The organism is Micromonospora sp. WMMD980, assembly GCF_029626035.1.
In the GTDB taxonomy this organism is placed as follows: Bacteria; Actinomycetota; Actinomycetes; order Mycobacteriales; family Micromonosporaceae; genus Micromonospora.
Map to the genome: position 1 here is coordinate 3652933 of NZ_JARUBE010000003.1, position 113385 is coordinate 3766317.

Genomic DNA, 113385 nt, shown 5'->3' on the forward strand with positions numbered 1-113385 from the left:
CCTCGGCCTGTCTCGACTCACCGTCTACTCCGGGCAGCTCGCCCTCTACCTGCTCACCGACCCGGCCGAGGAGCGGCTGGTGGACGACGGCGTGCTCCCCGCCGACCAACTCCCGCTGGTGATCGAGGACAAGACGTTCGTACCCGACGACGCCCAGCTCGCCGCCCAGGACCCGACCTGGGACCGGGACCGCTGGGGCGCCAAGGGCAGCCTCTGGCACCCGCACGTCTACCAGCCCCGGCAGAACCCCTACCGGCTCAGCGGCGCCAACCCGACCGGCCGCTGGGACTACGGACCGTGGGCCCACGACCCGGACGGCGGCGCGAGCCCCTGGGTCGCCCCGGTGCCGAACCCGCACCACGACCCGGTGAGCGAACCGGACGAACCGCCGCTGGTCCCGGGGGTGCCGCACCCGTCGGCGGTGCCCGAGGCGTACGGGGACACCCCGCTGGTCAACGGCGTGGCGTATCCCTACCTGGAGGTCGCCCCGCGGGCGTACCGGTTCCGGATCCTGAACGCCTGCGCGGACCGGGCGCTCAACCTCCAGCTCTACCGGGCCGCCTCGGACGCGCCGATGTGGACGCCGGACGGCGAACCGGGCGACCCGCACGCCGGCGAGGTGCCGATGGTCGAGGCGGTCCGGGCACCCGGGCGCCCCGCATACTGGCCGGTCGACGGGCGGGACGGCGGCGTGCCCGACCCGGCCGCCGCCGGGCCGGAGCTGGTCCAGATCGGCAACGAGGGCGGCCTGCTGCCGGCCCCGGTGGTGCTGACCAACCGGCCGGTCGACTACCGGTACGACCGGCAGGACCCGACCGTGCTCAACGTGGACGGCCACACGCTGCTGCTCGCCCCCGGTGAGCGCGCCGACGTGCTGGTGGACTTCTCCACCGTGCCGCCGGGCAGCACGCTGATCCTCTACAACGACTGCCCGGCGCCGCTGCCCCGGTTCGACGACCGCTACGACCACCACACGGTCGCGTCCGACCGCACCGCCTCGGGCGGCCTGCCGCCGGCGCACCCCGGCTACGGCCCGAACACCCGAACCCTGCTCCAGATCCGGGTCACCGGCACCCCGGCTCCCCGGTATGATCTCGGGCGCCTCGCCGACCGTCTGCCCGGCGCGTACGCGCGGAGCCAGCCGCCGCCGATCGTGCCGCAGCCGGCGTACGACCCGGCGTTCGGCACCCGCACCGCCGGCCCGACCCTCGTCCCGGCGCGGGCCGCCTCGGTGACGTTCACCCCGGCCGGCGCGTCCGGCCCGGTGACGCTGCCGCTGTCGGTGAAGTCGGTCGGGCAGGTGTTCGAGCCCCGGCACGGCCGGGCGGTGGGCCGGCTCGGCGGCGCCCACCCGGTCGGCGGTCCGCTCTTCCCGGCCGTCCTGCCGCTCGGGCCGACGGAGCCGGCCACCGAGGTGCTGTTCGTGACCGACCCGAGCCTGCCGGTGGGCGCGCCGACGGACGGCACCCAACTCTGGCGGATCGTCGGCGACGCCGACCGCACCCATCCCGTGCACGTCGAGGGCTGCGACGTGCAATTGGTCAACCGGGTCGGCTGGGACGGCACGCTCCGGCCACCGGAGGCGGGCGAGTTGGGGTGGAAGGACACCGTCCGGGTCAACCCCCGGGAGGACGTGGTCGTGGCGCTGCGCCCCGTCCCGCCCAGCCTGCCGTTCACGATCGGCGACAGCGTACGGCTGCTCGACCCGACCCGGCCGGCGGGCGCGCGCCTGGACGCCGGCGGGGTCAGCCCGGTCGACGGCCGACCCACCGTGGTGGTCAACCAGGTGGTCAACCTGGGCTGGGAGTACCGCTGGCAGACCCGCTCGGCGGGGCTGCGCGACCTGGGCATGAGCCGGCCACTGGTGCTGCGGGTGACACCCCGGGCGCCGACCGGGCTGACCGCGACGCCGGTGCCGGGCTCGGCCACCGCGCTGCCCGCCATCGCGCTGGCCTGGACCGGCAACGGCAGCCGCCCGCAGGCCACCAGCCACCGGCTGCAACGCGCCACCGACAGCGCCTTCACCACCGGCCGCACCGAGCTCACCGTGGCCGCCACCGCCACCCGCTACACGGACGCGACGGTCACCCCCGGCGTCACCTATCACTACCGGATCCGGGCCGAGAACGCGGTGAGCTGCTCGGCCTGGTCCAACAGCGCGCCGGCCTCGGTGCACCTGACCGCGCCGGCCCGGCTGACCGCATCCGTGCCGCCGGCCGCGCCGGCCCGGGTGGCGTTGCGCTGGGTCAACCACTCCTTCGCCACCGGCGTGGACGTGCAGCGGGCCACCAACCCGACGTTCACCAGCGGGCCGGGCACCACGGCGATCGCGGTCGGCGAGAACCATCTGGACCAGGCCGTCGCTCCGGACACCACCTACTACTACCGGGTCCGCACGACCTACCTGGGCACGGCGTCACCCTGGTCGACCGTTGCCACGGTGCGCATCCCGCCCCGGCCGGCCGCGCCCACCGCGGTGTCCGCCACCGCGGGCACCCCGTCGGAGGACACGGCCACGGTGACGGTGAGCTGGTCGGCGGAGACGCCCGCCGGACCGGGCGCCGGGTTCGTGGTGCAGCGCGCCGCCGACGCGGCGTTCACCCGGGAGCCGGCCACGTTCCGGGTGACCGGCCGGGGCTTCACCAACACCGGGCTGGCCCGTGGCGTCACCTACCACTACCGGGTCCGCGCGACGAACGTCGTCGGCACCTCCCCCTGGACGCCGCCGATCCCCGTCACCACCCCCGACTGACCCGGCCGCGTGCCTCCCGGGGGCCGGCCGGGAGCGCACCCGCGTCGCGCCGGGACGCGGCGCCGAAGAAGACGTCACTTCGGCGCGGTATACCTCAGAGGCATAATCATGACTCCGAGAGGTACGAGTCTTGACCGCATTGCCTCAGGGAAGGCGTCACAGAACGTAACGGCCGAGCAGAGTCCGCTCGACAAACCAGGACAAGCGCGCAATCGCGCGGAGCCAGGACGAGACCACCGCGCCGCCAGCCAGGAGTCAGGACGGGCCAGGCAGAACGGGATTCGGGCCAGGACGGGACGCGGGCGGTCAGGGGGCGCGGAGCGGGGTACGGAGCTCGGCCAAGGCGGCGGCGACGCCGTGCAGCAGATCGGTGGCCTCGGTGAGGCGGGCGGCGGCCGGGTGCGCGGTGTTCGGGCGGGCGTCCTCGGCCACGTAGCCGGCGGCGGCGACCACCAGCCGCTCGTAGGCGGCCACGCCGTCCTCCAACTGGGCGACGAGCGTCGCGTGCACCTCGGCGAGCGGCCCCTGCGGCGCCAACTTCACCGCGCCCTCCACGCCGGCCACCCGGGTGGCCAGCTCGCGCAGGGAACGGTCCGCCTCGGCCGCCTCCCGGACCGCCGGCTCGGCCAGCCCGGTCAGCCGCCCGGCCAGCCCGCCCAGGGTGAGCGCGGCCCGGTCGAGGCGGGCCCACGGCTCGGCCGCGGCGGTGCCGCGCAGCGCGAGGCGGGACCGGACCCGGCGGACCTCGGCGAGGACGCCGGGGCCGACCGGCAACCGCTCGACGGCGGCGACCAGCCGGGCGCGGGAACGGGCGGCGGCCACCGCCGGGTCGAGCGCCGGCGGGGCCGGCACGGCGGCGAGGGCACGGTGGTCGGCCCAACGCCAGACGGCCACCGCGATCGCGCTGCCCGCGGCGCCGGCCCAGGCCGCGTCCGGCAGACCCAGCCCGGCGTACGGAGTGAGCACCGCGGCGGCACCGCCGAGCCCACCGGCCAGGACGCTCCACCGCCGCGCCGAGCGCCGCAGCTTGCCGAGCCGCCGGAAGTGCCGCGCCCGCTCGTCCACCATGGGTCTCCCCCGTCCGTCAGCCGGTGGTGCTCTCCCCGGTGCCATGCTCGCGGCTCATGCTGGCCCGGATCTCGTCCAGCCGGGCCGAGGCCGCCGGGTCGGACGCCTGCTGCCCCACCGCCGGGCGCTCCTGCCGGCCGCCGAGCTGATCGCCGGCCATGCTCGACCGGATCTGATCAAGTCGGGCCGATCCGGCCGAGTCGAGCGACGCCTTCTGGATCTCCAGCATCCGGCCCTCGACCGAGTTGCCGGCCAGCTCGGCACGACCCATCGCGGTGGCGTAGCGGCTCTCGATCCGGTCGCGCACCTCGTTCAGCGACGGGGTGCTGGCCGGCGCGGTGAGCGACGACATCGACTCCAGCGAGCGGGCCACGCTCTCCTGCATCTTGGCCTGCTCCAGCTGGCTGAGCAGCTTGGTGCGCTCGGCGAGCTTCTGTTGCAGGATCATCGAGTTGTTCTCGACCGCCTTGCGGGCCTGGGCGGCCGCGTTGAGCGCCTGGTCGTGCAGCGTCTTCAGGTCCTCCAGCGCCTGCTCACCGGAGACCAGCTGGGTGGCGAGCATCTGCGCGGACTGCTCGTAGCGCCCCGCCTCGGTCTCGTCGCCCTTCGCCCGGGCCTGGTCGGCCAGCGTGAGCGCCTGCCGCGCGTTGCCCTGGAGCTGTTCCACCTCGGTGATCTGCCGGGACAGCTTCATCTCCAGCTGGCGCTGGTTGCCGATCACCGCAGCCGCCTGCTGGACCAGGGCCTGGTGCTGCCGCTGCGCCTCCTCGACCGCCTGCTGGATCTGCACCTTCGGATCGGCGTGTTCGTCGATCTTTGCGCCGAAGGCCGCCATCAGGTATTTCCAACCCTTGACGAACGGGTTAGCCATCTCCGCCTCGCCTCGTCCCCTCAGTAGCGTCGCGCCTACATCGTCCCAGTCGGACGCCGTTCCGGCACCCGTACGACCCTGATCAACATTACGATGCGAGCGCCAGTGGCGACCATGCGCGATCCGGCGAGGTCAGGCGGCGCAGACCACGTCGCGCTCCGCGGGGCGCACCCGGGCGCTGCGCAGCGTCGCCTTGAGCGGCGAGTCCTGCCGGACCTGGACGGCCACCGCGCCGTCGGAGGTGACCTGACGGACCTCCCGGTTGGTCGCCTTGCGCACGGCGGCCGGCGCCACCGGGGTCGACTCGACCGGCTCGTCGACCACCGGGACCAGCACGCCCGGCATCTGCTCGGCCAGGGCGACCGTGTCGCTCACCTCGCGCAGCAGCTCGGACAGGCGCGCGCCGAGCGCGTCGCAGATGGCGGCCAGCAGCTCGCTGGAGGGCTCCTTCTGACCGCGTTCGATCTCGGAGAGATAACCGAGGCTGACGTTGGCGGCGGACGAGACCTCGCGGAGGGTGCGGTGCTGCCCCTGCCGGCGCGCCCGCAGTGCGTCACCGATCACCCGGCGTAGCAGGACCATCGCACCTCCCCCTGAGACGGGTCACCATGCCCGTGCCGACACCCGCCGCGCCGGGCGCGGCGGGCCGCCCTGGCGCCGGCGTCACCCGCCGGAGCCTTCCCGCAACCGTACCCGTTGACCGCCACGACGACATCCCACCCCGCCCGTCCAATCCGGGCCGGCCGGCCGGGGCCGCGGGCCCGCGGTCGGGCGTGTCGGCACCGGGGCGGGCTCATCGCCGGCCGGCGCCCGCCGGGTCGGCGGCCTCGGCGGCATGGGCCAGCGGGATCCGCTCGGCGAACATCCGCAGCGCCTCGACCACCGCGGCGGTGCGGATGTGGTCGCGCCCGCCGTCGAGGTCGAGCCGGCGCACCTCGGCGCCGGCCGGCCCGGCCACCGCCACGTAGACCAGGCCCACCGGCTTGCCGTCCTGCGGTTCCGGGCCGGCCACCCCGGTGGTGGCCAGTCCCCAGTCCGCGCCGCAGCGCCGCCGCCCGCCCTCGGCGAGCGCGACGGCCACGTCCGGGTCCACCGGCCCACGTGCCGCCAGCAGGTCCTCCGGCACGCCGGCCAGCGTCGCCTTCAACTCCGTGGCGTAGACCACCAGCCCGCCCCGATAGATCGAACTGACCCCGGGGATCTCCACGATCGCGGCGGCGAGCAGCCCACCGGTGAGCGACTCGACAGTGGCCAGCGTCTCGCCGCGGTCGCGCAGGCGGTGCACCACGGAGGCCGCCGGGCTGCCGGCGGGCCGCTGGTGTCGCGCGTCGGTGTCGTCCATGACCGCCCCTTCTTCCCGAGTCGCGCCGGCTTACTCGCCGGCTGCCCGGATCAACGCGCGGGACGGCGCAGCCGCAGCGCCTGGGCCACGTAGTCGAAGCCGGTGGCCACGGTGACCAGCACGGCCGCGCCCATGATCCAGGGGCCGACCGGGGCCAGCGCGGCCGGCATCGGCCAGAGGTACCAGGTGATCGCCAGGATCTGGAGCGCCGTCTTGATCTTGCCGCCGCGGCTGGCCGCGATCACCCCGTGCCGGATCACCCAGAAACGCATCGCGGTGATGCCCAGCTCGCGGACCAGGATCACCACGGTCACCCACCAGGGCAGCCGGTCGTACCAGGAGAGCAGCACCAGCGCGGCGCCGGTCAGCGCCTTGTCGGCGATCGGGTCGGCGACCTTGCCCAGCGAGGTGACCAGCGCGAACCGGCGGGCGATCCAGCCGTCGACCAGGTCCGTCGCGGAGGCCACCACGAAGATCAGGCAGGCCGCCATCCGCCAGCCGGCGTGGCTCATCCCCGACGCCACCACGGTCACCGCGAACACCGGCACCAACACCAGCCGCGCCGCGGTCAGCAGGTTCGCGGCGTTGAGCAGCGGCACGGGGGCGGCCACCGTCGACTCCGCCCCGGTCATGTCCGGCATCGCCCCACGTGGCTTCCCCGCTCCGTCCGGGCCCGCCGTCACCGTGCCGCGCCGGGCGCCGCCGAGATCATCTCATCCGGCACGGCCACCAGGTCGACACCCTCGGTCGCGGTGACCCGAGCCCGAACCAGGTCACCCGGGCGCAGCGCGGTCAGGTCGACCCCGCCGCCGTCCGGCGCCACGAGCGTGGTCGACCCGTCGACCTCGGGCGCCTGGTGGGCGGCCCGGCCCTCGACGACCCCGTCGGCGACGGTGTCCACCAGCACCTCCACGGTCGCGCCGAGCCGCTCCTCGGCCCGCTGCGAGCACAGCTCGTCGGCGAGCGCGCTGAGCCGGTCGTAGCGCCGCTTGACCGTCCCGGCGGAAACCTTGCCGGGCAGGCCGGCGGCCTCGGTGCCGTCCTCGTCGCTGTAGTCGAACATGCCGATCGCGTCGAGCCGCGCCTCGGTCAGGAACCGGACCAGCTCGGCCACGTCCTGCTTCGTCTCGCCCGGGAAGCCGACGATGAAGTTGCTGCGGGCGCCCGCCTCCGGCGCCAGCGCGCGGGCCGAGGCCAGCAGCTCCAGGAACCGGTCGGTGGAGCCGAACCGGCGCATCCGGCGCAGCACCGGCTCGCTGGAGTGCTGGAACGACAGGTCGAAGTAGGCGGCCACGCCGGGCGTGGTGGCGATCACCTCGACCAGGCCGGGCCGGGTCTCGGCGGGCTGGAGATAGCTGGCCCGCACCCGGACGATCCCGTCGATCGAGGCGAGCTGCGGCAGCAGCTTCTCCAGCGCGCGCGGGTCGCCCAGGTCCTTGCCGTAGGAGGTGGAGTTCTCGCTGACCAGCACCAGCTCGCGGACGCCGGTCTTGGCCAGCCACTCGGCCTCGGCGAGCAGCTCGTCCGGGGTACGCGAGACGAACGCGCCGCGGAACGCCGGGATGGCGCAGAACGCACACCGCCGGTCGCAGCCGCTGGCCAGCTTCAGCGACGCCACCGGGCCGGTGTCGAGCCGGTGCCGCAGCACCTGCCGCAGGTGCGCGGGGGTGTGCTCGTCGGTCTGCGGCGCGACCCGGGTCGGGGTGCCGTGGCCGGGCAGCGACACCGCCGCCCCACGTCGCTGCACCGGGGTCAGCGGGAGCAGCTCGCGCCGGTCGCGCGGGGTGTGCGCGTCGATCGCCTCGCCGGCCACCACCGCGTCCAGCCGGGCCGCGATGTCCGGGTAGTCGTCGAAGCTCAGCACCGCCTGCGCCTCGGGGAGGCTGTCGGCCAGCTCACGCCCGTACCGCTCGGCCATGCACCCGGCGGCGACCACCTTGGCGCCGGTGTCGGCGGCGGCCAGCAGCGTCTGGATCGAGTCCTGCTTGGCCTTCTCCACGAAGCCGCAGGTGTTCACCACCACCACGTCGGCGCCCTCGCCGTCGGTGGTCACCTGCCAGCCGTCGGCGTGCAGCCGGGCGGCCAACTCCTCCGAGTCGACCTCGTTGCGGGCGCAGCCCAGGGTCAGCAGGGCGACCCGGCGCCCGTCGGATGCGGAGGAGGAGGAGGTATCAGACACCATCCGAGGGTACAGGTGCAAGGAAGGGCCCCCTGTTAACGCCTGCGGTAGAGAAGGGTTCCCCTCTCACCGTGCGGCGGTGAGGGCCCGGGCGAGGCGGTCGAGGAGGAAGACCTCGGTGCCGGCCAGGCCGGTCGAGCAGAAGACCGAGATCTCGTCCGCGGCGGTCCGGCCGGGGACCGCGCCGGCCAGTACCGCGCCCAGGTCGCGCAGCCGCCCCGCGTACGGCTCGACGGCGGCGAGCATCGGCGGCGCGTAGGCGGCGGCCTGCCTGGGCGAGTCGGTGACCAGCAGGTCGGCGACGTCCAGCAGGTCGGTGCCGAACTCGTGCCGGTCGACCTGCTTGAAGCCGACGGTGTTGACGTGCGTGCCCGGGGCCAGGTCGGCGGCGGCCAGCACCGGCGTGGTGCTGGTGGTGGCGATCACCACGAGATCGCGGTCACGCACCGCAGCGGCGGCCGAGCCGACGGCCCGGGCCGGCACGCCCAGCTCGGCGCGGACCCGGGCGGCGAACGCCTCGCGTCGGGCGGCGGACCGGCTGTGCACCGTCACCTCGCGCAACGGCCGGACCGCGGCGGCGGCCCAGACCTGGGTCCACGCCTGCCGGCCGGAGCCCACCACGCCGAGCGTGGCGGCGTCCGGGCGGGCCAACGCGTCCACCGCCACGCCGCCCAGCCCTCCGGTGCGCCGCGAGCCCAGCTCCTCGCCGATGGCGATGGCGCGCACCGCGCCCGTGGTCGCGTCGTGCAGCACGACGAGTTGCCCGCTCTCCGGGTGCCCGAACGTGTCGTAGGAGCGGAAGCCGTACCACTCGCCGGTGAGGTGGCCGGCGGTGAGCACCATCCGGCCGGCGCCGAGCGGCGCGGACGCCCGGGGCGGGGCGATCAGCCGCCCCTCGTGCGCGGCGAGCAGCGCGTCCCGCATGGCGGCGACGGTGAGCGGGGCGTCCACGGCCGCCGCGACGTCCTCGTCGGAGAAGAGCACGGTCATGCCCCCATCGTGCAACCTGAAGTCCGTGTCAACTCCAGCGATGGTGGGCTTTCTCACCCCGCCCCCGGTTCCGCCCGGCCGGTGCTAGCGTCGGCCACGACGGCCCTCGGGCCGTCCCGGACGAGTGGTGGGCGTACCCGGTCAGGCACGACGCCCCGCGGAACACGACCACCGCCCGGTGCGACAGGCCGGGCCCGCCCGTCAGAGGTGACACTCATGGCCTGGATCGTGCTGGTGCTCTCCGGACTGCTGAGGACCGCGTGGGCGATCGCCCTGGACCGCAGTTCCGGCTTCACCCGCCCCTCCCCTCCGCCGTCTTCGCGGTCACCCTGATCGGCAGCATGGCCGGCCTGGCGTACGCGCTGCGCGACATCCCGGTCGGCACCGGCTACGCGGTCTGGGTGGGGATCGGCGCGGCGGGCACCGCACTGGTCGGCATGTTCGCGCTCGGCGAGCCGGCGAACCTGCCCCGGATCGCCAGTCTGCTGCTGGTGGTCGCCGGCGTGGTCGGCCTGAAACTCTTCCACTGATCGATGCGCGATCCGGTTTGGACGGCCGCACGGTCGGGGTAGGTGATCCGCAGCTCACCGAGAGAGATCACCCCACGGAGGAACCCATGGCCGATGTCCACGCCACCGCCCGTCCGCGCAGCGGCGCCGCGCGGATCTGCACCATCATCGCGTTCGTCTTCGCGGCCATCGCGATCTTCATCCTGCCGCCGCTGTTCGGCCTGGTCGGCCTCGTGCTGGGCATCGTCGGCGCGGTGCTGGGCGACAAGCCGCTCGGCTGGTACGCCGCCGCCGCCAGCGTGGCCGGCGCGGTGCTCGGCATGATCATCAGCTACGCCGTCCTCGCCAACTGAGGCCGCCACGTCACGCGGGCCCGCCGGTGTTCCGGCGGGCCCGCGTCGTGTCCGACGTCAGTCGCCGCCGCGCAGGCCGGCCAGGACCTCTTCCAACTCGTCCGGCTTGACCAGCACGTCACGCGCCTTGGAACCCTCGGACGGGCCGACCACGCCCCGCGTCTCCATCAGGTCCATCAGCCGGCCCGCCTTGGCGAAGCCGACCCGCAGCTTGCGCTGCAGCATCGAGGTCGAGCCGAACTGCGAGGTGACCACCAGCTCGACCGCCTGCACCAGCAGGTCGAGATCGTCGCCGATGTCCTCGTCGATCTTCTTCTTGCTGTCCTGTACCGGGGCGAGCACGTCCGGGCGGAACTCCGGCTCGCGCTGGTCCTTGCAGAACTTGACCACGTCGGTGATCTCGCGCTCGGTCACCCACGCGCCCTGGATCCGCACCGGTTTCGACGCGCCCATCGGCAGGAACAGGCCGTCACCGCGGCCGAGCAGCTTCTCCGCGCCGGGCTGGTCGAGGATGACCCGGGAGTCGGCCAGCGACGAGGTGGCGAACGCCAGCCGGGACGGCACGTTCGCCTTGATCAGGCCGGTGACCACGTCCACCGAGGGACGCTGGGTGGCCAGCACCAGGTGGATACCGGCGGCACGGGCCAACTGGGTGATCCGGACGACCGAGTCCTCCACGTCGCGCGGCGCGACCATCATCAGGTCGGCCAACTCGTCCACGATCACCAGCAGGTAGGGGTAGGGCCGCATCTCCCGCTCACTGCCCGGCGGGGCCTTGATCTCGCCGTTGCGCACCTTGCGGTTGAAGTCGTCGATGTGGCGGACCCCGTTGGCGGCGAGGTCGTCGTAGCGCATGTCCATCTCGCGCACGACCCACTCCAGCGAGTCGGCCGCCTTCTTCGGGTTGGTCACGATCGGTGTGACCAGGTGCGGGATGCCCTCGTAGCCGGTCATCTCGACCCGCTTCGGGTCGATCAGCAGCAGCCGCACCTCGTCCGGCGTGGCCCGGGTCAGGATGGAAACCAGCAGCGAGTTCAGGCAGGACGACTTGCCGGCGCCGGTGGCGCCGGCGATGAGGATGTGCGGCATCTTCGCGAGGTTGGCCACCACGTAGCCGCCCTCGATGTCCTTGCCGAGCGCCACCACCATCGGGTGGTGGTCGCTGGTGGCGGCGCGCGAGCGCAGCACGTCGCCGAGCGACACGTTCTCCGGGTCGGTGTTCGGGATCTCCACGCCGACCGCGCTCTTGCCCGGGATCGGGCTGAGGATCCGCACGTCCGGGGACTTCACCGCGTACGCGATGTTGCGGGAGAGCTGGGTGATCCGCTCGACCTTGACACCCGGCCCCAGCTCGACCTCGTAGCGGGTGACGGTCGGGCCCCGGGTGAAGCCGGTGACCGCGGCGTCCACGTCGAACTGCTCGAAGACGCCGGTCAGCGCCGCGATCACCTCGTCGTTGGCCTTGCTGCGGGTCTTCGGCGCGGCCCCGGCGCCGAGCAGGTTGGCCGGCGGCAGCGTGTAGTCGCCGGCCAGCCCGGTGAGCGCGAGCTGCTCGGCGCGGGTGGGCAGCGGCGAGTGCTCCGGCGGCTCGGCCGGCTTGCGGTTCGCCGGCACCTTGGGCATCTTGCGCGGCAGCACGATGGTGTCCTGGAGGTCGACGCCGGCCAGCTCGTCGTCCGGGTCCAGCTCCGCCGGGTCGAGCGGCGGCGGGAGCCGCTTCGCCGGCCGCCTGCGCGCCGGCTTCGGCGGCGCCTCGACCTCGTCGGACTCGTCGACGGCCTCCGGGGCGCCCGGGTCGGCGCGCAGGCCGAGCCGCTCGGGGATCCGGTTGATCGGGGTCGCGGTGACCACCAGCAGGCCGAACACCAGCAGCAGGATCAGCAGCGGCATCGCCACCCAGGCGGTCACCGCGGACTTCAGCAGCTCGCCCACCCCGGCGCCGACCAGGCCGCCGGCGTAGTCGCGCTGGACCTCGTCGACCGGGTTCTGCCCGATGTGCAGCATCGCGGCGGTGGCCAACAGCATCGAACCCCAACCGACCAGGCCGCGCCCGCGGTGCTCCGGGTCGACCGGGGTACGCATCAGTCGCCACGCGCCGACCATCAACAGCACCGGCAGCACGATGGAGATCGCCCCGACGAAGAGGCGCACGGTGTCGGCCAGGTGCCGGCCCACCGGGCCGGCGCCACCGCCCCAGATGCCGACCGCGGCGAGGATGGCCAGCCCGAACAGCAACAGACCGGCGCCGTCGCGGCGGTGCTCCGGGTCGAGGTCCCGGGTGGACGCGGCCTGCCGGCCGGCGGCCCGGAACGCCCACCCGACCGAGTGCGCCAGCCCCATCCACAGGGCGTTGACCGCGCCGCCGACGAACGCCGCCGGGCTCGGCCCGCGGGCCGGTCGCCGCCGGGCGGGCTTGCGCGCCGCCTTCTTCGCCGGTTGCCGGGCACGGTTGTTCGTGGAGCCACGTGGCGACGCGCCGCGCCGCCGGCTCGCCTGAGAGGTACGGCCCGCCATAGAGTCACGGTAACGGCGGCACCCGGCGGAACGCCGCTTTTCCGGGTCGTGTCCGCGTGTCACAGCACGGATCGGACCGTCGTTTGTGTTATTCGCCTCAGAAGGGATGCCCGATGGCGTCGCCGGAGATCGAGGACGGTCCGGACGGCCCGCTGGCCGGGCCTCCGCAGGCGCTGCGTCCGCTGACCGGTGAGCTGATCGCCGCCGTGCTCACCCACCGGGGGTACGCGGTGGTCGAGGAGCCCGACGGCGCCCTGGTCGGCCGCTGGGAGCGGAGCCTCGTCTGGTTCCACCGTCGCGGCGCGGCCGGCGAACAGTTCCAGGTACGCACCGTCACCGCACCCCGGTTCGGCATCGAACGCGTGCCCGAGCTGCACGCGTTCTGCAACACCTGGAACCACGACCGGCTCTGGCCCAAGGCGTACGTGCACGTCGCCGACGACGGGACGGCCCAGGTCTGCGGCGAGGTCACCACCGACCTGGAGCGCGGGGTGACTCCGCACCAGCTCGACCGGCTGGTCGACTGCGGCGTCACCACCGGCTGCCAGCTCGCCGACGCCGTCGCCGAGCTGACCGGCGGGCCGGCCCGGTGACCACCGCCCGCGACCGGGGGCTGACCGCCGCGCTCGCCGACGCCCGGGACCGGCCCGACGGTGCCGAACGCTGCGCCGAGCTGGCGCGCATCGCCGCCCGCGCCGACGCCACCGGCGACCCGCGCACCGCCGCCGCGGCGCGCTTCGCGCTGGTCGAGGCGTACCTGCACCTGGGTGAGCGGTGGCGGACCGTGGAGCCGGTCGGCCACCTGCGGGCCACGCTGGCCCGGCACCCCGGGCTGCTCGACGCCGACGACCTGACCCGGCTGCGTCGACACCAGCGGCAGGCGGTCGAGGCGCTCTTCGGCACCCCCCGGGTGGGGCTGGACCAGGCCCGGTCCCTGCTGGACACGCTCACCGACGACCTCGGCCCGGACGCCACGCCGGTCGGCGAGCTGCGCTGCCGCCTCGCCGACCACCTCGGCGACGAGCCGGCGGCCCGACACGCGTACGCGCACTGGAGCGCGGGCGACACGGCGGACCCGGTGGGCGGCTGCCCGGGCTGCGCGCCGGCGCGGCGGGCCGACCTGCTGGCCGGCTGGGGCGAGCCGGCGGCGGCCCTGGCGACGCTCGCCTCGGCCGACCCGGGGGGCTGCACCGACCAGCCGGAACGGTCCCTCGCCGCGGGGCTGCTTCCGTGGCTGCGCACCGGCGCGGTGGTGGAGGCGGCGCGGGCGCACGTGCGCGCCTACCGCCGGCACCGCCGGGAACGCACCGCCTTCCCGCTGCTCGCCACGCACCTGCGGTTCTGCGCGCTGGGCGGCTACCCGCACCGAGGTCTGGAGCTGCTGACCGAGCAGTTGCCCCGGCTGGACCACCCGGCCGACGACCTGTCCGCGATGGAGTTCGCCGCGGCGGGCGCGCTGCTCTGCGGGCTGGCCACCGAGGCCGGTCTCGGCGGGCGGCGGATCCACCGCCCCGGGCATGGTTCCCGGCCGGCCGCCGAGGTGGACGTGGCCACGCTCGGCGCGCAGTTGCAGGCCCTGGCCACCGCACTGGCGGGCAGCTTCGACGCCCGCAACGGCACCGGTCACCAGTCCGGGCGGATCGCCTCCTGGCTGGCCGAACGCCCGCTCGCCGGGCCGGTGTCGCTGGCCGCCGAGAGCGAGTTCGACGACGAACCGGCGGTCGAGGAGGCCGGACCCGACCCGGCCCACCCGGACGAGCCGGCCCCGCTCGACCTGGCGGCGCTCGCCGCCGTGCTCGACGGTCGCGGCGAGGCGTACACCGTGGAGCCCGACGGCACGCTGGCCGGGCGGTGGGGCGAGGCGACGATCCAGTTCCGCCGGCTCGGCCGGCACGGCGACGTGCTGCACTCCCGGGTGGTGGCGGCCCGCCGGCTGCCGGCCGCCCGCCGCGCCGAGGCGTACGCGTTCTGCAACGTCTGGAACCACGACCGGCTGCTGCCCGCCGCCTACGTGCACCAGCCCGACGACGAGACGCTGGTGCTGGCCGCCGGCATCACCACCGACCTGTCCTGCGGCGTCGCGCCGGTCCAGCTCGCCGTGCTGGTGGCCGCCGCGATCCGCACCGGCACGGCCTACGCCGACGCGGTCGCCGCGCTGCCCTGACCGCACGCGGCGCGGCCCCCGACCACCGGGCGGTGGGGGTGCCGGAGGATCTGCGCCGCCGACGCGGCGCGGCCCCCGACCACCGGGCGGTGGGGGTGCCGGAGGATCTGCGCCGCCGACGCGGCGCGGCCCCCGACCACCGGGCGGTGGGGGTCGGGGGCCGCGGTCTCGGTACCGCCGGGCGGCGGTCAGCGGGCGGAGAACGCCAGCGTGTACTCGCCCGAGCCGGCCAGTCCGACGACCCGGTAGCGGTAGGCGCCGGCCGGGGTGTCGGCGGTCAACTTCGCCATGCCGTCGGCGTTGTCGGCGCGGGCCACCGTGCGGAACGTGCCGCCGGTGAAGCGTTGCAGCTCCAACACCACCCGGGCGCCGTCCGGTGCGGTGAGGCAGGCGTCCTGCGCGCCGCCGGCCACCCGGAAGAAGCGGCCGTCCGGCTGCACCTGGGCCCGCCCGGCGACGATCCGGCCGCTCCGGCTGACCTGGCCGGAGCACCCGGTGTCGGCGGCCGGCGGGGCGGGCGGCACGCTGGCCGGCGGGGCGGTTTCGCCACCACCGGCCGGCGGCTCCGCGGGCGCCTGCTGGCCGCCGGCGGTGACCAGCGTCAGGTTGTTGCGCTGGAGGATCTCGTTGACCGGCTGGAAGAACGTGACGCCGCCCCGGGTGCAGTCGCCGGAGCCGCCGGAGGTGACGCCCTGCGCCTGGTCGCCGGAGAGCCACGCGCCACCCGAGTCGCCCGGCTCGGCGCAGACCTCGGTGCGGGTCAGCCTGGGGACCGTGCCGGCCGCCCAGCGTTCGGTCTTCAGCCGGCGTACCGCCTGGTCGCGGGTGAGCGACAGGTCGCGACCGAGCGCGTCCAGGACCTCCGGGGCGACGCCGTCGGCCGTCGGCGCGGCCCGCCGGGGTTCCTCACCGGCGAACGACGGCAGCGTCACCGCCGCCGTCAACCCGGCCGCCGCCACCACGACACCGATGGCTGTCATCCGTCTGCGGTCCATCCGCCACGCTCCTCCCGACCGGCGCGGGGGCACGCCGGTCGGCAGGGAGTACGGAGACGTACGCCGATCGGTTGAACGACGGCACGGGGTTTCGACGCGGCGTGTCGGGGCGTACCCGGAACGCGACGGCGCCGGCCCACCGGGGACGGTGGACCGGCGCGCGGAGCTGTCGGGTCAGACCTCGACGACGGTCGGGACGATCATCGGGCGACGGCGGTACGCGTCGTTGACCCAGCGACCGACCGTCCGGCGGACGATCTGCTGGAGCTGGTGCGGGTCGGTGATGCCGTCCGCGGCGGCCCGGTTGAGCGCGTCGGTGACCAGCGGCACCACGGGGTTGAACGCGTCCGGGTCCTCGGAGAAGCCCTTCGCCGAGACGGTCGGGCCGGCGACCACCTTGCCGGTGACCGAGTCGACCACCACGGTGGCGGCGATGAACCCGCCGTCGCCGAGGATCCGCCGTTCGGTGAGCAGCGACTCGCTGACGTCGCCGACGGCGAGGCCGTCGACGTAGACGTAGCGGCTCCGCACGTGCCCCACCAGGCTCGCCCGGCCCTCCACCAGGTCGACCACGTCGCCGTCCTCGCACAGCACCACCCGGTCCGCCGCGACGCCGGACTCGATGCCGAGCCGGGCGTGCGCGCGCAGGTGCCGCCACTCGCCGTGCACCGGCATCAGGTTGCTCGGTCGCACCACGTTGAGCAGGTAGAGCAGCTCGCCGGCCGGGGCGTGCCCGGAGACGTGCACCTTGGCGACGTCCTTGTGCACCACCACGGCGCCGGCCCGGGCCAGCCGGTTGATCACCCGGTAGACCGAGGTTTCGTTGCCGGGCACCAGCGACGAGGCCAGCACCACGGTGTCACCCGGCGCGATGGTGATGTGCCGGTGGTCGCCGCTGGCCATCCGGCCGAGCGCGCTCATCGGCTCGCCCTGCGAACCGGTGGACATCAGCACGATCTGCTCGGGCGGCAGGTTGGTGGCCTCCTCGATGTTGACCACCAGGCCGGCCGGGATGTTGAGCAGGCCGAGGTCGCGGGCGATGCCCATGTTGCGGACCATGGACCGGCCGATCAACGCCACCTTGCGGCCGTGCTCGATCGCCGAGTCGAAGACCTGCTGCACCCGGTGCACGTGCGAGGCGAACGAGGCGACGATGATCCGCCCCTTGGCCTTCGCGAAGATCGAGTCGAGCACCGGGCCGATCTCCCGCTCCGGCGTGACGAAGCCGGGGATCTCCGCGTTGGTGGAGTCGGACAGCAGCAGGTCGACGCCCTCGGCGCCGAGCCGGGCGAAGCCGGCCAGATCGGTGATCCGGCCGTCCAGCGGGAGCTGGTCCATCTTGAAGTCGCCGGTGTGCAGCACCAGGCCGGCCGGGGTGCGGATGGCCACCGCGAGCGCGTCCGGGATCGAGTGGTTCACCGCGAAGAACTCGCACTCGAACGGGCCGAGCCGCTCCCGGCCGCCCTCCCGCACGGTCAGCGTGTAGGGCTGGATCCGCCGTTCGGCCAGCTTCGCCTCGACCAGCGCGAGGGTGAACTGGGACCCGACGAGCGGGATGTCCGGCTTGTGGGCGAGCAGGTACGGCACCGCGCCGATGTGGTCCTCGTGGCCGTGGGTGAGCACGATCGCCTGCACGTCGGCCAGCCGGTCCAGGATCGGGCCGAAGTCGGGCAGGATCAGATCCACACCCGGCTGCTCGACGTCGGGGAAGAGCACCCCGCAGTCGACGACGAGCAGCTTGCCGTCGTACTCGAAGACGGTCATGTTCCGGCCGATGGCGCCGAGTCCGCCGAGCGGCATGATCCGCAGGCCGCCCTCCGGCAGCGGCGGGGGCAGCTCACCCTCGATGTGCGCCTCGGTCACGCGTCACCTCATTCTGCGACGCCGCCGCGCGGCGTCCGTCGTGTCGTCGGGTCATTCGGGCAGGGGCAGGCCCGCCGCGGCGCAGTCCGCGCGCAGCTGGGCCAGTTCGTCGCCGGTGGCGTCCACCAGCGGCGGTCGCACCGGGCCGGCCGGCAGGCCCTGGGCGGCGAGCCCGGCCTTGACCAGGATCGTGCCCTGGGTGCGGAAGATTCCGGTGTAGAGCGGCAGCAGGCGACGGTGCAGCGCGAGCGCGCCGGCGGTGTCGCCCGCCTCGAACGCCTCGATCATCTGCTTGGTCTGCCCGCCGGTGAAGTGCGTGGACGTGCCGACCACGCCGACCGCGCCGATCGACAGGAACGGCAGGGTCAGCGCGTCCTCGCCGCTGTAGAACGCCAGGTCGCTGCGGGCCAGCACCTCGGAGGTGGCGATCAGGTCGCCCTTGGCGTCCTTCACCGCCACGATCCGCCCGTGCTCGGCGAGCTTCACCAGCGTCTCGGTGGCGATCGCCACACCGGAGCGGTGCGGGATGTCGTAGAGCATGACCGGCAGCCCGGTGGCGTCCGCGACGGTGGTGAAGTGGCGCAGCAGCCCGGCCTGCGGCGGCTTGTTGTAGTAGGGCGTGACCACCAGCAGGCCGTGCGCGCCGGCCTTCTCGGCCTGCGCGGCCAGCTCGACGGTGTGCCGGGTGTCGTTCGTGCCCACCCCGGCCACGATCCGGGCCCGGTCACCGACCGCCTCGACCACGGCGCGGATCAGCGTCTCCTTCTCCGCGTCGGTGGTGGTGGGCGACTCGCCGGTGGTGCCGTTGAGCACCAGCGCGTCGTTGCCCTGCTCGTCGACGAGGTGGCGGGCCAGCCGGGCCGCGCCGTCGGGATCGAGCGCGCCGTCGGGGGTGAACGGCGTCACCATGGCCGTGATCACCCGCCCGAACGGGCGCGACGGGCCACGGCCCGAGGTGGCGGAGTGGTCGTGCGTCATGCTCACAACCTAGCGGACGGCCACCGGTGCCCCGGCGGCGAAGGGCGACGAGTCACTCGGCATGCGGCGACGCCGCCACCTCGGTGCCGTCCGGCAGCGTGGAGATCACGAAGTCGGCGAAGACGTTCGGCGCCACGCCCTGGAGCTGGCGCAGGCACTCCACCGCCAGCTCGCGGATCTCCACGTCGGCGTGCTCGGTGGCGCGCATCTTCACGAAGTGCCGCCAGGCGCGGTAGTTGCCGGTCACCACGATCCGCGTCTCGGTCGCGTTCGGCAGCACGGCCCGGGCCGCCTGCCGGGCCTGCTTGCGGCGCAGCGTCGGGTTGGGCTCGTCGGTGAAGCGGGCCTCCAACCCCGCCAGCAGATCGGTGTACGCCCGCACCGCCGCCTCGGACGCCTCGACGAACCGCTTGTGCAGCTCCGGGTCCTCGGCGATCACCGCCGGCTCGACCATCGCCGCGTCCCGCTCGGGCACGTAACGCTGGGAGAGCTGCGAGTAGGAGAAGTGCCGGTGCCGGATCAGCTCGTGGGTGAACGACCGCGAGACGCCGCTGAAGTAGAAGCTCACCGAACCGTGCTCCAGCACGCTCAGGTGGCCGACGTCGAGGATGTGCGCCAGGTAGCCGGCGTTGGTCGCGGTGGCCGGGTTCGGCTTCTTCCAGCTCTGGTAGCAGGCCCGCCCGGCGAACTCGGCGAGCGCCTGCCCGCCGTCGGCGTCGGTCGACCACGGCACCTCGTCCGGCGCCTGGAACTGCGTCCACGCGATCAGCTTGACCTGGGGCTGCACCATCTCCGGCATGCCGAGGACTGTAGTTGCCGCCCGCCCCCCGAGGAAATCGGGCACGCGGCCGACCAGCACCTGGGGCCGGCCCCCGTGGCCGACGTCTCGCCGAGCCGGAAGGCCCGGGAGTCTCGGCGTGTCGGCTCCCGCAGGACACAAGCCCAGAAAGCGATATACCTATCAGTCATAACTATGACTGATAGGTATATCGCGCAAAGCAGCGGGCGGTGGAGCGGCCGTCACACGGTGTGGTCACCCACGCTCGGTCGCGGAGCAGCGCTGAACCCGAGCAGCGCCGACCCGCAGCGGTCAGACGTAGAGCGAGGGGAACGGCGCCCAGGGCAGGTTGCGGACCACTGAGAAGACCGCCCAGGCGGCCAGGAACACGCCGATCACCTTCGGGCTGAGCTGCAACTCGGGCAGCCGCCAGCCGAACGCCCGGTTGCCGGCCCAGGCGACGAAGAGCCAGGCCAGGAACGGCAGCGCGAAGACGAACAGGAAATGGTGCCGGGCGGCCGCCGGCAGGTCGCCGTGCAGCACGTACCAGAGGGCGCGGGTGCCGCCGCAGCCCGGGCAGTCCAGCCCGGTGGTGAGCTTGAGCAGGCAGGTCGGCCGGGCGTCCGGGTCGCTCTGGGTGGGATCGCTGATCAGCGCGTAGGTCATGCCGAGGCCGACGCAGCCGAGCGCGGCCAACGGCACCGCCCAGCGCGGGGCGCGGGCGTGCAGGCGCAACACCATCCGGGTGAACCGGTCCGGCTCGACCGGCTGGTAGGCCACCCCGGCCGGCCACGCCGCCACCTCGGCATGCGCGTGCGGGTCGGGCGCGGTGGCAGGCCGGTCAACGCTCGTCACGCGCTCACCGTACACCCGCCACGCCCACCAACGCGGCGGCCAGCGGAGCAGCCAGGTCGCCGGCGGCGGGCGGGGCGACCGCGTCCAGGCCGAGCCAGCCGGCCAGCCGGTAGAGCTCGGCGGCGAGCGCCACGGCGGTCTCCCCCCGGTCGACGCCCGGCTCGGCCCAGGCGGCCGGCACCAGCAGCACGCCGGCCTTCCGGTCGGCCTTCAGGTCGACCCGGGCGGTGAAGCGCTCACCCTGCCGGAACGGCAGCACGTAGTAGCCGTGGACCCGCTGGGGCGCCGGCACGTAGATCTCGATCCGGTAGGTGAAGCCGAACAGCCGCTCGGCGCGGGCCCGCTCCCAGACCAGCGGGTCGAACGGGCTGACCAGCGTGTTGCCCCGCACCCAGCGCGGCAGCCGGGCCTCGGCGTGCAGGTAGGCCGGCTGCCGCCAGCCCTGCACCGTGACCGGGGTCAGCTCGCCCGCCTCGACCAGCTCGGCGAGCGCCCGCCGGGCGCCGGCCACCGGCAACCGGAAGTAGTCGCGCAGCTCCGGCTCGGCGGCGACGCCGAGCGCGCGGGCCGCGATCGCGACCAGGGTGCGGTGCGCCTGCGCGTCGGTCGGGGTGGGCGCGTCCAGCACCGCCGCCGGCAGCACCCGCTCGGGCAGGTCGTAGCGGCGGGCGAACGAGCTGGTGCGGTCGGCGGCGGTGACCTCGCCGGACCAGAAGAGGAACTCCAGCGCCCGCTTCACGGTCGACCAGTTCCAGCCCCAGTTGCCGGTCTCCCGGGGCGCGTCGTGCTCGATCTCGGCCGCGGTGAGCGGGCCGCGGGCGGCCACCTCGTCGCGCACCCACGCCACCAGCTCGGGTTGCTCCTGGGCGATCCGGCGCATCCCGCCCCAGGCGTCGTCGCGCGCCTTGGCCATCCGCCAGCGCAGCGCCGGGTGCAGCCCCACCGGGACCAGCGAGGCCTCGTGCGCCCAGTATTCGAACAGCTCGCGGGGGCGGCGGTAGGCGGCGGTGTCGAGCAGGGCGGTCGGGTAGGGCCCGAGCCGGCTGTAGAGCGGCAGGTAGTGGGCGCGCTGGAGCACGTTGACCGAGTCCATCTGGATCAACCCGACCCGGTCGAGCACCCGGCGCAGGTGCCGGCGGGTGGGCACGCCGTTGGGCGCCGGGTCGGCGAAGCCCTGGGCGGCCAGGGCGACCCGGCGGGCCTGGGCGAGCGAGAGCGATTCCGGTGCGGCCATCGTCGGGACCCTAATCCACGCCTACGACGTCGCCGGTGCGGCGGCTGGACCCCTCGCCCGTCGGGGCATACAACGGACAGGTGCTCACCATCCGCCGGGAGGAGCCGGACGACGCCGAGGCGATCGCCCGGGTGCACATCCACGGCTGGCAGGCCGGCTACGCCGGGATCATGCCGGACGAGGTGCTGCGCCGGCTGAACCCGCGCGCCTGGGCGCAGCGCCGCCGCGACCTCGGCACCGCCGACCCGGAACACCCGTTCACCACGCTGGTCGCCGAGGCCGACGGAGTGGTCGCCGGCTTCGCCACGTTCGGGCCCTACCGCAACAACCAGGACCGCAGCGACCTCGACCCGGCGCACGGCGAACTGCTGGCCATCTACCTGGAACCGGCGCACTGGGGTTCCGGCGCCGGCCGGGCGCTGCTGGCGGCCGCCCGGGCCGGCCTGGCGGAGCGGGGATGGACGGACTATCGACTCTGGGTGCTCGCCGACAACGCCCGGGCGCGCCGCTTCTACGAACGGGCCGGGCACTCACCGGACGGCGAGGAGTCCACCTATCCGGTGCCGCTGCACGGTGGGCGCGACCCGGTCGTCCTCCGCGAGCTGCGGTACACCGGTCGGCTCGACGGCTGACCCGGCCGGGCCGACCGCCCGAGCGGGCCCGTCCGGGCGCGCCGGCGTCGCCCGGCGGCGGATCGGCAGGCCGACCAGCAGCGCCAGGCTGATCCAGACGTAGGTGTTGCTGCCCAGGAAGCCGTCCGCACCGGTGAAGTCCTTCTCCCAGGCCCAGACGATCCGGCTGCACAGCAGCGCGTACCCGATCAGCGCGGCGGCCAGCAGCACGCGGCGCCGGCGCCCCCGGGCGGGCGCCGCCATGCCGTTGTCGACGAGCAGGATCAGGCCGGGCAGCAGCCAGACCAGGTGGTGCACCCAGGTCACCGGGCTGACCAGGCACATCACCGCGCCGGTCAGGGCCAGGCCGGTGGCCTCGTCGCCGGCGGCCACCGCCGCCCGGCAGCGCCATCCCCAGAGGACCAGCGTGACCAGTACGAGCACCAGCCAGGCCAGCGTGCTCGGGTGCTCCGGGTCGAGCCGGGCGACCACCCCGCGCAGCGACTGGTTGGAGACGAACGCCAGCTCACCGACCCGGTCGGTGTTCCACAGCGCCTCGGTCCAGAACTCCCTCGACGCGTCTGGGAAGAGGCCGGCGGCCACCAGCGTAGCGACGGCGGCCGAGCCGATCGCCGTCGCGGCGGCCCGCCAGCGGCCGGTGACCAGCAGGTAGACGACGAAGATGCCCGGGGTCAGCTTGATCGCGGTGGCCAGCCCGATGCCCACCCCGGCCCAGCGGTTGCCCCCCGGCAGCAACCGGAGCAGGTCCACCGCCACCAGGAACAGCAGCAGCATGTTGACCTGCCCGAAGTTCACCGTCTCGCGCATCGGCTCGTACGCGGCGGCGAGGCAGAGCGCGACCGCGAGGGTGAACCATCGGGTCCAGCCGCAGCGGCGGGCCACCGGGTCCAGCAGCCACCAGATCACCACCGCGCTGACCACCACCGTCGCCGCGACGCTCACCACGATCGCGGCGTTCCACGGCAGGTACGCCATGGGCAGCATGACCAGCGCCGCGAACGGCGGGTAGGTGAAGCCGTACTGGGTGCCGGCCTTGAGGAAGTCGTAGATCTCCCCGCCGTCGCGCGCCCAGTAGGTCAGCGCGCCGTGGTAGACCCGCAGGTCGAAGAAGCCGTGCCGGACCGCCGCCACGGAGAGGAACCCGGTGACCGCCGCGGCGAGCGCCGCCACGGCGACGACCTGCGCGGTCGTCCGCCCGGCACCCTGCGCCACCGTCACCCTCCTCGCCCTGCGTAGGCTCACGTGCCATGGCTGAAGGCTACGTCCGCCCCGCGCGTCCCGAGGACGTCGCCGAGATCGCCCGCATCCAGCTCGCGACCTGGCGGGTCGCGTACCGCCGGATCCTGCCCCGGCACGTGCTCGACAACCTGGACGAGGCGTACCTCGCCCGGCGGTGGGGCGCGGCGGTGCAGGAGCCGCCCTCGGGCGCGCACCGGGTGCTGGTCGCCGTCGAACAGGCCGCGCAATCCTATCTGGTGGGGTTCGCCGCCTCCGGTCCGGCCGACGCCGAGGCGCTCGCCCCGGGCGAGCCGGTCGACGCGCTCGCCTCGGGGGTGGTGGCGGTGACCGACCTGCTGGTCGAGCCGCGCTGGGGCCGGCGCGGGCACGGCAGCCGGCTGCTCGCCGCCGCTGTCGACCAGTGGCGCGCGGACGGCTTCGCCCGGGCCGTGGCGTGGGCGTTCGACGCGGACGCGGCGACCCGCGCGTTCCTCGGCTCGACCGGCTGGGAGCCGGACGGCGCGACCCGGGCGCTGGACGTGGACGACATGCTGGTCCCCCAGCTCAGGCTGCACGTGAGCGTTCCGGAGGAAAATACGCCCGCGCGGGGATGAGTTCGCGCCCGGCCGCCGGTCTGACACCTGACGGGCGACACCGGCGGTCCCGGCACGGGGCGGGACCGCCGGCCACCGCTCACCCCTTGTCCGCGCCCTCGTTGGCGCCCCGGACGAAGTAACGCTGGAAGATCACGAACAGCACCGCCACCGGGATGGTGGCCAGCAGCGCCGCGCCGAGCTTCAGCGGATACTGGGTGCCCGAGCCGAGTGAGCCGCTGACCAGGTCGGCCAAGCCGCGGGGCAGCGTGAACAGGTCCGGGTCCTGCACCGAGACGAGGCTGTGCGGGAACTCGTTCCAGGAGCCCTGGAACGACAGGATGGTCAGCGTGATCAGGGCCGGCCGGGCCATCGGCAGCACCACCGACCAGAACGTGCGGAACACGGAGGCGCCGTCGATCCGGGCCGCCTCCTCCACGCTCACCGGGATCGACTCGAAGAACTGCTTCATGATGAAGACGCCGGCCGCGTCGGCGAGCAGCGGCACGATCAGGCCGGCGTAGCTGTCGTAGAGGCCGATCTGCTTGAGCACCAGGAACTTCGGGATCAGCAGCACCACGCCGGGCACCGCCATCACCGCGATGACCGCGGCGAACAGCCCGGCCCGGCCCCGGAACCGCAGCCGGGCCAACGCGTAGCCGGCGAGCGAGTCGAAGAACACCCGGCCGAGCGTGACCAGCACGGTGACCAGCAGCGAGTTGCCGAGCCAGAGCGGGAAGTTGGTGCCGGCGAAGATCCGCTCGAAGCCGGCCAGCGAGAGCGGGTCGGGGAACGGCGAGAGCGGGTTGGCCGCCGCGTCCGGCTCGGTCTTGAGCGAGTTCGCGAGCTGGATGACGAACGGGTAGAGGTAGACCAGCCCGAAGAAGATCAGGACGGCGTACCCGAGGAAGCGGTTGACCCAGGCGCGCGGCGCGCGGTCGGCGCGACGCGCGACGGGCGCCGGCCGGTCGGTCAGCACGGCCATGTCAGGACCCCTCCGGTACGCGTCGCCGCCACCACCGGCCACGCCGGGTGCCGTCCCGGTCGGCCATCAGCCGGCGCTGGAACAGGGTGAGCAGGATGATGATCAGGAACAGCACGAACGAGATGGCCGCGCCGGAGCCGTAGTCGAAGTCCCGGAACGCGGTCCGGTACGACAGGTACGCCGGGGTGAGCGTGGTCTTGGCCGGGTCGCCCTGGCTCATCACGTACACCTGGTCGAAGACCTGCCAGGAGCCGATCAGTCCCAGCGTGACCACCAGGAACGTGGTGGGCTTGATCAGCGGCAGGGTGACGTGGCGGAAGCGCTGCCAGCGCGTCGCCCCGTCGAGCGTGCTGGCCTCGTCGAGCGCCACCGGAACGTTCTGCAACGCGGCCAGGTACATCAGCATGAACGTGCCGGAGGTGGTCCAGATGACCAGGGTGATGATCGACGTCATCGCGACGCTCGGCCCGGAGAGCCACTCCCACCAGCTCAGCCCGAACGGGCCGCCGGAGGTGAGCGCGGCCGGCGGGTTGTCCACCCCGAACGCGCCGAGCAGCAGGTGCAGCACGCCCCGGCCGTCGGCGAACCACTCCGGCCCGTCGAGGCCGAGCAGGGCGAGCAGCCGGTTGACCGCGCCGGAGTTGGCGAACAGGAACAGGAACACCACGCTGATCGCCACCGAACTGGTGACCGAGGGGAAGTAGAACGCGCTGCGGAAGAAGCCCTTCCCCCTGAGCAGCCGGTTGTTGACGAGCCGATCAGGATCTGGAGGTTGGCCGGTCCGCTGGACTGCTTGGCGTCGTCGGCCGAGTCGTCGAAGCCGCTTCCGCAGGCGGCGGAGCCGAGCAGGGCGACGGCGGCGACGCCGGCCACCGCGGCCCGGGTGAGAATCCGAGGTGTCATCTGTCTCTCCTGGTGGGGGATGGGGTCACGCCGTGTGCCGGAGCACCAGCGAGGGATGGAGCAGGAGTTGGGGGTCTCGTGGCTGGCCGTCGAGCACGCCGGTGAGCAGCTCGACGCAGCGGGCGGCGGCCTCGCCGAGCGGTTGGCTGACGCTGCTCAGGCCGACCGCGGCGGCCACCGGGGTGTCGTCGAAGCCGACGACGGCGAGGTCGGTCCCGGTGTCGCGGGCGGCCTGCCAGGCGCCGAGGGCCAGCGAGTCGCTGGCGCAGACCACCGCGGTCGGCGGCGCGTCGAGGGCGAGCAGCGCGCGTGACTCGCGCTCCCCTTCGGCGATGCCGTCCTCGGTGGCGCGGTCCGGTGCGGCGCCGTCCAGGCCGACCTCCGCCATCGTGGTACGCCAGCCGGCGCGCCGGTCGTCGCCGACGCCCGAGCCGGCGGGCCAGCCGAGGAAGGCGATCCGGCGGTGCCCGGCGGCGAGCAGGTGCCGGGTGGCCTGGGCGGTGCCGGCGGCGCCGTCGACGTCGACCCAGGGGTGCGCTTCGGGGGTGTCCCAGGGCCGGCCGAACGTCACGAACGGCACCTCCCGCTCGGCCAGCCACGCGGTGCGCGGGTCGCCGTGTTTGGTGCCGGTGAGTACGAACGCGTCCAGGTCGTACGCGCCGAGCAGGTCGTCGTAGGTGGCGATCTCCTGGTCGTCGCCGACGGCGGTGTAGAGCAGGACCCGGTAGCCGGCGGCGTCGGCGGTCTCGGTGAGGCCGTGCAGGAAGCGGTCGAGGACCGAGCCGTTGATGCCGTCGCGGGTGGGTTCGATGCGGACGGCGATGAGCCGGGACCGTCCGGTCCGCATCTGCCGCGCGGCCTGGTTGGCCCGGTAGCCGAGCGCGGCGATCGCCTCGTGCACCCGACGCCTGGTGTCTTCGCGGACGATGTGCGGCGTGTTGAGCACATTGGAGACGGTCTGCCGGCTGACCTGGGCGCGCTGGGCCACCGTTGCGATGGTTACCTTTTCTCCCACGAAATCCCTCTCGGCTACTTTGAACGATCCAATGCCGATGGGGCAGGATTAGATCGTTCAAAGTTTCTGGAATGTTTCGCACTGTGCGCCCGGCCGCGGCCATCTGTCAAGACGTCCGCCGCCACCGATCAGCACCAGGAGTTCCCCCGATGACCGAACGCCACCTCCAGCCGCTGCTGCACGACCTGGTCGGCGTGGTGCACGCCCCCACCCAGCGCGCTCGGCGACGCGGCCGGTCAGCTCCGCCCGCACGGCGTTCAGGGTGTCTTCCACGCCGACGCCCGGGTGCTCTCCCGCGCCGAGCTGCGCCTCAACGAGCGGGAGCCGGAACCGATCGCCGGCGGCGCCACCGGTCCGCACGACGTCCGCTTCGTCAGCCTGGCCCGCTGGCTCGGCGACCCCACCCCCGACCCGACCGTCCGGGTGGAGCGCACCCGGCAGGCCGGCCCGCGTGGGCTCACCGAGGAGATCGTCGTCTCCTCCACCGCCACCGAGCTGGTCCGCACCACCGTCACCGTCGACCTGGCCTGCGACCTCGCCCCGATCGAGCAGGTCAAGATCGGGCAGGCGGTCGTCCCGCTCGCGGCCGGGACCGACGAGCCGGGCCGGGTCCGGTGGGCCGCCGACGGGCTGACCGTCACCGTCACCGGCGAGGGCGCCACCGTGGACGCCGCCGGTGCGCGCGCGGTCAACCCGCGCCTGAGCTGGCCGGTCACCGTCGACCCGGGCACCTCGGTCACGCTGCGGTGGCGGCTCGCCGTCACCGACCCCCGGGCCGTGGTGACCGCCGCCCCGCCCGACGCGAGCTGGGCCGAGCCGCGCGTCGACGCCGACGACCGCCGTCTACTGCGACTGCTCGACCGCTCCCTGGCCGACCTGCGCGGGCTGCGGCTGGCCGAACCCGCCCACCCCGGGGACGTCTTCCTCGGCGCCGGCGTGCCCTGGTTCCTCACCCTGTTCGGCCGGGACAGCCTCTGGGCCGCCCGGATGATGCTGCCGCTCGGCACCGGCCTGGCCGCCGGCACGCTGCGCGTGCTCGCCCGCCGGCAGGGCACCCGCGTCGACCCGGCCACCGGCGAGCAACCCGGCAAGATCCTGCACGAGCTACGACGGCACGAGTTCGCCCCGAACGAGGGGCTCCGGCTGCCGCCGGCCTACTACGGCACCGTCGACGCCACCATGCTCTGGGTCAACCTGCTGCACGACGCCTGGCGCTGGGGCCTGCCCGCCGACGAGATCGAGCCGCTGCTGCCGCACCTGGAGGCGGCGCTGCGCTGGCTCGACGAGCACGCCGACGCCGACGGCGACGGCTTCGTCGAGTACGTCGACTCCACCGGCCACGGCCTGGCCAACCAGGGCTGGAAGGACTCCGGCGACGCGGTGCGCTTCCGCGACGGCCGGCTGGCCGCGCCGCCGATCGTGCTGGCCGAGGTGCAGGGATACGCCTACCAGGCCGCGGTGAACGGTGCGGACCTGCTGGAGGCCTTCGGCCGACCCGGCGCCGACCGCTGGCGCGGATACGCCGACCGGCTCGCCGAGCGGTTCCGGGCCACGTTCTGGGTCGACGGCCGGCACGGCCCGCAGCCCGCGCTGGCCCTGGACCGGGACAAGCGCCCGGTGGACTCGCTGACCAGCAACATCGGCCACCTGCTCGGCACCGGGCTGCTGTCGGGCCCCGAGTCGGCCCAGGTCGCGGCGCTGCTCTCCACCGAGGCGATGGCCGGCGGCTTCGGGCTGCGCACCATGTCCACCGACGACGCCGGCTTCAGCGCGCTGTCGTACCACTGCGGTTCGATCTGGGCGCACGACACCGCGATCGTGCTCGCCGGGCTGGCCCGCGACGGGCACCGGGCGGCGGCGCTCCGCCTCGCCGACGGCCTGCTCGCCGCCGCCGAGGCGTTCGACTACCGCCTGCCCGAGCTGTACGGCGGCGACGACCGGGCCACGCTCGGCCGGCCGGTGCCCTACCCGGCCGCCTGCCGCCCACAGGCCTGGTCCGCGGCGGCCTCCGTGCTGCTGCTCCAGGCCGGTCTGGGCGTCTATCCCGACGTGCCGAACGGTCGGGTCGACCTGCGCCCGCTGGCCGGTCCCGAGCTGGGCGCGCTGAGCGCGTCGAACCTGCGCATCGCCGGCGCCCCGGTCACCGCGGAGGTCGACCACACCGGCCACCCCACCCTGACCGGCTACCCGACCCACATCCCGACCCCCCGCACGCCCCTCTCCCTCGCCCCCACGCGTCGATCATGAAGTTGGCGGCCTTGTGGATCTCCCCCACTCCCGCCAACTTCGTGATCGACGCTGTCGCAGCGCGGGCTCGGCCCCGACCCGACGGCCCAGGGTTGACGCGAACTCCTTGATCACCGTGAGGGTGAGTGGGGCGGGTCAGGACGGGAGGAGTTCAGCCACCAGCTCGTCGTCCTCCATGGCGCCCGTGGGTGGAAGCCGAGAGAGGTGTAGAGGGCTGCCGCCGCGGTGTTGTCGGGGTGGTAGCTCAGGCGAATCGGGTGGCCCGCCTCGGCCAGCCGGCCGGCGAGCGTGCGCACCGTGGCGCGGCCCAGGCCCCGGCCCTGCTCGGCGGCGTCGATCACCATGCCGCCGATCCAGCGCGAACCGTCGTCGTCCACGCCCCACATGACGTGCCCCACCACGGTGTCGTCGGCGTAGACGGCGAGCGAGTTCCAGACGTCCGAGTGCGCGGTCAGCAGCAGGTAACGGGCGGCCAGGGCCGGCACGAAGTCGCGCTGGTCGTCGCGCGGCGCCACGTCGGCCACCGGCCGCCAGTTGTCGTCGTCCACCGGCCGCAGGGTCACCCGGCGGCCGAGGCGGTCACGCTCCCCAGAGTCGATCATGATCGCCAGCCTAGGACCGCCCCCACCCGCCGACCATCCATTTCGCCGAGCCGCGCCCGCAGGCGAGTTAGGAGGGGCCCCCTGTTATGCAGAATGCGTTAACAGGGGGCCCCTCCTTACCCGCGGGCGGCGCGGTCGAGGTACGGGCGGGGGTCGCCGGCGCCCAGGTCGGTGACCCCGGCACTGCGCAGGGCGCCGATCGCCAGCGTCCGACGCACGGCGGCGAAGGTGATCACGTGACCGATGGTGCCGCCCAGCGTGTGGGTGGCCGGCGGCGTACAGGTGGTGTCGACGAAGGTGTCCGCGAGGGTGCCGTCGGCGAGCGTCCGGGCGACGAACGCCCGCCAGTCCCGCCCGGCGACCGCGTGCCGGGCGGCCAGGCCGCGCACCGACCGGTCGCTCTCGTCGGGCCAGTCGCCGCCGCGCAGCGCCGACAGCCAGTGTTCCTCCTGGGTGACCATCGCGTTGATCAGCGAGCGCAACGTCGGCTGCTCGTCGATCGTCTCCACCGACACGGTGACGGGCCGGTCGAGAACCTGCTCGTCGAGGCCGCCGGCGCGGTCGATGATCGCGGTGAGCGTCTCGACGTGGTGGTCGACGAGGTGTTGGAGCACGTTCATCGGGGTCTCCTGACGTGCGGCCGGCAGCCGCAGGCCACCGGGCGGTTGGAAGTGGACGCCGCTCGGGCAGGGCAGCTCCAGCTCGCGGAAGACCAGCGGCGGGCGCCGCCGCACCGCGGTCGGGACGAGTCCGTACGACCGGTGGAAGGCGCGGCTGAACGCCTCGTGCGAGCCGTACCCGGCCTCGACCGCGATGTCGAGGACGGTCCGGTCGCTGGTGACGAGCCGGTACGCCGCCCGTTCCAGGAGCAGTCGCCGGCGCAGCGCGCCCGGCGGTTCGCCGGTGGCCGCGGCGACCAGCCGGTCGAAGTGGAACCGGGACAGGTGGGCCCGGGCGGCGAGACCCGCCGGGCTCGTCGCCGGATCGTCGAGAGCCGCCTGGAGGACGTCGAGGAGGCCGGTGAGTCCGTCGTTCCGGTTCATGCGCTCAGCCTGCCCCCGCCACGGGCGATACCGCCTGATCGCCGTTGCGCACCCGCGGAACGCCGGGGCGCTCAGTCGAGCAGGGCGTCCAGGCCGACGGTGAGACCCGGCCGGCGGGCGACCTCGCGCACCGCCAGCAGCACGCCGGGCATGAACGAGGCCCGGTCGTACGAGTCGTGCCGGATGGTCAGCGTCTCGCCGGTGGTGCCGAACAGCACCTCCTGGTGGGCGACCAGGCCGGTGGCGCGGACCGCGTGCACGCGTACCCCGTCGATGTCGGCGCCGCGGGCGCCGGGCACCTCGTCGCGGGTGGCGTCCGGCGCGGGGCCGAGCCCGGCCTCGGCGCGGGCCGCCGCGATCAGGCGGGCGGTGTGGGTGGCGGTGCCGCTGGGCGCGTCCAGCTTGCGCGGGTGGTGCTGCTCGACGATCTCGACCGACTCGAAGTGCCGCGCCGCGCGGGCCGCGAACTGCATCATCAGCACCGCGCCGATGCCGAAGTTGGGCGCGATCACCACGCCGACCCCGGGCCGGTCGGCCAGCCAGCCGCGCACCTGGTCCAGCCGCTGCCCGGTGAAGCCGGTGGTGCCCACCACGGCGTGGATGCCCCGCTCGACGCACCAGCGCAGGTTGTCCATCACGGCGTCGGGGGTGGTGAAGTCGACGATCACGCCGGCGCCGGCGTCGGCCACCTCGGCGAGGTCGTCGCCCTGGTCCACGGCCGCGACCAACTCCAGGTCGGGGGCGGCGTCGACGGCCTTGCAGACCTCCATGCCCATCCGGCCCCGGGCACCCAGCACGCCGACCCGGGCCGCCTCGGCCGGGCCCTTCCCCCACACGTCAGTCACGGGCACAACCTATCCCAATCGGGACGCGCCCCACCCGCCGGTCCGCCACCGCGCATGATCGACGCCAGCTCGGGGAGGTGGAGGGTCGACCGGGGCGGGACACCGCCACCTCGGCGAGCCCGCGACGAAGGTGGCTCGGTCAGCCCGTGACGGTGAACGCGGACTCGTCGAACGGGCCGACCACGGCCAGCGACATCGGTCGGGAGAGCAGCTCGGCCGCGAGCCCGTTCACATCGGCCAGGGTCACCGCGTCCACCCGGGCCAGCAGTTCGTCCACCGGCATCAGGTTGCCGTAGAGCAGCTCGCCCTTGGCCAACCGGCTCATCCGCGACCCGGTGTCCTCCAGCCCCAGCACGAAGGAGCCCTTGCTCATCCCCTTGCCCCGGGCCAGCTCGGCCTCGGTGACCCCCTCGGCCGCCACCCGGGCCAACTCGGCACGGGTCAGGTCCAGCACCTCGTCGACCTTGCCGGGCGCGCAGCCGGCGTAGACGGCGAACACGCCGCTGTCGGCGTACTGGCTGGCGTAGGAGTAGACCGAGTAGGCGAGCCCGCGCTGCTCCCGGATCTCCTGGAACAACCGGCTGGACATGCCGCCACCGAGCACGTTGTTGAGCACGCCCAACGCGAAGCGCCGGTCGTCGGTGCGGTCGATCGCCGGGCAGCCCAACAGGACGTGCGCCTGCTCGGTCTCCTTCGGCTCGACGAGCGTGGTGGCCGGCTTCGTGCGTACCGCCGGGGTGGTCGCCCGGTGCGGCGCCGGCGCGGCCGTTTCGGTGTCCAGCGGGGTCCCGCGCAGCGCCTGCCGGACCAGCTTGACCACGGCGGCGTGGTCGAGGTTGCCGGCGGCGGCGATGACGATCTGCGGCGCGGTGTACCGGCTGCGGTAGAAGCCCTGGATCTGCCGCCGGGTCATCGGCGTGACCGTCTCCTCGGTGCCGGAGATGAGCCGGCCCAGCGGGTGGTCGCCGTAGATCGCGCGGGCGAAGAGGTCGTGCACCTCGTCGCCGGGCTCGTCGTCGTGCATGGCGATCTCTTCGAGGATGACTCCGCGCTCGGTCTCCACGTCGGCGGCGGCCAGCACCGAGTCGGCGACCGCGTCGCACATCACGTCGATGGCCAGTGGCAGGTCCTCGTCCAGCACCCGCGCGTAGTAGCAGGTGTATTCCTTCGTGGTGAACGCGTTGGTCTCGCCGCCGACCGCCTCGATCTCGGCCGAGATCTCCAGCGCGCTGCGCTTCTTGGTGCCCTTGAAGAGCAGGTGCTCCAGGAAGTGCGCGGCGCCGGCCTGTGGCCCGGTCTCGTCGCGGGAGCCGACCGCCACCCAGATGCCGAACGAGACGCTGCGCATCGCCGGGATCGCCTCGGTGAGCACCCGTAGCCCGCTGGGCAGCACGGTGCGGCGGACGGTGCCGCCGAGCGGGTCGTCGCTGAGGGTGCGGGTGACCGCCCGTGCCGGGGAGGACGAACTCACGACAGACCTGCTCTCCGTGCCACGAAGGGTGGGTGTGACGAACGACGGCTCCAGCCCGCCGCGCGACCTGGAGCCGTGGGCCGGCCCGGGCGACGCGTACGTCGCCCGGGCCGGTCGGTGATCAGCTGTGTCGGGTGCGGCGACGCGGCCGGTCGCCGCCCTCGCCACCCTCCGAGCGGCGCTCGCCGCCACGGTCGCCACCGCGGTCACCGCGCGGGCCGCGGTCGCCGCCGCGGTCCCGGCCGGCCGGACGCTCGCCGCCGGCGGCCTCACCGGCGGCCGGCGCCTCGGCGCCCTCCGGACGGATCTTGTCCAGGTAGATCTTGCCGCGGGCGTCGATGTCCGCGATCTCCACCTCGACCTTGTCGCCGACGTTGAGGAAGTCCTCGACCTTCTCGACCCGCTTGCCGTCGCCCACCTTGGAGATGTGCAGCAGGCCGTCGCGGCCGGGCAGGAGCGAGATGAAGGCGCCGAACGCGGCGGTCTTCACCACGGTGCCGAGGAACCGCTCGCCCACCTTCGGCAGGGTCGGGTTGGCGATGCCGTTGATCCGGTCCACCGCGGCCTGGGCCGACGGGCCGTTGGTCGCGCCGACGTAGATGGTGCCGTCGTCCTCGATGGAGATCTCGGCGCCGGTCTCGTCCTGGATGGCGTTGATGGTCTGCCCCTTCGGGCCGATCACCATGCCGATCTTGTCGACCGGGATCTTGACGGTGGTGACCCGCGGCGCGTAGTCCGACATCTCGGCCGGCGCCTCGATGGCCCGCTGCATCACGTCGAGGATCGTCTGCCGGGCCTCGTGCGCCTGCTGGAGCGCGGCGGCCAGCACGTCCGACGGGATGCCGTCGAGCTTGGTGTCGAGCTGGAGCGCGGTGACGAAGTCACGGGTGCCGGCGACCTTGAAGTCCATGTCGCCGAACGCGTCCTCGGCGCCGAGGATGTCGGTGAGCGTCACGTACTGGGTCTTGCCGTCGACCTCGTCGGAGATGAGGCCCATGGCGATGCCGGCGACCGGCGCCTTCAGCGGCACACCGGCCGAGAGCAGGCCCAGCGTCGAGGCGCAGACCGAGCCCATCGAGGTGGAGCCGTTGGAGCCGAGCGCCTCGGAGACCTGCCGGATGGCGTAGGGGAACTCCTCGCGCGACGGCAGCACCGGGATCAGCGCCCGCTCGGCCAGCGCGCCGTGACCGATCTCGCGACGCTTCGGCGAGCCGACCCGGCCGGTCTCACCGGTCGAGTAGGGCGGGAAGTTGTAGTTGTGCATGTAGCGCTTGCGGTTCTCCGGGGACAGCGTGTCCACCATCTGCTCCATGCGCAGCATGTTCAGCGTGGTGACGCCCAGGATCTGGGTCTCGCCGCGCTCGAACAGCGCCGAGCCGTGCACCCGCGGCAGCACGCCGACCTCGGCGCTCAGCGGACGGATGTCACGCGGGCCGCGGCCGTCGATGCGGACCTGCTCGCGCAGCACCCGGTTGCGGACCTCGGACTTGGTCAGCGAGCGGAACGCGGCGGACAGCTCCTTCTCGCGGCCCTCGAAGCGGCCGCCCAGCTCCTCGGCGACCTTGGCCTTGATCCGGTCCAGGGCCTCCTCGCGGTCGGCCTTGCCGGCGATCTTCAGCGCCTCGGTGACGTCGGCGCGGGCCACGTCGGCCACCGCGTCGTACGCGTCGTCGGAGTAGTCCAGGAAGACCGGGAACTCGCTGACCGGCTTGGCGGCCACCTCGGCCAGCTCGCTCTGCGCCCGGCACAGCTCACGGATGGCCGGCTTGGCGGCCTCCAGGCCGCTGGCCACGATCTCCTCGGTCGGCGCGGTGGCGCCGTCGGAGATCAGGGCCACCGCGTTCGGGGTGGCCTCGGCCTCGACCATCATGATCGCGACCTCGCCGTCGGCGAGGGTGCGACCGGCCACGACCATGTCGAAGGTGGCCCGGGCCAGCTCCTCCAGGGTCGGGAAGGCGACCCACTGGCCGTCCACGTGCGCGACCCGGGTCGCGCCGATCGGGCCGGAGAACGGCAGGCCGGAGAGCTTGGTCGACATCGAGGCGGCGTTGATGGCCACCACGTCGTAGGGGTGCTGCGGGTCGAGCGCCAGCACGGTCTCGACGACCTGGACCTCGTTGCGCAGGCCCTTGACGAACGACGGGCGCAGCGGCCGGTCGATCAGCCGGCAGGTGAGGATGGCGTCCTCGCTGGGCCGGCCCTCGCGGCGGAAGAACGAGCCGGGGATCCGGCCCGCGGCGTACATCCGCTCCTCGACGTCGACGGTCAGCGGGAAGAAGTCGAACGACTCGCGCGGCTGCTTGCCGGCGGTGGTGGCGGAGAGGACGACCGTCTCGCCGAGCTGGGCGACGACGGAGCCGGCGGCCTGCCGGGCCAGCCGGCCGGTGGAGAAGGTGATCTCACGGGTGCCGAAGGACCCGTTGTCGATCACGGCGGTGCGGGATTCGGTGCCGAGGTTGGTCTCGGTCATGTGCTGTGGTGCTCCTTCGCGTCGTCGGCCGACGACACGGGAACTGCTCAGGCGGCCGGTCTTCGATCGAAGCGCCCGGGTGGGCCGGCATCTGCCGGGATTCCCGGGGGCCACTACCGGAGACCGGTGCTGACCGGCTCCCTCTCGGGTCGTCGCGCGGCCGGGGTTGGTTCTGGTGGTACCGGAACGGGGGAGCGGCCGAGCGGCCACTCCCCCGTCAGGTCATCGGCGCAGGCCGAGCCGCTCGATGAGCGACCGGTAGCGGTTGATGTCCTTCTTCTGGACGTAGTTGAGCAGCCGACGGCGCCGGCCGACCAGCAGCAGCAGCCCGCGGCGGCTGTGGTGGTCGTGCTTGTGCACCTTCAGGTGCTCGGTCAGCTCCGCGATCCGCTTGGTCAGGACCGCGACCTGCACCTCCGGCGAACCGGTGTCGCCCTCGGCGGTCGCGTACTCCTGGCGGATCTTGGCCTTGGCTTCCTGGTCGAGCGCCATGTTCTCCCTGTTTCGTGGGTGGTTCGATGAGGTTCGTCGGAGCGGTCGTGTGACCGGTGCGACGGACCGGTTCCTCGCACCCGCGGCGTCGTGCAGGCACGCGAGGCCCCCGTCGGTCAGCCGACGTCTCCGTCAGCCTACCAGCCCCGGCCCGGGCCGGCCGGTCAAGGTCGCCACGCGCGGTCAGGACACCGCGCGTCGGGTGCGTTCCACGTCCTCGGCGATCTGGGCCACCAACGGCTCGATCGCGTCGTACGTCCGTTGCTCCCGCAGGTGCGCCACGAAGTCCAAAGCCAGCCGCTCGCCGTACAGGTCGCCGGTGAAGTCCAGCGCGTACGCCTCCACCCGGCGCTCCCGGCCGGAGAACGTCGGGTTCGTGCCGATGGAGACCGCCGCCGCGAGCGGGTCGCCGCCCCGGCGCACCAGCCGGGCGGCGTACACCCCGTCGGCCGGCACCGCCGCGTACCGGTGGGTCAGCAGGTTGGCGGTGGGGTAACCCAGCTCACGCCCGCGCTGGTCACCGCGGACCACCACGCCCTCGACCCGGTGCGGCCGACCCAGCGCGGCCGCCGCCGCTCGCACGTCGCCCGCGTCGACGCAGGACCGGATGTACGTGGAGGAGAAGACCGTGCCCGCCGCGGCGACCAGCGGCGCGTCCTCCACCCCGAAGCCGAACGTGCGGCCGAGCCGTTCCAGCAACGCCACGTCGCCGGCCGCCCGGTGCCCGAACCGGAAGTTGTCGCCGACCACCACCAGCGCGGCGTGCAGGTGCTCGACCAGGATGTCGTGCACGAACGCCTCGGCCGGCAGCCGGGAGAACTCGGCGGTGAACGGCACCACGCAGAGCACGTCCACGCCGAGCGCCTCGATCAGCTCCGCCTTGCGGGCCGGCTCGGTGAGCACCGCCGGGTGCGAGCCCGGGCGCACCACCTCGGCCGGGTGCGGGTCGAACGTCACCACCACCGACTTGACGCCCAGCTCGCGGGCGCGCGCCACAGCGTGGCCGATGGTCGCCTGGTGCCCCTGGTGCACGCCGTCGAAGACGCCGATGGTGACCACCGAGCGCCCCCAGCCGCCGGGCGCCGCCTCGTACCCCCGCCACCGCTGCATGCCGATCCTCTCCCCTGTCCGCCCGCGCGCCGTCAGGCCGGGGCCAGGACGATCTCCGCGCGGGCCCGCCCGTCCCGCTCGCTGACGATAGCGATCAGCCCGCCCGCCGGGCCGAAGACCGCGTACGGTCCGGCGATCCCGGCCGGGTCGAGCGGCCCGCCGTGCGACAGCGTCCGCGCCTCCTCCTCAGTGGCGACCCGGCGCGGGAAGAACCGCTCGGCGGCGGCGTCCAGCGGCAGGTTCACCACCTCCGGCGCGCGCTGTTCGAGCTGCGCCAGGGTGGCCGCCTCGGCCAGGTCGAAGCCGCCGACCGCGGTGCGCCGCAGCGCGGTGAGATGGCCGCCGACGCCGAGCGCCAGGCCCGCGTCCCGGGCGATGGCCCGGATGTACGTCCCGGACGAGCAGGTCACGTCCACGTCCACGTCCACCACGTCCGGGGTGTCCCGCCGGATCTCCCGCACGTCGAGTCGGGACACGGTGACCCGCCGGGCCGGCAGTTCGACCGCCTCCCCGTCGCGGACCCGCTTGTACGCCCGCTCTCCGTTGATCTTGATGGCGCTGACCGCGCTGGGCACCTGGTCGATCTCGCCGGTCAACGTCGCCAGCACGGCCCGCACCGCGTCGTCGGTGACCGCGCCGGCCGGGGTGCTCGCGATCACGTCGCCCTCGGCGTCGTCGGTGACCGTGGCCTGGCCCAGCCGGATCGTCGCGGCGTAGCTCTTGCCGGCGCCGATCACGTAGGTGAGCAGCCGGGTCGCCCGCCCGACCCCGATCACCAGGACGCCGGTGGCCATCGGGTCCAGCGTGCCGCCGTGCCCCACCCGGCGGGTCCGGGCCAGCCGCCGGATCCGGGCCACCACGTCGTGCGACGTCATGCCGCCGGGCTTGTCGACCACGATCAGACCGTCTGCGCTCACGACCGCCAAGCCTGCCAGACGCCGGTGATCGGCCCTGCGGGGGATACCGCCCCGGTCAGCGGGGTGTCAAGATCATGCGCCCTCGCCCCGCCGCCCAGGGAAGCCTGATGACCGATCGCCGCCCCGCCCCCGAACCGCGTCCCGCCGGCGACCCGCCCGACGAGTCGCTCGGTCCGGTCCCCGGGTGGCTCCGGCAGCCCGCCCCGGGCGTCGAGCCCGGCCGCGCCGACCGCTGGCGGATCGCGCTGGGGCGGCACTCGGGCAAGCTGCTCGGCGGCGGCGTCGCGGTGCTGCTGCTGGCCTGCTTCGGGACGGTCGCCGCAGTCGGCTACCAGGGCTACCAGCGGTGGGGCGCGGCCCCGGCGGCGTACCCGACGATCAGCCCGCCGAGCGGAGAGCAGGCCGTCACCTCGGCGTCGCCGCCACCGGCCGGCGGGCCGTTCGACGGCACCCCGGCCGCCGGCTTCCCGCAGGGCACGGCCGGAATCGCGCTGCCACCGGCGAAGCGGACCGGCCCGTTCACCGCCCGCCAGGTCACCGACGCGCTCGCCAGGACGCGCAAGGCCATGGTGACCGCCCGGCTGGACCGCGCGTTCTTCACCGCGAAGGATCCGGAACGGCTGGTCCGCCGGTTCGCGCCGGACGCCCGCGCCGACGTCCGGGACGACTTCCACTCCGGCGAGGCGGGCAGCTACGCCACCCGGCTGGCCCCCGGCGCCCGACTCACCGCCGACCAGCCCCGGGTCAAGGGCCGGCTCAGCTACCGGGCCACCGGGGACCGCGACGGCATCCAGATCCTGGCGATCACCGTCAACTTCGTCTGGGCGTACGCCTTTCCGACCGCGAGCACGGTGCCGGGCGACGGTGTCGTGGTGGTGCACGACACCGTCGTGTGGAGCGTGCCGCAACCCGGCGACGTGCGTCCCGGCTCCGTCGGGCTCTGGATCGAAAAGTCCGACTCGTACGCCTCCAACATCGACTGCGCGGCCTGGGACAAGGGCCTGCTCGCGCTCGGTGAGCCCTCGTTCGGCGGTCCCGCCGACCCGGACCCGGACGCGGTCTTCGACCCGGACAAGACCCTCGACCTGCCGGACACGTGCTGACCCCACGCCCACCCATCCTCCCGTATCGACAGGAACCCACGATGAGCACCGATCCGCCGACCGGCCCGCACCACGTCCGGGTCGACCTGCCCGGCTGGGGCACGCTCCATCTCCTCCACCGGATCGTCCGCCATGACGCCTGAGCGCCCCGCCGCCGACCACGCCGGGCCGGACGGATACCCCGACTGGCTGCACCGGCTGGAGCGGGAGATCCGGCCCGGCCCCGTCGTACGGCTGCGCATCTGGTGCCGGCGCCGGGCCCGCCGGCTGATGGCCACCGCCGGGGTCCTGCTCCTGCTGGGCGCGGGCGGGTACGGGTACCGGCAGTTCCGCCGCCCGGCCGCCGCGACGCCCCCGGCCGGCGGGGCGGCGTCCCCGGCGGCCCGGACGTCGACCGCGCCGGCGCCGGGCGTCTTCGCCGGGACGCTGGCGGCGGACTGGCCGGCGGGGCCGGCCGGGATCACCTGGCCCGCGGCCCGGCCGACGGACGGCTTCACCGCGGCCGAGGTGTCGGCTGGGTTGGCCCGGGTCCGTGCCGCCCTGCTGACCGCCCGCCTGGACCGCGCGTTCATGACCGGTGACAGCCCGACCCCGCTGCTGCGCCACTTCGCCCCGGCCGCCCGGGACACGGTGCGCAAGGACTGGTCCACCGCGACGATCGGCACCTACGCCACCCGCGTGTCCCCGGACGTCCGGCTCACCCCGGACCAGCCCCGGGCCAAGGGCGCGATCACCTACCGGGGCATCCGGGACGCCGGTGGCGCACGGACGCTGGAGGTCACCAGCAACGTCGTCTGGGTCTACGGCTTCCGGGACCCCGACTCGCGCACCGGTCGTTCGGTCGTCCTGCTGCACGACGAGGTGGTCTGGCGCCTGCCCCGCGCCGGTGACGTGGTGCGCTCGGATCGGGGCCTCTGGCTGCACCGGATGTCGAGCTACGGGTGGGGGGTGGACTGCGACGCGATAATGCACGGGTTGGTCCGCCCCGGCCGGGCGGACCCGGACGCCCCGCCGTTCCCGGAGGATCCGGACAAGCTCTACGACCCGGCCCATCCGATCGAGCTTCCCGTCTCGTGCTGAATCCGGCCACCGAGGCGCGAGCGGTCAGCGGACCGCGCCGACCACCACCCACGCGCCCGAGCGCAGCCGCAGCAGTAGCGCGACCAGCCGCAGCACCACGAACAGCGTCAACCCGGCCCAGATCCCGCCGAGCCCGAGGTCGAGGCCGTAGGCCAGCCAGATCGCCGGCAGGAACCCGCCGAAGGCGGCCACGATGGTGAGGTTGCGCAGGTAGCGCACGTCGCCCGCGCCGATCAGCACCCCGTCGAGGGCGAACACCACGCCGCCGATCGGCTGGAGCGCCACCAGCCAGGGCCAGGCCACCATGGCCTGGTCGCGTACCTGCGGATCGGAGCTGAACAGCGACGGCACCAGGCCGGCGCCGGCGGCGATCAGCACCGCGAACGCCACACCGCACAGGCCGCCGAGCAGGGCGACGCGGCGGGCGAGGAATCGCGCGCCGGCCCCGTCGCCGCCGCCGAGCGCGGCGCCGACCAGCGCCTGCGCGGCGATCGCGAGGGCGTCCAGCACCAGTGCGGTAAAGAACCAGAGTTGGACGGCGATCTGGTGCGCCCCGACCGCCGCGGCGCCGAAGCGGGCCGCGACCGCGGTCGCGGACAGGAAGCTCGCCTGGAACGCGACGCCGCGGACCAGCAGGTCCCGGCCGAGCACCAACTGCTGCCCGATCACCCGCGGCCGGGGTCGCAGCGCGACCCGCTCGCGCACCAGCGCGGCCGCGAACAGGCCACCGGAGAGCGTCTGCGCGACCGCGTTGGCCACGGCGGAACCGACCAGGCCGAGGCCCGCCGGATAGACCAGCAGCGGGCAGAGCAGCGCGGAGAGCAGGTTGGGGGCGAGCACGAACAGCAGCGGCCGGCGAGTGTCCTGGATGCCCCGCAGCCAACCGTTGCCGGCGGCCGCGAGCAGCAGGCCGGGTGCGCCGAGCGCCGCGATCCGCAGCCATCCGGCGGCGGCGTCGGCCACCTCGCCGGGGCCGCCGGCGAGGGTACGCGCCAGCGCGCCCCCGCCGAACGCGATGGCGACCGCCACCAGCAGGCCGGCGGTCAGCGCGAGCCAGGACGCCTGGACGCCCTCGGCCACCGCGGCGGTCCGGTCTCCGGCGCCGAAGCGGCGGGCCGACCGCCCGGTGGTGCCGTACGCCACGACGGTGCCGATCCACGCGGTGAGCGTCATGACCGTGCCGCCGACGGCGAGCGCGGCGAGCGGCACCCGACCCAGGTGACCCACCACCGCGGTGTCGACGAGAACGTAGAGCGGCTCCGCGGCCAGCACCACCAGGGCGGGGAGCGCCAGCGCGGCGATCCGCCGGGGCGACACGGCGGTGGCGGGTGCGACGGTGCTGCTCATCGCCGCCGATCCTGGCACGCGCCGAGTAAGGCCCGCAACCCCTAGGGCTGCTTACCCGACCCCTCCAGGAAGCGTGCCACGTCCCGCCGGCCGCGCAGCCGGCGCACCGGCAGGCCCGGGGCGTAGGCGGCGACGGCTCTCAGCACCCGGGGACGGGAGTGACGCGGGTAGCGCCAGACGTAGCGCAGGAGATCGAGGTCGACCCGCTCCGGGCAGCCCTCGGGAAGGTCGGGGCGAGGCTCGACGCGGCGGGCCCAACGGCGACGCAGCACCCGGGCCAGGCACCGCAGCCGGTGCGGGTCGCAGAGCACCAGCAGGTCGGCGCGGGGCAGCCGGAGGTCGAGGGTGCCGGCATAGTTGCCGTCCATCACCCAGGCCGGGCGGGCGGCCAGCGCGGCCACCTCGGCGCGGAACTCGGCGCCGGTCGGGGCGACCCAGCCGGGCCGCCAGTAGTGACGGTCGAGGTGGACCAGCGGAAGGTCGAGTCGCCGGGCCAACTCCCCGGCGAGGGTGCTCTTGCCGGCGCCGGAGCTGCCGACGACGAGAATGCGGCGCACCGCGTGAGGGTAGCGCCCCCACAGCGGGGCGCGGGTGGCCCTGCGCGGCGTGGACCGGGCTCAGGTCGGCGGGGAGCCGACTCGGGGCCGACGGCCGCCGGTTCCGGCGACCGGCACGGCGGTGACGCCTGCGGCCGGGGCGCTCACCCTGCGGCGACACCCCGTCCGGTCGGCGTCACCGCCGGACGGCCTGGGTCACTGACGGGTGTCCATCGAGGTCTGCAGCGCGCGGCGCATCTGCTCGCGCGCCTCGTCGGTGGTGGTCTCGGTCTGCGGCTTGCGCTTGCTCGGCATGGCGTGTCCTTCCAGGGTGCGGACCACCGAGGCACGGCGGCCCTGCGGGCGTCCGGCGCCCCGGCGTGGACGACGCGACGGCAGTCGCGCCGCGACCGGAGTCGTCGGTCTGCTGCGCGCCCGGCTGCGGTCCGGGATCACCGGAGCGGCTCGCCTGGCAGCGTGAGCCCGGGTCGGTCTGACCCTGGAGGGAGGCGGCGCCGGGTGCGGCACCGCCGCCCGTGACCAGCGCCGCGAAGCGCCGGTCCCGCACCCAAATTAACGTTCACTTTCCAGATGGTGCCCACTGTTCCCGCGATGCGGACAGGACCACCCTCTTCCGGCCGCGTCTCAGCGGGCGAGAAAGTGCCAGCCCAGCCACCACCAGAAGCCGAGCAGACCGATTCGGCCCACGGGGACCGGCCCCACCTCGTAGCGCATGACGAAGGCGCAGACGTCGGCCAGCGAGGGGATCCGGGAGCCCTCCCGGCGTGCGGCCCATTCGACGGCCGCGAACAGCAGCAGCGCGGTGAGGAACCCGCCGATGGCCAGTGCGCGCATCATCGGCGGACCAGCCCCCAGAATGCCGCCAGCCAGGCGAACCAGGCCGCCGAGCGGGCCAGGTGGTCCTCGATCAGCGGGTCGGCCAGCCGGGAGAACGTGGGAAAGTCGTCGCCCACGGACAGCACGAAGGTGGCCCCTTCGAAGACCCCGAAGACGGTGACCGGCAGCAGCCACCACAGCGCGGCCGACGGCAGCCGGCGCGGCGCCGGACGCCGGGGAACCCGATTGCTCAGGCCGACCCAGATCAGCCCGCCGCCGGTGCCGAGGATGTAGAGATTCGCCGCGGTCGAGAACGACGGCAGTTGACCACCGACCAGGGACAGGCAGATCAGCACCGGTACGGAGACGACCGGCCGGTCCCAGACCCGGGGCGCATCGACGGTGAGCTCGGGGGGATGATCCATCACCCGATTGTCCCCAGCGTGACGTAAGGCGGGAAGACCGGCACGCCTCGTGATTGCCGCGAAACACCGAAGGCCGGCATCCCGTGGTTCGGGGTGCCGGCCTTCAGGCGATGCCGCTCACGTGGTCCAGTGCTGGTTGACGAGGTCGGTGGCCGGCTTCTCCCACTGGGCGTAGGCGTCCGGGTAGGCCGACACCTGCACCGTCTGCGCGGGTTGCGCGGAACGGCAGTCAAAAGGCCGTACCCACTGCCACGCCCTGAGAGCCGAAACCCCGGCCTGCCACGTGGGCGGACCGGGGGCTCGTGTGTGCTGTCGGGGGTGGGTCAGGCAACCGGCCCGATGGCCTTGGCCAGGTCCACGAACCCCTGCCAGGTGGCCGGGGCGAACTGGAGGGTGCCGCCCTCGCGGTCCTTCGTGTCGCGGACGAGGACGACGCCGGGCAGGTTGGAAGCAACCTCCACGCAGTTGCCGCCGTTGTCCCCACTCTTGGTGCTCTTGTGCCAGATCGCACCGGTCATGTCCATGCTGCTGCCGCTTTCCTGATGAGGTCGAGAGACTGCGCCCGAGGTAGAGCCTCACCGACTATGCGAGACCACCTGCGCTCCAGGCTAGCAATTTCTGTCGAGTCGTCGGTGATGTGTGCCCTGGCCGGGCCGTCTTGGTGTGCCACGCGCGTACCGTCCGGCAGCTCGGCCACGCGGAACGGCCCGCCCATGCCGAGGTAAATCGGCGTGTCGAGCGGCACGATGTGCACCTGAACGGTCGGCAGCTCGGCGCAGGCGGCGAGGTGTTCGCACTGCTCGCGCATCAGCTTCCCGACTCGGCCGGCTCGGCGGCGTAGGGCGGCCTCATCGATCACAGCAACGACGAGCGGCGGCTGTGGCCGGTGGAGGATCGATTGTCGTTGAACGCGCGCCGTGACCAGCTCGTCAACCTCGTCGGGGTCGGGTGTCGCCAGGGCCAGCGTTGCCCGCGCGTACGCCTCGGTCTGGAGCAGGCCGGGTATCCAGGCGAGTTCAAACGTGCGCAGTGCAACCGCTTCCTGCTCAACGTCGACCCATCTACGGAACCATGCGGGCTCCCTGCGTTTGAGGACGTCGGGCCATAGGTACTCAACGTCCTTGCCGAGGATGGCGGCCAGCGTGGCACGTCGGCGGGGCTGCGGCACACGTCCGGGCGAGATCCAGCGGGCGGCGGTCTTGGGGTCTACCCCGGTCTGGGCTGCGAGACTTTCGGCCGTCTCCCCTGCTTCGGCCATTGCCGCGCGAAGTACCTCGTTCATCCTGCTTCCACGGTGGACGTCCCGAACGTTCCGGAGCATACGTCAACGTCGTGTACTGATCCCATAGCTGAGGGCAACGTGTTGACGGAGAGGCGGACTTGCTCCCAGCCGAGGGGGCGCGGGGCGGGTCTTGCCACCTTGGGGCCGTCCCGTTCCCCCGTGCCCCGGCAGAGAGGGCGGCAACCATGGCGCGGCATAGACCACCGGAGATCCGTACCGACCCGGTGCATCGGCGCGAATGGACGTGGGAGTCATGGGGGCGGCACTGCGTCTGCGGACTCCGGTGGCCATGCCCGGACGCCGGCAGCGTGCCGCCCGTGGCCGAGCCGGCACCTGTCCGGGAGGTGGGGCGGGCCTCGGTCGACCGGGCGGGGCGGACGGTGGGCGAGCCGGACGCGGGCGGCGGGCAGGGCCGGCGGGCGGTGGGCGAGCCAGACCCGGACGCCGGGCGGGCCTGCTCACGGTGGCGGGCGAATGGCGCGGGCGCGGTGGGCGGTGGCCGGACGGATGCACGGTGCCGCCCACCGGGCCGGGCGGGCGAGCGTGATGGTGGGCGAGGAAGACGCGCCCGCCCGCGTGCCGGTGGCGGTGGCGGTGGGCGCGATGCGGTGGCCGATCAGGGTGCAGCGGATGGAGTGCGGCGAGGCGCTGTCGCTCGGTTGGCTCACGGCGCTGTCCGAGTTGGCCGATGCGATCGGGGACCACGCCCCCGCGTGCCGCGTGCGGTTGCCCTGAAACGACAAAACCCCCGATACCCATCTCGGGTTTCGGGGATTTCGTGTGTGCGGAGGTCAGGCGGTGGGGAACTCCGCCCGGATCACGGCTTGCAGGGCGGGGCGGTCGGCCAGGTCGGACACGGCGTAGCCGTCCGGGCGGTGGCCGGCGTCAACGGCGGCGCGCATCGCGGCCACGGCGGCGGCCGAGCTGTCGGTGGCGACCGTGCGGAGGCGGCGGCCTTCGTACCAAGAGACCGAGATCGGGCCGGCGGCGGCGGTCGGGGCGGTGACGGCGGCGGGGTGGGCAGTAGGGTTCACGGCAGATCTCCTGACGGTAGAGCGTCGGGTGGTCAAGTGCCGGGTGGGAAGTTGGCGCTTCCCGTCCGGTGCGGCGCACCCTGCACGCTTGCGGTCGCCGTGACCGGCTTGCTCGCGGCGTGGGCGGGAGTGTCGGCGTGCCCGGCGATCGGACCGGCGAACACACCACCGGTGAAAGCCAGACCAGCAACACCCAGGACGCTCTTACGCAGGATCGTGTTCATGATGGGGGCTCCATTCGGGGGTCAACACACCCGCGGGGGCGGGGGTGTGGGCACCGTCAGGCGCTCAAAAGATTCGGGGGGATTCCGGCTGCTCGCGGGGCGGCGCCGGGAGTGTGTGCAACGACCTGGTCGGCCCACGCGGGGGTGCGCTCGCCTTCCTCGGTCGTTCACCGGGTTACGACGCCCCGCCCCCGCCGACGATTCCACCGCCAGCGTGCCACCCACCACCCCGAACCGGACAACACACCCATCCGGGCGGATGCCATCGGGCTGCACCGCGCCGGAGGAGGCCGTCGTGAACACACCTCTGCCACGGGACGCGACACGCCCGAAAGGCAGCGCCCGGCCGGCGGGGCCTCAGGGGCGGGCGGTCAGCACGGCGGCGGGGAGGGCGGCGCGGATACCGGCGACCACCCCGTCGATCGGGCCGTGACCGGTGAAGCCGGCCGCGAACCGGTGCCCACCTCCGCCGAGCCCCACGGCCACCCGGCTCACGTCCACCGCGCCCTTGCTGCGCAGCGAAACCGCCCACTCGGCCTCTCCGGACTGCTTGACCACGCAGCTCACGTCCGCCTCGGCGGTGCAGCGGACGGAGTCGATGAGTGCCTCCAGCACGTATGCCGGCTGGTCGTGGCGGGACAGGTCGTCGCGGGTCGCGTACGTCCAGACCAGGCCGTGCCCGGCGGCGGCCGCCGGTTCCAACGTGGCCCGGCCGAGCACCTCGCCGAACAGCCGGACGGCGCCGAACGGGCGGGTGTCGAACACCCTTCGGGAGATGTCTCCCGGCCGGATGCCGGTGGCCAGCAGGCGCGCGGCCATCTCGTGCACGGCGGGGGTGGTCGCCTCGAAACGGAACGAGCCGGTGTCGGTGGTCAACGCCACGTAGAGCCCGGTCGCCATCGGCGCGTCGAGCGTGACCCCGAGGCGGTCCAACAGCCCCAGCGCCACCACGGAGGTGGCCGCCGCGCGCGGGTCCACCAGGTTGACGGTGCCGAAGCCGGTGTTCGAGGCGTGGTGGTCGAGCACCAGCGCCGCGCCCGCCGTGGCAAGTCGGTCGGCCAGGTCGCCCAGCCGGGACTCGCTCGCCGCGTCGAAGCAGATCAGCAGGTCCGGCGCCGGGTCGGCGTCGTCCTGCGCCACCAGCAGCTCCACGCCGGGCAGCCAGCGGAACGGCTCGGGGACGCCCGCCGGTCCGGGGAAGCTCGCCTGGAGCCGGCGTACGCCGAGCCGGCGCAGGCCCAGCGCGAAGCCGAGCATGCTGCCGAGCGCGTCCCCGTCCGGGTTCACGTGGCAGACGAGCAGCACCCGCGCGTCGGCAGGCAGCTCGCGCACCGCCGCGACGGCGGCGGCCCAGTCGGCGTCGGTGGGGCCGGCCGCCGCCACGTCGTCAGGCCCGGCGACGGCGGGCACACCGGCCCCGGCGTCCTCGACGGCCTCGGTCACCGACGGTCGCCGCCACGCGGCCCGTCGTCGGTCGACGACGCGTCCTCGGCCGAGTCCTCCTCGTCGGTCTCCTCGTCCACCCGGTAGGGCTGGGCGTCGCCCGCGTACGCGGCCTTGGCGGCCAGCCGCTGCACCTCGGCGTCGGCCGACCGGGCTGCGGTGAGCAGGTCGTCGATGTGCTTGACCTGGTTCTGCACGTCGTCGAGGACGAAGGTGAGCGTCGGCGAGTGCCGCAGCCCGAGGGCCTTGCCGACCGTGCTGCGCAGCATGCCCTTGGCGCTCTCCAGCGCGGCGGCGGTGCTCGCCTGGGCCGCCGCGTCACCGAGCACCGTGTAGAAGACGGTGGCGTCGCGCAGGTCGGCGGTGATCCGAGCGTCGGTGATCGTGATCATGCCGAGCCGGGGGTCCTTGATCTGGCTCCGCACCACCGACGCGACGAGTTCACGGACGCGCTCCGCGTGCCGGCGTACCTTGGCCGGATCCGACATGTCCCCCACCTCCACGATCACTGTTCCGACGATCCCGGCGCGCCTGACGCCGCGATCGGGAAACCGCGGGCCGGGTACGGGCTGCGCCCGGGCCCGACCGCCCAACGTCCGAGAACATTACCCGCGCCCCGACGGGAGTCGCGCGGCACGGCCGGGCTGCCCCGCGACGCGCCGACCGGGTCAGTCGTCCGCGCCGTGCAGGCGGCGGCGCACCGACAGCAGTTCGGTCTCCGGGCGGGCGGCGACCATCCGCTCGCAGGAGTCGAGCACCTCACGGACGTGGGCCGGTTCGGCGGCCACCACGGCCACCCCGATCTCGGCCCGGCCGTGCAGGTCGAGCGCGCCGACCTCGGCGGCCGACACCTCGAACTTGCGCAGCGCGGCGACGATCGGCCGGACGAAGGACCGCTTGGCCTTCAGAGAGCGGGAGTCGCCCGGGAGCAACAGGTCGAACAACGCGGTTCCGGTATACACGGCGAGCAACGGTACGCGGCGCGCGGAACCCGTGGCACCCGATTATGGCGCGACCGCGACCAGCACGTCCCGCTCGACGGCCTGGTCGACCCGGTGGGCGAGATCCCGCCAGCCGGGTCCGTCGACCACCCGCAGGCCGGCGGCGGCCAGCACCGCCTCGGCCGCCGCGCGCGGCGCCCCGTGCGTGTTCCAGGACAGCCCCAGGGCGCCGCCGGGGCGCAGCAGCTCCCGCCACACCGGTACGGCGGCGGCGAGCAGCTCCAACGGGCTGCGGGACAACCCCGCTCCGGTACGGCTGCCGTGTGCCACCCCGTACGGGGCGTCGGTCACGATGACGTCGGCGCAGCGGGGTCGGAGCACCTCACGGGCTCGCGTCGTGTCGGCGTTCAGCACGACGACCCGCTGGGTGGCGCCGGCCCGGTGTGCCTCCTTGGACGGCGAGAGCACCGCCTCGAAACGTCGGGCGACCAGCTTGCGGTCCCGGCGTACCGAGGTGGTCTCCGCGGTGTGCTTGAGCCGCTTGCGCCGCAGCCAGGTGCGCAGGAACGCCGCGTACGCCTCCACGTCCTGGCTGTCCCGTTCGACGCCGATGCCGTCGTGGCCGTACATGAGCGCCTGGTTGAGCGTGGTGCCCCGGCCGCAGAGCGGGTCCAGCACCACGAGCCCGCCGTCGAGCATCCGGGGCGCGGCGGCCGAGGCGAGCAGCGTGACGTTGAGCAGCAGCCGGGTGAACTGCTCGTTGGTCTTCCCGGCGTACTTGGGGATGGTGATCAGGTCCGAGTCGTAGTGGGCCAGCGGGTGCAGCGGCACCGGCCGGAGCAGATCGTCGCCGACCCGCTCGAAGAGCGCGTACGCCGCCGACAGGTTCGCCAGGTGGGCCAGGTCCCGGGTGCCGAGGCCGGGCTGGGGCGCGGTGAACGTCAGGTAGTCCACCCCGCCGATCCGGGTGACCTCGGCGTCGGCCGGCGTCACGCCGAGCACGCCCGAGCCGGCGAACACGGTCAGTTCGGCGCGGGCCAGCCGGACGGCCGCGTCGGCGTAGACACGGTTGGCGGAGGGGGCGAGGAGCAGTGCGTACCCGATCACGCCGGAGATTGTCGCAGCCTGCGGAAACGGCGACGGCCGGGACCCGCGGGCCCCGGCCGTCGACCGTCGTGCACACCGCTCGCTCAGGCGCGCGGCTTCTCCCGCATCTCGAAGGTCTCGATGATGTCGCCGACCTGGACGTTGTTGTAACCGCCCAGCGTCAGACCACACTCGAAGCCCTCGCGAACCTCGGTCGCGTCGTCCTTGAACCGCTTCAGGGAGCTGATCGTGAGGTTGTCCGCCACGACCGCGCCGTCCCGCAGCAGCCGCGCCTTGGCGTTGCGGCGGATGAGGCCGGACCGGACGATACAGCCGGAGATGTTGCCGATCTTGGACGAGCGGAAGACGTCGCGGATCTCCGCGGTGCCCAGCTCGACCTCCTCGTACTCCGGCTTGAGCAGACCCTTGAGCGCGGCGTCGATCTCCTCGATGGCCTGGTAGATGACCGTGTAGTACCGGATCTCCACGCCCTCGCGGTCGGCGATCTCGCGGACCTTGTTGGCGGCCCGCACGTTGAAGCCGATGATCGTGACCGCCTCGTTCGAGGCGCTCGCGAGCATGACGTCGCTCTCGGTGATCGCACCCACGCCCCGGTGGATGATCCGGAGCTGGACCTCCTCGGGGATGTCGAGGTTGAACAGCGCGTCCTCGAGCGCCTCCACGGAACCGGAGCCGTCGCCCTTGAGCACCAGGTTGAGCGAGGTCTTCTCGCCCTCCTTGAGCTGCTCCATGAGCGTCTCGAGGGTGGCCCGGCCACGGGAGTTGGCGAACGACGCCGCCCGCCGCCGTGCCTGCCGCTGCTCGGCGATCTGCCGCACGGTGCGGTCGTCCTCGGCGGCCAGGAACGTGTCACCCGCACCCGGCACCGTGGTGAGACCCAGCACCATGACCGGACGCGCCGGCCCGGCCTCGTCGACCGGCTTGCCGTTCTCGTCCAGCATGGCCCGGACCCGGCCGTGCGCCCCACCGGCGACGATGGAGTCACCCGCCCGGAGCGTGCCCTTCTGCACCAGCACGGTCGCCACCGCACCACGGCCCTTGTCCAGGTGCGCCTCGATGGCCACACCCTGCGCCGGCCCGTCGACCGGAGCGGTCAGCTCCAGCGACGCGTCGGCGGTCAGCAGGACCGCCTCCAGCAGCTCGTCGATGCCGATGCCCGGCTTCGCGGCCACGTTGACGAACATGGTGTCGCCGCCGTACTCCTCGGCGACCAGGCCGTACTCGGTCAGCTGCTGACGGACCTTGTCGGGGTTCGCGTCCGGCTTGTCGACCTTGTTGACCGCGACCACGATCGGCACGTCCGCCGCCTTGGCGTGGTTGAGCGCCTCGATGGTCTGCGGCATCACGCCGTCGTCGGCCGCCACCACCAGGATCACGATGTCCGTCACCTGGGCACCACGGGCACGCATGGCGGTGAACGCCTCGTGACCCGGGGTGTCGATGAAGGTCACCGCGCGGTCCTCGCCCTCGTGCGGGACGTGGACCTGGTAGGCGCCGATGTGCTGGGTGATGCCACCCGCCTCGCCGGCCACGACGTTCGCCTTGCGGATCGCGTCGAGCAGCTTGGTCTTACCGTGGTCGACGTGACCCATGACGGTCACCACCGGCGCACGGCTGACCAGGCGGTCCGCCGCGACCTCGGCGTCGAGGTCGATGTTGAACTGCGCGAGCAGCTCGCGGTCCTCGTCCTCCGGGCTGACGATCTGCACGTCGAAGCCGAGGTGCTCACCGAGCAGCAGCAGGGTCTCGTCGGAGCAGGACTGGGTCGCCGTCACCATCTCGCCCAGGTTGAACATCTCCTGGACCAGCGAACCCGGGTTGGCGTTGATCTTGTCGGCGAAGTCCGACAGCGAGGCGCCACGGGACAGCCGGACGACCTGACCCTGACCGCGGGGAGCACCCGAGGACATGGTCGGGGCCGACAGGTTGTCGAACTCCTGTCTGCGCTGCTTCTTGGACTTGCGACCGCGGGTCGGCCGACCACCCGGACGCCCGAAGGCACCCGCGGCGCCGCCGCCACGGCCACGACCGCCGCCGCCGGGACGTCCACCGCCGCCACCCGGACGGAAACCACCGCCGGGAGCGCCACCGCCACCGCCGGCGCCGCCACCGGGACCACCCCGGTAACCGCCGCCACCGCCACCGGGACCGCCGCGGTAACCGCCGCCACCGCCACCACCGGGACCGCCGCGGTAACCGCCGCCGCCACCACCGGGACGACCCGCGCCGCCACCGGGACCGCCACGACCGCCACCGGGACCGCCGGGGCGACCCGTGGTCGGACGCTGACTCGGCATCGACGCCGGGCTCGGCCGCGGCGGCATGGACGCCGGGCTGGGCCGCGGCGGCATGCCGGCCGGGCTGGGACGGGAACCGCCCCCACCGGCGGCCGGGGGCCGCTGCTGCTGGCCGCCCTGGATGCCGAACGGGTTGTTGCCGGCACCGCGCGCCGGCGGACGACCGCCGGGACGGGCGCCAGGGCCCTGACCCGGGCCACCCGGACGGGCGGCCGGGGAGCCCGGACGCGCCGGCATGGTGTTCGGGCCGGGACGCGGGCCGGGGCGGGGACCGCCCTCGGCCGGAGGCTCCCGGCGCGGGGTCTCGCGCTGCTGTTGGCGGGCGGCCTGGGCGGCCTTGACCGCGGCCTCCTGCTCAGCCTTGAGCGCGGCGGCACGCGCTTCCGCGGCCGCCACTTCGATGTCGTGCGCGCTCGCCGGCTTGGCGACCGGGGTCGCCGCCTGCGGCGGGCCGGGGACCGGGCCCTTGGGCTTCGGTCCAGGGGTCGGCGCGGCCGGACGCCGGGGCGGCATCGGTCGGGCCGAGACCCGGGGGGCGCCCGGGGTCGGGGTGGGCGTCGGGGTCGGTGCCGGGCCGCTGGGCGCGGCTGCCGGCGGGGCGGCGGGCGCCGGCGAACCGGCGGACGCCACGAACGCGTTCCGCAAGCGTCGGGCGACGGGCGCCTCGACGGTGCTGGAGGCGGACTTCACGAACTCGCCCATCTCCTTGAGCTTGGCGAGAACGGTCTTGCTTTCGACCCCGAGCTCCTTGGCAAGCTCGTGTACGCGGGCCTTTCCTGCCACTGCACTCCTCACTCCGAGGTCGTGCGGGCAGCACCCGCAGCAACCTCACTCGTGCACTTGAAGCCTGGTCATTTCTGCGACTTCATCGTGTGCTCATGTCGGTCGTCCTACCTTGCTAGCGACCCTCGACCGGTCGGGTTGACCGGTCGTCGGGGGTTGCGCGTCGACGTGCTCGGCAAGCGTGCCGTGGTCGGGGACCCCGGCGACGCGCAGTGCCCGCCCGAAGGCGCGGCGCCGCACCGCCTGCGCGAAGCAGGCCGGATTGGGGTGCATGTTCGCTCCCCGACCCGGCAGTCTGCGGGCCGGATCGGGCCGGAGACTGGTCTGACCAGCCCCGTCACCGATCGCGACGACCCGCAACAACTCGCTGGCCGGCGCTCGTTTCCGGCAGCCCACACAGGTGCGCTCCGGCAGCGCGCGTCGTGCCACTGAAGAAGTCTACCCCTAGCTGCTCGAGATCGCGCCGCCCGGCTCCGGCACCTGATCAGCTCCGCCCCGCCCACCGGCCGTGGACTGCTCCGCGTCGGAGCGGATGTCGATCCGCCAACCGGTCAGCCGGGCCGCGAGGCGGGCGTTCTGCCCCTCCCGGCCGATCGCGAGCGAGAGCTGGAAATCCGGGACGGTGACCCGGGCGGCACGGCTGGCCAGGTCGACCACCTCGACCCGCAGCGCCTTGGCCGGCGACAGCGCGTTGCCGACGAAGGTGGCCGGGTCGTCGGACCAGTCGATGATGTCGATCTTCTCGCCGTGCAGCTCGCTCATCACCGCGCGCACCCGCTGGCCCATCGGTCCGATGCAGGCGCCCTTGGCGTTGACGCCCGAGGCGGTGGATCGTACGGCGATCTTGGTGCGGTGACCCGCCTCACGCGCGATGGCGCCGATCTCGACCGTGCCGTCGGCGATCTCCGGCACCTCCAGCGCGAAGAGCTTCTTCACCAGCGCGGGGTGCGACCGGGACAGCGTGATCTGCGGGCCGCGCATGCCCTTGGCCACGTGCACGACCACGCAGCGGATCCGCTCGCCGTGCTCGTAGCGCTCGCCGGGGACCTGCTCGGACTGCGGCAGGACGCCTTCCAGCTTGCCCAGGTCGACGCTGACGATGCCCTTCTCGCGCCGCGTCTCGTGGGCCTGCACCACGCCGGTGACCAGATCGCCGTCCCGGCCGACGTACTCGCCGAAGTGCACCTCGTCGGTGGCCTCCCGCAGTCGCTGGAGGATCACCTGCTTGGCGGTCATCGCGGCGATCCGGCCGAAGTCGTGCGGGGTGTCGTCCCACTCCCGGGTCACCGTGCCGTCGTCGGCCAACTCCTGGGCGTAGACCGAGGCGGCGCCGCTCTTGCGGTCGATCTCCACCCGGGCGTGCGGCTCGGCGCCGTCGGTGTGCCGGTAGGCGGTCAGCAGCGCGGTCTCGATCGCCGCGAGGATCGTGTCGAACGGGATCTCCCGCTCGCGCTCCAGGGCGCGCAGCGCCGCGAGGTCGATGTTCACCTCTCCTCGTCCTCCAGATCTTCGTCGTCGTCGATGTCGGTGTCGTCACCGAGATCCTCGTCGGCCAGTTCGTCCAGGCGGTTGAACTCCACCTGGACCCGGCCGGGCCCGAGTTCGGGGTAGGGGTGCGCGGCCGGGCCGGCGTCGGTCTCCAGCGTCACGCGTTCGTCGTCGGCGGCCGTGATCCGGCCGGTGAGCTGCCGGTCCCCGGCGTCGCCACGCACGGTGACCTTGACCAGCCGGCCGACGTTGCGCCGCCAGTGCCGGGGCAGGGTGAGCGGCCGGTCCACGCCGGGCGAGCTGACCTCGAGCTGGTATTCCCCGGCGACGATGTCACCGCCGGCCTCCTCCGCGGCGTCCAGCGCCGCGGAGACCGCCCGGGAGACGTCCGCGACCGCGTCCAGGCTGATCCCGCCGTCGGCGCCGACGATCACCCGGACCACGTGCCGGCGGCCGGCGCGGGAGACGGAGAGGTCCTCCAGGTCGTAGCCGGCGGCGCTGACCACCGGCTCGATCACCTCGCGCAGTCGGGTCCGGCGGGCGGCGAGATCGCCGCGGGGTGCGCCGCGGGGGCCGTCGGACCGGCGGGGCCGCCCGGCGGGCCCCGACGGCCGGGTGGCACGGCCACGCTGCGTCATTCCGCGCACCTCTCTGCTGTTGCCACGGTCCAGGGGGGCCGTGTTGTCCCGGGCCGGCGCCGGCGGGTCGACCCGCCAAGCCGGCACGCCACCGGGGCGTCCGCGCCCGGTGGCTGCGCAGAGCGTAACGCCTGGGCCGGGCGACGGACCCGGCGGCGCACCGACGACCCTGCCCCACGGGGCGGCGACGATGGTGTTGACTTGTCCGGTGGGGACCGGCAGAACACCATCCGACCAGGGCGGAGCGGGGCATTCCCGGCGTCGTCTGCTGCGCGCCGGGGCGCTCGTCGCGCTCGGCGGCACGCTCGCGCCGCTGACTGGTTGTGATCTTCTCGACCGTGACGACGAGCCACCGCCGCCGGACGCGCTGGAGCCGCTGGTGGCCGAGGCGCTCGCGCTGGAGGCGCAGCACCGGGCCGCCGCCGGCGCCGTTCCGGCGCTGGCCGGGCGGCTCACCCCGATCGCCGACGCGCACCGGGCGCACGCCGACGAGGTGCGCCGCGTGATCGGCCGCGCGGCGCCGTCCGGCCCGGCCACGGCCGCGCCGTCCGGCCCGCCGGCCACCGAGCCCGACGCCGTGCTCGCCCAGTTGCGCAAGGCCGAGCAGCAGGGCCGGACGAACGCCGCCAAAGCCTGCGCGGAAGCGCCGGCCGAGCGGGCGGCGCTGCTCGGCTCGATCGCCGCGGCCCGGGCCACCCACGTGGAGGCGCTGGCATGAGCGAACGCACCGGGCGAAGCGAGGGCCGTGCGGCCATGCCCGGCCGGCACAGCGTGAGCCCGACGGTCGACCCCACCCGGGCCCTCGCCGACGCGCTCGCCGCCGAGTACGCGGCGGTCTGGGCGTACGGGGTGATCGGCGTCCACCTGGCCGACGCGGCCCGCTCGGCGGCCCGGTCCGCGGAGTCGGCCCACCGGTCCCGCCGCGACGCCCTGGTCCTCCAGCTCGCCGAGGGCGCCGGGCAGGTCCCGGCGGACCGGGCCGGTTACGCGCTGCCCTATCCGGTGACCGACCGGGCGACCGCGTTGCGGCTGGCCGTCGAGATCGAGGAGCGCACCGCCGGCCACTGGCGGGCCGCGCTGCCGCACACCACCGGGGCGGGCCGGAACACCGCACTCGCCGCGCTCACCGACTGCGCGCTGCGGGCCACCCGCTGGCGGCGCGTGGCCCGGGTGACCCCGGTCACGGTTCCGTTCCCCGGTCGACCGGGCTGAGCGCGGTGCCGGTCACCCACGGGAACCCCGCGGTTGCGGACCGCATACCAGGTATGCATACTCCAGGCCATGTCCATCCGCCACGGCCTGCTCGCCCTGCTCGAACGCGGCCAGATGTACGGCTACCAGCTGCGCGCCGCGTTCGAGGAGTCGACCGGGTCGACCTGGCCGCTCAACATCGGGCAGGTGTACACCACGCTGGCCCGGCTGGAACGGGACGGCCTGGTCCGCCCGCTGCCGGAGAACGAGAGCGGGCAGCGGCCGTACGAGATCACCGACGCCGGGCGGGCGGACCTGGCGCTCTGGTTCGCCACCCCGATCAGCCGCGCCGACCGGCCCCGCGACGAGCTGTCGATCAAGCTGGCGCTGGCGTTGACCACGCCCGGCGTGGACGTCCGGTCGGTGGTGCAGACCCAGCGCGGCGCCACCATGCGCGCGTTGCAGGAGTTCACCCGCCTGAAGTACGCCAGCGACAAGCCGGAGGATCTGCCCTGGCGGCTGGTGCTGGACGCGATGATCTTCCAGGCCGAGGCCGAGGTGCGCTGGCTCGACCACTGCGAGACCAGCCTGGTCCGCCACCGGGCGACCCCGGGCCGGCCCCCCACCGCCCATCCGGAGGCGGTGGAACGGGCCGGTGACGAGGCCCGTCGGTGACACGACACGGAGGTCGGCGGAGATGAGCGGAGTGCTGGAACTTCGCGAGGTGCACCGGACCCACGGCGCCGGCGAGGCCGCCGTGCACGCGCTGCGCGGCGTGAGCCTCAGCGTCGCCGCCGGCGAACTGGTGGCGGTGATGGGCCCCTCCGGCTCCGGCAAGTCGACGTTGCTGGCCCTGGCGGGCGGACTGGACCGGCCGACCGGCGGCGAGGTGCTGGTCGAGGGCGAGGCGCTCTCCGGGCTGCCGGCCCGCGAGCTGGCCCGGCTGCGCCGCCGCCGGGTCGGGTACGTGTTCCAGGATCTGAACCTGCTCGGCAGCCTGACCGCGGTGGAGAACGTGGCGCTGCCGCTGGAGTTGGACGGCACCGGGGTGCGGGCGGCCCGCCGGCTCGCCCTGGCCGCGCTGCGCGAGGTGGAGGTCGCCGGCCTGGCCGACCGCTTCCCCGACCAGATGTCCGGCGGCCAGCAGCAGCGGGTGGCGATCGCCCGGGCGCTGGTCGGCGAACGCCGGCTGGTCCTCGCCGACGAGCCGACCGGCGCGCTCGACTCCCAGGCCGGCGAGGCGGTGCTGCACCTGCTGCGTCGCCGGGTCGACGACGGCGCCGCCGGGGTGCTGGTCACCCACGAGGCCCGGCACGCCGGCTGGGCGGACCGGGTGGTCTTCCTGCGCGACGGCGTGCTCGTCGACTCGACCGCCCCGCTCATCGGCGTCGAGCACCTGCTCAGCGGCAGCGGCCGGTGACCGCGGGCCGGCTCGCCGGTGCGTGGGGCTCGTGGCGTACCGCCCTGCGGATCGCCCGTCGGGAGGCCCGCCGATCCCGCCGGCGCACGCTGCTCGTGCTGGTCATGATCGCGCTGCCGGTGCTCGGGCTCAGCTTCGCGGCGGTCAGCTACGACATGTCCGACCTGACCCGGGCGGAGCGCCAGGAGCGCCGGCTCGGCGCGGCCGACGCGGAGCTGAGCTGGACGAACCTGGGGCCGGTGACGCAGGACGCCTGGGGTGACTCGTCCTGGCCGGTCGAGGGCGGGCCGACGGTCCGGACCCGGCCGGTCACCGCGGACGAGCTGCGGGCGCTGCTGCCCGCCGGCAGCCGGGTCACCCGGATCAGGTGGTGGATGCCGTTCGAGGCCCGGATCGGGCGGCACATCGAGGCGCTGGAGGCGCGCGCCGTCGACCTGACCGACCCGCTCGCCCGGCCGCTGGCCCGGATCCGGGAGGGCCGGGCGCCGGTCCGCCCGGACGAGATCGCGGTCAGCCCGGCCGCGCTGCGCCTGCTGCACACCCGGCTGGGCGAGCCGGTACGCACCACCGACGGCGCCACCCACCGGGTGGTCGGGGTGGTCGAGTTCCCGGACAACCTGGGCCCGACGGTGACGCTGGCCGGGGTGGCCCCGGAGGGGCCGCCGACCGAGGCGAGCTGGCTCGTCGACGTCCCCGGCGGGATGGACGGGGCGCTGGCCGACCGGCTCAACGCGCAGGGCGTCCAGGTGGCCGCCCGGCGCCCGCTGCCGGGCCGGGACGCGTACACCGACGGCGTGCCGATGCCGGGCGCCGAGGAGACCAGCGTGTCCGTGCTGGTCGGCGGGCTGGGTCTGCTGGAGGTGGTGCTGCTGGTCGGTCCGGCCTTCGCGGTCGGCGTCCGCCGTCGGCGGCGGGACCTCGCGCTGGTGGCGGTGGCCGGTGGGGACGCGGTCCACCTGCGCCGGATCGTGCTCGCCGACGGGGTGGTGCTCGGGGCGGGCGGGGCCGCCCTGGGACTGCTGCTGGGCGTCGGCGCCGCGTTCGCCGGCCGCCCGCTGGTCGAGCAGTACCTGATCCAGCAACGCTTCGGCGCGTACCGCGTCTTTCCCACCGCGCTGGCCGCGATCGCCGTGGTCGCGGTCCTGGCCGGGGTGCTGGCGGCGCTCGCGCCGGCCTGGGCCGCGGCCCGGCAGGACGTGGTGGCCGGGCTGGCCGGCCGGCGCGACGCGCCCCGGCCGCGACGCCGCTGGTTGCTGCTCGGGGCGTTGTTCACCGTCGCCGGCACGGCGCTGGCCGCGTTCGCCGCCGGCCGGACGTCACCGACCGGGGTGCTGGCCGGCGTCGTGCTGGGCGAGCTGGGGCTGGTGTTCTGCACGCCGACGCTCGTCGGGGCGCTCGCCCGCGCCGGCCGGCTGCTGCCGCTGACCCCCCGGCTGGCGTTGCGGGACGCCAGCCGCAACCGGTCGTCGGCCGCGCCGGCCATCTCGGCGGTGATGGCGGCGGTGGCCGGCAGCGTGGCGCTCGGCGTCTACGTGGCCAGCGACGACGCCCGGTCGGAGAGCATGTGGCAGCCGGGCCTGCCGCCGGGGCACCTGCTGGTCCAGCTCGTCAACCGTGAGGCCACGCCGCCGCCGACCGCCGGCGCGATCGCCGACCGGATCCGCGCGGTGCTGCCGGGCGCCACCGTGTCGGGGGTCGCCACGCCGGACTGCGCGCGACCGAGCGGGCCCGAGGAGTACTGCTCCGCGCAGGCGGTGCGCCCGCCCGAGGAGCGCTGCCGGTACCAGCCGGTGGAGACCGCGCCCGCCGCCGCCCGCGACGACCGCCGCTGCGTCGAGACGTTCCGCGAACCGAACGACATCTCGCTGCCCGTGCTGGTGGACGACGGCGATGCGCTGGTCGCGCTCACCGACGCCCCGGCCGACGAGGTGAGCGCCGCGCGCCGGATGCTCGCCGCGGGCGGCGTGGTTGTCACCGACCCCCGCAAGCTGGTGGACGGGCAGGTGCGGGTGGAGGTGGAGCGTGGGTCGGGCGAGGTGGGCACGGGACGGCTGCTGCCCGGGTACGTGTTGCGCGGCGGCCTTCCGGTGGACCGGCTGGTGCTCTCCCCCGCCGCCGCGAGCCGGCTAGGCCTGGTCGGCACGCCGACGGGCTATCTGGTGGACACCACCGCCGCGCCGACCGACAGCCAGCGCGAGCGGCTGGCCGACGAACTCTCCGACCTGGTGCGCGTCTCGGTGGACATGTCGACCGCGCGCCCGCCGTCGGACCAGCGCTCGGTGCTGCTCCTGCTCTCCGTCGCGTCCGGGGTCATCACGCTCGGCGCGGCCGCGGTCGCCACCGGCCTGGCCGCCGCCGAGGGCCGCCGGGACCTGTCCACGCTCGCGGCGGTCGGCGCCGATCCCCGGGTACGCCGGATGCTGTCGCTCTGCCAGGCCGGCGTGATCGCGGTGCTCGGCTCGGCGCTCGGCACCCTGGCCGGGCTCGGCTCGGCGGTCGTCATCCTGGCCTCGCTCAACCAGCGGTACGCGGACTCGTGGCCGGTGCAGCCGCCCTACCCGGTGGTCGTGCCCGGGGTCACCATGGCCGTGCTGGTGGTGGTGCCACTGGTGGCGATGGCCGGCGCGGCCACGCTCACCCGGTCCCGCCTGCCGGTGGAACGCCGCCTCGACTGAGCGGCCCGGGAGCGGCACACTGGGCGGGTGTCCGCTCTGGGATCCCTCACCCGCCGCCTCGGTCACCAGCAGTGGTTCGCCACCACCATGCGCCTGCTCGTCCCCGCCGACCGGCTGGTCGGCCGGCTGACGAAGGGGCGGGTCGTCGCGTTCGGGCTGGTGCCCACACTGGTGCTCACCTCCACCGGCCGCCGCTCCGGCAAGCCCCGCAGCAACCCCCTGCTCTACGTCCCCGACGGCGACGCCTACGTGGTGATCGGCTCCAACTGGGGGCAGCAGCACCAACCGTCGTGGACGTTCAACCTGCTGGCCCAGCCGGCCGCCGAGGTGGACGTCCGGGGACGCCGGATCCCGGTTCGCGCCGAGCAGGTCGTCGGCGCCGACCGGGAGCGGCTGTTCGACCGGCTGGTGCGGGAGTGGCCGGCCTACCGCACCTACGTGGAGCGGGCCGGCGGCCGCGAGATCAAGGTCTTCCGCCTCGTCCCGGAGAGTTAAGATCATCGCCGCCGGAGGCACGACGAGCAGTCGCCCTCGTGGTCGGGTCGGAGCACGCAGCGTCGCCCCTCGGACAGGCGGCGCTCACAGAAGGCCCAATGTCGTACGTTCTGCTCGTCCTCGGGCGAGACAGTGGTCCCGCCGGGTTCTACCTGCGGTAGAACCGAACTCCAATGAGCCACGACGCGGGCCAGGCGCTGAGCCGAGACGAGGTCGTTGACAACCATCGGTAGGTGGACCACCCAGCGCTCGGTCATCGCTCTTCTCCTATCGGCGACAGCACGGGTTGGGGGCGGGCCGACGACCCGCCCCCACGCGCCTGCCACCGCAGCGTGATCGCGGTACGGAAGCAGGGCCTACGTCGGCGTCGTTGATCGACCGACATGGGTAGCATTCCGAGTACGCTGCGCAGGGGGCAGCCGTGAGCAGTGGGCCCACATGCCAGCCCACGGCCCGAGGGGCGACGTGAACGACTTCGGAGACATACTCAGACAGCACCGGACAGCCGCAGGCTGGTCACTGCGAAAGCTCGCCGAGTTCGTCAGGTACGACTTCGGCTATCTCGGCCAGATCGAACGTGGTAGTCGCCGGGCGAACGCTGACATCGTGGCCGCATACGACCGCGCCCTGGCGGTCGGCGGCGCACTGACCAAGGCGTTCGAGAACAGGCAGGCCAAGGAGACCAACATGCGTAGAAGAGTGGTTCTCCAGGCAGCGGGCTCACTCGTCGCTCTACCCACGGCTGATCGGCTGTTCGGGTTGGAGGTATTGCGGCACGGCCTCAATGCCGCGATGGGCGTCGACGTCGACGAATGGAGCGACATCGTCTCCGACTATGGCCGCGCCTATTACCAGCAGTCGCAGGACCGCCTCATGACGCAGCTCAGTCGGGATCTGACGGTTTTGCAGCATCAACTGACCGCCGCCGACGATCGGAAACGACCCGTCTTGCTCCGCGCGGCCGGGCAGCTGTCAGTGATCGTCGCGCTCAGTCTCGTCGCATCCGGTCATGCCCTGTTGGCACGGCGATGGTGGATCAGTGCTCAGCGCGCCGCAGACGAGTCGGGTGATCCCGACACCCGCGTGCTCACTCGTGCGTGGGACGTCGTCAATGGTTGTTACGACGGTCGTACCCCGCCTGCCGTCTTGGCACTCTCGGAAACGGCGCTTCCCCTTGCTCAGGCTTCGTCTGCCGCGAGCTGCGGCCTCTTGGCCGGGCGAGCGCAGGCGCTCTCGCTCGCCGGCCGCCACGGCGAGGCCGTCGCCACCGTGCGGCGCCTTGCCGAGCACGTCGAGCGACTTCCTGCCCAGGTCGCTGAAGACGTGGAGTCGCTGTGGGGCTGGCCGGAACACCGCCTCCGACACACCGAGTCCTGGGTATACACACACTCCGGCGACAGGCAGGCCGCCCTTGCCGCGCAGGATCGCGCGCTGGAGCTGTACCCCGCCTCGCAGGCACGCTTACGTACGCAGGTGCAGTTGCATCGGGCGACGGCGCTGATCAGGGACGGCGATGTCCCTGACGGGCTGCGCGTTGCCGTCGACATGGTGGATCGCCTGCCGCAGGAGCAACGGAACGAACTCGTATACGCGGTCGCACGGCAGGCTGCTGCTGCCGTGCCTGACAGGGAACGGCATAGTCCGGCCTACCGGGATCTCGTGGACCGGATCCGATAGCCAACCGCTCGCGCCGGCACGAACGGTCATAGCATCCGCTGCATGGTTGCCTTCGCCACTCGACAAGCCAACCGCCTGGCGTCCATCCTCGGCGCTCTCACTGATCTCTACGCGCTCGTCTACGCGGAGCCGCCCTACCTCGAAGGACCGGCACAGGTGGCCCGATTCCGCGCGGGACTGCCCGACGAGGCCGCACGACCGGGATTCCGTCTCGTCATCGCCAGCGAGGACGACCAATTGGTGGGAGCGGCATACGGGTGGACCATGACCGCCGGCACCTGGTGGTCGCAAGCCGATGGCCATCCGCCGGAAAGTGTCCGAAACAGCGATAAATTTGCAGTTATGGAATGGATCGTGCACCCCCGACACCGAGCCCGAGGCATCGGGGCTGAACTGATGCGACGCCTGCTCACCGGCCGGCCCGAGTCCTGGGCAACCCTGGCATCCGACCCACGCACGCAGGCCCGCGACATCTACCGCCGCAATGGCTGGCGGGAGGCTGGGCGCTCACGGCTTCCGTGGGGTCCACCAATGGACCTGTTGATCCTCGACCTCCAAGCCTCCGACTAGCCGGTGTGTCAGGCGGTCGCGCCGGCGCTGTCAGCTCCGGGAGCGGTGGACGACGTCAGCCAGGTCTCGTCGATCAACGGCAACGGGACCTCCCCGGCCGCGATACGGGCGAGAGCCTCTCTGCCGGGTCGTCCGCGTCCGGGCGCGCACAAACCGACATCGCTCGGGCCGGGGTCGGGACGTTCAAGCTGGCTAGGGTTGCCGGCCGAGCACGCCGGGCCCGGGTGCTCGCCAAAGGCGGAGGTGGACGTGGTCGTCGAGCGGGAGATCGACCGGCTGGACGACAGGCGCTGGCGAGTGGCCGAGCGGGTCGGCGACGCCGTGCTCCGCCGGTTCCCGGCCGACGTGCTCGCGGTCGCGGTGCACGGCCCGCTGGCGCACGGCGACGACGACGGCGGCGGGGACGACGAGGTGGGGCTGCTGGTCGCCACCTACCGGCCCGGAGCCGGGCCGCCACCGGCCACCCGCCGGGTGGACGGGGTGCTCGTCGACCTGACCGTGACCGGGGCGGACGACCACCTGCGGCGGGCCACCACCATCACGGCGGGCTGGCCGCTGGCCGCCGACCGCTACGTCACCACCTGCGCCCTGCACGACCCGACCGGTTGGCTGCGGCGGCTCCGCGACGAGCACCTGGCCCGGCTGGCCCGGGCCCGGCCGACCGAGTTCACCGCCGCCGCCCGGCAGGCGTGGTACCGGGGCAGCGCCGCGCACGCCCGCGCGCTGCGGCTGGCCGAGTGGTACGAGACCGACCAGGCGCTGCTGATGCTCGGCGAGGCCCGGCTGGCGGCGGCCACCGTGCAGGGGTTGTTCAGCCGCACCTACTTCCGCGACCCCGGCGACGCGGTGCGGCGCACCGGGCTGGCCGGGGCGGACATGACCGAGGTGGGCGCGACGCTGGGCCGCCAGGCCGAGGAGCTGGCCGCCCGGGGCCGGCCGGTCGACGGCACCGTGGACGACCTGCTCGACGGCTGAGGCGGGTCAGCCCAGGCCGCCGCCGACGCCGATCAGCGCGCCGATCAGATAGGTCGCGCCGGCGGCGAGCGCGCCGAGCAGCAACTGCCGCAGGCCGCTGGTCCACCAGGACCGGTAGGTGAACCGGGCCACGATCGCACCGGCGAGGAAGAGTCCCACCCCGCCGACGCCCAGCGCCAGCCAGAGGCTGGTGAAGCCGAGCAGGTACGGCAGCAGCGGCACCAGCGCGCCGACCGAGAAGCAGACGAACGACGAGATCGCCGCCGCCCACGGGCTGGGCTGGTCGTCCGGGTCGACGCCCAACTCCTCCCGGACGTGCACGCGCAGCGCCTCCTCCGGGTTGCGCCGGACCGCCTCGGCGACCTGGGTGGCCAGATCTAGGGGCAGGCCGCGGGCGACCCACGCGTCGGCCAGCTCGCGGGCCTCCGCCTCCGGGTGCCGCTCCAGCTCGCGCCGCTCCTTGGCCACCTCGGCGGCCACCTGCTCGTTGGCGGACCGGACGCTCGTGTATTCGCCCAGGCCCATCGAGATGGCGCCGGCCACCAGGCCGGCCGTGCCGGTCAGCACCACGCTGCGCGGGGACACCCCGCCGCCGCCGACACCGGCGATCAGCGCGATGTTGGTGACCAGACCGTCCATCGCGCCGAACACCGCCGGCCGCAGCCAGCCGCCGGACACGTCCGCGTGGTGCGCCTCGCGCAGCGCCGCCGGGGTCTCGGTCACGGCAGCGTCAGGATCTCGTAGCCGTCGTCGGTCACGACGATGGTGTGCTCGAACTGCGCCGTCCACTTCCGGTCCTTGGTGACCACCGTCCAGCCGTCGTCCCACATGTCGTACTGATAGGTGCCGATGGTGATCATCGGCTCGACGGTGAACGTCATGCCGGGCTCCATCACGTCGGTGGGACGCGGGCTGTCGTAGTGCGGCACGTAGAGCCCGCTGTGGAACGCCTCGCCGATGCCGTGGCCGGTGAAGTCGCGGACCACGCCGTAGCCGAACCGCTTGGCGTACGACTCGATGACCCGGCCGACGACGTTGATCTGCCGGCCCGGCGCGACCGCCTTGATGCCGCGCATCATCGCGTTGTGGGTCCGCTCGACCAGCAGCCGGGCCTCCTCGCTCACCTCGCCCACGCAGAAGGTGGCGTCGGTGTCGCCGTGCACCCCGTCGAGGTAGGCGGTCACGTCGACGTTGATGATGTCGCCGTCGTGCAGCACCGTCGAGTCGGGGATACCGTGGCAGATCACCTCGTTGAGGCTGGTGCAGCACGACTTGGGGAAGCCCCGGTAGCCGAGCGTCGACGGGTAGGCGCCGTGGTCGCAGAGGAACTCGTGCACCACCCGGTCGATCTCGTCGGTGGTCACCCCGGGCTTGCAGTGCTCGCCGGCGAGCTGGGTGGCCCGGGCCGCGAGCCGGCCGGCCACTCGCATCTTCTCGATGGTCTCCGGCGTCTGCACGTGCGAGCCGCGCCACTCCTGGGGGCGCTTCTTGCCCACGTACTCCGGACGCGGGATGTGGGCGGGAACCGCTCGCCACGGGGAGAGCGTGCCGGGGGTCAGCGGCGCACGGACGGTCATGTCCTCAGCCTATCGCCGGCCCCCGTCGTGACCCCCGCCGCGGCCCCGCCGAGCAGGTTGTTGCCGCGGCGCAAACGCTGTGCCATTGTTGCTGCGTGGATCAAGGGGGCGCACCGCCCGTCTTCTCCGTGAGTGCGGAGGGTGACGGCGTCCGGTTGCACGTCCAGGTCACCGGTGAGGTCGACATGGCGACCGCCGACACCATGTTCCAGACCGCGCTGGGCGAGCCCGCCAAACAGCTCACGCTCGACCTGCGGGCGGTCACCTTCTTCGACTCGGCCGCCATCCACGCGGTGGTCCGGCTCGCCCAGAAGTTCCCGGCCGCGCTCACCGTGCTGCCGTCCCGTCAGGTCCGCCGGGTGCTGGAGATCTCCGGCCTGGGCGAACAGGACTGGCTGGCCGACTAGTCGGCCAGCCGGCGCCGCAGCGTCAACTCGGTGCCGTCCTCGGTGCGGGTCACGCTCATCTCCCCGAGCGCCTGGATCAGCGCCAGCCCGCGCCCGCGGAAACTCGACCCGCTCGACTCACGCCACCGGCCGCTGTCCCGGATCGTGGCGGTGACCGTGCGGTCGGCGATGGTCACCTCGACCGCGATGGTCGGGGCGACCGGGTCGACCGGGTGCTCGATCGCGTTCGCCGCCGCCTCCGAGATCGCCACCGTGAGGTCGAACAGGTCGGTCTCGCCCACCTGGTGGGCGACGAGGAAGTCCTCCAGCCGCTTGCGCAGCACGCTGAGCCGGGTCGGATCGGCCGGCAGGTTCAGCGCGAACCGGTTCAGCTCCGCGGCCTCCAGCGCCAGCACCGCCACGTCGTCGTGCCGGTCCCGCCCGGCGACCCGCGCCACCACGGCGTCCACCAGGTCGGCCACGTGCTCGCCACGCGCTCCCGCGTCGGCCCGCAACTGGCGCAGGCCGGCGTCGACGCCCGACTCCCGGTCCTCGATCAGGCCGTCGGTGTAGAGCAGCAGTCGGCCGCCGGGGGCGAGTTCGCCCTCGACGGTCCGGTAGGCGATGCCCGGGATCGCCCCGACCGGCGGCCCGAGGGCCCGATCGTGCAGGAATGCCACGTCGTCTCCTCGAATCAGCAGGGGCGAGGGGTGACCCGCGCTGGCGTACCGGAGGCGACCGGTGCGCGGGGAGAAGTCGAGGCAGACCACGGTGGCGAAGGAGCCGCTGTCGGTGGAGTGCACCAGCCGGTTGAGCCGGGTCAGCGCCTCGCCCGGGTCGTAGCCCTCCAGCACGTACGCCCGCAGCGCGTTGCGGAGCTGGCCCATCGCGGCGGCCGCCCGCACACCCTTGCCGACCACGTCGCCGATGACCAGCACCAGTTCGTCGTCGGGCGTGCCGATCACGTCGTACCAGTCGCCGCCCACCTCGACGTCGGCGCTGCCGGGCAGGTAGCGGCTGGCCACCACCGCGCCGGGAAGCTGCGGCAGCGTACGCGGCAGCAGACTGTGCTGGAGCGTGGTGGCGATCCGGTGCTCGGCCTCGTAGAGCTGGGCGTTCTCCAGCCGCACGCCGATCAGCCGGGCCAGCTCGGTCAGCGCCGCCTGCTCGGTGCCGCCGCCCTCGCGCCGCCACACCCGCAGCTCGCCGAGTTGCTCGCCGGTGGTCCCGGTCAGCGGCAGCACCGCGGACGGCTCGGCGGGCAGGTCCCCACCGGCGTCCTCCTCGTGGCGGGCGCCGGTGGCGACGACCGTCACCCGGCCCGCCTCGGCCAGGTTGAGCGCGTGCCACGCGGCCACCCGCACCACCTCGGCGGTGGAGCGGGCGGTGTTGATCGCGACGGCGGCGTCGGCCAGCGCCCGCAGCCGGCGGACGATCTGCCCGCGGAGCTGACCCAGCTCGACGTTGGCCCGGACCCGGGCGACCAGCTCCTGGCTGGAGAAGGGCTTGGTGAGGTAGTCGTCCGCGCCGGCCGACAGACCGGCGACCTCCTCCGCGGCGCCGGCCCGGGCGGAGAGCATCACGATCGGCACTCCCCGGGTGACCGGGTTGCCGCGCAACGCGGTGACCAGCCCGAAGCCGTTCAGCCGAGGCATCATCACGTCGGTCAGCACCAGGTCGAACGGGGAGTCGACGGCCAGCCGCAGCGCCTCCACGCCGTCGCGCACGGCCACCACCTCGTACGCCGGGGAGAGCAGCCGACTGACGTGCTCGCGCAGGTCGGGGTTGTCGTCGGCGAGCAGGACGCGGCCGGAGCCGCCCGGCGTGCCGGACGGCTCGGGCAGCCCGGTGGGGCGGGCCACCTCGTCGGTCCAGAGCGCCGTCTCGGCGACATAGAGCCGGGCCTGCTCCGGCCCGGTCAGCGGGACCGGGGAGAGCGCGGACACCCGGTCGGCGGGCAGGTGGGCGTAGCCGAACGGCACCGTCACGGTGAACGTGGTGCCCCGCTCGACGACGCTGCGCGCGGTCACCGTGCCGCCGTGCATCTCGACCAGTTCGTGGACCAGCGCGAGCCCGATGCCGGTGCCCTCGTGGGTGCGGGAGCGGGCCCCGGCCACCCGGTGGAACCGTTCGAAGACCTGCGGCAGCTCCTCCGACGCGATGCCGACCCCGGTGTCGGTCACCTCCAGCACGGCCGACCCGTCGCCGGCGCGCACCCGGACCCGGATCTCGCCGTCGAAGGTGAACTTCACCGCGTTCGACACCAGGTTGAGGACGATCTTCTCCCACATGTCCCGGTCGACGTAGACGGGTGCGGGCAGCGGCGGGCAGTCGACCACCAGGCGCAGCCCGGCCCGCTCGGTGGCCGAGCGGAACGTGCTGGCCAGCCGGGAGGTGTAGTCGGACAGGTCGGTGGGCTGGAAGCGGGCGGCCAGCCGGCCGGACTCCAGCCGGGAGAAGTCGAGCACGGTGTTGACCAGCTTGAGCAGGCGCAACCCGTTGCGGTGCATGACGGTCAGCCGGTCGAGGTAGCGGTCGGGCAGCTCGCGGTCGGCGAGCATGTCCTCCAGCGGCCCGAGGACCAGCGTGAGCGGGGTGCGGAACTCGTGGCTGACGTTGGCGAAGAAGTTGGTCTTGGCCCGGTCCAGCGCGGCCAGCTCGGCGGCCCGGGCGCGCTCCTGCTCGTACGCCCGCTGCTTGCCCACGGCGCGGGAGACCTGCGCGGCGACCAGGTCGACGAAGTCCCGGTAGTCGTCGCCGAACGGCAGCCGGCGGGCCACCCCGAGCAGCAGCGCGCCGGCCGGCTCGTGGGTGGCGGTGAGCGGCAGCAGCAGCGCCTGGGCGGCGGCGTCCGCCGGCACCGCGCCGGGCAGGTCGGCGGTGGCCACCCAGCGCGGCGCGGTCAGCGGCTCGCCGGCGGGCAGGCCGGGCCAGCCGGCGAGCCGGGCCGGGTCGACGCCGGAGCAGCCGGCCAGCGTCGGGGTGCCGTCGCCGTCGTAGAGCCACATCGCGCTGAACGGCACGTCGGCGCGGTGCGCGTCGAGCACCCGGGCCACGGCCCGGCCCAGCTCCAGCGTGCTCGGCACGTCGCCCAGCTCGTCGCCCAGCTCGGCCAGGGTCCGCAGCCGGCGCTCGCCGAGCACCCGGCCGGTGGTCTCGTTGACGAAGCAGAAGATCCCGCTGACGGTGCCGTCGGCGTCGCGGATCGGGTCGTAGGAGACGTCGAAGTAGACGTCCTCCAGGAAGCCGTGCCGGTTTATCACGAAGGGGTGGTTCTCGCCCCGGTAGGGCACACCGGTGCCGCGCACCCCGTCGAGCAGCGGGCCGAGGACGTCCCAGGTCTCCGCCCAGTGCAGCCGGGCGGACTGCCCGATCACGGCCGGGTGCTTGTCACCGATGGTCGGCCGGTAGGCGTCGTTGTAGAAGGCCAGGTGTTCCTCGCCCCAGAAGACCACCATCTGGGCGCGGGACGCCAGCATGGTGCTCATCGCGTGGCAGAGCGCGGCGGGCCAGCCGTCCGGGGTGCCGATTCGGGTCGTCGACCAGTCGAAGCCGCGCAGTCGCTCGCCCATCTCGCCGCCGGCGGCGAACGCGGCGGTCAGCAACGGTGGGAATGACGACCCGCCGGCCGCCGGGGACGAACGACCGACGTCCCCGCCCCCCTGGGCCGAGCCCATGCAGCCTCCCGCTCCGGCCATGTCCACGACGGCCGGCGCGACCACGCCGACCGTCCCCGCCTACTACCCCGACGGAGGAGCAACGTAACGCACACGACCCGGTGGGCGCTGGTTACCTCCGCCTCATCCTGTCGTAACCGGCGGCCGGGGGGCGAGCCGGGCCGGGTCGCGGGTGGGCCTGCTGTGATGTGCGGGACATCGCGGCCTCACAGCGGGGTCACGTACGCCCCGGTGATGCCGCCGTCGACGACGAACTGCGCGGCGGTCATGAACGAGGCGTCGTCGCTGGCCAGGAAGGCCACCGCGGCGGCGATCTCGGCCGGGTCGCCGAACCGGCCCATCGGCACGTGCACCAGCCGCCGGGCGGCCCGCTCCGGGTCCTTGGCGAACAGCTCCAGCAGCAGCGGGGTGGCGACCGGGCCGGGGCACAGCGCGTTGACCCGGATGCCCTCGCGGGCGAACTGCACACCCAGTTCCCGGGTCATCGCCAGCACCCCGCCCTTGCTCGCCGTGTAGGCGATCTGCGACGTCGCCGCGCCCATCAGCGCCACGAACGACGCGGTGTTGATGATCGAGCCCTTGCCCTGCCGGCGCATGTGCGGGATGACGTGCTTGCAGCACAGGTAGACGCTCGTGGTGTTGACCCGCAGCACCCGCTCCCAGGCGTCCAGCCCGGTGTCCAGGATCGAGTCGTCGTCGGGCGGCGAGATGCCGGCGTTGTGGAAGGAGACGTCCACCCGACCGTGGCGGGCCACCACGCCGTCGAAGAGGTCGCGGACCGCCGCCTCGTCGGCCACGTCGGTGGCGACGAACTCGCCGCCCACCTCGTCGGCCGCCCGGGTGCCGGCGTCGGCGTCGATGTCCACGCAGACCACCCGGGCCCCCTCGGCGGCGAAGCGCCGCACGGTGGCCAGCCCGATGCCGCTGCTCGCGCCGGTCACCACCGCCACCCGGTCGGAAAGTCGTCCCTGCACGATGATCACTCCTCGGTGCCGATGAACACGTTCTTGACGTCGGTGAAGGCGTGCAGCGCGTCCGGACCCAGCTCCCGGCCGAGGCCGGAGCGCTTCATCCCGCCGAACGGGGTCCAGTAGCGCACCGAGGAGTGCGAGTTGACGCTCAGGTTGCCCGCCTCGACCGCCCCGGCCACCCGGACGGCCCGGCCCACGTCGCGGGTCCAGATCGAGCCGGAGAGGCCGTACTCGGTGTCGTTGGCGAGCCGGATAGCGTCGGCCTCGTCGTCGAACGGGAGCACCGAGACGACCGGGCCGAAGATCTCCTCCCGCCAGTGCCAATCGGCCGGTGAGCCGGCGAGCAGCACCGTGGGGGGATACCAGAAGCCGGGGCCGTCGGGGCGGGAGCCGGTGAACGCCACGTCGGCGCCGGCGACGTAACCGGCGACCCGGTCCCGGTGCGCGGCGGAGATCAGCGGGCCCATCTCGGCGCTCTCCAGGGCCGGGTCCGCCACCCGGAACGCCCGCACGGCCGGTTCGAGCAACTCCAGGAAGCGGTCGTGGACCGAACGCTGGACGAGGAGGCGGGAGCGGGCGCAGCAGTCCTGGCCGGCGTTGTCGAAGACCGACGACGGCGCGGTGGCCGCCGCCCTCGCCAGGTCGGCGTCGGCGAAGACGATGTTCGCCGACTTGCCGCCCAGCTCCAGCGTCACCCGTTTCACCTGCGCGGCGCAGCCGGCCATGATCCGGGTGCCGACCTCGGTGGAGCCCGTGAAGCAGACCTTGCGGACCGCCGGATGGGTGACGAACCGTTCGCCCACCACGCCGCCCTGCCCGGGCAGCACGGTGAACACGCCCTCCGGCAGGCCGGCGTCGAGGGCCAGCTCGGCCAGGCGCAGCGCGGTCAGTGGGGTCAGCTCGGCCGGCTTGAGCACCACCGTGTTGCCGGCGGCGAGCGCCGGGGCGAGGCCCCAACCGGCGATCGGCATCGGGAAGTTCCACGGCACGATCACCCCCACCACGCCGAGCGGCTCGTGGAAGGTGACGTCGAGCCCGCCGGGCACCGGGATCTGCCGCCCGGTCAGCCGTTCCGGCGCGCCCGCGTAGTAGTCGAGCACGTCGCGGACGTTGCCGGCTTCCCAGCGCGCGTTGCCGATGGTGTGCCCGGCGTTGCGCACCTCCAGCCGCGCCAGCTCCTCCAGGTGCGCGTCGACCTCGGCGGCGAACCGCCGCAGCAGCCGCGCCCGGTCCCCCGGCGCCACGTTCCGCCACTCCTCGAACGCCACCGCGGCCCGCCCCACCGCCGCGTCCACGTCCGCCACGGACGAGGTCGAAACCTCCCCGATGCCAGCCCCGTCGACTGGCGAGATCACCTCACCCACGCCACCCCCACGTTCCACTCGACGTCTTCGCACAGGTTCTGCCTCGCGCCTTGCCGGTCGGCGTGTCACGGTCGCCGAGCGGGGTTCCTTTCAAGCGATATACCTGAGGGTCATAATTATGACTCTGCGGCATATCGCTCCGGACGGGTCGTTCCTTCGCCGCAGTTACCCACAGCAACCGGCGGCGCGAGCCTGACCGGCCAGCGGTTGTCAGAGGCGCTCGAAGCCACGTACCAGCTCCCAGTCCGTGACCGCGGCGTCGAAGGCGGCCTGCTCGACCTTCGCGTTGTTGGCGTAGTGGGCCACCACCTCGTCGCCGAACGCCTCCCGGGCCACCGCCGAACCCTGCCAGAGGTCGAACGCGTCGCGCAGCGTGCCGGGAACCCGCTCGGCGGCCGGGTCGTCGTACGCGTTGCCGGTGCACTCGTCCGGCAGCTCCAACTCGTGCTCGATGCCGTGCACCGCGCCGGCCACCAGCGCGGCGATCGCCAGGTAGGGATTCACGTCGGCGCCCGGGACGCGGTTCTCCACCCGCATGCCCTGCCCGTGCCCGACCAGCCGCAGCGCGCAGGTGCGGTTGTCGGTGCCCCAACGCAGCGCGGTCGGTGCGAACGAGCCGGGCTGGTAACGCTTGTAGGAGTTGATGTTCGGCGCGAAGAGGAGGCTGAACTCGCGCATCGTGGCGAGCAGCCCGGCCAGCACCCGCTGCCCGGTCACGCTCAGGTGCGCCGGCCCGTCGCCGAGCATGGCCGACGAGCCGGAGGCGTCGCGCAGCGAGAAGTGGATGTGGCAGGAGTTGCCCTCGCGCGCGTTCGGCTTGGCCATGAACGTGATCGACATGCCCTCCTGGGCGGCTATCTCCTTCGCCCCGTTCTTGTAGACGACGTGGTGGTCGGCGCAGGCCACCGCCTCGTCGTAGCGGAAGGCGATCTCGTGCTGGCCGAGGTTGCACTCGCCCTTCGCGCTCTCCGGGGTGAGCCCGGCGCCGGCCATCTCGGTGCGGATGCGGCGCAGCAGCGGCTCCACCCGGGCGGTGCCGAGCAGCGAGTAGTCGACGTTGTACTGGTTGGCCGGGGTCAGCTCGCGGTAGCCGCGCCGCCACGCCTCCTCGTAGGAGTCGCGGTAGAGCACGAACTCCAGCTCGGTGCCCGCGTACGCGGTGAGCCCGTGCGCGGCCAGCCGGTCGAGCTGCCGGCGCAGGATCTGCCGGGGCGAGGCGACCACCGGCCCGGAGCCGTCCAACCACTCCAGGTCGGCGAGCACCATCGCGGAGCCGGGCTGCCACGGCGTACGGCGCAACGTGTCCAGGTCGGGCCGCATGGCGAAGTCGCCGTAGCCGCGTTCCCAGCTCGACATCGCGTACCCGTCGACGGTGTTCATGTCCACGTCCACGGCGAGCAGGTAATTGCAGCCCTCGCTGCCGTTCTCCACCACCTGGTCGAGGAAGAACGGCGCGTGGATCCGCTTGCCCTGAAGGCGGCCCTGCATGTCGGTGAGGGCGAGCACCACCGTGTCGATCTCGCCCTCGGCGACGGCGGCCCGCAACTGCTCCAGGGAGAACGGCGTTCTACTCATCAGGGGGCCTCCATCACCAAGGTCTACTGGCAAACCGGATCACCGTCAATGCCCCGGCGGGACCGGGGGCGAAACTCCAGGAGCGCAGATGCGTCGTCGGATCGTCGCGGCCGTCGCCGCCGTCCTCGTGATCGGGCTGGGTGCCACCGACGCCCGCGCCGACCGGCAGCCCACCGGCGAACCCGCGGCGCCACTCGTCGCCACCGCCCCACAGCCGGACCTGGTCGACCTGCGCCCGGCCGGCTTCGAGCGACACGTCGACAGGCGCGCGGCGGCCGGCTACGACCTGGCGAACCCGCGGGTGGTCGCGACCGGGCTGGCGGCGCCCTGGGGGCTGACCTTCCTGCCCGACGGCAGCGCCCTGGTCGCCCAGCGGGACCTCGGCACGATCCTGCGGATCCGCCCCGGTCGGCCGGCGCGGCAGGTGGCCCGCATCGCCGACGTGGTCGCCGGCGGCGAGGCCGGGCTGCTCGGGCTCGCCGTCTCCCCCGCCTACCGGTGGGACCGGTGGGTCTACGCCGCCTACACCACCGCCACCGACATCCGCCTGGTCCGGTTCCGGCTGGCCGCGACGCCCGTCCCACAGGTGCTCGTCAGCGGCATTCCCCGGGCCACCTTCCACGACGGCGGGCGGATCGCGTTCGGCCCCGACGGCATGCTCTACGCGGGCGTCGGCGACGCCGGGGTGCCCTCCCGCGCCCAGGACCTGACCAGCCGCAACGGCAAGATCCTGCGGATCCGCCCGGACGGCGGGGTGCCGGCGGACAATCCGTTCCCCGGCTCGCCGGTCTACAGCTACGGCCACCGCAACGTGCAGGGGCTCGCCTGGGACCGGCACGGCCGGCTGTTCGCCACCGAGTTCGGGCAGAGCACCTGGGACGAGGTGAACCGGATCCTGCCCGGCGGCAACTACGGCTGGCCCGTCGTGGAGGGCGTCGCCGGCGACAGTCGGTTCCGCGACCCGGTGGTCGTCTGGCCGCCCGCCCAGGCGTCACCGAGCGGCGCGGCGTTCGCCCGGGGCACCCTCTACGTGGCGGCGCTGCGCGGGGCCCGGCTCTGGGCGGTGCCGGTGGACCGCGCCGGCGAGGTCGGCGTACCGGTGGCGGAGCTGGTCGGGACGTACGGCCGCCTGCGTACCGTCGCGGTCGCCCCGGACGGCGCGCTCTGGGTGACCACCAGCAACCGCGACGGGCGCGGCACCCCGGCGGCCGACGACGACCGCGTCCTCCGCTTCCCCCGCGCCCACCCCCAACCCACACCCTGACCCCAGGGCTACGCGGACAGCCGCCGGCGGCGTCAGTCACGCGCCCGCGCCCAGGCCAGGAAACGGCGGTGCAGGTCCGGCACGTGATCCGGGTTCAGCCGGGCGAGATGGTCGGTCGCCTCGGCCATCAGCCCGCCGAGATGGAACAGCAGCCCCAGTCGGTGGAACGCCATGGGTGTCTCAAGGCCGTTTTGACACCCATGGCGTTCCACTCTGTGCCGCGCAGCACGGTGAGTGGAACGCTATGGCTGTCTCACGCGCATCTTGACAGCCATGGCGTTCCACTCACGCGCCCACGTGCCCCCGAGGTGGGGATCAGGAGGGGGGTGGGGTGGGGGTTTCGGCGGCCTGCTCCTCGACGGTGCGGCGGGGGCCGGTGAACCACCTGCGGGCCGAGGCGTACCACCAGATGGCGACGCCGAGCAGCACACCGCCGACCGCCAGCGGGGCGTAGTTCACCGCCGTCCAGCTGAAGTCGGGGTTGCCGGGCACGCCGGCCGGGACGATCGGCAGCACGAAGTAGACCGAGATGATCGCGATCTCGACCACCGCGATCCAGCCGAGCAGCTTGTACCGCCGGCCGAGCGTCCACGGCCCCGGGGTGAACCGGTCGCCCATCCGCAGCCGCAGGAAGATCGGGATGATGAAGGACAGGTAGAGCCCGATCACCGCCACCGACACCACCGCGTAGAACGCGACCGGGATGCCGCCGCGCTGGTAGAGCGCGGGCAGCGTGAGCACCAGCCCGGCCAGCGTGGCGCCGATGATGGCAGCCGGGCACCGCCCGGTCCCGGCTGAACGCGTACGCCATCCGCGACATCGAGGTCACGCAGCTCATCCCGCAGAAGAACTGCCCGATGGTGGAGATGATGATGACCGCCTTGAAGAAGAACGGGGTCAGCGCCGTCTCGAAGATCGCCCCGGAGAAGCCGCCCGCGTCGTTGATCGCGTCCACGTCGGTGGCGGCGAACAGGAACGCGAGCAGCAGGATCCAGCCGCCCACCGCGGAATAGAAGATCGACCGCCACAGCCCCTGCGCGGCGGCCTTGGACGCGCCCCGGGTCTCCTCGGAGACGTGCGCGCAGGCGTCGAAGCCGGTGATCGTGTATTGGGTGAGCAGGAAGCCCAGCGGCAGCACGGAGAACCAGAACGTCAGCCCGCCGGTGTCACCGTCGCCGAAGCCGGAGTTGTTGAACCGCTCGGTGAACACGAACCGGAAGCTCTGGTGGTCGTTCGGGACCAGGACCAGGACCAGCACCACCGCGGCCGCGCCGGCCACGTGCCACCAGACCGAGACGTTCTGGAGTACGTCGATGACGTGGTGCCCGTAGATGTTGATCAGGCCGTGCAGCGCGAGGATCACCACGAACAACCCGAACGTCTGCTGCCCGGTGCCGGCCCAGCCGTCGAAGAGCGCCGACAGCGTCAGGTTGAGGAACGTGGCGCAGCCGTAGTCGACCGAGGCGGTCACCGCGACCAGGCCGATCAGGTTGAGCCAGCCGGTGAACCAGCCGTGCACCGGCCGCCCCATCGTGGCCGCCCACCAGTAGATGCCACCCGCCGTCGGTTACGCCGACACCAGCTCGGCCAGGCAGAACCCGATGATCAGGATGAACATCGAGATCAGCGGCCAGCCCCAGGAGATCGCGACCGGGCCGCCGTTGTTCCATGCCTGGCCGAACGTGGTGAAGCAGCCGGCCAGGATCGAGATGATCGAGAACGAGATGGCGAAGTTGGAGAAGCCGCTCCACTTGCGGCGCAACTCCTGTTTGTAGCCGAGTTCGGCGAGTCGTCGGGCGTCGTCGTCCATCGGCTGCTCGGCGGTCGGCGCGGGCGTCGTGGCCACTGCACACCTCCTCGGGCGAGTGCTCGCAGTCTGCTCTTCGCCGATCGAGGTGGTCAATACCCGGGCCGGGTAAATGCGTTGTCCCGTCGCTCCGCCAGAGGCATGCTTGAAGCCGTGACCAGGCCCGACCCGACGGGCCGGCACCGGGCGCTCGGCAACGCCCGGTCCGCGGCGGCGTGCGGCGTCCACCTCTCTCTCACTGAAGTACGGCGTCTCGCCGTACCCCGGACGCCCGCGCCGCCGCTCTCTACCGGCTGACGGTCACGGTCAGCCCGGGACCGGCCACGTCCACCGGGCCGGCGTAGCCGCGCCGCACGGAGACCAACGCGTCCCGAGGTGCGGACGTTCTCGTTGCCGCACTGGGTACCGAACGCGTCCGTGAGCACCCGGGCCCGCACCAGCGGTTGCAGGTCCGCGCAGTGATCGGGGTGCCCGTGACTGACGTAGACGCCGTCGACGTGCTCCGCCGGCACGTGTGCCAGTAACGGTTGCAGCGTCGCGTAGCCGGGGTCGATCAACAACCGGAAACCATCGTGTTCGACCAGAAAGCCCGAACACGCCTGGCGGGCGGTGGGGAAGGCGCCCAGGCCGCCCAGGACCGTTATCCGCACCGGTCGACCGTACGCGCTCCGTCGGCGTCCCGCCGTACCCGGACACATCGCCGCACTCTCACGGGCCAGCGGTGATCCAGGCCGTCAGGAAGTCGGCCGCCGGCACCGCGAAGAGCAGGCAGAGCACGGCCAGCCGGGCGATGGTCGGCCGACGGACCGCGACGGCGTACCCGACGACCAGCACCGGCGCCCAGAGGTCCTGCACGGTCCACGACTCCCGCCGCATCAGCACGCCCAGGTGACAGCAGGCCAGCCAGACCACTGTCGCGGCCGTCCAGAGGACCAGACCGGCGTGCCGGCACCTCCGTGGTCCCCAGCGCACCGCGGCCGTGGTGTCCCCGGCGGCGGTGTCCGCGTCGGCGTCCAGCACTGTCGTCGGCAGGTAGAGCGCCGCCACCAGGAGCAGACCCAGCGCCGCGATCAACGCCGGATACTCGGTGACCGGCCGGTGCAACGACCAACCGGCCAGCGGCGCCAGCACCCCGACGTCCAGCGCGTTGGCGGCGACGTCCAGGCCTGGGCGGCTCTTGAGGCGTACCGGTGGGGCGCTGTAGGCCCACCCGAGCAGCAGCACGACGGCAGTGCCGAGCGCGAACACCGGCCCGACCGCGGTCATCGCCAGCGCCGCCGCGGCTACCGTCGCCCCGACGTGCCAGCGGGCCAGGTCGGCCCGCGTCAGCACGCCGGTGACCAGCGGCGTGCCGGCCTTGCGCGGATGGCGCCGGTCGCTGGACAGGTCGTGCCGGTCGTTGACGGTGAGCACGGCGGTCCACACCAACGGCCCCAGCACGACCAGCGCGGCGAGTGACCGCGGCACGGTCCCGACCGGCGGCAGCCAGGTGCGCGTCGCGAGCACCGAGCCGGCGTACGCGGCGGCCCAGCCGAGCGGCCAGAACCAGGGCCGGGTGAGACGGACCAGCGCCCACGCCCGGTCCGCTCGCCGGTGGGTGGCGGGGCGGAGGAGAACCATGCAACCGACGCTAGGCAGCGGCTCGGCCGGGCACCTCCCGCGCGGGAGTCGGTGGCCTCCCCCGCGACGGGGACCTCAGGCGAACAACAGGCCGGCCACCCAGAGCGCGCCGATCACCATGCCCGCCATGAACTCGACCAGCATGGACAGCCCGGCCGCCTTGAGCGCCTGCACGGTGGCCGGCCAGGCCAGCTTGTTGCTGCCCAGCCGCAGCAGCTCCGCCCCCCAGATCCCGGCGACGAAGCCGATCGGCAGCCCGATCACCGGAATGACGAAGAACCCGATCACGCCGAGCAGCGCGCCGGCCAGCAGCGACCGGGTCGACACGCCGGTCCGCTTCAGGTTCCGCCCCGGCCAGAGGTACTTGACCACGGTGCCGCCCGCGGCGACCACCGTGGCGGCGGCGAGCACCGCCCAGCGGCCCGGGCCGGCGTCGCCGAACAACGCCCACACCAGCACGCCGCCCCAACACAGCGGCAGCGCGGGCAGGCCGGGCACCACCACGCCGGCCAGCCCGGCCAGGATGGCGAGCGCGGCGACCAGCGACACCACGGCCTGCGAATCGCTCAGACTCACGTTTTCTCTCTCTTCTACCCGAGGTGTTAAGCGGGGGCCCCGCCTATACCGGAAGCGTTAACAGGGGGCCCCTCCTTACCCCGCGAGGCGGGCGCGGATGGCGTCGGCGGGCATCGGGGGGCCGAACCAGCGGCCCTGGCCGGTGTCGCACCGCAGCGCGCGCAGCCGTTCCGCCTGCACCTCGGTCTCCACCGCCTCGGCCGTCACCGACAGCTCCAGCGCGTGCGCCAGCCGGACCAGCGCGTCCACGATCCGCTCGTCGCGGTGGTCGGCGACCGCGTCCCCGCCGTCACCCCGGATCCCCTCCACGAACGGGCCGGCCAGCTTCACGCAGTGGATCGGCAGTCGGCGCAGGTAGGCCAGGTTCGAGTAGCCGGTGCCGAAGTCGTCGATGGCCAGCCGCAGCCCGAGGCCGGCGAGCTGGTGCAGGGCGCGCAGCGGCTCGCCCGCGCTGCCCATCACCGCGCTCTCGGTCAGCTCCAACTGCAGCAGCTCGGCGGGGAGGCCGGTGTGCTGCAACGCCTCGGCCACCGTCTCCACGATCGCCGGGTCGTCGGCCTGCCGGGCGGCCAGGTTCACGCTGACCACCGGCGCGGTGTCCGGATGGGCCCGCCGCCACGACTCGGTGTCCCGGCACGCCTGGCGCAGCACCCAGGCGCCGAGCCGGACGATCAGGCCGGTCTCCTCGGCCAGGCCGATGAACCGGTCCGGCCCGAGCAGGCCCAGCTCCGGGTGCTGCCAGCGGACCAGCGCCTCGACCGTGACCATGGCGCCGTCCAGCAGCGAGACGATCGGCTGGTAGTGCAGCACGAACTCGCCCCGGTCCAGCGCGGCGGGCAGGTTGGCGGCGAGCGCGGAGCGGGCGATGTCGGCGGCGCTGCGCTCCGGGTCGTACACCGCCCAGCGACCCCGCCCCTCCGCCTTGGCCCAGTAGAGCGTGGTGTCGGCCGCCTTCATCAGCTCGCCGACGTTGGTCTCCGCCGCCGGGCAGTCCACGATGCCGATGCTCGCCGAGACGGCGAGCTGCTGGTCGGCTACCTGCACCGGGGCGGAGACCGCGGCCAGGGCCAGCTCGGCCACCTCCACCGCGTCGTCGAGGCCGCCACCGGAGTCGACCAGGATGACGAACTCGTCGCCGCCCATCCGGGCCACCACGTGCCCCCGGCCGGACACGCAGTCGCTGAGCCGGCGGGCGACCACCTGGAGCAGCCGGTCGCCCAGGTCGTGCCCGAGGCTGTCGTTGACCGCCTTGAAGCCGTCCAGATCGATGAAGCAGAGCCCGACGCGCTGCTCCGGATCGGCCGCGTCGAAGACGGCGCCCAGCTTCTCGAAGAACAGCGTCCGGTTGGGCAGGCCGGTCAGCGGGTCGTGCAGCGCCTGGAAGCGCAGCCGCTGCTGCAGCTCGTACCGCTCGGTGATGTCCTCGATCATCGCGACGGTGAACCGGGGCCGGCCGTCGTCGTACCGGATCAGCGAGACGGCCAGGTCGGTCCAGACGACGCTGCCGTCCTTGCGGTAGTAGCGCTTCTCCACCCGGGCGCTGTCCCGCTTGCCCTCGATCAGCTCCTGGTAGACCTCCCACATGCCGGCCGCGTCGTCGGCGTGGGCCAGCGCCGACACGTTCATCCGGCGCATCTCCGCGACGGTGTAGCCGAGCATGTCGGCGAAGGACTGGTTGACCTCGATTATCTGCCCGTCCACGCCGGCGATGCCGATGCCGATGGCGGCGCCGGTGAAGACCGCCCGGAAACGCGCCTCGCTGTCCCGCAACGCCTGCTCCACGGTGTCCCGGGCCTGCCAGGCGGAGCGGGCGATCCGTTCCTGCTGGCTGAACACCCGGTCGCGCAGCGCGCGGGCGAACCCGGCGGCGAACGAGCCCTGCAACGCCGCGACCCGTTCCCGCAGCTCCGGCCCCTCCGGCCGGGCCGGCAGCACCCAGGGCAGGAACCGGTCGCCGAGCGCCTGCACCGACCAGTCGAGCACGCCCGGCTCGGTGAGGTGCGCCTGCACCAGGGCGCGCCCCACCTCCTCCGCCGGTCGGGCGGAGAAGGTGGGCGCCAGCAGGGCCCGGGCCAGCCGCTCGGTGAGCGGCACCAGCAGGCGCTCGGTCTCGGCCGCGCTCATCGGCACGAACCCGATCCGCCGCACCGCCCGGGCCCACTCGGCGGCGTACGCCACCGCACCGGGCCGGCTGAGGTCACCCCCGTCGTGCTCCGGGGCGCGCACGTCGGCTCACCCGGCGGCGCGGTCGTGCCGGGCGACGCCGCCGAACGCCCCGAACCGTTCCGGGTGCTCGTCCACATCGGACGGCGAGTCGGGCCGCCACAACGGCATGTGCACCACGCCCGGTTCGAGGATCGTCCAGTCGCCGAAGAAGCCGGTGATCTCGGCCCGCGAGCGGAGCGTGATCTCGGTGGCGGTACGCGCCGACAGCCGCTGCGCGTCCAGCATCTCCTGCGGCTGGTCCTCGAACGTGGAGTGCGAGATCACCAGGTAGCTGCCCGGCGCGGCGGCGGACCGCAGGGTGGCCAGGATGTCGCCCGGCCGGTCGGCGTCCGGGATGAAGTGCACCACGCCGGCGAGCAGGATGCCCAGCGGCCGCTCGAAGTCGATCAGGCCGCTGGCCCGGGCCCGGTCCAGGATCAGCTTGGGCTCCCGCAGGTCGGCCAGGATCGCGGTGGCGTGCTCGTTGCCGGCCAGCAGCTCGTGGCTGTGCGCCACCGCGACCGGGTCGATGTCCACGTAGACGATCCGCGCCCGCGCGTTCGCCGCCTGGGCCACCTCGTGCACGTTGCCGACGGTGGGAATGCCGGAGCCGATGTCGAGGAACTGGTCGATGCCGGCGTCGAGCAGCACCCGGACGGCCCGGCGCAGGAACTCCCGCCCGGAGCGCATGGTGGCCGCCAGGTTCGGTGTCATGGCGGCGATCTGCTCGGCGAGCTGCCGGTCGATCTCGAAGTTGTGCGCCCCGCCGAGGAAGTAGTCGTAGACCCGGGCGGCGCTCGGCCGGGTCAGGTCGATCTCGGCGGGAAGTCCGTCCGGCGTCTGCATCGCTCGGTCTCCCAGGTCGTCACCCGCCACGCGGGGCGGATCATGTGGTCCAGCCCACTCTATGCGCGGACGGCCAGGTGCGGGAGATCCACTTCTCGCGATGCCGCCGACCGGGCTCAGGCCGCCGACTCCAGCAGCAGCGAGATGCCCTGCCCGACGCCGACGCACATGGTGGCGAGCGCCCGCCGACCACCCCGGCGACGCAGCTCCAGCGCGGCGGTCAGCGCCAGCCGGGCACCGCTGGCGCCGAGCGGGTGGCCCAGCGCGATCGCCCCGCCGTTCGGGTTGACGTGCTCGGCGTCCTCGGGCAGGCCCAGTTCGCGCAGCACCGCCACGGACTGCGCGGCGAACGCCTCGTTCAGCTCGACCACGTCGACGTCGGCAAGCGCCAGGTCGTGACGGTCGAGCAGCTTCCGGGTGGCCGGCACCGGCCCGATCCCCATGATCCGGGGCGGGACGCCCGCCGCCGCCGCGCCGCGTACCCGGGCCAGCGGGGTGAGGCCGTAGCGGTCGACGGCCGCCTCGGACGCGACGAGCAGCGCCACCGCGCCGTCGTTGACGCCCGAGGAGTTACCGGCGGTGACCGTGCCGCCGTCGCGGAACGGGGTGGGCAGCGTGGCGAGCTTCTCCAGCGTCGTCTCGCGCGGATGCTCGTCCACCTCGACCAGCCTCGTCTCCCGCTTGCCCGCCGGCACGGTGACGCCGACGATCTCCTCGGCCAGCCGGCCGTCGGCCTGCGCCTTGGCCGACCGCTGCTGCGAGCGGTAGGCGTACTCGTCCTGCGCGGCGCGGCCGACGCCGAACTCGGCGGCCACGTTCTCCGCCGTCTCCGGCATCGAGTCGATGCCCCAGTCGCGCTTCATCAGCGGGTTCACCAGCCGCCAGCCGATCGTGGTGTCGTAGACCTCGGCGGTGCGGGCGAACGGCGTGGTCGCCTTCGGCATGACGAACGGCGCGCGGCTCATGCTCTCCACCCCGCCGGCCATCACCAGGTCGGCGTCCCCGGCCACGATCGCCCGGGCGGCGGTCGCGAGCGCGTCCAGGCCGGAGCCGCAGAGCCGGTTGACGGTGCTGCCCGGCACCTCCGCCGGCAGGCCGCCGAGCAGGGCGGCCATCCGGGCCACGTTGCGGTTGTCCTCGCCGGCCTGGTTGGCGCAGCCCAGGATCACGTCGTCGGTGCGGGCCCAGTCGACCGACGGATGGCGCGCCACCAGTTCCCGGACGACGTGCGCGGCCAGGTCGTCGGGGCGGACCCCGGCGAGGGCGCCGGCGTACCGGCCGATCGGGGTGCGGACTCCGGCAACGAGGTAGGCAACGGTCATCGCGCGCACGTCCTTCGAGGGGTGGGAAGGGCTCGGTCGGCGGGCCGCCCGCCGGGTCACGGGGGCGCCCGGCGTCAGGATATCCGCGCCCGGAGCGGATAGGTTGGCGGCATGGCCGGGGCCCAGTTCAGCGCAGAGACCAGTGGCGGCGGCGCGTTCGTCCGCCAGCCCAACCGGTTCACCGGGCGGGTCACCCCGCACTCCACCTCGCCGGCGGGCGGCGGGCCGGACGAGCAGGGGCGGTGGCCGCTGGAGGCGGGCCGCTACCGGCTGATCTGGTGCCGGGCCTGCCCGTGGGCGCACCGGGCCCGGATCGTCCGGAGCCTGCTCGGCCTGGACGAGGTGATCTCGCTGGGCACCGTCGACCCGATCCGCGACGAGCGGGGCTGGCGGTTCGCGCTCGACCCGGACGGCTTCGACCCGGTGCTGGGCATCGGCTTCCTCTCCGAGGCCTACCTGTCCACCGACACCGACTACACCGGCCGGGTCACCGTGCCGGCGCTCGTCGACACGCTGACCGGGCGGGTGGTCACCAACGACTACCCGCAGCTCACGCTCGACCTCTCCACCGAGTGGCGGCGGTTCCACGCCCCGGACGCGCCGGACCTCTACCCGGTCGCGCTGCGCCCCGAGATGGACGCGCTGATGGCGGAGATCCACGCCGACGTCAACAACGGCGTCTACCGGTGCGGCTTCGCCACCTCCCAGGAGGCCTACGACGAGGCGTACACCGCGTTGTTCGCGCGGCTGGACGCGGTGAGCGAGCGGCTCGCCGGCCGGCGCTACCTGATGGGCGACGCGATCACCGAGGCGGACGTGCGGCTCTTCACCACGCTGGTCCGCTTCGACGTCGCCTACCACGGGCACTTCAAGTGCAACCGGCAGAAGCTGACCGAGATGCCGGTGCTGTGGGCGTACGCCCGGGACCTGTTCCAGACGCCCGGCTTCGGGGAGACGGTGGACTTCGACCACATCAAGCGGCACTACTACGCCACCCACGACATGATCAACCCGACCCGGATCGTGCCGCTCGGTCCGGACCTCGCCGGCTGGACCACGCCGCACGGGCGTGGCTGAGCGCCTCGCGCGCCGGGTCGCCGCCGCCGGCGCGGCCGGCTGCGTGGTGGCCGGCGCGCTCGCGGTGACGATCGCCGTCGTCGCCGGCCCGGGCCCCGGCCCGACCGGGTACGTCAGCGAGGCCGGCGTCACCGACAGCGGGTACGCCGGGGCGTACCGGATGGGGATCCTCACGCTGGCGGCGGCGCTGCTGCTGCTCGCCGGGGCGCTGCCGGCGGTGGCGCGCGCCGCGTCCGTGCTGCTCGGCGTCGGCGCGGTCGCCACCGTGCTCTCCGGCACGGTGACGTGCAGCGCCGGCTGCCCGCTGCCGCCGTTCGAGGCGGCCACGGTGGCCGACCTGGTGCACGGCGGGGCCAGCATCGCGGCCACCGCCGCGGTGGTCTTCGCGATGCTGGCGCTGGTCTTCTCCCCCGCGGTCGGTGTCGCGCTGCGGCGGGTGGCCGCGGTCGGCGCGGCGTTGGCGTTGCCGCTGGCCGGCGCGGTCGGCCTGGCCATGCTGCTGGTCGGCCGGGGCACGCTCGTCGGCGTGCTGGAGCGGGTGTTGCTCACGGTGACCGCCGGATGGGGCCTGACCACCGCCGTGCTGCTTATAAGGAAGGGCCCCCTGTTAACGCCTGGGCCATAGAAGGGCACCCTTCTCACGGATCGGTGTTAAAAGGGGGCCCCTCCTTCGCCACGTCCGGCCGTAAGGGGCGTCACGGGGAGCGGTCCTTCCGGCGGGACGGGCGCGGGAGTAGCGTGGGCCGGCGATGACCAATGTCTGGTGCCTCACCGAGCGCCTGTACGTCGACCTCCGACGGCAGGCCAGCGGCGTCTGTCCGGCCTAGTTCCGCCGCCGACGTCCCCTGCTCCCCTCTCCAGACCTCGGACCCGCCCTCATGGCTTCCGCCCTGCGCAAGATCCCCTTTTCCGTGCAGATCCTGCTCGGCCTCGTGCTCGGTGTGGCGCTCGGCTTCCTCGCCCGCGCCAACGACCTCGCCTGGCTCACCAGCACCCTCGACACCGTCGGCGGCCTCTTCGTCCAGTTGCTGAAGCTGGCCGTGCCGCCGCTGGTCTTCACCGCCATCGTGGTCAGCGTGGTCAGCCTGCGCGGCGTGGCCAGCGCGGCCCGGCTGGCGCTCAAGACGCTGCTCTGGTTCGGCATCACCGCGCTGATCGCGGTGTCCATCGGCATCGGCCTCGGCCTGCTCACCGACCCCGGCCGCGGCGTCAACCTGAACCCGGCCGGCGCCGAGGCCCCGAAGACCACCGGCTCCTGGATCGACTTCCTCACCGGCATCGTGCCCACCAACCCGGTCGGCGCTTTCGTCGAGGGCAACGTTCTGCAGATCGTCTTCCTCGCCCTGGTGGTGGGTGCCGCCGCGCTGCTGGTCGGCGAGCCCGCCGAGCCGTTCGTGCAGTTCAACCGCTCGGTCCTGGTGATCGTGCAGAAGGCGCTGTGGTGGGTCATCCGGCTCGCCCCGATCGGCACCCTGGGCCTGATCGGCAACGCCGTCGCCTCGTACGGCTGGGACCTGCTGGCCCCGCTCGCCAAGTTCACCACCGCCGTCTACGTCGGCTGCGCCCTGGTGATGTTCGTGGTCTACCCGGTGCTGCTGGTCGCCGCCGGCCGGCTCAACCCGCTGCGCTTCTTCGCCGGCGCCTGGCCCGCCATCCAACTCGCCTTCGTGTCCCGCTCCTCGGTGGGCACCATGCCGGTGACCCAGCAGTCGGTGGAGCGCCTCGGCGTCCCCCGCGAGTACGCCTCCTTCGCGGTGCCGTTCGGCGCCACCACGAAGATGGACGGGTGCGCCGCGATCTACCCGGCGCTCGCCGCGATCTTCGTGGCGCAGGTGTTCGGCGTGGACCTGGGCGTCACCGACTACCTGCTGATCGCGTTCGTCTCGGTGGTCGGCTCGGCCGCCACCGCCGGCCTGACCGGCGCGATCGTGATGCTCACGCTGACCCTGAGCACGCTGGGCCTGCCGCTGGCCGGCGCCGGCCTGCTGCTGGCGATCGACCCGATCCTGGACATGATGCGCACCGCCACCAACGTGACCGGGCAGGCCGTCGTGCCGACCATCGTGGCCGCCCGGGAAGGCACACTCGACCGGGCCGCCTACGACTCGGCCGGCAAGCGCGACCTGATCGAGCCGGCCGAGCACGAGCGCCTCACCCCCGTCCCCGCCTGACCACCTGAACTCCGGGCGCGGTTCTTGTCGCCGCAGCGACGAGAACCGCACCCGAATCGATGACCGAAGGAACACCGCATGAGCGCCCTGTTCACCCCGCTCGCCCTGCGCGGCGTCACAGTGCCCAACCGGATCGCGCTGGCCCCGATGTGCCAGTACAGCGCCGGGCCCGACGGCCTGCCCACCGACTGGCACCGGGTGCACCTCGGCTCCCGCGCGGTCGGCGGCGCCGGGCTGGTGCTCAGCGAGGCCACCGCCGTGGTGCCGGAGGGGCGGATCACCCCGCAGGACGTCGGCCTCTGGTCCGGCGCGCACGTCGACGCGTGGCGACCGGTCACCGCGTTCGTCGCCGGCCAGGGCGCGGTCCCGGCCGTGCAGCTCGCACACGCCGGGTTCAAGGCCTCGACGTACCGGCCGTGGGCGGCGGAGCGCGGCGGCGTGCCGGACGCCGAGGGCGGCTGGACGCCGGTCGGCCCCGGCGGTGACCCGTTCGTGCCCGACTACCGCACCCCGGCCGCGCTCGACGAAGCCGGCCTCGCGCGGGTGGTGGCCGCGTTCGCCACCGCCGCCGGGCGGGCCCTGGATGCCGGCTTCGCCGCGGTGGAGATCCACGCGGCGCACGGCTACCTGCTGCACGAGTTCCTCTCCCCGCTGACCAACCGGCGCACCGACGGCTACGGCGGCGACCGGGCCGGCCGGATGCGGCTCACCCTGGAGGTGGCCCGCGCGGTCCGCGCCACGGTCGGCGAGGCGGTGCCGGTGCTGACCCGGATCTCCGCCACCGACTGGACCGACGGCGGATGGACGATCGAGGACAGCGTGGTGCTCGCCGGTGAGTTGGCCGCGGCCGGAGTCGACCTGGTCGACGCCTCCTCCGGCGGCGCGTCCGCCCAGGTGTCGGTGCCGGTCGGCCCGGGCTACCAGGTGCCGCTGGCGGCTCGGATCCGCCGCGACGCCGGCGTGCCGACCGGCGCGGTGGGCCTGATCGTCGAGCCGGAGCAGGCCGAGCGGATCGTCGCCGACGGCGAGGCGGACCTGGTGCTGCTGGGCCGGGAACTGCTCCGCGACCCGTACTGGCCGCGCCGCGCCGCGGCGAAGCTGGGCGCCACCCCGGCCTGGCCGGACCAGTACGCCCGCGCCTTCTGACGGTCTCCCGCCCCGCCCGGGGAGGGCGGGGCGGGAGGTCAGCCGGCCAGATGGTTCCAGCGCGGCTCCAGGTCGGACCAGGCGCCCTGGTCGGCGACCACGCCGTCGACCAGCACCACCACGTGGTCCGCGCGGATCAGCGCGGCCCGCTTGGCGGTCGAGCCGACCACCGTCACCCCGTGCTCGCGCAGCGCCGCCCAGAGCGCCAGCTCGGTGGTCACGTCCAGCGCCGACGACACGTCGTCGGCGACCAGCAGTTCGGTACGCGGCGCGAGCGCCCGGGCCAGCGCCAGCCGCTGGAGCTGGCCACCGGAGAGCCGGGTGCCCTTGTGCCCGATCAGCAGGCCGAGCCCGCCGCCCGCCGCGGCCAGGTCGTGTTCGAGCTGGGCGGTGGACACCGCGCCCGCCGCGTCCACCGGGTGCCCCAGCGCGATGTTCTCGGCCACCGTGCCGGAGAGCACCCGGGGCACCTGCCCCACGTAGCCGACCTGGTTGGGCCGCAGGAACAGCTCCGGCTCGGTGACCGGTTCGCCGTTCCAGCGCAGCGCGCCGACGTGGTGCACGATCCCGGCCAACGCGCGCAGCAGCGACGACTTGCCGGCGCCGACCGGGCCGACCACGAGCACCAGTTGCCCGCGTTCGACCACCAGGTCGACGTCGCGGACGGCGAGCGTGCCGTCGGAGTGCAGCGCGCCGAAGCCGGCCAGCTCCAGCCGGCGCAGCGGGTGCCTCGGCGGCGGCTCGGGCGCCGGCGCGGTGCCGGCGGCCAGGTCGAGCCCGGGCACCGCCGCCGAGTAGGTGTCCATCCCGGTCATCTCCACGGTGCGCCGGGTCCACACCCGGGCCGACGGATACTGCGACACCAGCGCCGCGGTGGTCCACGCGAACCACCGGGCCGCGCCGAGCGTGGAGACCGCCACCAGCGTCGCGCCCGCGGAGAGCCCACCGGCCAGGTAGAGCGCCCACGCGCCGATCGGCAGCAGCCCGCTGGCGATCGACGGCGTGGACCGCGCCCACACCTGCATGGCGATCTCCCGGCGCTGCCGCTCGCTGCGGACCACGTCCAGCCCGGCGAGGTGGTCGAGCACCGGGCGGGTGGCGCCGGCCAGCTTCACCGTGCGGGCGGCCGACAGCGAGGAGACCAGCGCGGTGGCGAACGCGGCACGCGCCTTCACCGTGCCGGCCGCGGTGCGTTCCAGCCGGGGCCCGAACAGCGTCGCCGCCAACCCGGAGATCACCATCGTGCCGACGAAGAACGCCGCCGGGATGAAGCTGCCGGTCACCAGCGTCATGGCGAGCACGATGGCCAGCGAGATGAACTGGTCCATCAGGTTGTCGGCGAGCTGCACCACCCGGTCGGTGTCACCGCCCTGCGCCACCACCTCGGCCGGGGTGTGCCCGCTGACCCGGCGCGCGCCGGTCTGCCCGTGCACCAGCCGGGCGCTGATCCGCAGCATCTGCCGGATCCACCAGTGCGGGAACCACACGTTCGTCAGGTAGGGCAGCGGCAGCACCACCAGCAGCGCGGCGGCGATGCCCAACGCGGGCAGCCACGGGTCGCCGCCGCCGACCACGTCGGCCCAGAGCCACGGCAGCACCGCGCCGTCCAGCCCGAGCAGCGTCATCACGATGAACAGGAAGACCGCGGCCAGGCCGTACCGGGGGTCGTTGACGCCCAAGCGGAGGATCTCCCGCATGGTCCGCGCACGCGGCGCGGGCGGCGCCGGCGGCGGTTCGACGCGGGGCACGCCGCCGCGCCGCGACGGGGTGGACCCGTCCGGCGCGTCGGCCCAGTCGGCGGCGAAGGGTTCGTCGGCCCAGCCGGGCCCGTCGAGCAGTTCCACGCCGCCGCGGGCGCCGGTGCCGGCGTACGCCCCGGCGTGGCTGGTGGCGAGCAGCTCGGCGAAGCGCGCGGACTCGCGCAGCGGGCCGGCCTCCAGCACCGCCCCGTCGGCCATCACCACCACCTCGTCGCAGCGGCGCACCGAGGAGAGCCGGTGCGCGACCACGATGCCGATCCGGTCGGTGAGCAGCCGTTCGGTGGCCTGGCGGACCCGGTTCTCGGTGACCGGGTCGAGCCGCGCGGTGGCCTCGTCGAGGATCACCACGTGCGGGTCCCGCACCAGGATCCGGGCGAACGCCACCAGTTGCTCCTGCCCGGCGGAGAGCACGTGCCCACCCTCGCCGAGCCGGGTGTGCACGCCGTCGGGCAGCTCGGCGATCCACCCGGCCAGGCCCAGCTCGGCCAGCGCCCGCTCGGCGGCGCCGAGCAGCTCCGGGTCGAACAGCGCCACGTTCTCGGCGAGCGTGCCGGCCAGGATCTCGGTGCGCTGCGGCACCACGGCGATCCACCGGCGCAGCTCCTCGACGTCGAGGTCGACCAGGTCCACCCCGCCGAGGAAGACCGTGCCGCGGGGCACCTCCACCGCCCGGGTGAGCACCTTGGCCAGCGTCGACTTGCCCGAGCCGGTGCGCCCGACGAGCGCGTAGGAGCGGCCGCGGGTGAAGTCGAGCCGCACGTCGCGCAGCGCCGGACCGCGCGCGTCCCCGACCGCCGGGTAGCGGAAGGTGAGCCCGCGCACGGTCAGGTCGCCGTCGGTCGGGGCGAGCCCACCGACCGGTTCCTGCCGCGAGTTGGCCAGCAGTTGCACCCGGGCCCAGGCACCGAACGCCTGTTGCAGGTGCGGCACCCAGCGGGCGATGTGCTCGACGGTCGCGCCGAACGCGATCGCGAGGAGCCAGACGGCGGTGAGCCGGGCGGCGTCGACCCGGCCGGTGGCGAGCGCCCACGCGCCGCCCAGCACCACGCCGACGATGCCGGCCCGGACGCCGCCGGCGGCGAGCGCGGTGACCCGGCCGGAGAGCCGGAACACCCGGTCACCCCGGGCGATCACCGCGGCCGCCCGGCGGGCGTAGAGACGCAGCACGTAGGGCCGGGCCAGGCTGGTGCGCACGTCGTCTTGGCCGTGCACCGCCTCCTCCATCACGGCGGCGAGGTCGGACCAGGCTTCCTCCTCGGCCATCCGGGCCGGGGCGATGCGGGCGGTGGGGCGGCGCAGCACGACCGCGAGCAGCGCGGTGAGCAGCACCATCCCGAGGCCGGCCGGCCACCAGACGACGAGCGCGCTGACCGTGGCGAGCACGCAGACCGCGATGCCCTGGGCCAGCCGTACGCCGGTGTTCCGCATCTCGGCGGCGACCTGGTAGACGTCGTTGTCGATCCGGTCGAGCAGCTCACCCACCGGGGTGGTCTCCAGCGCCGGCAGTTCCTGCCCGAGCGCGACCCGGCAGAGCCGGCGGCGCACGTCGGCGGACCAGTCGGCGGTGAGCCGGGCCATGATCAGACCGATCAGCAGGTCGGTGACGACCGCGGCGACGAGGGCCACGGCCAGCGCGACGAACCAGCCGGACGAGCGGTGCACGAGCACCGGCCCGGCGAGCGCGGACGCGGCGGCCTGACCACCGGCGCCCAGCACGATCAGCAGCAGGACGATCGCCATCCGCCGGGGTGCGGTGGTCCAGAGATCTCGGAGCAGGCGCATAGGACGGTCCTCCGGACTCGGACGGGTGGGGGCGGTGACCCCAGCCTTCCCGTCCGGCCGGTCCGGCTCAAACGATTTACCGTGGTCCGGTCAGGTCTGGGCGACCCGACGGACGATGCCGAGCAGGGACTCCTGCACGTCGGCGATCGGCCGGTCGGGCTGGAACACCAGCCAGTCCACCGCCACCACCAGTCCGACGCCGAACAGCGCCGAGCTGGCGGTGCGGACGTCCAGGTCGGCCGGCAGGTCGCCGCTGGTCACGCCGGCCCGGACGGTTTCCGCGATCACCTCGATCGCCTCGCCGCGCAGCAGCCGCAGCGTCTGCTGCCACTCCCGGTTGGTGCGCCACATCTCCGAGAGCAGGAGCTGGGCGAACGCCCGGTAGCGGCGGATGTAGTCGAGTTCGGCGCGGACCAGCGCGGCGAGCGCCTCGCGGGGCGGCAGTCCGTCGACGGCGGCCCGGAACTCGGCGGTGAGCAGGCCGATGCCGTGCCGCAGCAGCTCCTCGAAGAGAACGGTCTTGGACTCGAAGTTGTAGTAGACGGTTCCCTTCGCCACGCCGGCCCGGGCCGCGATGTCGTCCACCGTGGTCGCCGAGAAGCCCTGCTCGGCGATGAGGTCTACCGCCGCCACGAAGAGGCGTTGGCGGGTGTCCGCCCGCCGGCGCGTCCGTCCGTCCGTCACCGGACCATCCTCACATGGTCAGTTCGGGGTGCAGCTTGGCCGGGGTGAGCCGGCGGGACCGGCGCGCCGAGCCGACGGTGAGCGCCAGCGCGCCCAGGCCGAACGCGAGCAGCACCAGCGCCCCGGTGACCACCGGTCCGGCCGGGCCGCCGTTGATGGTGTGCCGCAGCCCGCCCACCACGTACGTCATCGGCAGCCAGGGGTGGATCGCCTGGAAGAAGCCGGGCGAGGTCTGCACCGGGTAGGTGCCGCCGGACGAGGTGAGCTGGAGCATCAGCAACGCCAGCGCGGCGAGCCGGCCGGCCGGGCCGAGTGCCACGCCGAGCAGTTGCATGATCGCGGTGAACGCCAGCGAGGCGAGCGCGAGCAGCCCGAACGTGGCCGCGCCGTGCCGCGGGTCGAGCCCGAGGGCCAGCGTCACCACCGTGTAGAGCACGGCGACCTGGGCCAGGCCGATCGCCGCGGCGGGCAGCCAGCCGGCGAGCACCACCCGCCAGCCGGCCGCGCCGGACATCACGTGCCGCCGGTTGACCGGCCGCAACAGCATGTACGTGATCATCGCGCCGACCCAGAGCGCCAGCGCCAGGAAGTAGGGGGCGAAGCCCACCCCGTAGGAGCCGGCCGGGTGCTGCGAGTCGCGGGTCAGGCCGACCGGGTCGCCGAGCACGTCGGCGCGGCTGGCCGCGTCGTCGTACCCGGGCAGTTTCTTCTCCCCGGCGGCGAGCCCGTCGGCGAGGTCACCGGCGCCGCCCTCCAGCGTGGTCAGTCCGTCGACCAGCTTGGTGCTGCCGGTGCCGAGCTGGGCCAGGCCGCCGTCGAGTTGCCGGGCCCCGGTGGCGAGCCGGTAGAGGCCGCCGCGGAGCTGGTCGGCGCCGGTCGACGCGTCGCCGAGTCCGTCGCGGAGCTTGGCGCTGCCCTGGGCCAGCGTGTTGAGCCCGCCGGCCAGCTCGTCGACCTTGGCCCGGGCCGAGGCGACGTCGTCGGCCAGGTGCGGCGCGGCGGCGGCCACCTCCCGGGCGGTCTTCGCGACCTCGGTCATCTGCTTCTTCAACGCGGCCAGATCGGACTTGTCCAGCGCGGACCGCAGCGCCTTGGCCTGGGTGACGGCCTGACCGGCGGCCTTGCGGGCGGCGGCGAAATTCGGGTCGTCGGCGAGTTCGGGGTGGTCCTTCGCGACCGCGTCGAGCCGGTCGGAGATCTCCTCGGCGAGGCCGACCACCTCGTCGGCCTTGGCGGGCAGCGCGTCCAGCCCGTCGGCGAGCTGCTGCGCGCCGGTGGCGACCGCGGTGGCCGCCTGCTGGATCCGGTCGGCGTTGCGGCGCAGCACCGGCTCGTACTTGTTCGCTGCGGCGTCGACCTTCGCGGCGGCGGCCTTCGTCTCGGTGGCGGCCCGGCCGGCGCCGTCGGCGAGTTGTGCCGCGCCGGTCTGCAGTTGGTCGAGGCCCTTGGCGAGCTTGTCGGCGCCCTGGACCGACTGGTTCAGGCCGCCGGCGAGCTGCCCGGCGCCGTTCTCGGCGTCGCCGAGCCCGTCGGCGAGCTGCCCGGCGCCCCGCTGCGAGGTGCCGAGCCCGTCGGAGATCTTCCCGGCCCCGTCGGCCGCGCGACCGGTCTCGGCCTTGGCGTCGGTGAAGCCGATCAGCATCTTGTCGAAGTACGAGGCGGCGGTGCTCTCCGCGGCGGCGGCCCGGATCTCGCTGAACGCCGAGCGGGCGAGCAGCCCGGACAGGTAGTTGGTGGCGTCGTCGTTGACCACCTTCAGCTCGCCCTGCCGGGCCGTCCGGTCCGGTTCCGGGCCGGCGGCCAGGGTGGCCGAGAAGTCGGCCGGGATGGAGAAGACCAGGTGGTAGCGGCCGTCGCGCAGGCCCGCGGTGGCATCGGTCTGGTCGGTGACGGTCCAGCCGAAGACCCTGCGGGCGACAAGTTCGTCGGTGAGGTCCCGGCCGGCGTGCACCTCGCTGCCGTCGCTCGCCGTGGCCGGCCGATCCGCGTCGACCAGCGCTACCGGGATCCGGTCGAGCTTCCCGTACGGGTCCCAGAAGGCGTAGAGGTAGAGCGCGCCGTAGAGCAGCGGGACCACGGTGAGCACGGCGAGCGCGGCGCGCGGCAGTCGGCCCCGGGTCATCCGGCGCAGCTCGAACAGGGCGAGTCGCAGCACGCTCACGCGGGCACCTCCACGGCGGGCAGGGCGGGTACGGGCAGGGCGGGGTCGCCGACGCGGTGCACGGTGGCGGTCACCCCCTCCTCGACGGCGCGGGCGCTGGCGATCACCGCGTAGCCCTGGCCGGCGAGGCGTTCCAGGGCGGCCCAGATCCATTCCCGTTCCGGGCGGTCGGCGCCGGCGTCCACGTCGTCGGCGACGATCAGGCTGGGGCCGGCGAGGCTGGCCAGCACCAGCCCGAGCACCTGGCGGTCGATCGGGGTGAGGTCGCGGCCGTACCGGTCGGGGTCGAGCGGGACGTCGGTGAAGCCGGCGCCGGCGACGGCGGCGGCGTAGGCGTCGCGGCGGTAGGCCCGGCGGGCCCGCAGCGCGGCCACCGGGACGAGCTGGCGGCGGCGTGGCACCGGCCCGAGCAGCAGCAGGCGTTCGGTGATGTGCTCGGCGACGGTGAGCGTGGGGTCGGGCTCGTGCACGCCGGCCACCTGGCCGAGCGCGGCCGGGCCGCGCCGGCGCAGCTCACCGTGGCTGTGCGGGAAGCGGCCGGCCAGGGCGAGCAGGAGCGAGGTCCGCCCACTGCCGGGGGGCCCGGTCACCGCGAGCAGCTCACCGCGCTCGGCGGTGAGGTCCACGTCCCGGTAGACCCAGCCGCGCCGGGTCCGCAGCCCCAGCCCGTCGGCCTCGACGATCGTCATCCCACCCGCTCCGACTTCTAAACTGACTGGTCAGTACAAAAACATGACCAGCATAGCGCCGGGTGTCCGGTTCGACGCAACGCGAGGGAGGGTGATCCTCAGAACAGCACAGTGGCGAGCGTGCCGACCGGGCGGAAACCGCAGCGCTCGTAGACCCGGCGGGCCGGCAGGTTGAAGTCGTTGACGTAGAGGCTGACCGTGGGTGCGACCCGGGCCAGCGCGTCACGGACCACCGCGGCCATCGCGGCGGCCGCGATGCCCCGGCCCCGCCACTCGGGAGCCACCCAGACGCCCTGGATCTGCGCGGTGCGGCGGGTCACCACCGCCAGCTCGGCCTTGAAGACCACCCGACCGTCGACGATGCGGGCGTAGGCCCGGCCGGCGCGCACCAGCTCGGTCACCCGCCGCCGGTAGCCGCGACCGCCGTCCTCGGCCATCGGCGACACGCCGACCTCCTCGGTGTACATCGCCACCGCCGCCGGGAAGAGCCGGTCGACCTCGTCGGCGCGCACCCGGCGCACCTGCGGGTCCGGCGCCACCGGCGGCGCCGCGTCCGTGGCCAGCAACGGCTGGTTCGGGCGTACGTCCCGGGCCGGCCCCCAGTGCGGACCGAGGCGGTCCCAGAGGCCGAGCACCGCGTCGGCGCGGCCCACGATCGAGGAGCAGAGTCGTTCCTCCTCGCCCAACTGCTCGGCGAACGCGGCCACCGCCGACTCCGAGGCGAGCACCGGGGTCAGGTTGCCGCCCAGCCAGCAGATCGACTCCAGGTTGCGCCGGGAGCCGTAGCCGAGGATCCGCGCCTCGGCCCGCCACCAGGCCAGGCCGCGCGCCGCCACCCGCTCGGCGACCTGCGCGCCGGCGTAGGGGTCGGCGTCGAGCAACCGCTCGACCGCGCGGCGCTCCGACTCCCCCAGTTGGCGTACCGGCATCGTGAGCACGGTTACCAGCCTGCCAGATGCACCCCGGCGCGCGCGGGCCGACCGCGCACCTGGACAACCCGGCCATGCGTCTTGTCGCCGATGCGTTGGCGATATATCGTTGATGCATCAGCGATACTCAAATCGAAGGAGAGCCCGATGGGATTCCACCGACACGTGCACGCCCTGCGTGACGAGATGCACCGCCACGGCGGCTTCGGCTTCCCGCCCGTACCCCCGCCCCCGCCGTTTCCGCCCGGACCGCACGGTCACGGACGGGGCCGGGGCGGTCGAGGTGGCCGGGGCCGGCGGCCGAACGTGCGCGGGGCCGTGCTGGCCCTGCTCACCGAGCGGCCGATGCACGGCTACGAGATGATCCAGGAGATCGACTCCCGCACCGGCGGGGCCTGGCGGCCCAGCCCCGGCTCGATCTACCCCACCCTGCAACTGCTGGAGGACGAGGGCGTCATCGCGACCGCACCGGACTCCGACGGTGGGCGCAAGCGGTTCGCCCTCACCGACCAGGGGCGCGCCGAGGCGACCGAGGCGGCACAGACCCCACCCTGGGCGGCGTTCGCCGAGCAGACCGTCAACAGCTGGCACGACATCCGCGACGCCGGCACGCAGGCGATGAACGCGCTGCGGCAGGTGATGACCACCGGCACGGACGACCAGCGCGCCCGCGCCGCCCAGGTGCTCGACGAGACCCGGCGCAAGCTCTACGCCATCCTCGCCGAGTCCGAGTGAACAGCCGCCGGGACGGCACACCGACGGGCGACCCGCCGGTGTGCCGTCAGGCCCGGCGCGCGGTCACCAACAGGTACTCCCACCGCATCACGCCGCCGTCCAGGTGCCGTTCGGCCAGGTCCAGCAGCGCCCGGTCCAGCGCCGCGGTCCGCTCCGGGTCGCCGGCGTTCGCCCGGTAGACCGCCACCGTCGGTCCGTAGTGTGCGGCGAAGAAGTCGCGGAACTCCGCGGGCGTGGCGAAGCGGTTCACCACCACCGCGTCGCGTCCCAGCGTGAGCGCGTTCACCCGATCGCCGAACAGCTCCCGGACGTGCTCCTCGTCTCCCCAGAGCGGAGGCGGCTGCGCGCCCGGCGGCGGTGGCGGCGCGTACGGCCGCATCGCCGCGAACAGTTGCCCCACGAACCCCTGCGGGGTCCAGTTCACCAGGCCGACCGTGCCGCCCGGCCGACAGACCCGGAGCAGCTCGTCGGCCGCCACCCGGTGTCGGGGCGCGAACATCACCCCCACGCAGGAGAGCACCCGGTCGAACGCGGCGTCGGCGTAGGGCAACGCCTCGGCGTCGACCTCCTCCCAGGTGAGCGTCAACCCCTCGCGCGCGGCCAACTCCCGTCCGATCTCCAGCAGCTCCGGAGTGAGGTCGCCGGCGACCACCTCCGCCCCGGTCCGCGCCGCCGGCAGCGCCGCGTTGCCGGTGCCGGCGGCCACGTCCAGCACCCGGTCACCCGGGCCCACCCGGGCGGCCCGGACCAGCGTCGCGCCCAACTGCGGGATCACCTGCGCGGCCACCGCGGCGTAGTCGCCGAGCGCCCACATCCGGCGGTGCCCGGCCTTCACCGCCGCGTCTCGTTCCCGTTCCTCGATCATCGTCTGCTCCTCACCGTCGCGCCTGGTAGTGACGCTAGGCAGTGAGCGACCCGACCCCCAGTACGAGATCTGTACCGCTCCCGACAGGTCGCTGGCCGGGGCACCGGGCCGGGCGTAGCGTGCCCGCCATGGGCGCCTCCTACCACCAGTTCTGCCCGGTGGCGAAAGCCATGGAACTGCTCGACGAGCGGTGGACGCTGCTCGTGGTGCGGGAGCTGGTCAGCGGCTCGGAACGCTTCAACGAGCTGCGCCGGGGCCTGCCCCGGATGTCGCCCACGCTGCTGTCCCGACGGCTGCACCAGCTCGTGCGCGCCGGTGTGGTGGAACGGCGGGTCGACGGCGCGGACGTGCGCTACGTCCCGACCGCCGCGGGCCGGGAGCTGCGGCCCGTGGTGGAGGCGCTCGGCGCCTGGGGGGTGCGCTGGATCGGCGAGCTGGGCGACGCCGACCTGGACCCGAAGCTGCTGCTCTGGGACATGCACCGGCACGTCGACCACGCGGCGGTCCCGCCGGGGCGTACCGTCCTGCGGTTCCGCTTCCGCGACGTGCCGGCGGCGCTGCGCGACTGGTGGCTGGTCATCGCCGCCGGCGAGGCGGACGTCTGCGACAGCGACCCCGGGCACGACGTGGCGGTGACCGTCACCGCCGACCTGCGCGCCATGGTCCAGGTCTGGCTGGGCGACCTGGGCTGGGCGGCGGCGCTGCGCAGCGGCGCGGTCGAGGTGGCCGGGCCGGAGACGCTGCGGCGCGCGGTGCCCGGCTGGTTCACGCTCTCCCCGTTCGCCGCGGTGTCCCGGCCCTGAGACGGCGCGTGCGGCCGCCCCCGGCGAGGGGACGGCCGCACGGCGACGCGGGACGCGGTCAGTGCACGGTGACGGTGGCACCGCCCGGCAGCAGCTCGCGCAGCTCCTCGGGGATCTCGGCGCCCATCTCGTCGGCGATGCGCAGCGCCTCCTCGATCAGCGTCTCCACGATCTGGGCCTCGGGCACGGTTTTGACCACCTTGCCCTTGACGAAGATCTGGCCCTTGCCGTTGCCGGACGCGACGCCCAGATCGGCCTCACGGGCCTCACCCGGACCGTTGACCACGCAGCCCATGACCGCGACGCGCAGCGGCACCGGCAGCCCTTCCAGGCCGGCGGTGACCTCCTCGGCCAGCTTGTAGACGTCGACCTGGGCCCGGCCGCAGGACGGGCAGGAGACGATCTCCAGGCCACGCTCGCGCAGCCCCAGCGACTCCAGGATCTGGTTGCCGACCTTGATCTCCTCCACCGGCGGGGCGGAGAGCGAGACCCGGATCGTGTCGCCGATCCCCTCGGCCAGCAGCGCGCCGAACGCCACCGCCGACTTGATCGTGCCCTGGAACGCCGGGCCGGCCTCGGTGACGCCCAGGTGCAGCGGGTAGTCGCACTGCTCGGCGAGCTGCCGGTAGGCGCGGATCATCACCACCGGGTCGTTGTGCTTGACCGAGATCTTGATGTCCCGGAAGCCGTGCTCCTCGAACAGCGAGCACTCCCACAGCGCCGACTCGACGAGCGCCTCGGCGGTGGCCCGGCCGTACTTGGCGAGCAGGCGCTTGTCCAGCGAGCCGGCGTTCACGCCGATCCGGATCGGCACGCCCGCGTCGCCGGCGGCCCGGGCGATCTCCTTGACCTTGTCGTCGAACTGCCGGATGTTGCCCGGGTTCACCCGCACCGCCGCGCAGCCGGCGTCGATCGCGGCGAACACGTACTTCGGCTGGAAGTGGATGTCGGCGATCACCGGGATCTGCGACTTCCTGGCGATCGCGGGGAGCGCCTCGACGTCGTCCTGCGACGGCACGGCGACCCGGACGATCTGGCAGCCGGACGCGGTCAGCTCGGCGATCTGCTGGAGCGTGGCGTTCACGTCGGCGGTCAGGGTGGTGGTCATGGACTGCACCGACACCGGTGCGCCGCCGCCGACCGGCACCGAGCCGACCATGATCTGGCGGCTGGCCCGACGCGGGGCCAACGGCGGCGGCGGTACGGGGGGCATACCGAGACTGACAGCTGTCACTTCAGGCACTCACCTTGAGAAGAGCGTGATCGGGTTGACCACGTCCGCCGTGACGGTCAGCAGCGTGAACACGCCACCGACCAGGATCACCGCGTACGTGAGGGGCATGAGCTTCAGATAGTCGACGCGACCCGGGTCGGTGCGGCCGATCCGGGCGTAGAGCCAGGAGCGGGCGCGCTCGAACCAGGCGATGGCGATGTGCCCGCCGTCCAGCGGCAGCAGCGGCAGCAGGTTGAACACGCCGATGAAGAAGTTCAGCGACACGAAGAGCATGAAGAACACCAGCCAGGCGTTGTTCTCCACGGCCTCGCCGCCGAGCCGGCTGGCGCCGACCACGCTGATCGGGGTGTCCACGTCGCGCTCGGCGCCGGTGATCGCGTTCCACAGCGCCGGCACCTTCTGCGGGATGCGCTGCATGGCGTGCGCGGTCTGCACCGCCATGTTGCCGGTGAAGTCGGCGGTCGCGCCGAAGGCGGCGGCCGGGCCGTACTCCACCCGGGTGGGGGTGCTGGGCTGGAGCGCCACGCCGAGCGCGGAGACCGCCGAGGTGGCGCCCTTCGGATCGTCGAGCGGCGGGCGTTGCACCGACGCCAGGTCGACGGTGGCGGTGCCCGGGGTGCCGTCGCGCAGGTAGGAGACGGTCGCCGCGCCGGGCTTGGTGCCGCGGACCACGTCGAGCATGTCGCCCCAGGTGGAGACCGGCCGGCCGTTCACCGCGGTGATCCGGTCGCTGTCCTTGAGCTGGGCCTTGCCGGCCGGGCTGGCCGGGTCGGAGGCGGTGCAGGCGCGGGCGGCGTTCTCCACGACCACGCACGGGGTGAGCGCGATCACCGCCGGTTCGGCCCGGAAGCCGGCCTCGGTGGTGGGGAACTTCGGGTTCGGCAGGCCGGCGGAGACCGCGATGATCCAGAGCGCCACCAGCGCGATGGCGAAGTGCATCGCGGAACCGGCGGACATCACGATCGTCCGCTTCCACACCGGGTAGCGCCACATGGCGCGCTTCTCGTCCCCCGGCTCGACGTCGTCGTCCTGCGGGGTCATTCCGACGATCTTGCAGAAGCCGCCGAGCGGGATGCCCTTGACGCCGTATTCCGTCTCGCCGCGTCGGAACGACCAGAGCGTCGGCCCGAAGCCGACGAAGTAGCGGGTGACCTTCATCCCGAACGCCTTGGCGGTCAGCATGTGCCCCGCCTCGTGCAGGCTCACCGAGATGAGGATCGCCAGGGCGAACAGCACCACCCCGAGCAGATAGCTCATCGAGCTCCTTCCACCGACCCGACGATGATCTCCTGGGCGTGCGCCCGTGCCCACGACTCGGCGGCGAGCACGTCCTCGACGGTACCCGGTTCGTCGAAGTCGGGAGCGTCCTCCAGCACCCGCTGGAGGGTGTCGACGATGCCGAGGAACGGCAGCCGGCCCGCCACGAAGGCGGCCACGCACTCCTCGTTCGCCGCGTTGTAGATCGCCGGGCGGCAGCGCCCGGCCGCACCAGCCGCCTTGGCCAGCGCCACGGCCGGGAACGCGGCGTCGTCGAGCGGGGCGAACTCCCAGGTGTGCGCCGTGGTCCAGTCGACCGCGGTGGCCGCCTCGGGCACCCGGTCCGGCCAGCCGATGCCGAGCGCGATGGGCAGCCGCATGTCCGGCGGGCTGGCCTGGGCGAGGGTGGAGCCGTCGGCGAACTCGACCATCGAGTGGATCACCGACTGCGGGTGGACCATCACCTCGATGTCGGCGTAGGGCACGTCGAACAGCTCGTGCGCCTCGATCACCTCCAGCGCCTTGTTGACCATGGTGGCCGAGTTGATCGTGACGACCGGGCCCATGTTCCAGGTCGGGTGCGCCAGCGCCTGCTCCGGGGTGACGGCGGTCAGCTCGTCGCGCCGCCGGCCCCGGAACGGGCCGCCGCTGGCGGTGACCACCAGCCGGCGCACCTCACCCCGGGCGCCGCCGCGCAGGCACTGCGCCAACGCCGAGTGCTCACTGTCGACAGGAACGATCTGGCTGCGACCCGGGTGCCGCGCCACCTCGGCCCTGACCAGCGGGCCGCCGGCCACCAGCGACTCCTTGTTGGCGAGCGCGAGGGTACGCCCGGCGCGCAGCGCGGCGAGCGTCGGCGGCAGGCCCAGCGAGCCGACCACGCCGTTGAGCACCACGTCGCACGGCCACTGCGCCAGCTCGGTCATCGCGTCCGGACCGGCCACGATCTTGGGAAGCTTGAAGTCGCCGGTGGCCCAGCCGCGCCGGCTCGCCTCGGCGTAGAACGCGAGCTGGAGGTCCTGCGCGACGGACGCCCGGGCCACGCCGACCGCGTCCACGCCCAGCTCCAGGGCCTGCGCGGCGAGCAGATCCACGTTGCCGCCGCCGGCGCCGAGGGCGACCACCCGGAACCGGTCCGGGTTGCGCTTCACGATGTCGACGGCCTGGGTGCCGATGGAACCGGTCGAGCCGAGCAGCACGACGTCTCGGGGAGTGGTCACCCGCCCATTGTTCCCCAGCGCGTCACGCGCTCTGTGCCGGCGTCCCCCGTCGCCTTGATCGACTCCACTTCCCCGAGGTGGTGCCGTCCGAGCACTTTCCATAGCGCCACCTCGGTGAGCTGGTGTGGATCATGCGCGCTCAAGCCGGCGGTTCCGGCGCCTCCTCGTCGAGCAGGTCGGCCGGGTCGACGCTGAACTCGAATGGCTGCCGCATCACAAAGTTGGGTCCCGGCCGCCGCGGCGGCCAGAGGACGGTAATCGTCGTCCAGGGCTCACCCCCTCAGCGGGTAATCGTGCTAGCACCCACCCTAGCGGCGCTGCCCCGCTCCGCCCGGATCGCACACGTTGTCCGTCGCGGCCTGCTCAGGAGATGACGCCATCGCGTCGCGCGCCGTAGACCCCGGAGCGGCCACCGGTAGCGGCGAGGCGTTCCAGGTGCCCCAGCGGCAGGTGCGGCGGCTGCCACTCCAGGAACAGGGCGGTGGCGTCGTCGTCGAGCTGGTCCTGCTGGTAGGCGAGGACCGCCCGCACCAGCCGACGCATCGTCTCCGGGCTGGGCAGCCGGTCGTTGAGCGCGCGCTCGACGAAGTCGACGAGCCGGTCCCGCCCGAACCGTTCCCCGTCGTCGCCGCGCGCGTCGGTGATGCCGTCGGTGTAGGCGAGGACCCGGTCGCCCGGATGCAGCGCCTCCTCGTGCACCCGGGGACGCCGCCCGGAGAGGTTGCCCAGGCCGAGCGGCAGCGCGGTCGGCCCCGGCAGCGCCCGGACCGCCTTGCCGTCGCGCAGCAGCAGGGCGCCGGGGTGGCCCGCGTTGATGGTCCGCAGCCGGCCGGTCCGCCGGTCCAACTCGGCGAGCAGCGCGGTGGCGAACAGGCCGTGGTGCTCGGAGCGCACCCACCTGTCGATGCTGATCGCCGTGTCGACCAGGTCGAGGCCGGTACGCCGGGCGTTGCGGTAGGCGCTGACCACGAGCGAGGCCAGGGCGCTCGCCTTGATGCCGTGCCCACAGGTGTCGAAGAGCCCCACGCTGAGCACGTCGCCGTTGAGCGCGTAGTCGAAGACGTCCCCGCCGACGTCGTAACACGGTTCGAGGATGGCGGTGATCACCAGATCGTCGGTCGCGAAGGTCAGCGGCGGCAGCAGCCCCCAGACGATCTCTGCGGCGACCTGCATCGGCAGGCGGCGACGCATCCGTTCGACCACGTCGCCGTAGAGCCGGCGGTTCGTCAGGAGTTGCGCCACGTTGACCGCCACCTCCCAGGCGGATCGGTCCAGCGCGGGGTCGCCGGCGGTCGGTGACACGACCTCCAGCACCCCCAGCCGTTCGCAGCCGAGCAGCAGGGGCACCCAGAGCCGGTCCGGGTTGTCGGGCGCGCGCTGCACGTCGAGGGTGGTGAACGCCCGCCCGGCCAGGGTCGTCTCGATCGTCTGCTCGTCGCGGGTCGGGCCGGCGCCGAGCAGAGGTACGAGGACGGACTGCGTGTAGTCGGCCAGGTAGATCACGATCTCGGTGGCGCCGACCGCCGGCGCGGCCCGGTTCACCAGGAGCGACAACTCGTCCGGCCCGCCCCGGGGTGCGTTGAGTTGCAGCCAACGCGCCGCGTCGCCGCCGTCCAGCACCACCGCACCTCCCCCGGGTCCCCACCACCGTAGGGAGGCCGGCGGCAAACCGCCAACGTGCTACGCGGGGAGGTCCAGGACGAACGTCTCCAACTCGGCGCCGCCGTACCAGTCGGTGCGCACCCCGAGATGGGTCATCCCGAGCCGCCGGGCCACCGCCATCGACGGCTCGTTGCCCGCCATCACCACCGCGAACACCCGCTCGGTGCCGGCGGCGAACTCCCGCTTTAGCACCGCCCGGGCCGCCTCGGTGGCGTAGCCGTGGCCCTGGGCGTCCGGGTGCAGGTGCCAGCCGACCTCGATGTCGTCGGTCGGGGTGACGCCGTCGCGGCCGGGCAACGGCTTCAGCAGCACGCTGCCGGCCGCGCAGCCCGCGGCACGGGGTTCGATGGCCCACAGACCCCACCGGCCGTCGTAGGGGGCGTTGCGCTCACGCCAGGCGCGCACCCGCTCCAGCGCCTCGCCCGGCTGGGTCATCCGCCCCTTGCCGCCGCCCAGCCAGCGCATCACCTCCGCGCGGGAGTAGATGTCGTAGACCCGGGCGAGGTCGTCGGGTGACTCGGTCCAGTCCCGGACCACGAGCCGCTCGGTCGAGGCGATCATCATGACGCCGGATCGTAATGCGTGACGCACCGGCCCAGGGGGAACGAGGGGGCGATGGGCGACGGCTGGCAGCGCACGAAGCGAATCACCTCGGCGGCGTTCCGGCCGGTCCGGGGCCGGGACCTCTCGCTGCACGCCGCCGCGATCACGTTCTACGGCGCGATCGCCGTGGTCCCGGTGGCGCTGCTGGCCATCTGGCTCACCGGGCTGCTCGCCGGCGCCGACCGGGTGCGCCGGCTGACCGGGTACGCGATCGACACGCTGCCCACCGAGATCGGCGCGCACCGGGCGGTGGCCGCGCTGGTCGAGGCCGGGTTGGGGTTGACCCCGCTGCTGGCGCTGGCCTCGCTGCTGCCGGCCTCGCTCTACGGCGAGGGGCTGCGCCGGGCGTTCGTCTCGGTGGCCGAGCCGCGCGCCGAGTCCGGCGCGCTCGTCGGCTGGCGCGGCCGGCTGCTGCTGCTCCCGCTGCTCGCCCCGGCCCCGGCGCTGCTGCTGTCGATCCTGCTGGCACTGCCGCTGACCACCCGGCTGGTCCGCCAGGGCGGGTGGATCGGCGCGCTCGGCGTGGTGCTGTCGTTCCTGGCCGTGTGGCTGGTGCTCACGCCGGTGCTGGTGTGGGTGTTCCGGGTGGTCGGGCCGGCCTCCCCGGACTGGCTCGCCACGCTCGGCATGGGCTCGTTCACCGCCGCGAACCTCTCCGGCTTCCTGCACGGGTTCGTGCTGTTCTGCTCGCTGCCGCTCAACCTCGGCGTGCCGTTCGGCGGGTTCGACGAGATCGGCGGCGGGGTGGCCGTGCTGCTCTGGCTCTACCTGTTCCACGTGATCGTGCTGGCCGGCTACTCGGCCACGCTGGCGCTCAGCCGGTGGCGGGCCGCCCGGGAGGCGGCCCGCGCCTGAGCGGCGCGCGTCAGCGCCGGAACGGGCCGCGCACCTCATAGGTGATGCCGCCGCTGCCGGCCTTGGCGCCGCTGATGCCGCGCTGCGACGAGAAGTAGAGCCGACTGCCGTCCGGCGAGAACGCCGGGCCGGTGATCTCCGAGGTCGGCTGCCCGAGCAGCCGCGCGAACGGCGTCACCACCCCGGCCGGCGTGATCATGTTGATCTCCATGTCGCCGCCGTCCTCGGCCACGTAGAGGTCGCCACCGGCGGTGCCGGTGATGTTGTCCACCCCGGTCAGCGGCGCCGCGCCGGCCTCCACCAGCGAGTCGTCGTACGCCAGGTCGAGCCGCTGCCCCACCGCGTCGTACGCCCACACCCGGTTGTCGCCCTTCGTGGTGAACCAGCAGGTGTCGTCGGCGTACCAGCAACCCTCCCCGCCGTCGAACACCTGGGCGGCGCCCACCTGGTAGCGGGTGGGCACCGGAAAACCGTCCCGGTCCGGCACGTCCTGCCAGGTCACCGGGCCGGTCACCTGGCCCGACCGGGCGCACAGCACCTGCAACCGGCCGGTGCGCAGGTCGCCCCAGGCGTCCGGAGCGAAGCGGTAGAAGCGGCCGTCCGGCTCGTCCTCGGTCAGGTAGACCACCTGCCGGACCGGGTCACAGGCCGCCGCCTCGTGCTTGAAGCGACCCATCCGGGTGCGCTCCTCGCCGGAGCGGCCACCGGCCGGCCAGGTCTCGAAGACCCGACCCAACGGCACCTCCTCGCAGGAGAGCCACGTCCCCCACGGGGTGGGTCCGCCCGCGCAGTTGGTGTTGGTGCCGCTCAGGATCCGGTAGGCGGCGGCGACCGAGCCGTCGGCCGCGAAGCGCACCGCCGAGGCCCCACCGACGAGCGGGACCTCCGAGTTGGAGACGTAGATCCAGCCGTCGCCGGCCGGGAAGCAGGCGCCACCGTCCGGCGCCCAGTGCCAGACGTACGAGGTGCCGGGCACCCGCTGACCGGAGCGGGCCACCACCCGGCCGGTGAAGCCGGCGGGCAACTGGAGGCCGTTGGCGTCGGCGGCGAGCAGGTCGCCGTAGGGGCCGGGGCCGGGCTGGGCGGGCGCGGCCGGGGCGGCGGCGGCCCAGAGACTGCCCGCGAAGGCGGTGCCGCCGGCGACGGTCACGGCGCGCAGGACGGTACGACGGTCCATCGGTTGACCTCCCCGAGACGGTGGCTCTCCCCCGACGGTAGACCCGCCATGGCATCGACCGCTGCCGCTCCCCGGTGAACGCGGGGTGACCTCAGAGCCGGTCCACGTACCGTTTCGCCTCCGCCAGCGACCAGCCGGTGTGCTCCCGGACCAGCTTGACCGCGTGGATCTTCTTCCCGCGGTGGGTGAGCCGGGTCGCCTCGGCGCGCACCGCGTCGTCGAGGTCGGCCGGGCCGGCGGGTCGGGCCGGCGGCACACCGCCCGCCCGCAACGCGTCGACCGCCTGCTTCGCCTCCAGCAGCGGCAGCCCGGTCTGCTCGCGGAGCAGCTTCACCGCCTCGACGGTCCGCCCCTCGCGGGCCAGCCGGAGCACCTCCCCCTGCCCGCCGCCGGTGGCCGGGTCCGGGGCGAGCAGGTCGCGGGGACGGCCGGCGGGGCGCCGGAACACGAACAGGAGCAGGAGCAGCATGGCGATCACGGCCAGGAGCACGAACTGGGGACCCTCGGGCATGCGCGCCACGGTAACGCCCGACCGCGAACCCTCCCGCCGCCGTCCACCCGCCAGTAGGCTCCGGTCCCATGAATGACGGGAGTGAGCTGCCGGCCCGCGCCGACGTCGTCGTGGTCGGCTCCGGGCACAACGGCCTGGTCTCGGCGATCCTGCTGGCCCGCGCCGGCCTCGACGTGCTGGTGCTGGAGGCGGCCGAGGTACTCGGCGGGGCGACCCGCACCGAGAACCCGTTCCCGAAGGTGCCCGGCCTGCGGCACTCCACCGGGTCGTACCTGCTCGGGCTGATGCCACCGGAGCTGCTCGCCACGCTCGACGTGACGATCCCGGTGGTGCGCCGCGACCCGCACTACTTCCTGCCCACGCCGGGCGGGCCCGGCTCACCGTACCTGCTCTTCGGCCGCGACGGCGCGGCCACCCGGCGGCAGCTCACCGAGATGTTCTCGGCGGCCGACGTGGCCGCCGACGACGCGCTCCAGGCCGAGCTGGCCCAGCTCCGCGACGACCTGGCGCCGGCCTGGCTGGCCGAGCCGCTGCCGGTGGAGGAGACCGCCGAGCGCTACGTCCGGCCGGCGCTGCGGCAGGTCTTCGTCGACCTGGTGCGCGGCTCGGTCGCCGACCACCTGGCCCGCTTCGACTTCCGCTCCGAGCTGCTGGTCAGCATGTACGCGGTGACCGACGGCCTGTCCGGGCTCAACGCCGGCCCGGACGACCCGGGCACCGGCCACAACTTCCTGGTGCACAACATGTGCCGGCTGCCCGGCTCGGACGGCACCTGGATGATCGCCGAGGGCGGGATGGGCACGGTGTCGCGTACCTTCGCCGACGCCGCCCGGGCCGCCGGTGCCCGCATCGTCACCGGCGCCCCGGTCACCGCGATCACGCTGGACGGCGGCGCGGCGTCGGGCGTGGTGCTGGCCGACGGTCGCGAGGTCGGCGCCCGGGTGGTGCTCGGCGCGTGCGACCCGTACCGGCTGATGGAGCTGCTGCCCGACGGCGCGCTCCCGGCGGAGCTGGGCGCGCGGATGACGGCGGCCCGCCGGCCCGGCACCACGCTCAAGCTCAACCTGGCGCTCACCGGGCTGCCCCGCTTCTCCTGCCTGCCGGCCGACGCGCCGAGCCCGTTCGGCTCCACCATCCACCTGCTCCCCGGCTCCGACTCGCTGGTCGGCGCCGGCGGCGCGTCGCCGATGGCCGCGCTGCGCGGCATGTGGGCCGACGTGCGGGCCGGACGGCTGCCGGACGAGCCGACGATCGAGTGGTACCTGCACACCACCGTCGACCCGTCGTTGCAGGACCCCGCCGGGCACCACTCGTCGGCGATGTTCGTCCAGTCGGTCCCCTACGAGCTGGCCGGCACCACCTGGGACGCGGCGCTGCCCGGCTACGTGGAGAAGCTGATCGCGATCTGCGAGCGGTACGCGCCGGGCGCCGGTGACCTGGTCGCGGACGCGGTGCCGCTGCCGCCGCCCGGCATCGAGGCCCACTTCGGCATCACCGGCGGGCACATCCACCACGTCGACAACACGGTCTCGTTCACCGACCGGATGCCGTACGCCACCGGCGTTCCCGGCGTCTACGCCGGCAGCGCCGGCTGCCACCCGGCGGGCAGCGTGATCGGCGCCGCCGGCCACAACGCCGCCCGTCGCATCCTCGCCGACATGTAAGGAGGGGCCCCCTGTTAACGCCTCCGGTAGAGCAGGGGCCCCTTCTAACACCTCACGACGAGGCGGCCTCCTGGCCGGCGCGCGGGAGATCGCCCGGGCCGCGGATGACGTAGAGGCCGACCAGCAGCAGGTACGCCAGCAGGCTGAGGATCGGGTCGACGAACACCACCGCGAACGCGACCAGGTAGAGCAGCGGACCGAGCCGGAAGCGGCGCGCCACCGCCCGGGCCAGGCGCGGGTCGAGATCCGGGTGCAGCAGGCCACGGCGGCGCGCCCACCACCAGCTCAGGTTGAAGAAGAGCGCCTCGCCGAGCACCGTGCCGACATAGAGCGCGGCGGTCAACCGCTGGTCGCCCGGCGTGCCACGCAGGTTGTCCGCGAGCAGGTTCGCGGTGAACGGGATGGCCGCCACGAACATCAGCAGCAGCAGGTTCAGCACCAGCAGCATCTGGTCCACCCGGCAGACGTACCGCCACATGTTGTGGTGGGTCAGCCAGACCTGGCCCACCACCGCGAACGTGATCACGTACGCCAGGTAGGCCCGCCACTCGTGCGCCAGCGCGGCCGGCAGCCCGTGGTCGTTCGGGGCGTCCGGGCCGAACTGGAGCAGCTCGACGGCCATCAGCGTGAGCACGATGGCGATCACCGCGTCGCTGAACGCCTCCACCCGGGAGGCGTCCCGCGCCATCTCGCTGCTGCGACCGAACCGGTACCCCGGCTCCCGGTCCGCCCCCGTCACGCCGCCCCCTCCACGACCAGATGGTCGCGCGCCGGGGGCGGCGGCGGGGCGAAAACGTCAGACGATCGCTTCCCCGGCCGGCGCCGGGGTCTCCTCGTCGGCGCGGTGGGCCCGGATCTTGTGCCCGACGCTGGTCAGGCAGCGGCCGCTGGCCAGGTCGAACTTCCAGCCGTGCAGTTGGCAGGTGAGCTGGTCGCCGTCGACGATGCCGAACCGGCTCAGGTCCGCCTTCAGGTGCGGACAGCGCCGCTGCACCACCCAGCCGTCGAGCGTGATGTCCTCGGCGTCGACCGCCCGCTCGTGCTCGTCGTACCAGCCCTCGGCGTACTGGAGGCGCTCCTCGGAGAGGCACTTGAAGAACGCGTAGACGAACTCGTTGTACTGGCCGATGCGGGCCGCGGAGAACCGGCAGGAGAGGAAGAGCGAATTGACCCAGTCGACCTCGCCGATGTGCAGCAGGTGCTCGACCAGCGCCCGCTCGGTGCGGAACCGGTAGCGGACCTTCTCGTCCGCGTACGGCCGGACCTCCTTGCCCGGGAAGTCCACCACGATGGATTCGACGTCGTTGCCGTCGTAGCCGACCAAATCGAACCGGACCGGACCGCCGACGCCCTTGGCCAGGTAGATCGACTCGTCGAGCAGCGGCTCGATCCGGCGCTTCATCTCGCCCAGCACGTCGACCTCGGGGTGCCGCCAGGACGCCTTCTCGGCCTCGATCACGCCGCGCTTGCGTTCGCGCATCTCCTCCAGGTGGGCGACCTTGTTCGCGAAGAACTCCTCGACCGGCACCGGGTGGGTGGTGGTCGTGCCCTCGGTGGTGACCTCGGCGACGCTGCCCGGCAGCAGCACGATGCCGTTGGTGCCGCCGACCTTCGCATATTCCGACAGGAACACGGACTGGTCGGGGAAGATGTTGCCCTCGTCGCCGAAGATGTCGTTGAACTGCCACAGCTCGTCGTCGAGGAAGCACGGCGGCCCGGCGATCGGGAAGACGTTGTCGGCCTTCAGGTCGTCGATGTAGCGCCAGGTGCGGTCGAACTGGCGGTCCCGCTTCTGCTTGCCGAACGCGGTCTTCGCCGACTGCGGCAGCTCGTAGACCATCGGGTACCAGATCGCGCCGGAGAACTGGAGCATGTGCGCGTGCACGTGGCCCAGCTCGGCGAAGACGGTCAGGTCGGTGGGCCGGGCGTCGTTCTGGTTGAGCAGGCGGACGCCGTCGTACTCGACCCAGAGCGACGAGTCGCCGATCGGGCCGTCGGTCGGGCTGGTCAACGCCTGGATCATGATCTTCAGCCCGCCGGGCAGCTCCACGACCTGCTCGTTCGGGGCCTTCAGGAACTTGGTGAAGCCCAACTCCCGCAGCTCGTCCTCCATCTCGGAGGTGGGGAACTCGGGCAGCAGGACGGTGGCGTCCTTCGAGATCACGTCGCGCAGGTGCTTCGCGTCGAAGTGGTCCCGGTGCAGGTGCGACACGTACAGGTAGTCGACCTGACCCAACGTCGCCCAGTCGAGTTGGGAGTTGTCCGGGAAGGGGAACCACGAGGCGAAGTAGGCGGGGTTGACCCACGGGTCGCACAGGATGCTGCCCGCGGGCGTGTCGATCCGCATGCTGGCGTGGCCCGTACCGGTCACTCGCACCGTAGTCCCCCTCGAAAAAGGCATCAGGCGTACGCCCCGACGCTACCGGAGACAGTGTCGCCGCCGTCCCGCGACGCCCGTAGTGCCCGTCGGCCCGGCCGGGACAGGCCCAACGGCCCGGGCCGGGCTGCCCGCCTCCGCGCGCCGGCCGGCGTCGCCCGCGCGGGTCATCCGCGTCCCGTCCGGCCGGACCCTGCGCCGGGCCCGCCAGGGGGCGTGCCAGACTAGCCGGAGATCCGATCGCGAGGGAAGGACCGACAGTGGCAGGAGACGAGCCGGTAACCGCGCCAGATCAGCACAAGCCGGGGCACCGCAAGTCCGGGCGGATCGGTGCGGTGGTGTCGGCGGTGGCCCTGGTGTTGATGGCGCTCTGCGGCACCGAGCAGGGCCGGGTGGAGCGCATCTGGCTGTTCGGGATCGCCGCGCTGCTGCTCGCCATCGTCATCGGCGACGCCGTGCTGCGCCGCAACGGCCTACGGTCCTGACGCACGGCGCCAGCGGTACGCCGAAAGGGCCCGCCCCCGCGGAGGGGGCGGGCCCTTTCGCTGTGTCCCGGGTGGGTCAGCGGCCGAGCAGGATGTCCTGCACGTCCTTGAGCGCGGCGTCGACCTCCGCCTCGAAGTAGCCGCCGGGCACCAGCCCGAAGCGCAGCGTGTCGAGGTCCTTCGGGTTCACCGGCATCGCGTTGCGCCCCTGCATGCCGCCGAGCAGCGTCTCGAAGAACCGGTCGACCTGGTCCGGGTCGTAGCCGCTGCCGAAGCGGCGGACCTGGAAGCTGCGTCGGATCTGGTCGACCCGGTGCAGGTCGCTGCCGGGCGGGCCGGCCATCGGCGGCCCCACCATCGGCGGGCCGGCGGCCGGCGGACCGACGAGCGGCGGGCCGGTCATCGACGGGCCACCGCCGTAACCGGAGTCGGGCGGGCCGTAACCCGCATCCGGCGCGCCATATCCCTGCTGCGGCAGGGCCGGCGGGCCGGCCGGACCGCGTCCGCGCAGCTCACGCAGCTCACGCTCGGGCATCCGGATCTCCGCGGTCATGTCGGCGCGACCGTGCCGGCCGGCCTCGAAGCCGTCGAAGCGGTCACCAGGGCCGCCGTACCCACCCTGGCCGGGCTCCGGGCCGTAGCTCCCGCCCGGGCCCGGGTCCGGCGGGCCGTAGCCACCGGGGCCGGCGTCCGGCGGACCGTAACCGCCCGGGCCGGCCGGCAGGCCACGCGGCGGCGGACCGCCGTGCCCGATCGGGGCGCCCGGCCCGGGGCCCATCGGGGGCGGACCGGCGGGGCCACGAGGCGCGTCGTAGCCGCCGCGCGGGGCGTCGTACCCGCCGGCGAAGGCGCCGGTCGGCTCGTCGTAGCGGTTGCCGTAGCGGTCGCCGGGCGGACCGGCCTGGGCCGGCATCTGCCGGGGCGGCATGGGCGGCTGGGGCACCGGGGACAAGCCACGGTCGTCGCGCATCGGCGGGCCGAGCCGGTCGGCCATCCGGGGATCGCCGCCCCGCCCGGCGGGGGCACCGGAGCGCTCCTCCAGCTCGGCGAGCTGCCGCTCGACCCGGTCGAGGTGCAGGTCGACCTGCCACTCGTCGTAGCCGTTGAACCGGACCCGGAAGACGACGTCGTGGACCTCCTGGGAGGCGACGGGCGCGCCGACCGGCTGGCCGTCGAGGGTCGCCTCGACCCGGTCCAGGAAGGCGTCCACCTCGTCGACCTTGTATCCCCGACGGAGCGCCTTCCGCCGGAAACGCTGACCCTGACTCGCCACTATGTCTCCTGGTCTCGTACCGCTACGCCGTTGCCGCGCGTGGGTCGCTGTCCGTGTCCTCGGCCGCGGCGAGCTGCCCACACGCCCCGTCGATCTCGCGCCCCCGGGTGTCCCGCACCGTGGTGGACACCCCGGCGTCGCGCAACCGCCGGACGAACTCCCGCTCGACCGGCTTCGGGCTGGCGTCCCAACGGCTGCCCGGGGTCGGGTTGAGCGGGATCAGGTTCACGTGGGCCAACTTGCCGGCCAGCAGCCGCCCGAGCAGATCGGCTCTCCACGGCTGGTCGTTCACGTCCTTGATCATCGCGTACTCGATGGACACGCGACGCCCCGTCGTGGCCGCGTAGTCCCACGCCGCGTCCAGCACCTCGGACACCTTCCAGCGCTGGTTGACCGGGACGAGTTCGTCGCGCAGCTCATCATCGGGGGCGTGCAGCGACAACGCAAGGGTCACCGAGAGGTCTTCGCTGGCCAGTCGGCGGATGGCCGGGACCAGCCCGACCGTGGAAACGGTGATGTGCCGCTGGGACAGGCCGAGCCCCTCGGGCGCCGGCGCCACCAGTCGGCGGATCGCCCCGACCACCCGGGCGTAGTTGGCGAGCGGCTCCCCCATCCCCATGAACACCACGTGCGACAGGCGCGGCGGTGAGCCGGCCACCGCTCCGGAGGCCGCCACCCCGGCCAGGTAGACCGCCTGGTCGACGATCTCCGCGGTGGAGAGGTTGCGGGTCAGCCCGGCCTGACCGGTCGCGCAGAACGGGCAGGCCATGCCGCAGCCGGCCTGGCTGGAGATGCAGACGGTGACCCGGTCCGGGTAACCCATCAACACGCTCTCCACCAGCGAGCCGTCGTGCAGCCGCCAGAGCGCCTTGCGGGTCGCGCCGTCGTCGCAGGCCAGCTCGCGCACCGGGGTGAGCAGGGTGGGCAGCAGCGTGCCGGCCAGCCGCTCGCGGGTCGCCGCCGGCAGGTCGGTCATCCGCTCCGGGTCGCGCACCAGGCGACCGAAGTAGTGGTTCGAGACCTGTTTGGCGCGGAACGCCGGTTCGCCCAGCTCGGTGACGAGCGCCTGGCGACCGGACAGGTCCAGGTCGGCGAGGTGACGGGGAGGCATCGCGGGCCGGCGGCCGCGGGCGTCGGGGTCTACGGAGATCAGCGGGAGGCTCGTCATGGCGCGTCCAGTCTGACACGGGTGCGGCCGGGCGCACCCGTCCGTGGGCGCCGAATCGCCCCCGACCGGCCGGTTGGCCCCGCTTCGCGGAGGTGATCCATCCCTCAGCCCACCACCGGCACGAAGACCGCGAGCAGCAGGTACGCCGTCGGCACCGCGAACAGGATGGAGTCGAGCCGGTCCATCAGGCCGCCGTGCCCGGGCAGCAGGTTGCTCATGTCCTTGACGCCCAGGTCCCGCTTGATCATCGACTCGGCGAGGTCACCGAGCACCGCCGCGCAGGAGATCGCCACCCCGAACGACGCACCCCACCAGGGGGCCACGTCGAACAGCAGCCACAGCAGCAGCGCG

The 113385-nt window shown here is 73.8% G+C and carries 105 protein-coding genes, 4 pseudogenes and 1 riboswitch (2 of these 110 cut by a window edge); of the genes and pseudogenes, 32 read left to right on the plus strand and 77 right to left on the minus strand.

Annotated features, from left to right (window positions below; all coding sequences use genetic code 11):
- Nucleotides 1–2752, plus strand: partial view of a multicopper oxidase domain-containing protein gene (locus O7618_RS17055; protein ID WP_278107086.1) — the 3' portion only. The gene continues 875 nt to the left of window position 1, outside the view; the window shows 2752 of its 3627 coding nt (coding positions 876–3627); its start codon lies beyond the left edge, outside the window; the stop codon is at nt 2750–2752.
- A 306-nt stretch (nt 2753–3058) separates the two neighbouring features.
- On the opposite strand, the gene O7618_RS17060 is transcribed toward O7618_RS17055, so the two are convergent.
- From O7618_RS17060 to O7618_RS17090, 7 genes are all read right to left on the minus strand, one after another.
- A complete protein-coding gene (locus O7618_RS17060; RefSeq protein ID WP_278107087.1) occupies nt 3059–3820 on the minus strand; it encodes a hypothetical protein in 762 nt (253 codons plus the stop codon).
- A 16-nt stretch (nt 3821–3836) separates the two neighbouring features.
- Nucleotides 3837–4691, minus strand: coding sequence for a PspA/IM30 family protein (locus O7618_RS17065; protein WP_278107088.1), 855 nt, complete (start codon nt 4689–4691; stop codon nt 3837–3839).
- Nucleotides 4692–4823: 132 nt separating this feature from the next.
- Complete coding sequence (locus tag O7618_RS17070) at nt 4824–5273, minus strand: helix-turn-helix transcriptional regulator (RefSeq protein ID WP_278107089.1); 450 nt, start codon at nt 5271–5273, stop codon at nt 4824–4826.
- 211 nt (nt 5274–5484) lie between these two features.
- Nucleotides 5485–6033 carry a CinA family protein gene (locus O7618_RS17075; protein ID WP_278107090.1) on the minus strand — a complete coding sequence of 183 codons (549 nt, stop codon included), beginning with the start codon at nt 6031–6033 and terminating at the stop codon, nt 5485–5487.
- Between the two features lie 50 nt (nt 6034–6083).
- Nucleotides 6084–6665, minus strand: coding sequence for a CDP-diacylglycerol--glycerol-3-phosphate 3-phosphatidyltransferase (gene pgsA / locus O7618_RS17080; protein ID WP_175441531.1), 582 nt, complete (start codon nt 6663–6665; stop codon nt 6084–6086).
- Between the two features lie 47 nt (nt 6666–6712).
- Nucleotides 6713–8215, minus strand: a complete 1503-nt coding sequence (gene rimO / locus O7618_RS17085) for a 30S ribosomal protein S12 methylthiotransferase RimO (RefSeq protein ID WP_278107091.1) — start codon at nt 8213–8215, stop codon at nt 6713–6715.
- A gap of 63 nt (nt 8216–8278) precedes the next feature.
- Nucleotides 8279–9202: an ornithine cyclodeaminase family protein gene (locus tag O7618_RS17090; protein ID WP_278107092.1), complete on the minus strand. Its 924-nt coding sequence runs from the start codon at nt 9200–9202 to the stop codon at nt 8279–8281.
- A gap of 95 nt (nt 9203–9297) precedes the next feature.
- Nucleotides 9298–9362: riboswitch (guanidine-III (ykkC-III) riboswitch) on the plus strand.
- 56 nt (nt 9363–9418) lie between these two features.
- On the opposite strand from O7618_RS17090, the pseudogene O7618_RS17095 reads away from it, so the two are divergent.
- A pseudogene (locus tag O7618_RS17095) lies at nt 9419–9732 on the plus strand (SMR family transporter).
- Nucleotides 9733–9818: 86 nt separating this feature from the next.
- Nucleotides 9819–10064 (plus strand): hypothetical protein, encoded by a 246-nt coding sequence (locus O7618_RS17100; RefSeq protein ID WP_278107093.1) that lies wholly within the window; start codon nt 9819–9821, stop codon nt 10062–10064.
- Nucleotides 10065–10121: 57 nt separating this feature from the next.
- On the opposite strand, the gene O7618_RS17105 is transcribed toward O7618_RS17100, so the two are convergent.
- Nucleotides 10122–12578 (minus strand): DNA translocase FtsK, encoded by a 2457-nt coding sequence (locus O7618_RS17105; RefSeq protein ID WP_278107094.1) that lies wholly within the window; start codon nt 12576–12578, stop codon nt 10122–10124.
- A 113-nt stretch (nt 12579–12691) separates the two neighbouring features.
- Here O7618_RS17105 and O7618_RS17110 point away from each other — a divergent pair, with 113 nt between their 5' ends.
- Nucleotides 12692–13171: a YbjN domain-containing protein gene (locus tag O7618_RS17110; RefSeq protein ID WP_278107095.1), complete on the plus strand. Its 480-nt coding sequence runs from the start codon at nt 12692–12694 to the stop codon at nt 13169–13171.
- Nucleotides 13168–14742, plus strand: coding sequence for a YbjN domain-containing protein (locus tag O7618_RS17115; protein ID WP_278107096.1), 1575 nt, complete (start codon nt 13168–13170; stop codon nt 14740–14742). Before O7618_RS17110 ends, O7618_RS17115 begins: the two co-directional genes overlap by 4 nt.
- Before the next feature lie 188 nt (nt 14743–14930).
- Here O7618_RS17115 and O7618_RS17120 read toward each other — a convergent pair.
- The 6 genes and pseudogenes from O7618_RS17120 to O7618_RS17145 form a co-directional block, all read right to left on the minus strand.
- Nucleotides 14931–15506, minus strand: a pseudogene (locus O7618_RS17120) (trypsin-like serine protease); the annotation flags it as partial.
- Between the two features lie 405 nt (nt 15507–15911).
- The gene (locus O7618_RS17125; protein ID WP_278107097.1) at nt 15912–17600 is read right to left on the minus strand and encodes a ribonuclease J; all 1689 of its coding nucleotides are present in this window, start codon (nt 17598–17600) and stop codon (nt 15912–15914) included.
- 51 nt (nt 17601–17651) lie between these two features.
- Complete coding sequence (gene dapA, locus O7618_RS17130) at nt 17652–18578, minus strand: 4-hydroxy-tetrahydrodipicolinate synthase (RefSeq protein WP_278107098.1); 927 nt, start codon at nt 18576–18578, stop codon at nt 17652–17654.
- Nucleotides 18579–18630: 52 nt separating this feature from the next.
- Entirely contained in the window at nt 18631–19368 is a 738-nt protein-coding gene (gene thyX / locus O7618_RS17135) for an FAD-dependent thymidylate synthase (protein WP_278110044.1), read from the minus strand.
- 300 nt (nt 19369–19668) lie between these two features.
- Nucleotides 19669–20157 carry a DUF2752 domain-containing protein gene (locus O7618_RS17140; protein ID WP_347405421.1) on the minus strand — a complete coding sequence of 163 codons (489 nt, stop codon included), beginning with the start codon at nt 20155–20157 and terminating at the stop codon, nt 19669–19671.
- 58 nt (nt 20158–20215) lie between these two features.
- Nucleotides 20216–21445: a crosslink repair DNA glycosylase YcaQ family protein gene (locus O7618_RS17145; protein WP_278107099.1), complete on the minus strand. Its 1230-nt coding sequence runs from the start codon at nt 21443–21445 to the stop codon at nt 20216–20218.
- A gap of 80 nt (nt 21446–21525) precedes the next feature.
- Here O7618_RS17145 and O7618_RS17150 point away from each other — a divergent pair, with 80 nt between their 5' ends.
- Complete coding sequence (locus O7618_RS17150; protein ID WP_278107100.1) at nt 21526–22077, plus strand: GNAT family N-acetyltransferase; 552 nt, start codon at nt 21526–21528, stop codon at nt 22075–22077.
- On the opposite strand, the gene O7618_RS17155 is transcribed toward O7618_RS17150, so the two are convergent.
- The gene (locus tag O7618_RS17155; RefSeq protein WP_278107101.1) at nt 21976–23289 is read right to left on the minus strand and encodes a glycosyltransferase family 87 protein; all 1314 of its coding nucleotides are present in this window, start codon (nt 23287–23289) and stop codon (nt 21976–21978) included. The two genes, O7618_RS17150 and O7618_RS17155, sit on opposite strands and share 102 nt — an antisense overlap.
- Before the next feature lie 35 nt (nt 23290–23324).
- On the opposite strand from O7618_RS17155, the gene O7618_RS17160 reads away from it, so the two are divergent.
- Nucleotides 23325–23909 (plus strand): GNAT family N-acetyltransferase, encoded by a 585-nt coding sequence (locus O7618_RS17160; RefSeq protein ID WP_278107102.1) that lies wholly within the window; start codon nt 23325–23327, stop codon nt 23907–23909.
- A gap of 79 nt (nt 23910–23988) precedes the next feature.
- Here the strand turns inward: O7618_RS17160 and O7618_RS17165 are convergent, their stop codons facing one another.
- From O7618_RS17165 to O7618_RS17175, 3 genes are all read right to left on the minus strand, one after another.
- Nucleotides 23989–24873, minus strand: a complete 885-nt coding sequence (locus O7618_RS17165; protein WP_278107103.1) for a carbohydrate ABC transporter permease — start codon at nt 24871–24873, stop codon at nt 23989–23991.
- A gap of 1 nt (nt 24874) precedes the next feature.
- Nucleotides 24875–25705, minus strand: a complete 831-nt coding sequence (locus O7618_RS17170) for a sugar ABC transporter permease (protein ID WP_347405422.1) — start codon at nt 25703–25705, stop codon at nt 24875–24877.
- Between the two features lie 96 nt (nt 25706–25801).
- Complete coding sequence (locus tag O7618_RS17175) at nt 25802–26764, minus strand: LacI family DNA-binding transcriptional regulator (RefSeq protein ID WP_278107105.1); 963 nt, start codon at nt 26762–26764, stop codon at nt 25802–25804.
- A gap of 306 nt (nt 26765–27070) precedes the next feature.
- On the opposite strand from O7618_RS17175, the pseudogene O7618_RS17180 reads away from it, so the two are divergent.
- Both O7618_RS17180 and O7618_RS17185 read left to right on the plus strand, forming a co-directional pair.
- Nucleotides 27071–27484 (plus strand): annotated as a pseudogene (locus O7618_RS17180) (glycogen debranching N-terminal domain-containing protein); the annotation flags it as partial.
- Between the two features lie 87 nt (nt 27485–27571).
- Nucleotides 27572–29038: an amylo-alpha-1,6-glucosidase gene (locus O7618_RS17185; RefSeq protein WP_347405423.1), complete on the plus strand. Its 1467-nt coding sequence runs from the start codon at nt 27572–27574 to the stop codon at nt 29036–29038.
- 110 nt (nt 29039–29148) lie between these two features.
- Here the strand turns inward: O7618_RS17185 and O7618_RS17190 are convergent, their stop codons facing one another.
- From O7618_RS17190 to truB, 8 genes are all read right to left on the minus strand, one after another.
- On the minus strand, nt 29149–29640 hold the full coding sequence (locus O7618_RS17190) for a GNAT family N-acetyltransferase (protein ID WP_278107106.1): 492 nt from the start codon (nt 29638–29640) through the stop codon (nt 29149–29151).
- 116 nt (nt 29641–29756) lie between these two features.
- Complete coding sequence (locus O7618_RS17195) at nt 29757–30683, minus strand: AraC family transcriptional regulator (protein WP_278107107.1); 927 nt, start codon at nt 30681–30683, stop codon at nt 29757–29759.
- Between the two features lie 71 nt (nt 30684–30754).
- Nucleotides 30755–31519 carry a 4-hydroxy-tetrahydrodipicolinate reductase gene (dapB, locus tag O7618_RS17200; protein ID WP_278110048.1) on the minus strand — a complete coding sequence of 255 codons (765 nt, stop codon included), beginning with the start codon at nt 31517–31519 and terminating at the stop codon, nt 30755–30757.
- Between the two features lie 148 nt (nt 31520–31667).
- Entirely contained in the window at nt 31668–32999 is a 1332-nt protein-coding gene (locus O7618_RS17205; RefSeq protein WP_278107109.1) for a pitrilysin family protein, read from the minus strand.
- 121 nt (nt 33000–33120) lie between these two features.
- The gene (locus O7618_RS17210; protein ID WP_278107110.1) at nt 33121–35469 is read right to left on the minus strand and encodes a polyribonucleotide nucleotidyltransferase; all 2349 of its coding nucleotides are present in this window, start codon (nt 35467–35469) and stop codon (nt 33121–33123) included.
- A gap of 222 nt (nt 35470–35691) precedes the next feature.
- Nucleotides 35692–35961, minus strand: coding sequence for a 30S ribosomal protein S15 (gene rpsO / locus O7618_RS17215; RefSeq protein WP_013284678.1), 270 nt, complete (start codon nt 35959–35961; stop codon nt 35692–35694).
- A 183-nt stretch (nt 35962–36144) separates the two neighbouring features.
- Nucleotides 36145–37071 carry a bifunctional riboflavin kinase/FAD synthetase gene (locus tag O7618_RS17220; protein WP_278107111.1) on the minus strand — a complete coding sequence of 309 codons (927 nt, stop codon included), beginning with the start codon at nt 37069–37071 and terminating at the stop codon, nt 36145–36147.
- A 32-nt stretch (nt 37072–37103) separates the two neighbouring features.
- The gene (truB, locus tag O7618_RS17225) at nt 37104–37988 is read right to left on the minus strand and encodes a tRNA pseudouridine(55) synthase TruB (protein WP_278107112.1); all 885 of its coding nucleotides are present in this window, start codon (nt 37986–37988) and stop codon (nt 37104–37106) included.
- 107 nt (nt 37989–38095) lie between these two features.
- Here truB and O7618_RS17230 point away from each other — a divergent pair, with 107 nt between their 5' ends.
- Nucleotides 38096–39091 carry a hypothetical protein gene (locus O7618_RS17230; RefSeq protein WP_278107114.1) on the plus strand — a complete coding sequence of 332 codons (996 nt, stop codon included), beginning with the start codon at nt 38096–38098 and terminating at the stop codon, nt 39089–39091.
- A gap of 132 nt (nt 39092–39223) precedes the next feature.
- Nucleotides 39224–40171 carry a hypothetical protein gene (locus O7618_RS17235; protein ID WP_278107115.1) on the plus strand — a complete coding sequence of 316 codons (948 nt, stop codon included), beginning with the start codon at nt 39224–39226 and terminating at the stop codon, nt 40169–40171.
- 24 nt (nt 40172–40195) lie between these two features.
- Here the strand turns inward: O7618_RS17235 and O7618_RS17240 are convergent, their stop codons facing one another.
- The 6 genes from O7618_RS17240 to O7618_RS17265 form a co-directional block, all read right to left on the minus strand.
- Nucleotides 40196–41518: an MATE family efflux transporter gene (locus O7618_RS17240; protein ID WP_278107116.1), complete on the minus strand. Its 1323-nt coding sequence runs from the start codon at nt 41516–41518 to the stop codon at nt 40196–40198.
- Nucleotides 41519–41559: 41 nt separating this feature from the next.
- Nucleotides 41560–42075 (minus strand): adenylate kinase, encoded by a 516-nt coding sequence (locus O7618_RS17245; RefSeq protein ID WP_278107117.1) that lies wholly within the window; start codon nt 42073–42075, stop codon nt 41560–41562.
- A 624-nt stretch (nt 42076–42699) separates the two neighbouring features.
- The gene (locus tag O7618_RS17250) at nt 42700–42909 is read right to left on the minus strand and encodes a DUF6186 family protein (RefSeq protein WP_278110049.1); all 210 of its coding nucleotides are present in this window, start codon (nt 42907–42909) and stop codon (nt 42700–42702) included.
- Nucleotides 42909–43316: a hypothetical protein gene (locus O7618_RS17255; protein ID WP_278107118.1), complete on the minus strand. Its 408-nt coding sequence runs from the start codon at nt 43314–43316 to the stop codon at nt 42909–42911. The genes O7618_RS17250 and O7618_RS17255 overlap by 1 nt, the downstream gene beginning before the upstream one ends.
- Before the next feature lie 323 nt (nt 43317–43639).
- Nucleotides 43640–43834: a DUF397 domain-containing protein gene (locus O7618_RS17260; RefSeq protein ID WP_278107119.1), complete on the minus strand. Its 195-nt coding sequence runs from the start codon at nt 43832–43834 to the stop codon at nt 43640–43642.
- Nucleotides 43831–44598: a helix-turn-helix transcriptional regulator gene (locus O7618_RS17265; protein ID WP_278107120.1), complete on the minus strand. Its 768-nt coding sequence runs from the start codon at nt 44596–44598 to the stop codon at nt 43831–43833. The genes O7618_RS17260 and O7618_RS17265 overlap by 4 nt, the downstream gene beginning before the upstream one ends.
- A gap of 474 nt (nt 44599–45072) precedes the next feature.
- On the opposite strand from O7618_RS17265, the gene O7618_RS17270 reads away from it, so the two are divergent.
- Entirely contained in the window at nt 45073–45333 is a 261-nt protein-coding gene (locus O7618_RS17270) for a hypothetical protein (RefSeq protein ID WP_278107121.1), read from the plus strand.
- 56 nt (nt 45334–45389) lie between these two features.
- Here the strand turns inward: O7618_RS17270 and O7618_RS17275 are convergent, their stop codons facing one another.
- The 10 genes from O7618_RS17275 to rimP form a co-directional block, all read right to left on the minus strand.
- A complete protein-coding gene (locus O7618_RS17275) occupies nt 45390–45632 on the minus strand; it encodes a hypothetical protein (protein WP_278107122.1) in 243 nt (80 codons plus the stop codon).
- A gap of 32 nt (nt 45633–45664) precedes the next feature.
- Nucleotides 45665–45856 carry a hypothetical protein gene (locus O7618_RS17280; protein ID WP_278110249.1) on the minus strand — a complete coding sequence of 64 codons (192 nt, stop codon included), beginning with the start codon at nt 45854–45856 and terminating at the stop codon, nt 45665–45667.
- 357 nt (nt 45857–46213) lie between these two features.
- Nucleotides 46214–47239: a bifunctional oligoribonuclease/PAP phosphatase NrnA gene (locus O7618_RS17285; protein WP_278110050.1), complete on the minus strand. Its 1026-nt coding sequence runs from the start codon at nt 47237–47239 to the stop codon at nt 46214–46216.
- Between the two features lie 56 nt (nt 47240–47295).
- Entirely contained in the window at nt 47296–47787 is a 492-nt protein-coding gene (gene rbfA, locus O7618_RS17290) for a 30S ribosome-binding factor RbfA (protein WP_278107123.1), read from the minus strand.
- 180 nt (nt 47788–47967) lie between these two features.
- A complete protein-coding gene (locus O7618_RS17295) occupies nt 47968–48261 on the minus strand; it encodes a DUF503 domain-containing protein (RefSeq protein ID WP_278107124.1) in 294 nt (97 codons plus the stop codon).
- A 42-nt stretch (nt 48262–48303) separates the two neighbouring features.
- Nucleotides 48304–49347 (minus strand): SAM-dependent methyltransferase, encoded by a 1044-nt coding sequence (locus tag O7618_RS17300; RefSeq protein ID WP_278107125.1) that lies wholly within the window; start codon nt 49345–49347, stop codon nt 48304–48306.
- Between the two features lie 83 nt (nt 49348–49430).
- The gene (gene infB, locus O7618_RS17305; RefSeq protein WP_278107126.1) at nt 49431–52427 is read right to left on the minus strand and encodes a translation initiation factor IF-2; all 2997 of its coding nucleotides are present in this window, start codon (nt 52425–52427) and stop codon (nt 49431–49433) included.
- 93 nt (nt 52428–52520) lie between these two features.
- On the minus strand, nt 52521–52856 hold the full coding sequence (locus tag O7618_RS17310; RefSeq protein ID WP_278107127.1) for a YlxR family protein: 336 nt from the start codon (nt 52854–52856) through the stop codon (nt 52521–52523).
- A gap of 15 nt (nt 52857–52871) precedes the next feature.
- Complete coding sequence (gene nusA, locus O7618_RS17315; RefSeq protein WP_278107128.1) at nt 52872–53915, minus strand: transcription termination factor NusA; 1044 nt, start codon at nt 53913–53915, stop codon at nt 52872–52874.
- Nucleotides 53912–54553, minus strand: coding sequence for a ribosome maturation factor RimP (gene rimP / locus O7618_RS17320; RefSeq protein WP_278107129.1), 642 nt, complete (start codon nt 54551–54553; stop codon nt 53912–53914). The genes nusA and rimP overlap by 4 nt, the downstream gene beginning before the upstream one ends.
- Before the next feature lie 265 nt (nt 54554–54818).
- On the opposite strand from rimP, the gene O7618_RS17325 reads away from it, so the two are divergent.
- From O7618_RS17325 to O7618_RS17350, 6 genes are all read left to right on the plus strand, one after another.
- A complete protein-coding gene (locus O7618_RS17325; RefSeq protein ID WP_278110051.1) occupies nt 54819–55271 on the plus strand; it encodes a hypothetical protein in 453 nt (150 codons plus the stop codon).
- 35 nt (nt 55272–55306) lie between these two features.
- A complete protein-coding gene (locus O7618_RS17330) occupies nt 55307–55765 on the plus strand; it encodes a ferritin-like domain-containing protein (protein ID WP_278110052.1) in 459 nt (152 codons plus the stop codon).
- 69 nt (nt 55766–55834) lie between these two features.
- Complete coding sequence (locus tag O7618_RS17335; RefSeq protein ID WP_278107130.1) at nt 55835–56419, plus strand: PadR family transcriptional regulator; 585 nt, start codon at nt 55835–55837, stop codon at nt 56417–56419.
- A 22-nt stretch (nt 56420–56441) separates the two neighbouring features.
- Nucleotides 56442–57164: an ABC transporter ATP-binding protein gene (locus O7618_RS17340; protein ID WP_278107131.1), complete on the plus strand. Its 723-nt coding sequence runs from the start codon at nt 56442–56444 to the stop codon at nt 57162–57164.
- Entirely contained in the window at nt 57161–59839 is a 2679-nt protein-coding gene (locus O7618_RS17345) for an FtsX-like permease family protein (RefSeq protein WP_278107132.1), read from the plus strand. The genes O7618_RS17340 and O7618_RS17345 overlap by 4 nt, the downstream gene beginning before the upstream one ends.
- Before the next feature lie 27 nt (nt 59840–59866).
- Entirely contained in the window at nt 59867–60334 is a 468-nt protein-coding gene (locus tag O7618_RS17350) for a nitroreductase family deazaflavin-dependent oxidoreductase (protein ID WP_278107133.1), read from the plus strand.
- A 2-nt stretch (nt 60335–60336) separates the two neighbouring features.
- Here O7618_RS17350 and O7618_RS17355 read toward each other — a convergent pair whose 3' ends face one another.
- Nucleotides 60337–60591: a hypothetical protein gene (locus O7618_RS17355; protein WP_278107134.1), complete on the minus strand. Its 255-nt coding sequence runs from the start codon at nt 60589–60591 to the stop codon at nt 60337–60339.
- A gap of 208 nt (nt 60592–60799) precedes the next feature.
- Here O7618_RS17355 and O7618_RS17360 point away from each other — a divergent pair, with 208 nt between their 5' ends.
- From O7618_RS17360 to O7618_RS17370, 3 genes are all read left to right on the plus strand, one after another.
- Nucleotides 60800–62011, plus strand: a complete 1212-nt coding sequence (locus O7618_RS17360; RefSeq protein WP_278107135.1) for a helix-turn-helix transcriptional regulator — start codon at nt 60800–60802, stop codon at nt 62009–62011.
- A 42-nt stretch (nt 62012–62053) separates the two neighbouring features.
- Nucleotides 62054–62581, plus strand: a complete 528-nt coding sequence (locus O7618_RS17365; protein ID WP_278107136.1) for a GNAT family N-acetyltransferase — start codon at nt 62054–62056, stop codon at nt 62579–62581.
- Nucleotides 62582–62824: 243 nt separating this feature from the next.
- Nucleotides 62825–63556: a nucleotidyltransferase domain-containing protein gene (locus O7618_RS17370; protein ID WP_278107137.1), complete on the plus strand. Its 732-nt coding sequence runs from the start codon at nt 62825–62827 to the stop codon at nt 63554–63556.
- 6 nt (nt 63557–63562) lie between these two features.
- On the opposite strand, the gene O7618_RS17375 is transcribed toward O7618_RS17370, so the two are convergent.
- Both O7618_RS17375 and map read right to left on the minus strand, forming a co-directional pair.
- Nucleotides 63563–64279: a VIT1/CCC1 transporter family protein gene (locus tag O7618_RS17375; RefSeq protein WP_278107138.1), complete on the minus strand. Its 717-nt coding sequence runs from the start codon at nt 64277–64279 to the stop codon at nt 63563–63565.
- Nucleotides 64276–65133, minus strand: a complete 858-nt coding sequence (gene map, locus O7618_RS17380) for a type I methionyl aminopeptidase (protein ID WP_278107139.1) — start codon at nt 65131–65133, stop codon at nt 64276–64278. Before map ends, O7618_RS17375 begins: the two co-directional genes overlap by 4 nt.
- A 95-nt stretch (nt 65134–65228) precedes the next feature.
- On the opposite strand from map, the gene O7618_RS17385 reads away from it, so the two are divergent.
- A complete protein-coding gene (locus O7618_RS17385; RefSeq protein WP_278107140.1) occupies nt 65229–65540 on the plus strand; it encodes an STAS domain-containing protein in 312 nt (103 codons plus the stop codon).
- On the opposite strand, the gene O7618_RS17390 is transcribed toward O7618_RS17385, so the two are convergent.
- The 4 genes from O7618_RS17390 to O7618_RS17405 form a co-directional block, all read right to left on the minus strand.
- Nucleotides 65537–69196, minus strand: a complete 3660-nt coding sequence (locus O7618_RS17390; protein WP_278107141.1) for a SpoIIE family protein phosphatase — start codon at nt 69194–69196, stop codon at nt 65537–65539. The two genes, O7618_RS17385 and O7618_RS17390, sit on opposite strands and share 4 nt — an antisense overlap.
- A 206-nt stretch (nt 69197–69402) precedes the next feature.
- Nucleotides 69403–70173: a 3-oxoacyl-ACP reductase gene (locus O7618_RS17395; protein ID WP_347405424.1), complete on the minus strand. Its 771-nt coding sequence runs from the start codon at nt 70171–70173 to the stop codon at nt 69403–69405.
- A 2-nt stretch (nt 70174–70175) separates the two neighbouring features.
- Nucleotides 70176–71531, minus strand: a complete 1356-nt coding sequence (locus O7618_RS17400; protein WP_278107143.1) for an aldehyde dehydrogenase family protein — start codon at nt 71529–71531, stop codon at nt 70176–70178.
- Between the two features lie 210 nt (nt 71532–71741).
- Entirely contained in the window at nt 71742–73106 is a 1365-nt protein-coding gene (locus tag O7618_RS17405; RefSeq protein ID WP_278107144.1) for a glutamine synthetase family protein, read from the minus strand.
- Nucleotides 73107–73194: 88 nt separating this feature from the next.
- Between O7618_RS17405 and O7618_RS17410 the strand changes: the two genes are divergently transcribed.
- Nucleotides 73195–74370: a PQQ-dependent sugar dehydrogenase gene (locus O7618_RS17410; RefSeq protein ID WP_278107145.1), complete on the plus strand. Its 1176-nt coding sequence runs from the start codon at nt 73195–73197 to the stop codon at nt 74368–74370.
- A 32-nt stretch (nt 74371–74402) separates the two neighbouring features.
- On the opposite strand, the gene O7618_RS17415 is transcribed toward O7618_RS17410, so the two are convergent.
- From O7618_RS17415 to pcaF, 10 genes and pseudogenes are all read right to left on the minus strand, one after another.
- A complete protein-coding gene (locus tag O7618_RS17415; protein WP_278107146.1) occupies nt 74403–74543 on the minus strand; it encodes a hypothetical protein in 141 nt (46 codons plus the stop codon).
- Nucleotides 74544–74685: 142 nt separating this feature from the next.
- Nucleotides 74686–75111, minus strand: a complete 426-nt coding sequence (locus O7618_RS17420) for a hypothetical protein (protein WP_278110250.1) — start codon at nt 75109–75111, stop codon at nt 74686–74688.
- An 88-nt stretch (nt 75112–75199) separates the two neighbouring features.
- Nucleotides 75200–75901: pseudogene (locus tag O7618_RS17425) on the minus strand (amino acid permease); the annotation flags it as partial.
- 36 nt (nt 75902–75937) lie between these two features.
- Nucleotides 75938–76216: a hypothetical protein gene (locus O7618_RS17430; protein ID WP_278107147.1), complete on the minus strand. Its 279-nt coding sequence runs from the start codon at nt 76214–76216 to the stop codon at nt 75938–75940.
- A gap of 53 nt (nt 76217–76269) precedes the next feature.
- Nucleotides 76270–76875 (minus strand): MBL fold metallo-hydrolase, encoded by a 606-nt coding sequence (locus O7618_RS17435; protein ID WP_278107149.1) that lies wholly within the window; start codon nt 76873–76875, stop codon nt 76270–76272.
- 10 nt (nt 76876–76885) lie between these two features.
- Nucleotides 76886–77797, minus strand: a complete 912-nt coding sequence (locus O7618_RS17440; RefSeq protein WP_278107150.1) for a UbiA family prenyltransferase — start codon at nt 77795–77797, stop codon at nt 76886–76888.
- A gap of 75 nt (nt 77798–77872) precedes the next feature.
- Entirely contained in the window at nt 77873–78373 is a 501-nt protein-coding gene (locus O7618_RS17445; protein ID WP_278107151.1) for a DUF456 domain-containing protein, read from the minus strand.
- 75 nt (nt 78374–78448) lie between these two features.
- A complete protein-coding gene (locus O7618_RS17450) occupies nt 78449–80599 on the minus strand; it encodes an EAL domain-containing protein (protein ID WP_278107152.1) in 2151 nt (716 codons plus the stop codon).
- 6 nt (nt 80600–80605) lie between these two features.
- On the minus strand, nt 80606–81424 hold the full coding sequence (locus O7618_RS17455; protein WP_278107154.1) for an SAM-dependent methyltransferase: 819 nt from the start codon (nt 81422–81424) through the stop codon (nt 80606–80608).
- Nucleotides 81425–81540: 116 nt separating this feature from the next.
- Nucleotides 81541–82746: a 3-oxoadipyl-CoA thiolase gene (gene pcaF, locus O7618_RS17460; protein WP_278107155.1), complete on the minus strand. Its 1206-nt coding sequence runs from the start codon at nt 82744–82746 to the stop codon at nt 81541–81543.
- Nucleotides 82747–82857: 111 nt separating this feature from the next.
- Here pcaF and O7618_RS17465 point away from each other — a divergent pair, with 111 nt between their 5' ends.
- From O7618_RS17465 to O7618_RS17480, 4 genes are all read left to right on the plus strand, one after another.
- Nucleotides 82858–83823, plus strand: coding sequence for a glutathione S-transferase C-terminal domain-containing protein (locus O7618_RS17465; RefSeq protein WP_278107156.1), 966 nt, complete (start codon nt 82858–82860; stop codon nt 83821–83823).
- Nucleotides 83816–84448 carry a DUF998 domain-containing protein gene (locus O7618_RS17470; protein WP_278107157.1) on the plus strand — a complete coding sequence of 211 codons (633 nt, stop codon included), beginning with the start codon at nt 83816–83818 and terminating at the stop codon, nt 84446–84448. The genes O7618_RS17465 and O7618_RS17470 overlap by 8 nt, the downstream gene beginning before the upstream one ends.
- 265 nt (nt 84449–84713) lie before the next feature.
- A complete protein-coding gene (locus tag O7618_RS17475) occupies nt 84714–85994 on the plus strand; it encodes a dicarboxylate/amino acid:cation symporter (RefSeq protein WP_278110053.1) in 1281 nt (426 codons plus the stop codon).
- Nucleotides 85995–86072: 78 nt separating this feature from the next.
- Nucleotides 86073–87140 (plus strand): NADH:flavin oxidoreductase/NADH oxidase, encoded by a 1068-nt coding sequence (locus O7618_RS17480; RefSeq protein WP_278107158.1) that lies wholly within the window; start codon nt 86073–86075, stop codon nt 87138–87140.
- Nucleotides 87141–87178: 38 nt separating this feature from the next.
- Here O7618_RS17480 and O7618_RS17485 read toward each other — a convergent pair whose 3' ends face one another.
- From O7618_RS17485 to O7618_RS17505, 5 genes are all read right to left on the minus strand, one after another.
- Entirely contained in the window at nt 87179–90682 is a 3504-nt protein-coding gene (locus tag O7618_RS17485; RefSeq protein WP_278107159.1) for an ABC transporter ATP-binding protein, read from the minus strand.
- Nucleotides 90683–90772: 90 nt separating this feature from the next.
- Entirely contained in the window at nt 90773–91366 is a 594-nt protein-coding gene (locus O7618_RS17490) for a TetR/AcrR family transcriptional regulator (RefSeq protein WP_278107161.1), read from the minus strand.
- A gap of 10 nt (nt 91367–91376) precedes the next feature.
- A complete protein-coding gene (locus O7618_RS17495) occupies nt 91377–93527 on the minus strand; it encodes a YhgE/Pip domain-containing protein (protein WP_278107162.1) in 2151 nt (716 codons plus the stop codon).
- The gene (locus tag O7618_RS17500) at nt 93524–94216 is read right to left on the minus strand and encodes an ATP-binding cassette domain-containing protein (protein ID WP_278107163.1); all 693 of its coding nucleotides are present in this window, start codon (nt 94214–94216) and stop codon (nt 93524–93526) included. The genes O7618_RS17495 and O7618_RS17500 overlap by 4 nt, the downstream gene beginning before the upstream one ends.
- Before the next feature lie 98 nt (nt 94217–94314).
- Nucleotides 94315–95154: a DUF4081 domain-containing GNAT family N-acetyltransferase gene (locus O7618_RS17505; protein ID WP_278107164.1), complete on the minus strand. Its 840-nt coding sequence runs from the start codon at nt 95152–95154 to the stop codon at nt 94315–94317.
- Between the two features lie 138 nt (nt 95155–95292).
- Here O7618_RS17505 and O7618_RS17510 point away from each other — a divergent pair, with 138 nt between their 5' ends.
- Nucleotides 95293–95880: a PadR family transcriptional regulator gene (locus O7618_RS17510; protein ID WP_278107165.1), complete on the plus strand. Its 588-nt coding sequence runs from the start codon at nt 95293–95295 to the stop codon at nt 95878–95880.
- Nucleotides 95881–95926: 46 nt separating this feature from the next.
- On the opposite strand, the gene O7618_RS17515 is transcribed toward O7618_RS17510, so the two are convergent.
- A complete protein-coding gene (locus O7618_RS17515) occupies nt 95927–96745 on the minus strand; it encodes a class I SAM-dependent methyltransferase (RefSeq protein ID WP_278107166.1) in 819 nt (272 codons plus the stop codon).
- Nucleotides 96746–96873: 128 nt separating this feature from the next.
- Here O7618_RS17515 and O7618_RS17520 point away from each other — a divergent pair, with 128 nt between their 5' ends.
- Nucleotides 96874–97548 carry a helix-turn-helix domain-containing protein gene (locus O7618_RS17520; RefSeq protein ID WP_278107167.1) on the plus strand — a complete coding sequence of 225 codons (675 nt, stop codon included), beginning with the start codon at nt 96874–96876 and terminating at the stop codon, nt 97546–97548.
- 58 nt (nt 97549–97606) lie between these two features.
- Here the strand turns inward: O7618_RS17520 and ispG are convergent, their stop codons facing one another.
- From ispG to O7618_RS17545, 5 genes are all read right to left on the minus strand, one after another.
- Nucleotides 97607–98782 carry a flavodoxin-dependent (E)-4-hydroxy-3-methylbut-2-enyl-diphosphate synthase gene (gene ispG, locus O7618_RS17525; RefSeq protein ID WP_278107168.1) on the minus strand — a complete coding sequence of 392 codons (1176 nt, stop codon included), beginning with the start codon at nt 98780–98782 and terminating at the stop codon, nt 97607–97609.
- Between the two features lie 9 nt (nt 98783–98791).
- A complete protein-coding gene (locus O7618_RS17530; RefSeq protein ID WP_278107169.1) occupies nt 98792–100039 on the minus strand; it encodes a site-2 protease family protein in 1248 nt (415 codons plus the stop codon).
- Nucleotides 100036–101259: a 1-deoxy-D-xylulose-5-phosphate reductoisomerase gene (gene dxr, locus O7618_RS17535; RefSeq protein WP_278107171.1), complete on the minus strand. Its 1224-nt coding sequence runs from the start codon at nt 101257–101259 to the stop codon at nt 100036–100038. Before dxr ends, O7618_RS17530 begins: the two co-directional genes overlap by 4 nt.
- A gap of 363 nt (nt 101260–101622) precedes the next feature.
- Nucleotides 101623–102882, minus strand: coding sequence for a PP2C family protein-serine/threonine phosphatase (locus O7618_RS17540; RefSeq protein WP_278107172.1), 1260 nt, complete (start codon nt 102880–102882; stop codon nt 101623–101625).
- A gap of 57 nt (nt 102883–102939) precedes the next feature.
- Nucleotides 102940–103485: a GNAT family N-acetyltransferase gene (locus tag O7618_RS17545; RefSeq protein WP_278107174.1), complete on the minus strand. Its 546-nt coding sequence runs from the start codon at nt 103483–103485 to the stop codon at nt 102940–102942.
- 51 nt (nt 103486–103536) lie between these two features.
- On the opposite strand from O7618_RS17545, the gene O7618_RS17550 reads away from it, so the two are divergent.
- On the plus strand, nt 103537–104379 hold the full coding sequence (locus tag O7618_RS17550) for a YhjD/YihY/BrkB family envelope integrity protein (protein ID WP_278107175.1): 843 nt from the start codon (nt 103537–103539) through the stop codon (nt 104377–104379).
- Between the two features lie 10 nt (nt 104380–104389).
- Here O7618_RS17550 and O7618_RS17555 read toward each other — a convergent pair whose 3' ends face one another.
- Both O7618_RS17555 and O7618_RS17560 read right to left on the minus strand, forming a co-directional pair.
- A complete protein-coding gene (locus tag O7618_RS17555) occupies nt 104390–105556 on the minus strand; it encodes an alkaline phosphatase PhoX (protein ID WP_278107176.1) in 1167 nt (388 codons plus the stop codon).
- Nucleotides 105557–105647: 91 nt separating this feature from the next.
- Nucleotides 105648–106067, minus strand: coding sequence for a 50S ribosomal protein L7/L12 (locus tag O7618_RS17560; RefSeq protein WP_278107177.1), 420 nt, complete (start codon nt 106065–106067; stop codon nt 105648–105650).
- Nucleotides 106068–106135: 68 nt separating this feature from the next.
- Here O7618_RS17560 and O7618_RS17565 point away from each other — a divergent pair, with 68 nt between their 5' ends.
- Nucleotides 106136–107731 carry an NAD(P)/FAD-dependent oxidoreductase gene (locus O7618_RS17565; RefSeq protein ID WP_278107178.1) on the plus strand — a complete coding sequence of 532 codons (1596 nt, stop codon included), beginning with the start codon at nt 106136–106138 and terminating at the stop codon, nt 107729–107731.
- A 52-nt stretch (nt 107732–107783) separates the two neighbouring features.
- Here the strand turns inward: O7618_RS17565 and O7618_RS17570 are convergent, their stop codons facing one another.
- Both O7618_RS17570 and O7618_RS17575 read right to left on the minus strand, forming a co-directional pair.
- Nucleotides 107784–108419, minus strand: a complete 636-nt coding sequence (locus tag O7618_RS17570; RefSeq protein WP_278110054.1) for a TMEM175 family protein — start codon at nt 108417–108419, stop codon at nt 107784–107786.
- A gap of 108 nt (nt 108420–108527) precedes the next feature.
- A complete protein-coding gene (locus tag O7618_RS17575; RefSeq protein ID WP_278107179.1) occupies nt 108528–110108 on the minus strand; it encodes a Rieske 2Fe-2S domain-containing protein in 1581 nt (526 codons plus the stop codon).
- Between the two features lie 260 nt (nt 110109–110368).
- Here O7618_RS17575 and O7618_RS17580 point away from each other — a divergent pair, with 260 nt between their 5' ends.
- On the plus strand, nt 110369–110593 hold the full coding sequence (locus tag O7618_RS17580; RefSeq protein ID WP_278107180.1) for a DUF2631 domain-containing protein: 225 nt from the start codon (nt 110369–110371) through the stop codon (nt 110591–110593).
- A 76-nt stretch (nt 110594–110669) separates the two neighbouring features.
- On the opposite strand, the gene O7618_RS17585 is transcribed toward O7618_RS17580, so the two are convergent.
- From O7618_RS17585 to O7618_RS17595, 3 genes are all read right to left on the minus strand, one after another.
- Nucleotides 110670–111866: a DivIVA domain-containing protein gene (locus O7618_RS17585; RefSeq protein ID WP_278107181.1), complete on the minus strand. Its 1197-nt coding sequence runs from the start codon at nt 111864–111866 to the stop codon at nt 110670–110672.
- A gap of 22 nt (nt 111867–111888) precedes the next feature.
- Nucleotides 111889–113034 (minus strand): 23S rRNA (adenine(2503)-C(2))-methyltransferase RlmN, encoded by a 1146-nt coding sequence (gene rlmN / locus O7618_RS17590; protein ID WP_278107183.1) that lies wholly within the window; start codon nt 113032–113034, stop codon nt 111889–111891.
- Between the two features lie 104 nt (nt 113035–113138).
- Nucleotides 113139–113385, minus strand: partial view of a phosphatidate cytidylyltransferase gene (locus tag O7618_RS17595; protein WP_278107184.1) — the end only. The gene runs 1016 nt beyond the window's last position; the window shows 247 of its 1263 coding nt (coding positions 1017–1263); its start codon lies off the right edge, out of view; the stop codon is at nt 113139–113141.

What these genes read in the sequence shown, in the direction of transcription:
- O7618_RS17060 (WP_278107087.1), bottom strand. Translation starts at nt 3,820, where the DNA reads ATGGTGGACGAGCGGGCGCGGCACTTCCGGCGGCTCGGCAAGCTGCGG.
- O7618_RS17065 (WP_278107088.1), bottom strand. Translation starts at nt 4,691, where the DNA reads ATGGCTAACCCGTTCGTCAAGGGTTGGAAATACCTGATGGCGGCCTTC.
- O7618_RS17070 (WP_278107089.1), bottom strand. Translation starts at nt 5,273, where the DNA reads ATGGTCCTGCTACGCCGGGTGATCGGTGACGCACTGCGGGCGCGCCGG.
- O7618_RS17075 (WP_278107090.1), bottom strand. Translation starts at nt 6,033, where the DNA reads ATGGACGACACCGACGCGCGACACCAGCGGCCCGCCGGCAGCCCGGCG.
- pgsA (WP_175441531.1), bottom strand. Translation starts at nt 6,665, where the DNA reads ATGACCGGGGCGGAGTCGACGGTGGCCGCCCCCGTGCCGCTGCTCAAC.
- rimO (WP_278107091.1), bottom strand. Translation starts at nt 8,215, where the DNA reads ATGGTGTCTGATACCTCCTCCTCCTCCGCATCCGACGGGCGCCGGGTC.
- O7618_RS17090 (WP_278107092.1), bottom strand. Translation starts at nt 9,202, where the DNA reads ATGACCGTGCTCTTCTCCGACGAGGACGTCGCGGCGGCCGTGGACGCC.
- O7618_RS17100 (WP_278107093.1), top strand. Translation starts at nt 9,819, where the DNA reads ATGGCCGATGTCCACGCCACCGCCCGTCCGCGCAGCGGCGCCGCGCGG.
- O7618_RS17105 (WP_278107094.1), bottom strand. Translation starts at nt 12,578, where the DNA reads ATGGCGGGCCGTACCTCTCAGGCGAGCCGGCGGCGCGGCGCGTCGCCA.
- O7618_RS17110 (WP_278107095.1), top strand. Translation starts at nt 12,692, where the DNA reads ATGGCGTCGCCGGAGATCGAGGACGGTCCGGACGGCCCGCTGGCCGGG.
- dapA (WP_278107098.1), bottom strand. Translation starts at nt 18,578, where the DNA reads ATGACGCACGACCACTCCGCCACCTCGGGCCGTGGCCCGTCGCGCCCG.
- thyX (WP_278110044.1), bottom strand. Translation starts at nt 19,368, where the DNA reads ATGGTGCAGCCCCAGGTCAAGCTGATCGCGTGGACGCAGTTCCAGGCG.
- O7618_RS17145 (WP_278107099.1), bottom strand. Translation starts at nt 21,445, where the DNA reads ATGGCCGCACCGGAATCGCTCTCGCTCGCCCAGGCCCGCCGGGTCGCC.
- O7618_RS17160 (WP_278107102.1), top strand. Translation starts at nt 23,325, where the DNA reads ATGGCTGAAGGCTACGTCCGCCCCGCGCGTCCCGAGGACGTCGCCGAG.
- O7618_RS17165 (WP_278107103.1), bottom strand. Translation starts at nt 24,873, where the DNA reads ATGGCCGTGCTGACCGACCGGCCGGCGCCCGTCGCGCGTCGCGCCGAC.
- O7618_RS17190 (WP_278107106.1), bottom strand. Translation starts at nt 29,640, where the DNA reads ATGATCGACTCTGGGGAGCGTGACCGCCTCGGCCGCCGGGTGACCCTG.
- O7618_RS17195 (WP_278107107.1), bottom strand. Translation starts at nt 30,683, where the DNA reads ATGAACCGGAACGACGGACTCACCGGCCTCCTCGACGTCCTCCAGGCG.
- O7618_RS17210 (WP_278107110.1), bottom strand. Translation starts at nt 35,469, where the DNA reads ATGACCGAGACCAACCTCGGCACCGAATCCCGCACCGCCGTGATCGAC.
- rpsO (WP_013284678.1), bottom strand. Translation starts at nt 35,961, where the DNA reads ATGGCGCTCGACCAGGAAGCCAAGGCCAAGATCCGCCAGGAGTACGCG.
- O7618_RS17220 (WP_278107111.1), bottom strand. Translation starts at nt 37,071, where the DNA reads ATGCAGCGGTGGCGGGGGTACGAGGCGGCGCCCGGCGGCTGGGGGCGC.
- O7618_RS17230 (WP_278107114.1), top strand. Translation starts at nt 38,096, where the DNA reads ATGACCGATCGCCGCCCCGCCCCCGAACCGCGTCCCGCCGGCGACCCG.
- O7618_RS17235 (WP_278107115.1), top strand. Translation starts at nt 39,224, where the DNA reads ATGACGCCTGAGCGCCCCGCCGCCGACCACGCCGGGCCGGACGGATAC.
- O7618_RS17240 (WP_278107116.1), bottom strand. Translation starts at nt 41,518, where the DNA reads ATGAGCAGCACCGTCGCACCCGCCACCGCCGTGTCGCCCCGGCGGATC.
- O7618_RS17250 (WP_278110049.1), bottom strand. Translation starts at nt 42,909, where the DNA reads ATGCGCGCACTGGCCATCGGCGGGTTCCTCACCGCGCTGCTGCTGTTC.
- O7618_RS17255 (WP_278107118.1), bottom strand. Translation starts at nt 43,316, where the DNA reads ATGGATCATCCCCCCGAGCTCACCGTCGATGCGCCCCGGGTCTGGGAC.
- O7618_RS17260 (WP_278107119.1), bottom strand. Translation starts at nt 43,834, where the DNA reads ATGACCGGTGCGATCTGGCACAAGAGCACCAAGAGTGGGGACAACGGC.
- O7618_RS17265 (WP_278107120.1), bottom strand. Translation starts at nt 44,598, where the DNA reads ATGAACGAGGTACTTCGCGCGGCAATGGCCGAAGCAGGGGAGACGGCC.
- O7618_RS17270 (WP_278107121.1), top strand. Translation starts at nt 45,073, where the DNA reads ATGGCGCGGGCGCGGTGGGCGGTGGCCGGACGGATGCACGGTGCCGCC.
- O7618_RS17280 (WP_278110249.1), bottom strand. Translation starts at nt 45,856, where the DNA reads ATGAACACGATCCTGCGTAAGAGCGTCCTGGGTGTTGCTGGTCTGGCT.
- rbfA (WP_278107123.1), bottom strand. Translation starts at nt 47,787, where the DNA reads ATGTCGGATCCGGCCAAGGTACGCCGGCACGCGGAGCGCGTCCGTGAA.
- rimP (WP_278107129.1), bottom strand. Translation starts at nt 54,553, where the DNA reads ATGACGCAGCGTGGCCGTGCCACCCGGCCGTCGGGGCCCGCCGGGCGG.
- O7618_RS17330 (WP_278110052.1), top strand. Translation starts at nt 55,307, where the DNA reads ATGCCCGGCCGGCACAGCGTGAGCCCGACGGTCGACCCCACCCGGGCC.
- O7618_RS17335 (WP_278107130.1), top strand. Translation starts at nt 55,835, where the DNA reads ATGTCCATCCGCCACGGCCTGCTCGCCCTGCTCGAACGCGGCCAGATG.
- O7618_RS17340 (WP_278107131.1), top strand. Translation starts at nt 56,442, where the DNA reads ATGAGCGGAGTGCTGGAACTTCGCGAGGTGCACCGGACCCACGGCGCC.
- O7618_RS17355 (WP_278107134.1), bottom strand. Translation starts at nt 60,591, where the DNA reads ATGACCGAGCGCTGGGTGGTCCACCTACCGATGGTTGTCAACGACCTC.
- O7618_RS17365 (WP_278107136.1), top strand. Translation starts at nt 62,054, where the DNA reads ATGGTTGCCTTCGCCACTCGACAAGCCAACCGCCTGGCGTCCATCCTC.
- map (WP_278107139.1), bottom strand. Translation starts at nt 65,133, where the DNA reads ATGACCGTCCGTGCGCCGCTGACCCCCGGCACGCTCTCCCCGTGGCGA.
- O7618_RS17390 (WP_278107141.1), bottom strand. Translation starts at nt 69,196, where the DNA reads ATGGGCTCGGCCCAGGGGGGCGGGGACGTCGGTCGTTCGTCCCCGGCG.
- O7618_RS17405 (WP_278107144.1), bottom strand. Translation starts at nt 73,106, where the DNA reads ATGAGTAGAACGCCGTTCTCCCTGGAGCAGTTGCGGGCCGCCGTCGCC.
- O7618_RS17410 (WP_278107145.1), top strand. Translation starts at nt 73,195, where the DNA reads ATGCGTCGTCGGATCGTCGCGGCCGTCGCCGCCGTCCTCGTGATCGGG.
- O7618_RS17415 (WP_278107146.1), bottom strand. Translation starts at nt 74,543, where the DNA reads ATGGCGTTCCACCGACTGGGGCTGCTGTTCCATCTCGGCGGGCTGATG.
- O7618_RS17435 (WP_278107149.1), bottom strand. Translation starts at nt 76,875, where the DNA reads ATGTGTCCGGGTACGGCGGGACGCCGACGGAGCGCGTACGGTCGACCG.
- O7618_RS17440 (WP_278107150.1), bottom strand. Translation starts at nt 77,797, where the DNA reads ATGGTTCTCCTCCGCCCCGCCACCCACCGGCGAGCGGACCGGGCGTGG.
- O7618_RS17455 (WP_278107154.1), bottom strand. Translation starts at nt 81,424, where the DNA reads ATGCAGACGCCGGACGGACTTCCCGCCGAGATCGACCTGACCCGGCCG.
- pcaF (WP_278107155.1), bottom strand. Translation starts at nt 82,746, where the DNA reads ATGACCGTTGCCTACCTCGTTGCCGGAGTCCGCACCCCGATCGGCCGG.
- O7618_RS17465 (WP_278107156.1), top strand. Translation starts at nt 82,858, where the DNA reads ATGGCCGGGGCCCAGTTCAGCGCAGAGACCAGTGGCGGCGGCGCGTTC.
- O7618_RS17480 (WP_278107158.1), top strand. Translation starts at nt 86,073, where the DNA reads ATGAGCGCCCTGTTCACCCCGCTCGCCCTGCGCGGCGTCACAGTGCCC.
- O7618_RS17485 (WP_278107159.1), bottom strand. Translation starts at nt 90,682, where the DNA reads ATGCGCCTGCTCCGAGATCTCTGGACCACCGCACCCCGGCGGATGGCG.
- O7618_RS17500 (WP_278107163.1), bottom strand. Translation starts at nt 94,216, where the DNA reads ATGACGATCGTCGAGGCCGACGGGCTGGGGCTGCGGACCCGGCGCGGC.
- O7618_RS17510 (WP_278107165.1), top strand. Translation starts at nt 95,293, where the DNA reads ATGGGATTCCACCGACACGTGCACGCCCTGCGTGACGAGATGCACCGC.
- O7618_RS17515 (WP_278107166.1), bottom strand. Translation starts at nt 96,745, where the DNA reads ATGATCGAGGAACGGGAACGAGACGCGGCGGTGAAGGCCGGGCACCGC.
- O7618_RS17520 (WP_278107167.1), top strand. Translation starts at nt 96,874, where the DNA reads ATGGGCGCCTCCTACCACCAGTTCTGCCCGGTGGCGAAAGCCATGGAA.
- O7618_RS17530 (WP_278107169.1), bottom strand. Translation starts at nt 100,039, where the DNA reads ATGAGCTATCTGCTCGGGGTGGTGCTGTTCGCCCTGGCGATCCTCATC.
- O7618_RS17545 (WP_278107174.1), bottom strand. Translation starts at nt 103,485, where the DNA reads ATGATGATCGCCTCGACCGAGCGGCTCGTGGTCCGGGACTGGACCGAG.
- O7618_RS17550 (WP_278107175.1), top strand. Translation starts at nt 103,537, where the DNA reads ATGGGCGACGGCTGGCAGCGCACGAAGCGAATCACCTCGGCGGCGTTC.
- O7618_RS17555 (WP_278107176.1), bottom strand. Translation starts at nt 105,556, where the DNA reads ATGGACCGTCGTACCGTCCTGCGCGCCGTGACCGTCGCCGGCGGCACC.
- O7618_RS17560 (WP_278107177.1), bottom strand. Translation starts at nt 106,067, where the DNA reads ATGCCCGAGGGTCCCCAGTTCGTGCTCCTGGCCGTGATCGCCATGCTG.
- O7618_RS17565 (WP_278107178.1), top strand. Translation starts at nt 106,136, where the DNA reads ATGAATGACGGGAGTGAGCTGCCGGCCCGCGCCGACGTCGTCGTGGTC.
- O7618_RS17570 (WP_278110054.1), bottom strand. Translation starts at nt 108,419, where the DNA reads ATGGCGCGGGACGCCTCCCGGGTGGAGGCGTTCAGCGACGCGGTGATC.
- rlmN (WP_278107183.1), bottom strand. Translation starts at nt 113,034, where the DNA reads ATGACGAGCCTCCCGCTGATCTCCGTAGACCCCGACGCCCGCGGCCGC.